The organism is Nitrospirota bacterium (assembly GCA_016194305.1).
GTDB lineage: Bacteria > Nitrospirota > Nitrospiria > JACQBW01 > JACQBW01 > JACQBW01.
Genome location: JACQBW010000007.1, coordinates 1 through 115,343 on the forward strand (window position 1 = coordinate 1; position 115,343 = coordinate 115,343).

Below are 115,343 nucleotides of genomic sequence, written 5' to 3' on the forward strand. Positions count from 1 at the left end.
AAATAGACCTGATAGCATTAGAGCGGAGAGGAGAATAGAGATCCCTCGGAGGTTATTCAAAAGGGGCTATAATAGCCTCTTCAAATATGACTTAACCAAGGAGGGATCCGATGAAATTATATTGCGGAATAGATTTACATTCAACCAATAGTTATGTGGTGGTGGTGTCGGAGGACTCAAAGATAGTTCTACGCCACAAATTCCCAAATCATAAAGATAAGCTCATTTCTGCGCTTGCTCCGTATAAAGAACAGATGATAGGTGTTGCAATCGAGTCTACATACAATTGGTATTGGCTGGTGGATGCGATGATGGAAGAAGGGTACAAAGTCCACTTGGCGAATCCCGCGGCGATGAAGCAATATCAGGGGATAAAACATCTAGATGACAAACAGGATGCGATTTGGCTGGCTCATTTGTTGCGGTTAGGCATTCTTCCAGAAGGATACATTTATCCAAGAGAAAGCAGAGCTCTTCGAGATTTACTTCGGCAACGGAGCCGGTTGGTTGTCCACAAGACTTCCATGAAACATACCCTGCAGCAGGTGTTTTGCAATCAAACGGGGATGGTTTTAACGAATACGTCCCTGACACGACTTAACGCAGAATCTCTTGAAACGGTTTTGAGGGAAGAAGATTTAGTTTATAACGGACGAAGCCAATTAATGGCCATTGATTTCTTAGGTGAGCAGGTCAAGGAGATTGAACGATATATCGAGAAAAAGATGGATGGGAAATATCCCTTTAGTCACCTGAGGACCATTCCGGGAATTGGGTTGATATTAGGCCTGACCATTGCTTTGGAAACGGGTCCTATTGAACGATTTGATTCTGCGAGTTCTTATGCTTCTTATTGTCGATGTGTTCCGACAGCGTACTGGAGCAATGAGAAACAAAAAGGTTCTGGAAACAAAAAGAACGGAAATAAATATCTCTCCTGGGCCTATTCGGAAGCGGCTAATTTCTCAATCCGGTATTGTAAAGAGGTCAAGGCTTATTATCAGCGTAAATGTGCCAAAACCTGTCAGCCGGTTGCTTATCGGGCGGTGGCCAACAAATTAGCCAAAGCCTGTTATTACCTGATGAAGAACAAAGTTTCATTTGACGTTCAAAGAGCGTTTTCTTCTTAAGAGTGGGGTTGAGGCAATTAAGCCAGATTTGGGGTTGGAGAAAAACCATCAGACCTGATTGGATGTTGCTTCAACCCTGTACAAAATAAATAAAAGAGATTTTGTTGATCTGCCTATACCATGAGCCCAAAGGGGTTGGCCCGAGGAAGATCGGAGCTATAAAACAATCTGACTGGACATGGGTATGGAACCGAATGATTTCTGGAGCAGTCCGAGGACTGTTTGGGCCTGAATACATGGATTCATATTATTCGGCCTAGATCCTGATGGGTGACTGGAGCAGATCATTTTTCAAAACAAATGACTGACTTCAAACCAATGAAACGAAGGCTGCAGTCACAAAAGACCTTTCTATAAACAGATCAAACGGGTTTTTAAATCAAAAAACCTGCGAGGAAGGACTTTTTTTCTCTTGATCCCCGCTCTAATGGGTGACCCTTTAAGGTCGGACTCGGACGCATTGCTTTAATTGTCTTTTTCTCATCGGGATGATAATAACCGCCCAGATCAACCGGCTTTCCTTGAGCGCCGATCAGTTCAGCCGAAATTTTAGCCTCATTTTCTTCAAGTTGTTTTGCGATTTTTGAAAACCGGGTCTGGAGGGCCTTGTCATCCGTCTGCTGAGCCAATGCCTGCGCCCAATACAACGTGAGATAAAAATGACTCCCTCGATTGTCAATTTCTCCCACTTTGCGCGAAGGCGATTTGTCGCTCTCCAAAAACTTGGCATTGGCCCGGTCCAGGGTATCTGCCAAAACTTTTGCGGTCGGATTGTTGGAAAATTTGCTGAGATGCTCCAGAGATGCGGCCAAAGCAAGAAATTCGCCGAGCGAATCCCAACGGAGGTAGCCTTCTTCCTGGAATTGCTGGACATGTTTTGGCGCGGAACCACCGGCTCCGGTTTCAAAGAGCCCCCCCCCATTTAACAAGGGAACTATCGAAAGCATCTTTGCACTGGTCCCGATTTCAAGTATCGGAAAGAGATCTGTCAGATAATCCCTCAGTACGTTTCCCGTGACTGAAATAGTATCTTTCCCTTCTTTTAAACGCTGTAGTGAAACCTTTGTCGCTTCCGCAGGAGTCATGATTCGAATATCAAGCCCTTTGGTATCGTGGCCTGGGAGATATTGGTTGACCTTTTTGATGATTTCCTCATCATGCGCCCTATTTTTATCCAGCCAGAATATTGCGGGAGATCCTGTGGCTCGCGCCCGGTTCACCGCCAGTTTGATCCAATCCTGGACCGGTGCATCCTTGGTCTGACACATGCGCCAGATGTCCCCTTCCTCCACCAAATGTTCCAGCAATGTCTGTCCTGACGCGGAAACCACCCGAATTTTACCTGCACCCTGGGATTTGAAAGTTTTGTCATGAGATCCATATTCTTCGGCCGCTTGCGCCATCAATCCGACGTTCGGAACACTCCCCATCGTTTTCGGGTCGAAAGCACCATTGGTTTTACAGAACTCAATGACTTCCTGATAGACCGTGGCATAGCTGCTGTCGGGAATCACGGCTTTGGTATCGTACGCCTTGCCATCGGGACCCCACATTTTTCCGGAATCGCGAATAACGGGCGGCAGGGAGGCATCGATGATGATATCGCTCGGAACATGCAAATTGGTTATCCCCTTATCGGAATTAACCATGGCTAGAGGAGGACGTTTCTGATAGACGGCCTGAATGTCTTTTTCAATAGCAGTGCGTTGATCTTCAGGCAGTGATTTTATTTTGACATAAAGATCTCCCAGCCCGTTATCGGGATCGACCCCCAATTTCTGGAATACCTCTTTGTATTTCTCAAAAACCTCTTTGAAATAGACCGAAACGACGTGACCGAAGATTTTCGGATCGGAGACTTTCATCATGGTCGCCTTGAGATGGACGGAAAAAAGAACCCCTTGCTTTTTTGCATCGTCAATCTGCGCCTCGATGAACTCACGCAACACGCGGCGGCTCATAAACGTCGCGTCGATGATCTCTCCTGCCTGAAGGGGAAGCTTTGGTTTCAGGACGGTAATCCCCCCGTCCTGACCGACAAATTCAATTCGTGCGTCGGTTGCCGCTGAAAGCGTTGTTGATTTCTCGTTAGATCTGAAGTCTCCCCTTGTCATATAAACGACGTGAGACTTCGAGTCACGGCTCCAGGGCCCCATCTTGTGTGGATGCTTTCTCGCGTAATTTTTGACCGAAAGCGGCGCGCGACGGTCCGAGTTCCCTTCCCTTAGTACCGGGTTGACAGCGCTCCCCTTAATTTTGTCGTAACGGGTCTTAATCGATTTCTCCTGGTCGTTTTTGGGATCTTCCGGATATTCGGGCAGCTTGTAACCCTGACTCTGAAGCTCCTTAATGGCCGCCTTCAACTGAGGCAGGGAGGCGCTCACATTGGGAAGTTTAATCATATTCGCCTGGGGGGTCTTCGCAAGTTCACCCAATTCGGCAAGATCATCCGGCTGTCTTTGATTCTCGGTCAGCAATTCAGGAAAAGACGAGAGGATTCTCCCGGCAAGAGAAATATCTTTCAATTCCAGTGCCACACCTGCGGCAGCTGCAAACGCGTTGACCATCGGCAGAAAAGAGTAGGTTGCCAACATGGGGGCTTCATCCGTCTTGGTATAAAAAATTTTAGCGAGTTTTGACATCTTGGTTCTCCTTACCTGAGCAATATTAAAATGACTTATTTTACCCGCCCGTCTGAACAAAACAGGCGCGGAAGATTTATTTTTACTACACTGGATCCGCTGAAGTCAACGGGTTCCACCTTGATCTGAGGAACTTTCCAAAATGGGGGTCAAGACCGGATGGAAGGACGTTTTTCCCGGTTAAAAATCTACTTTTTGAGACTGAGTAAATAGGCGGTCAATTCTTCGAGATCCCTGTCCGGAAGCCGGACCGCAGGCATAAAAGATCCGGGAGATAAGGATTGCGGATCTTTAAAATGCGCGATGAGCCATGCCTTATCCCGCTTATCCCCTTCGAACGAGAGGTCGGGTCCTGCCATGCCACCTTTCCCCTGGATCCGGTGGCAGCCTGCGCATGCCATTTTCGCATAGATCCCTGCTCCCCGAACAAGGACGGGGTCCGTCACCGGGATTTTTGAAGTTTCCCGAATGGAAAGACCCAGCATGATAAAAATAAAGATGAGGAGAAGTACACCCGATCCAATGGCAAAAGGACGCTGAACGGGAGCGCGATCCCGGTTCCGGCCCAGAAAAGGAACCGCGAATAAAAAGCCAAAAAAAATCAACGGGATGATAAAGGTGGCCACTAATTCCCAATTTCCCTCGAAGTATTTGAGAAACTGATAATAAAAGAGAAAATACCACTCGGGAACGGGCCGAAAGGTGGTATCGGACGGATTGGCCCTGTCACCCAGATGGGCAGGGAAATAGTTCGCCAGGACCATTAACAGGGCAAAAAGTGCGCCCATGGCGACGGCGTCCATGAAGACCTGCTTTGGATAAAAAGGTTCCGAATGGGACTTTGCCTTCTCATTATCCCAGGGTCCTGCGGCACCAACTCTTCGCAAAATAAAGAGATGTAAGGCCACCAGAGTCACGATAGTCCAGGGGAGAAATAGCGTATGAACGGCAAAAAAGCGGCTGAGCGTGAAAGCGCCCAGATCGGATCCACCCCTGAGGATTCGCGACAGGGATCCACCTATTCCAGGAACGGTTCCCGCCAGGTTAATGCCGACTTGAGTCGCCCAATACGCTTTCTGGTCCCAGGGGAGAAGATAGCCCGTAAATCCAAATACCAGTACCAGCATAAACAGGCAAACTCCGACAAGCCACATCATTTCTCGGGGAGCTTTATAAGCACCATATAAATAGACCTGTAACATATGAAGCCCGATCATCACCATCATTGCGCTTGAGCCCCAATGATGAAGACCGCGAATCAAAGATCCAAACGGAATCTCGTCTTGAATATATCGGACTGAATCATAAGCATGGTCAGGTGTTGGCGCATAATAGATGGCAAGAAGACTTCCGGTAATCGCCTGAAGCACAAAGAGAAATAACGTCACGCTTCCAAAAATATAGATCCAACTGGCGCCCCCGGGTATCGCCTCGTCAAGCAAATGATGAAGAACCGGGGGGAGGTTGAGACGCCGCGAAATCCAGTCTGCGACTTTTCGCATTAGATCTCCTGTTTACCGGATAGTCCTGTCTTGAATTCTTTATAAAGGATAAAGAGACGGTCGTCTTTAATCTGAGTGGGAAGGGTATCCAGGGGTCTTGGAGCAGGGCCCGAAAGGACCTTACCCTCCATATCATAAACACTGTTATGGCAGGGACATATGAAATTTTTTTCCTGATCGTCCCAGTGATAGCCGCAGCCGAGATGGGTACAGAGCGGCGAATAGACGACGACCGGGCCTTCCGGCTTTCGAAAGGCCCAGACGGTTTGAACGGAATTTGTTTTCATCCAGCCCGATGAAAGGGTTCGGTTGATTTGAAATTCTTTTGGCTGATTGACCGGGATACGGTCGAGGGGTCCCATCTCTGCCCAGGCTTCTTCCTCTTTCTTGAAAGCGTGAAGCAGGGTATAGCCAAGAATCGGGTAAGACAAGCAGGCCGCGATCGCACCCGCAATGAGCGCGATCATTTTTCCAAAAAAGGATCTTCTTGTTACCTCATCCATGGAATTCCAGCAACTATTTTTTCGCGCCCAGAACGGCGTCCTTGCAAGCCTTGGCGACTCGAAACTTCAAAACTCTTTTTGCCGGGATCTTAATGGCGGCTCCGGTTTGAGGGTTACGGCCCATTCTTGCTTTCCGGTTGACCACGACCAGTTTACCGAGACCGGGAAAGGTAAAAGCGTTTTTGGCCTCTTTATAGGCGAGGCTCGTTAATTCAACAAGCATTTCATTTGCCTGTTTTTTGGTGACCTCGAGTTTTTTTGCAAGTTGATCGAGAATTTGTGATTTGGTCAACGGTTTAGACATGGGTGACGCCTCCTATGATTTATAAGATTAGTTTTTTCTATTTAAAGATGACGGAAATTACCGATCTTTATCTCATTTCAGGAATAAAAAGGCAATACATTTGTTTCGTCAGATCATATCATTTTTTATTCTATCCACCCGCCCGCCATTGTGATAAAATTCTCTTGATTTCAGTTTCACTTTCAGTTCGTAAAGGATTCCGGTGACTTTACTAAAATTCCTGTTCGCGTTCTGCTTCATGGTTCTATTCTCTCCAAATTCGGACGCGGGAGACCATCAAACCCTTGCCGAGATCTGGCTGGCCCCGGTTCATAAAGATGACGCCGATGGGATCAAGTCCGCATTAAAGAAACATCAGATTGACCGGGTCACCATTCAATTCGTGATGATCGGCACACCCGGCGCGGTCGTCGCAATCGGAAGGAACACCCCTGCGGAAGGGGGCCGCATGGCCATTCAGCTCGCAAGAATTTATAATCGGAAAAAGATTGAATTTCTGATTCCTGAAGTCCTTGTCCCTGAAAATTATGTCGCGGTCGGGACTTCCGCGTATGACGAATCGGCGCTGGTTCCGGTCAGCAGCGAAGACGTCCTTCGGCTAGCTGATCCCTCGCTTTCTGATGAAGCCTTTCATTCTCTTTACCAAAAACTGACTCACGGGGATCAACCTTTCAAAAAAGATTACCAGAGAAAATTCAACAATATCCGTTGAACCGTCATCGCCTGCTGAATACTTTAATCCTTTCCCTAATCTTTTTCATTCACGCCCCTTCGCCCCTATCCGGCACCGAGCTCGAACCAAAAATGGTGCTTGTCAAAGGGGGTTGCTTTGAAATGGGAAACCGGTCTGACGAGGACCTCCCCGGAGCAAAACCTCTCCACACAGTCTGTCTGGGGGATTATTTTATCGGAGAGTCGGAAGTGACGCAGGATCTTTGGGTCAAAACGATGGGAACCGATCCCTTCGCATTTTTCAGATCACCGGATCGCCCGGTGGAAGAGGCCAGCTGGGAGGACGCACAGTTGTTCATCCGAAAACTGAATACGGCCACAAAAACACATTATCGTCTCCCGACAGAAGCGGAATGGGAATTTGCGGCGAGAGACCGGGGCAAGAATCAGCGGTGGTCAGGAACAGACGATCCGAAGCAGGCGGGCCAATATGCCTGGTTTTCCGATAACGCCAAAAGCACGACTCATCCCGTCAAGGAAAAGAAGCCGAATGAATTGGGACTCTATGATATGAGCGGAAACGTTTGGGAATGGGTCGAGGACCGGTATGACGAAAATTACTACACCAAAAGCCCCAAGGAGAATCCCAAAGGACCACTAAAAGGAAGGTATTTCGTGCTTCGAGGAGGCTCCTATAACAGCAAAATCGATTCGATCCGCGTCGATTACCGGTTCAAGGATTCGCCGGACAAACGATTTAACTATTTTTGCGGTTTCAGGCTCGCACTCTCCCCTCCCGAAAAATAAAGCGGCCCGCCCGTGCTTTAGGTCACCGCTGAATCAAAATTGTCGGTTTCGGCATTTTTGAAGGAATCAGCGCTGTATCAAAACGATAGCCGGTTTGAAGATCGTGATAAGGGACGACGACATCTTTCGAACTAAAAACAAAGAGGTCTCTCTTCTCTTCACCCGGCGCTATTTTAACCCGGTGTACCACAGGGGTCATTAATGGATGCCAGGCAATTACATCATATTCCCCCGGCGGAATATCTCCAATCGAAAAACTTCCCTCTTCACCCGTCACGGAAAAATAGGGATTTCCGATCGCGATGCCCCAGTTCTGCATATAAGAATGGACTCCGCACTGTACCCGGAAAATATAGTGATTGGGACGAAACCGGATCTCCTTGATTTCGGTTGAATTCGGAAGCATCGGTTTATTAAACATGGCAAAGGTGTAATCGTCTTTCAAGGTGTAGGTCTGTACATCATGGACAATCGGATCTTTGCTTTCGATCTTAATAGGATGATTGTTCCTGACCGGAGCGACAAAGGGATCGATCAGACAATTTTCGATTTTAAGTTCCGGCGTATAATTGAATGCCTTCCCTTTTGAAACCCCGACAAACAAGACGACCACATTTTTAAATTCTCCTTTGTCAGAGACATGAAATTCCCTCAACAGACGATCTCCATTTCCATCGGAAATGGTGCCGCAAAATTCCATATTCGGAAAGGTAATCAAATGAAACCTCCGGGGAGGAGGCACCACACCCGATAAGGTGACTTTTCCCGAGTATGTTCCCGCGTCTTTCACAAGGGTCTCTTCATAAGCCCACGCTTGAAACCGATTATCGGGTAACAAAAATGCACTCATAAACAGGAGCGTTCCGCAAATGACACCCGTCAATTTAAACATAGTCTCTCCTCCCTTTCCTGCAGCGCTTCGCATTTAAATTTCTTCAGAATTCATTCCGCCATCCGATCAGTTTGTGGCCGCAGACTCTTTCTTCTTCTTCACAGCAGGTTTCAGCTTCAACAATCGATCAAGATATTTTTTGGCCTCAAGATGGTCAGAATCAAAATCCAACACATGCTGAAACGCCGATATGGCAGACTCTTTGAGTTCATCCCGTTCTTGAGGGTCCTGGCTTTCGCCCGCAAGGAGAACTTCGGATTTACCCAGCATAAAATAGACGTCGGAAGAGCGTTGATTAATCTGCGATAAAAGAGCGTACTCTCTTACCGCATCCCGGTACTGGCCCCGCTCAAAATAGACCATCGCCAGTTTTGCGCGAATTTTCGATTCATTCGGATCCGCATCCAGCAGATATTTCCATTCTTTGATGGCCAATTCGATCTCCCCTTGCTTCTCGTAGATCAGGCTTAGATTGTATCTCGCCTCTTCAAATGAGGGATCCAGCCGAAGCGCCTCCTCATACTCTCTTCTCGCGGGACGATACTCCTTCCGATTGTAGTAGACATTTCCCAGCCCGGTGTGAATCACCGCAAGATGAGGGGTTAATTTATTCGCCGCCTGATACGCCGCAAGCGCCTCACTGTCTCTTCCAAGGCGATAAGTTGCGTGCCCCAGGGAGATGAGCGGATGTTCATCTTTTGGAGAGAGTTGAGAAGCCATTTTGAATTCGGCTGCCGAATCGGCCAGTTTACTCCCCTCCATATAGAGCCTCCCCAGCCAGTAATGGAGTGCTGGGCTCTTAGGATTCTTTGCCACGAGTTCCTGGTATAATCTGATCGCTTTTAAACCTTCACGGTTCTGGGTGTAAGTCAAAAACAGCGCCTGATGGAATTTATTGGACTCCAGGTTCAGTTCTACAGCCCGCGTTAACTCTTTCATCGCTTCTGGAAAGCGCCGTTGTTTGTTGAAATCCATCCCCGTGCTGAAATGCTTTTCGGCCTCATCCTGGTCTAACGCCAGGACTTCAAAAGAAACCGCATTAAGAATCATCAGCGTACAGACAATATTTCTCAAAAAAATGATGATCAAACTCTATTTTCCGCTCTCCGGTCCCGAGCAATACGGGGGGGAACAGTCCCTGAGATTTTCATGGTGATGCGCTTCCGGGCCAATCCGGAATTTTTCCTGTATTTCGTAATTGGAATGCCGGATATCAGACGAATCAAATTCAAAATCAAGCGTGACGGTTTCATTGGATGCGATCGTAATTTCTTTTTCCACCTGTTTAAAATGAGGATGCCAGGCCGTAACTTTATATCTTCCCGCAGGAATCTGGTCAATACGAAAGAGGCCGCTTTTCTTGGTTCGATCATAGTAAGGATTGTCGACCAGATAGCCCCAGGTCTGCATAAATTCATGCATCCCGCAGATCATCTGGGCAATTCGCTTGCCGGGTTCCAGATGAATAATGCCCCCGTTTGCCTTGTCTGAAATCGGAATAGGAAAATTCAGGACGATATCCCCTCGTTCACTTTGAAATACTTGTCCATTATGAATGATCGGGTCCTTGTTCACGACGGAGATTGTCTGGTTGTTTCGGATGACATCGACGGCCGGATGAACATGACTCAATTTTCCATTCGTAATTTCATACTGCTCATTGTCCGGGACGTTGGCCGGGTGAAACATGCAGTCGACCGCCATAAATTCGGCATTGATTTTCTGAAAGGGTTTACCGGCCTTCACATCCTGAATTGCAATCACCGTGTCCTGCAGTCCCTTTTCAGGACCGACGATGAATTCGTTGACCACAACATTCCCCTTCCCATCGGAAATCTTTTTGCAAAAGTTTCCAAATGGATAGAGAATCAGTGGAAAGGCCCTGGAATCCGGAACCGGACCCTTGAGAGTGACTTTGCCTGTTAGATTACCTCCCAGGACGACAGGAATGTCCCGGTACTCTGAACCCTTGACTGCATCTGGAGCAAGCCAGGCCATCCATAACAATATTCCGGCCAGACCATACATGAATACTTTCATCGCTTTACCCTTTTTTAAAAAATTAGGCAGGGGGATTGACGCTTCCCACCTGCCTAAAGTTGTTCATAAATCGTACATCCAAATTTCCTATTTTGACTGCTCCAGCATTGTAACAGGAACGGAACCCGCCGGGTGTGCCGGTGGTTCTTCTGCTGTTTTGGGATTCATCATTCGGCTCCCCGCATTGATCGGAAGGAGACTCTTATCCCCAACCGGCAGGACTCTGAGATATCCCCATTGTCCGGCTTCCGCGTAAGGCATACGGTGATTCTGCCAGACATAGGTTCCCGGTAGATGGAAAGGCCCACCTGCTCCTTCTTTAATAAAGACATCCAGATTTTCAGAGCCACCAAACTGCATTGAACTCATCATATCCGCACCTTCCATATTCGGCTTCAAGGGCCATTCGTGGCCTTCCATGCTAAATATCTGGTTTTGTTCGTCATAAGCACCGAAAACATGTATCCGAACAGGGTCGCCGGCATGGGCCGTGATGGTCGGCGTGACCGGATCCTTCTCATCGGTGACACAGGCGGTGAAGAGATTTCCCGCTTCACAACCTTTGTCCTGCCGCCAGCTCCAAGGTTCTATTCTGTAATTCACGCCTGCCAAACCAGCAATATGCTGAAGATAGGGCATGAAAGAAGTACCAATAATATTGTCTTCATCCTGGAAAAAGAGCGACGCATCGCGGTAATCCGCTTTGTCATAATTTTCTGGTAAAGACCTGTCCACGATGACATCGACATTCCATGAATTCTTTAGACTGACGTCTTCGCCCGTTTTTGGATCGCGATAGGTCGAACCTCTCGGTCCGACGATGATTCCTCCAAAAAGACCATCTCGTACGTTGTTGAGAATATTTCCCCAATCGTAGACGATCGCCGCGGTTTCACCATATTCCGCCGGAGCAAAATAGGTATAGGTACGATGTTCTCCCGGACCAATCGTCTGGTCTCCTGGATTCAGTCCCACGTTCACTCCTTGCGAGTCTTTTGGGTCGAATGCAAGCATATCGGCACTGAATGATGCCCGGCCGGCCTTCAATTCATTTTTAAGATTGATCTTGATGCAATCGCCTACATTAACATGAAGCGTCAATGGCATCGGCTGATAATCCGAGGAGACTTTACTCTTTTCTCCTTCCAGCATAAAGATCTTCCCCTTCGGATTCGAAACCTGTAGTTTCCGGTCAAAATCTACTTCGATCATATCCGGAGCCAGATTGTTGAATTTTAGCGCACGATCAACCGCAACCACGTTAAAGGTCTTAACGGGCGCATCCGCAGGACAGACCGAAGCGGCAGACTGAGGAATTTCTTCATGTCCCGGAAGCGGTTTCAAATCATCCGTTTTCTTGTCCAATACCCGGATAATTCCCCAGCTCCCTTCCGAAAGATGAGACGCTCTGCCATTATAGTGGAGATAGTCCCCCGCCATCTGCTGGGCGCCACCGGCCCGAGTCACCAGGTCGTACCGTTCGGCAATGCCGACATGATAAGCATTCCTCAAATCGGAATATTGCGCATAACGTTCCGTTCGAAAGGCATGTCCTGATACGTGCCAGGTATGCGTTTCATTCATCATCACATGAAGGAGCCTGAAAACAATTGGATCTCCCAAATAGGCCTTGAGCAAAGGGGTCGCAGGGTCCTGATTATGGTGCGCCAGACTTGAAAAGACCATGGAAGGGTCCTTGTTATCAAGCAAGCGCCTTGCCAAAGACTCGGTTCGGAAGAAGATTCCCCCTCCCGTCGTATGGGTGCCTCCGTTCAGCATCGTGTGGGAAACCATGTTCAGGTCATCCGGCATGGTAAAGGAGATCGTCTGGCCTGCATCAATCGATGCCTTGACTGTCTGACCTGGGGGGTTCCCTTCGGTGACCACCTGAGCTGTATAGGGAACGGTGTCATGCATATGAACTACCATCTCCCGGAAACTTCCCTTGGTATTGTAACCGACCGTTTCCGTCGTATGAATGTCGGCAATCGGACCGCTTCGAATCTCTTTTCCGGTCTTCGGGTCATGATAAGTCGAACCGACCGGTTCTATGATCATACTTCCTACCCCGCCATGAGGCCAGGTTGTCGCACCCAATGCGTGATCATGCCAGAAAACTGTACCAAGATCCGAATCAACCCAATAACGATACCGAAGATATTCGGCCGAAGCGATCTCTCCCTTTTTGTGGGAATACTTTAAAGGCTCCGTAAAAGTGATCGTATCCCCCTCCATTGATTTGATCCAACGAACTTCCACTGTTTTGACTTCATGCATGCCGATCATAATATCGGCACCGACATGAAATTTCGTGGCTCCCTCTCCCATCTGCACCTTAATACTGGAAGCACCCGCTTTTGCATCGTCGGTCAAAAGACCGTTCATGGGGGCCGGCATCCCCTTGTGTTCTTTTTTTCCAATCATGGTAAAAGGACGCACCGACTGTTCGTATGAATATCCAGTCATGACACCGTCAGACGACTGATTGTCAAATTGGATAAAATGGGGATGAATATTGATTTTTGACATCTGAAAATTCGTGGTGTCATTGTCATTCCATTCGCTTTTCAAGATCACATCGACGCAATCGTAAACATTGGCACGATAAACCAGCGGTCTTGCCAATTCAGGATTGGATCTTGCCGCCGCCTCTTCCTCATGAAGAACATATATTGTCCCATGCGGATCGACAACCGGTTTCTGACTTCCTAGCGCTGTTCCAAGCATGATCGGCGTCTCAATAAAGTGAATGGTATACTGCTTCCGACCAGCTCCTTCGGGACAGAGGCTCCATTTCCCCTGTTCACCCGGCTTTGCCGGCAGTGAAGTCTCTTGTCCCAAAGAACCCTCGCTTCCCGGGTCTGTCGATAGCGCGCCTGTGTTTTTCGCCACATGGAACGGCTCTAACCAGGGCGCCGGACCATGATGCCGTGCAAAGGGGACTCTCTTGCCGAAATGCGGCTTGAAATGCGGCCACGCCAACTTCCCTGTTTTTTCCTCAAAGAGTAATGGGGGCCTTTTCCCGGGCATCGGAGATTTATATTTTGGAAAGGGAAACGCCCCGGTCGCCTCCGTTTCACCCATGGCTTTATTACCATCCCAGTTCCAGTCCCATACCGTCGCGTCATAGGCCTCGATCTGACCCTTCTCATCTGCGGTGTGGCCCGGTTGACCGGCAGGAGGGAGCATCATCTTGACCCACTCTTTAATAGAGATATCGGGGACTTGCTTTGACCAATCGGTTTTGTCAGCAGTGATATGCCATTTCTTGTTATACCAATCCACCGTCTTATCGACCAGTTTATCCGACGTCACGGGTCCTTTCATACGCCCTTTCCGATCCGGAAGTTCTTGAAGCGGAGGCATGATATCTGTGCTGCCAAAGGGATAATTTCCGGACTGAAGCGTATTGTAGACACGCCAATAGGTCCACATTCCGGAGACATAGTGATGCGCGACATGACAGTGCATCAAGAAATCGCCGGCCAGTTGTTGACAGAGGCCCGATCCGCACTCAACTTGCAGATCAAGCGCTTCAGAAGGTCCGATCACCGCAACATCGACACGGTCCGAAGTGGTACGAATCACCGGATATTTCATGGGTCCGTCCGTCCCCGCATTCAACAGTTCATCCCCTTTGCCATCTGCCTTCGGCTGACGAAGCCATCGAATCGTCCCTCCATGGGGATGATGCGAATGGAAAACTTCTCCTCCGCCATGAATGAGGCGATATTTTGCCGGATCACCCATGTAGGATCTCGGTAGCGCGGTAGGGGGATCCCCAAAGGTATAGGCATTGTAGGCATGGGATTCATCTTCAAAATGGAAATATTTCTCCTGCTGCGCCAGGTTGTTCAATCCAAACGGTTCGCTTCGAAAGTTGATCGCACGGGCCGAAGGACGATAGGAGTCTGAGTTCGGATCGCGCTGAGGGATCATCTCACCATGGCGGTTCAATGGTCGGAAAGATTCATCCCCGATTTCATGATAATAAATGGTAAACTCTCTGAAATCATGGGCCATGGGATATCTTTTCTTGTCAAAGGCAATCATCATCTGCCAGCCGCTCTTGTTCCCCTTACCCGTAATCGGGTCAAGATAGATCGCCCCCATCGGTTCCACCATAAAGGCACCGATCATCCCGAGGCTGCTCGATTCGCGTCCGACATGGCTGTGAAGCATGTGGGCCCCTTCCTGTTCGTCTGGACGGATATACCATTATTGATACAATCACCCTGGCTTCCACGAATTGTAAGGGGTTGAATTAAATTAGTTTGTTCTCCATTGTCCACGGCACCTGGATCGTTGTCGTGGGCCCTCGCTTCTTTATTCTTTTTCTCTTCTTCTCTTACTTTTTGAAGATTTTCAGTCAGCACATACATAAAACCAGGATGATAATCGCCCCATTGATTAAGAGTAATCTCGACATTAATCGCGGTCACGTCAAATTCTTTTTTAAGTGCGCCAGCCGGACAATGGCCTCCGCCTGTCACCGTTTCGCTCACCGTTCCAGGTCCAAGAAAGAAACTACGGTCCATTTGCTGCATCGTGGACATTTCCTGAAAGGGTCCCGCAGCATGCTCTTTATGTTTCCCGCCCGAGATTTCTTCCATCAATTTGTTCATGGCAGCGTCAATCTTTGCCGAATCGCCGCTTTTACCTTCATAGGATTCCTCCTGCTCGATCTGTTTCTTCAATTTAACCTGCCAGGATGAATCTTCTTCGGCCGCCGTCGCAACAACCTGATGGTGATGTTCTTCTCCTGCAAGGGCAATTCTTACCGCAAGCGGATTTGTCAACCCGGATAGAAACATCAATAAAGCAATAATCGGGAACATTCTGCTCAAGAGCCCGCTGATCATAAAATTCTCCTCTCCGTTAAAAACTTTTTGATCTTGTTCATAATATGATTCGTCGGTTTCCGAAAAATGAAAGCATTCAGGGATCTGTTCGTATCAATCATGTTGTAAAGATTTTATTAAAAAACGCATTTAACAGAATTTGCTTCAAAATATCAAGACTTTTTTTATCTGATCTGCTCTTTTTGTTTTCGGGGCTCTGAATGGAAAGGGAATGAATGTATCGACTGTCGGAGGGGAATGATATCGTCTTTTCAGGAAGTGGAGAGATGTTCTGATTCAGTTCGATGTTGACGCATTTTATTATAAAGTGTCGCCCGGCTGATACCGAGAAGTTTGGCAGCCTGCGTTCTATTTCCATTCGCCTTTTTCATCGCAATCGCGATTCTTTCTCTTTCCAGGATCTGAATCGCAAAATGAGTGGATTCCTGAAGCGGATCGATCGATTCGTCTTCCGCCGACCGCTCGCTAAATAGCGCTTCCAGTCTGATTTCATTTCCGGGGCTGATCAATACCGCTCTTTCTATGACATTTTCAAGTTCGCGGACATTTCCGTGCCAGGGATAATCCATGAGAATCTTCATGACCTGAGGCGAAATCAGTTTCGGCAATAATGCGTTGTGTTCGCAATATTTTTTTATAAAATGATCCACCAGAAGAGGGATATCCTCCTTGCGTTCCTTGAGCGACGGAAGAAGGACCGGAACGACCGCCAGGCGATAATACAGATCCTCACGGAAAGTCTTCTTTTTAACCCCCTCCCGAAGGTCTTTATTGGTTGCGGCCACCACCCGGACATCGACATGAACGCTTTTGTTGCTCCCTACCGGTTTAAATTCACTCTCCTGGAGAACTCTCAGAAGTTTGGATTGAAAGGCGATCGTGGTATCGCCAATTTCATCCAGCAGGAGCGTCCCGCCATCCGCCTCTTCAAACAGACCTTTCTTATTGCTAATCGCACCTGTAAAAGAACCCCTCACATGACCAAACAATTCACTCTCCAGGAGCGTTTCAGGAAGCGCGCCGCAGTCTACCGTCACAAACGGGCGTTCTCTCCGGGGGGAATTAAAATGTATGGCTCGAGCGATCAACTCTTTACCTGTTCCCGATTCTCCATTGATTAATATGGTCGTATTGCTGTACGCCACCATTTTGATCATTCTAAAAAGGGATCGCATCCGGGGGCTTTGTCCGATAATATCCTTAAAATCCTTGTTCACTTCCACTTTTTCTCGAAGCTGTTCCACTTCCAGTTTCAGATGATAGATTTCGAGCGCTTTCTTGACGACCAGCTTGACTTCGTCGTTATTAACCGGCTTGGTCAGGTAGTCAAACGCCCCTTCTTTCATCGCAGAGACCGCCGTATCCACCGTTCCAAAGGCAGTCAACAGGATTACCAGCGTGTTCGGTGCTTTCTCTTTCACTTTTTTAAGGAGTTGAATGCCGTCCATACCCCCCATTTTCAAATCAGAGATGACCAGATCAAACGGATCTGTCTCCAAACGCCTGACCGCCTCTTCTCCTGACGAAGCGCTCTCGACCTGATACCCCTCTTTTGCCAGAATCTTTTTAAAGAGAGCTCTCATATTCGGCTCGTCATCAACGACCAGAATTCGGTCAGCGGATGGAAGATTTCTGGTATTCATTTTTCCACTTCCTTCTTTTTGACAGGAAAATAGAGATAGAAAATCGTCCCTTTTCCCGGACTGCTTTCAACGGCCATCCTGCCCCCATGTCCCTTCATGATACTTTCGCAAATGGATAATCCAAGTCCCATCCCTTTCGTCTGCTTGGTTGTAAAAAAAGTGCGGAAGATTTTAGGAAGATCATTCGGTTGGATGCCGGATCCTGTATCTTCGACCCTGATGACCACTTCGTTGGATCCCGGCGCCAGACCATGTCCGCGGATCTCTTCTCGATCACTCTGATCAATCTCTCCGCCTACGGTCAATTCCCCCCCATCCGGCATGGCTTCAATCGCGTTAAAGAAAAGATTCACCAGGACCTGCATCACCTGCTGGGGATCCGCCCAGATCTGCGGAAGTTCATCCTGGGTTGTAACGGAAGTCTGAATCTTTTGTTTGAGAGCTTGTCCCGAAATGAGATCGACGGCTTTGCGAATCACCTGGGTGACATCCACCTCGGCAAACTGGGAGGGAGTCGGTCGTCCGAATTCCATCAAATCCCGCATGATTTTCTTGCAGCGGCGGGCCTCTTCTTCGATAATTTTCAGGGAATGATAACGGGGATCACCCGGGTCGACTTCCGTCAACAGGTCCTGGGTAAAACCGAGAACAATCCCGAGGGGATTATTAAATTCATGGGCAATTGAAGCGGCCATCTCTCCTATCGAGACCAGTCTTTCGGAGCTGATGAGCTGTTGCTCCATCTCCTTTTCACGCGTGACATCTTTCGCGATTTCGACCACCCATTTCACCGCTTTCCCGGAGTCATTCCGATCGGTCTTCACCGGCATGAGGAGCAGTTCCTCAAAACAGGCTTCCCGGGTTTGAACGTTCTGATCTTTAAGCAGCACAAAACCGGCTTCGCCCCGTTCAAATGTTTTTAGCGCGGGACAGTAAGTACAGGGCTCCTCCTTATTATAAAAAACCTGATAGCATTTCCCGCCATTTTCATGGTAACCCCGTATTCCGTTCGGACTGCGACGTGCCGCCGCGGAATTAATATAAAGGACATTAAACTGATGATCAATGATTTCAATCGCCTCCGGGAAACCATCCAGGACAGCCTGAAACAGCTGTTCCCGCTCTTCCAGGACTCGAAGACGTTCAATCAAATTCTGATCTTTTGAATGCGGCATAAATTAATCCTATTCCCTTGAAAAAAGGAAGTCAATATCATTTCAATGTCGTGAAATCAAAGTAAATATGGCGCTGGAATTTTTCGGCTGGGAAAGGAAGGCGTCTAGTTTGAAGCTTTGGCTTCCTGGAGCTTTTCAGACGGGAATTTTATCTTTTCGACTTTGACCTTGACAATTCTTCTGAGATCCATGTCGACAATGGTAAACTTGTAATCTCCAAACTGGATGATTTCACCCCCCCGGGGCATATTCTGAAGCTGGGAGAGGACAAATCCCCCCAGCGTCTCGTATTCTCCCGACTCCGGAATTGGAAGCTTATAATCCATATTGAGGTCCCGGACCGATAATGAAGCATCAATCAACAGGGAGCCGTCTTTCAGACGTTCGACCGGCTTCTCTTCTGTGTCATATTCGTCGCGAATTTCACCGACAATTTCTTCGATCAGATCTTCCATCGTCACGAGTCCTTCTACACTTCCATATTCATTGATGACGATCGCCATCTGCATTCTCCTTCTCTGGAGCTCCTTTAAAAGATGGCTGACTTTCATCGTTTCAGGCACAAAATAAGCGGGATGAAGCATGTTTTTTAAAATGAGCGGCTGTTTATTCGCGAGAGATTCAAAGATGTTTTTATAATTGAGGAGCCCAATGATATCATTGATCCCTCTCTTAAAGACGGGGTACCTTGAAAATTTATGCTCGGCGGCATATTTGAGGAGTTCCTCTTCCGATGTATTCAGATCAAGCGCATGAATTTTGGGCCTGGGAATCATGACTTCTTTGACTGAGATATCGGTAAATTCGAATACCGAATGGATAAGTTCCTGCTCGGTCTGGTCGATCAAGCCCTGTTCACGGCCCTCTTTTAACATCAGTTTGATTTCCTCTTCCGAACCATGGGTATTCTCGATAATATTCTTCGATATTTTGAAGGGACGCAGTACGATTCTTGACGAGTAGGTGAGCACTTTCGCCAGTGGAAGAAAGATTTTATAAAGTATATCCATGGGCTTGGCCATGGCAAGCGCAATCTTGTCCGGATATCGAAGTGCCAGGGATTTGGGAACTAACTCTCCCAGTGTGAGTGAAAAATAAGAAACAAAAACAACAACAACGGCGACCGAAAGTCCCTCACTGACCTTCTGGATTGCAGGATTGGGTATCGCCTGGAACAGGGGTTTCAGAACTTCGACCGAGATCACGCCGCCGATCGCGGCAGCTGTCGAACTGATAATGGTCAGTCCGATTTGTACGCTTGCCAGAAATCTCTCCATGTCCTTATGAAATGAGTGGATGATGATCGCACTTCGATCTCCATCCTCGGCCTTTTTCTTAATCTGAGCTTTCCGGGCGGCAATAATAGCGATTTCTGTACAGGAGAAAAATCCACTCACCAGGATCAAAATAAAAATAATGCTCAGATCTAAACCCAAATGACTCATTCTCTTCTCCTCTGACACGCGGATACCCGACGAAATTTAGAATAACATAGTTCCCGGATTGTCACAAGCCCGATTTATTAACATATCATTTACAATAAAATTGTTTGTTTTCTTCCTGACGCCCTCTCAATTTGATTTCGATTGACATTTTTTCATGATTAAGATAAATTGTACCTTATTCCGATGGGATTAATAAAGATTGAAAAAGAGCGAAACAATTTCAATCTGCCGCACAAGGATCCTTGCCTGGAGTCTTACTTAAGAGTAAAATAAATAGAATGGCTTCAGAAAGGACCCCCGGTCTCAATTTAAATCAGAAATGATTTAAAACCATCTTTTATATCCATTTTTCTGCAAGGAGTGTGTGTGGACTTACATCATCGAAACGACGAAATTATTGAAACAGATATCCTCATCATCGGTGGCGGCACTGCGGGCTGCCTGGCCGCAGTCGAAGCGAAAGAAATTAACCCTGCCCTCTCCGTGACGATTATGGAGAAGGCCCATGTTGACCGCAGCGGCTGTCTTGCAGGTGGAATGAATGCGATCAATGCCTACCTGAATCCGGGCGAAACCCCCGAAAGTTTTGTAAAATATGTTCGATTTGATTCCTGTGGCCTGATTCGTGAAGATCTCGTCAAGAGCATGGCAGAACTCTTTGAGTATTCCGTCAAGAAAGTGGAAAAATGGGGTCTCCCGATCTTATCGGATGAAAAAGGCAACTACCTTCCGCGCGGAAGATGGAACATCAAAATTAACGGAGAATCATTAAAACCGATTATTGCCAAAGCGGCTAAACAATCCGGCACAAAAATTCTGAACTGGGTCGTCGGCACGAATTTTATCGTCCAGGGAAATCGCGTTCTGGGCGCCGTCGGCTTCAGTATCCGTCACGGAAGAATGTATATTGTCAAAGCCAAAGCGACCATTATCGCCACAGGCGGCGCTGCCGGCATTTATAAACCCAATAATATGCATGACGCACAACATAAGACCTGGTACAGCCCGTTTAATAATGGTGCCGGGTATGCCATGGGAATCCGTGCCGGGGCCGAAATGACCAGTTTCGAAATGCGTTATGTTGCTCTCCGAACCAAAGACGCGATCGCCCCGACCGGAACGATTGCGCTGGGCGTCAACGCCCCGCAGGTGAACGCCAAAGGGGAAAAATTCATGCAGACGAAATATGCGCATCTCGGCGGCGATGGCGCACCGACTCCCTACCGGGCCTATGCGCCCATCATGGAGATCAAGGAAGGAAGAGGCCCGGTCTATCTCGATACCCGGCACATTACGGAAAAACAGGCCTCGGATTTGAAAGCGGCTTTTCTGGATATGTACCCGTCACAGGTCCTCTACTGGACTGCAAATGAAATCGATCCGAGCAAGGAACCCGTCGAGGTCCAGACAACGGAACCCTACATTGTGGGCGGACATTGTCAGGGCGGCTATTGGATCGATGTGAATCGGAAGACAACGCTGGAAGGTCTTTATGCGGCGGGAGATGTCGCAGGCGGGGCCCCCTTTAAATTTGTTTCCGGATGCTGGGCGGAAGCGGTGATTGCAGCAAGAGATGCTGCGGCGACGGTACAAAAAGTTTCGTTTGGCGATATCGATCCTGCGTGGATTGAGAAAGAAGCCGAGAGAGTCTACCGCCCCTTGTTGAACTACAGAAATAAGCCGGAACAAGGAGTTCTTCCGTATGACATGGAAGTCCGGCTCCAGAAAATTATGGATGAATACGCCGGCGGCGTCTCCACTTATTATGAAATGAATGAAGAACGATTGCTGATCGCACGGAAACAACTCGCAAAAATCCCGTCCCAGTTTGAATACCTGGTGGCCAATGATTTGCACCAGCTCATGAAAGCACATGAAATTATTGACCGGGTGATCGTTGCGCGGGTCCTGGTGGAGCATCTCCTTTATCGGAAAGAAACCCGGTGGCCCTCCTATCAAACACGGATGGATTACCCGGATCGCGATGATGACCATTGGCTGAAGTTCGTCAATTCGAGGGTGAACCTTGAGAATGGCGAGATTGAAATGCTGACGAGGCCGTATGAGCAGTTGGTCCCAGGGGACCGCTACAAACCAAGGTAGGAATCTGCTGAAAATGTTTATCTGCTTCGTTCTCGTCGCTCGGCAATCCTCACGTACGGATCAAGTTCGCTCCGGTTGCCTCGCTCCTGCGGCCTTGCATATAAAACATTTTCAGCAGATTTATTGAAATTAAAAATGAAAAGGAGCTTGAATGCCTGTTTATGTCAATCCCAATGTTTGCAACGGTTGTAACGGAGCCGCCCAACCCCCTTGTATCCGGATGTGTCCGGGAGATCTGATTGTCAAGGATCTCCTGACCGACAAAGCCTATTTAAAATATCCGGAAGATTGCTGGGATTGTCTCCCTTGCGTCAAATCGTGTCCCGAAGAAGCGATTGACTTTTACCTCTCTTACCAGATGGGATTCAAGAATGCTTCGTTAAAACCTCACATTCCCAAAACAAGAGACCACATTGTATGGGAAAGTATTGACACCCATGGAAAAAAAGAGACCTTTACCATTCGCACCAAAATTCTAGACATTGAAATTGATGAAAAAGTAGAAGGTTCGACACCGGCCGACTTTTCCATCTAAAATGCATTTCATTTGAAGAAGGAGCAAACCATGACACCGCCCAATGCACTCCAGGAGAAGAAAGAGGCCGCGGGAAAGATTCCCCATGACCTTTTAACCGAGATTGAATCGTTTGAAGCGCAGGTTGAAAAAGTCCGCCAGGGAAAAATCTCTCTGGATCAGTTCAGACCTTTCAGGCTTCAACACGGTATTTATGGACAACGTCAGACGAATGTGCAGATGTTCCGGGTTAAAATTCCCTATGGAGGATTGAATTCGGACCAGATGGACCGCCTGGCGGATATCGCCGAAGAACATACCAACGGAATCCTCCACACCACGACTCGACAGGATATTCAGCTTCACTGGATTTCTCTCTCAAAATGCGGCGAAATCATGAGAAAAATTACCGAAGTGGGACTGACCACACGGGAGGCTTGTGGAAATACGATCAGAAACGTGACTGGATGCCATAAAGCCGGAGTCTGTCCCTCTGAGGCCTTTGACGTTTCCCCTTATGCCGGAGCCATTTCAAAACATTTCTTGCGAAACCCTGTCTGCCAGAGCATGCCCAGGAAATTCAAAATCAGTTTTTCGGGATGCGCGACCGCCTGCGCGCTCCCCGGAATTCACGATATCGGGCTGGTTGCTGAAAAAAGAATATCAGCCGACCAGAAAGAAATTCTGGGATTCAAGGTGTTCGCAGGGGGAGGATTGGGGGCAATGCCAAGAGTCGCCCATCTTCTTGAAGATTTTATCCCCACCACGGAACTGACCCGCGTATGCGAAGCTATTGTCCGTGTGTTCGACCGATTTGGAAACAGAAAAAATAGAAACCGGGCCCGATTGAAATTTGTCATCGATAAACTGGGAATGGCTCAATTTAATAAACTCTATAAAGTGGAGTACGAAAAGCTCGCTCAAAAGGCCGAAATGACTTTTGGGCTCCCATCGCTGCAGCACGAAAACGGATCCGCGCTCCCTTCCTCCGGAAAGGGTCTGGAAAACGGTCATGCCAAAGAGAACGGAAACGATTATGACTACTGGTTATCCACCAACGTGGAACCTCAAAAACAGTCCGGGTTTTCGATGGTTCAGGTCCGTCTCATCCTCGGAGACATTCAAGCTTCGGAATTCCGGCAGGTCGCGGAGATCGCGCGACAATATGCCGGAGGAAATTCACGCATTACAATCAATCAGAACCTGTTACTCCGCTGGGTGAAAAATGAAAATCTTCCCCGGGTTTATGAGGCTCTTAAAAAAGCCGGACTGGCAAAGGGGGGTGCGGAAACCATGAGCGATATCGTCTCCTGTCCGGGAGCAGATACCTGTGGCATCGCGATCACCTCTTCCAAGCAGATGGCCACCAGCTTGTCTAAATCGCTGGGTAACGGATCAGGAGAAAGTTCCGGTCTTGACGGCATCAGAATCAAAATCAGCGGGTGTCAGAATTCCTGCGGACAGCACCATATGGCGCCCATCGGATTGCACGGGGTTAGCAAAACCATCGGAGAACACACCGCGCCGTTTTATGAACTCCATCTTGGAGGCCGCGATTCGGCCGAAGGGACGACTTTTGCCAAGGCAATTACCAAGATTCCGGCCAAAAACGTCCCGTTGGCCGTTGAAAAAGTTCTTTCACTTTACCGGGAAAAACGACTGGAAGGCGAAAGCTTTGTCCAGTTTACGGACCGATTCGGCAAGAAAGGCTTTACGGAAGAACTTAAGCCGCTTATTCAACTCCCCTCTTTTGAAGAAAAACCCCAGTTTTACTACGACTGGGGAGGGACCCGGGAATTTGAGGTGGTTGACCTGGGACCGGGAGAATGCGCGGGAGGAGCGGACGCGATGATCAAGACCAGCTTCGACGAAGCCGAAGCGGAATTGGCTATTGCTCGGGAACAGAATGAAAATCAACAGGGGGCATTTGCCCTGTCAAAAGCTTATCGGGCCGTCGTTGCCGGAATTAAAGGAATGCTCATCCTGAAGGGACTCGAACCGGCAACCGACACTGAAGCGTTTCAGGCTTTTCACGAACATTATCTGAAAAAGGGTGCTTTCTCGGGAAAATTTGGTGATTTTTCCACTTTTGTCGAGAAATTGGAACGAGGCGGACACCCGTCGTCCGCCGAGGTCTCGCAGGATATCGCACGGGTCGGAACTTTCCTCGAGGAGTGCCGGATCTTGTACGCCCTCTCCGATTCAGAATTAAAACCGGCGGCGGCCAAAACGGAGCATGAAAGTGAGGACGCCAAAGCGACGCGCCAGATTGAAACGGCAAAAAAAGAGGCCGTTGAAGAAGCCGAAAAACTCATCGAAATTGTTCCCAATGCAAAAATGGATTTAAGGGGAGTAAAATGCCCCATTAATTTCGTACGAACAAAATTAAAACTGGAAATGATGGATTCCGGAGAAATTCTCGAAGTTCTTCTGGACGAAGGAGAACCGGCCGAAAACGTCCCGAGGTCCGTAAAGGATGAGGGGAATCAGGTCCTGGGTCTCTCGCAAATTGATCATTATTTTAAGCTCGTAATTAAAAAGCCGTAAGGTTTGACGGACAGCGCGAGTTCTCAAGACAGGTTTGATGACGTTTCAGGAAATAATCGCAAAGATCGGGAAGGGACAAAAGGGAGCCAAGAATCTAAACAGAGAAGAAGCAGAGTTTGCCATGAAACTTCTCCTGGAAGGTAAACCTTCCCCTTACCAGGTCGGCGCCTTTCTTATTTCCCTTCGGATAAAAGAAGAGTCTCCGGAAGAGCTGACCATTTTCACCCGGCTCGTCCGTTCGGCCTTTTATCCCGATTTAAAGAGCATGATCGTCAATCCGCATGAGTTGATCGACCTCCCCTTTTATGCGGGGAAAAAGAGCTCCTTTCATGTCGGAATACCCGCTTCGTTGATCATGGCAGGTGCCGGATTAAAGGTTGTTCTTCACGGAGATCCCACGCCTCCCGGAAGAACCAGCAAATCGATGATCCTCGATGTAATGGGATGGAAAAATCAACTTACTTTAAAAGAACGGATCGAATGTTTCCAGGAGACAGGCTGGAGCTATCTTGACATTACCCAGATTCACCCATCGGTCAAGACCTTCCTCGACCTGAGAATGGAGATTGGTCTCCGGTCCGTGTTTCACACACTTGCCCGGTTTCTAAATCCCTTCAATGCGGCCAGTCAGATCGTCGGGGTCTCACACCCTAAATCATTCGAGAAGATTGCCGAAGCAATGAAAATGCTCGGCATCTCAAGAGGGCTGGTCATCCGCGGTCTGGAGGGGGAATCTGAAGCGGGACTGTCCGGACCGGTTGAAGGGTTGTTGCTCGACCAGGGCAATATTACTAAAATTAAGCTGGACCCGGCGCTTCTTGGAATTCCTCCGGTTAATCGTACGGAAATCGAGATCAGGGATCCTCTATCGGAAGCGCTCACGGCTGAAAAAATACTGGATGGAAGCGATGGCGGAGACAAGAAATCGCTTTCACTTTGGAATGCCTGCATCGGTCTCTATCTTTCGGGCAAGGCGGAATCGATGGAAAAGGCTTATTCGCAGGCCCGGGAATCCCTTGAATCGGGAAAGGCATTCAAGATTCTCAAAATCTTCAAAAACAAGAAACTTCAGCCTATTAGGAGATCATAAACAATGACGACCCCTCTTCAAACAACAGAATCAGTTCCCCATGGCGGAAAACTCATTAATCGCATCCTGGAAGGAGATGAAAAAAAGGAAGCGGCAAAAAAAGCCGTATCTTTAAAGAAAAAACATCTCACCATCAGGGAAATTTCCGACCTGGAAATGATCGCAACAGGTGCCTTCTCACCACTCGACGGATTTATGAAAAAATCAGATTACGAGGGGGTCGTCCACCAGATGCATCTTGCCAACGGGCTTCCCTGGTCAATTCCCGTTACGCTTTCGGCGACTGAGGAAGAGGCCAGTTCATTCAAAAAAGAAATGGAGATCGCCCTGCTGGATGAAAAAAATGAGACCCTGGCCATACTGCATCTGGAAGAGATCTACCCTCAGCAGAAAGAGACCGAAGCGATCAAGGTCTATCGGACAGACTCCAAGGAACATCCCGGTGTTGCCCAGCTTTTCCAGACCGGGAAGATGCTGCTGGGCGGAAGCATTACCCTGATCAAAAAGCCGGATCATGATGATTTTCAGGCCTATCGTCGTGACCCGAAAGAGACCCGGGCCGAGTTCCAGCAAAAAGGTTGGAAAAAAGTGGTCGGATTTCAAACCCGGAATCCGATTCACCGCGCTCATGAATATATTCAAAAATGTGCCCTTGAAATTGTCGATGGATTGCTCGTGCATCCCCTCGTCGGCGCCACCAAGGGGGATGATATTCCCGCAGATGTCAGGATGCGTTGTTATGAGGCATTGCTTTCCGATTATTATCCCAAAGACCGGACGCTCTTATCCGTTTTTCCAGCCAATATGAGATATGCGGGTCCCCGCGAGGCGATTTTTCATGCCATCGTGCGAAAAAACTATGGATGCACCCACTTTATTGTCGGAAGGGACCATGCCGGCGTCGGAAATTATTACGGAACATTCGATGCGCATTATATCTTCGAGGAATTTAAGCCGGGGAGCCTGGGAATCACGCCGCTTTTTTTTGACAATACCTTTTACTGCAAGAAATGCCAGAGCATGGCATCGGTTAAAACCTGCCCTCACGATAAGGAGAGCCAGGTTTCCCTGTCAGGAACAAAGGTGCGGGAGATGTTAAAAGGGGGCATCATGCCGCCTGTAGAATTTAGCAGGCCGGAGGTCGCACAGATTCTCATCAACGCCATGAAACAGTAGGAAAGTCGATAAGAGGCTATCAGCTTCGTTCTCGTAGTTCGGCAGTTCCGGCCACCTCACCGACTCCGTGGCGCTCAGAAAGCGATGCCACTTATTCGTGGCATCTTCGCCCTCCTGTACTCAATTTGTACACTCCGGTTGCCTCACTCCTGCGGCCTGGCAGCTAACCTCTTCTTGACATTCCGATAAGCTTTCTATAATTTTTTCCGGGACAGATTTTGCCCATGACCACGGATTCTCTCGCACCGGTTACACCCGGAAGATTATTGGGGATCCCCAAGAAACTGTCGTGGGCAAAAAGTGCAAAAGCCATGGCTTCCACTGCTTTGCTATCCATTCCAAGATTTTCAAATTGAACAACCGGGACCGGGTAAAACGCCCTTCGCAGCAGGGCCAACAATGTTCGATTCCTGACTCCTCCGCCCCCAATCACAATTTCATCCACTTCGTTCCTGGAAAGAACAAACCTTTCACAGCTACTGTATATGGATGCGGAGGTATAGGCCGTCACAGTGGCCATCAGATCTTCATCAGATATTTGATAGGAGACGCTCTGTTCGAGAATCGCTTCAATGAGGGACTGCCCGAAAGTTTCTCTCCCCGTGCTTTTTGGGGGACGCTTTTTTATGAAGGAATGAGACATCAGTTCAGTCAGCAAAGGAAGATGGATCCTCCCTTTAGCCGCCATGGCACCGTTTAAATCCATCTTTTTTCGTCCGAAGGTCAATCTCTCTGCCAACCCATCAATCAGCATATTTCCCGGTCCGGTATCGAAGGCAAGGATTTCTTTCTTACTGGAAAAAGGAAGATACGTGACATTGCTAATTCCGCCAATATTGACGATCAAACGGCTCTTTCCCTCTTTCCTGACCAGGGCATGATGAAAATAGGGAGCTATCGGCGCTCCTTCCCCTCCGGCGGCGACATCGGCTGGCCGGAAATCTCCTACAGTGGTCACACCGGTTCTCACTGCAATGACCGAAGGATCTCCAATCTGAAAGGTAGAATGAATCTTATAACGGCCTTCCGAAATCCGGGATGGGGAATGCCAGACGGTTTGGCCGTGTGAACCAATCAGGTCAACCTTCGAGATGGCAAGTTTTGAGCGAGCGGCAATTTTCAATGCAGCTTGCGCAAATAGTTCACCGAGAAAAAAATTAAGATGGGATATCAGAGCTGTCGTCTCGTTCTCTTCTGAAATATCGAGCAGTTTCTCCCGAAGATTTTCGGGAAAGGGGTAAGTTTCAAATGCGATCAGCTTGTGGCGGAGTTTATTCCGGGCCCGGGAAATATCGAGAAGAGCAGCGTCGATTCCGTCCAGGGAAGTGCCGGACATGAGTCCAATGACTTTCATAAATTCAAATTTGAGTACTCTATAGATTAGAATCTAATAATTCATGTATAGTACACGGATTCCGAACAATTTTCTACGACAAAGGAGACGCCATTCTCACGGGGATCGCGCTCGGACTCCTCTCTGCGCTCGCATGGGGAACCGGGGATTTTATCGCCAAAAGAGCCGTTGATCGCATCGGCCCGTTTCAAACGCTCTTCTATATGTTTTCGGTTGGAGCGGTCGTTCTCGGACTCTTGACCTTTATGATGATCGGTCGCGTCCAGTCGTTCGATCGGAATCTGCTCATTCTGAACCTGATCTCGTCCCTGCTCTGCGTTCTCGGCTATTTCTTTCTCTATTATGGATTCCAAATTGGTACGCTTTCCGTTGTCTCAACCATCACCGCTGGAGGAACAATCGTCCCGGTTCTCTTCTCCCTCTATTTTCTCAAGGAATGGCCAACGCTTTCGCAGTTTATCGGAATCGGTTTGATTACGGGCGGGGTTGTTCTTGTTTCTTTCAAAGGAACGGCTTCGAATTTGAGCCAGAAGGCAATTCTGGGCGTTTTTCCTGCGGTTCTTTCATCCCTCTTTTTTGGATCTTATGTTATTCTGGTTAAACTAGTCAGCGAAAAAACAGGTCCCGTATTACCTGTATTTGTCGTAAGAGGCATGGGGGTCATTTTAATGGGATCCCTCTTGATTCACCGGAAAGAGACGCGTTTCCCTCCCAGGCCCGTCTGGAAGTACCTCGTGGCAATCGGCCTTCTGGATGCGCTCGCATTTCTGGCATTTACGATCGGAATCAATAAGGCCCTTGTCTCCGTTGTTTCACCCTTGTCAAGCATGTTTACTCTGGTCACCGTAGCGCTTGCCCATTTTATCCTCAAAGAAAAACTGGCCTCCCACCAAATCTACGGCTTCTGGTCGGTTCTATTCGGCGTTCTTACTCTTTCGATATAAGGGAACGGGATCATGAAACAGATTAAGCGGGAACGATCCTTTTCCGACCGGGCTGGAATTGCGAATAGCCTGATGCACGAAGTGATGGGCCTCTTCTACGGCCATCTCGACAGTATGACCTCTGGCTAAACACGCGGCAATTGCAGAAGAGAAAACACATCCCGCGCCATGCACTTTTTTCTGAATTTTGGGACTTGTCCATTTTTGAAATGATTCGCCGTCATAGAGAAGATCCACTGCTTCTTCAGCAAGGTGCCCCCCTTTGATGAGAACAAATTTCGGGCCGAATTCATAGATTATTTTTGCCGCCGACTCCATCTCCTCAATGGAATTGACAGACGTACTGGTCAGTACCGAGGCCTCTTTCAGATTGGGTGTCACGATCAAGGCTGACGGAAAAATCAGTTTCTTGAGCGACTCGACGCCTTTCTCTTCCAGGAGGCGAAAGCCGGACGTGGATCGAATAACCGGGTCAACGATTAATCGCTTGGGACGATATTTGGAAAATGCGTGATGGAGTCTCTCGATATTTTCGCTTGAAAACAGCATTCCCAATTTTACCGCATCAATAGAAACGTCTTCAAAAAGAGGATGGAGCTGTTTTTCAAACAGGTCTGGGGGTATCGCGACCACTTCAAATACCCCGGTACTGTTTTGAATCGTCAGTGCCGTAGGTACTGCCATGCCGTAAACTTCAAAACAGGCAAACGTTTTCAAATCAGCCTGAATGCCAGCGCCTCCGGAAGGATCTGAACCTGCAATGGATAAACATGTTCTCATTTGGATTTTCTTCGTCCTGCGACTGGTTTAAGACGTCTCCAGTTTTAAATTGAGCAGCGAAAAGGGATTGACCCGGGCTCCATTGATCAACAATCCCCAGTGAAGATGTGGTCCTGTGGCTCTCCCGGTATGTCCCACCCATCCAATTTGCGTTCCTTTATTGACTTTTTGGCCTTTCCTGACTTTCGCCTGATATAAATGAAAATATTCAGTAAAGAGTCCCTGCCCGTGATCGATAATGACCCCTCTTCCGCTGAAAAAGTGATTCACCACGCCGACCACGATCCCGTCATTTGAAGCCACAACCGGTGTTTTTTCAGGGGCCGCAATATCCTCTCCGCTATGGGGATTTCTCGCCTCTCCGTTAAAAACCCTCCGGGATCCAAATCGCCCTTCTTGAACCCCTTGCACAGGAATAATGAAGTTTCCATTCCATACTTTTTTCTCAGTAACAACCGAAAAAATTTCATGCAATTCATTTTTCTCCCGATTCACCCTTTTGAGTTGGCGAGGCGAGGGATTGACGAATCGTGACGGAACCTTTACTTCCTGGCGTTCAAATTTATTAGGCCTCACCTGGATCCGGACCAGATTCTCGTTGCTGGAAAAATCGGTGAGCTGTTCTTCGGAGATCTTTTCGTCCAGATCCACCCCGATGATCGCCCCGAAGACATTTTCATCCTGGAGCCGGTTAAAATAAATGGTCTTTCCCAAAAACTTTCCTTTCCGGGTTCCTTCATTTCCGGGAAGTGGAATCTTTAAATAGGTTGCTTCACCTTGTTTCAGTTCGATGGCAGGGGGAGACGACATTTCGGCAAAGGTCGGAAGAACTCGCAAAAGTGCGACCCCCAGGACAGCCGTGATCAGAAATAAATAGATTTTCATTTTAAAGGATCAGGAGGAGAGGGATTCAGACGCAATTAATTCACTCACCCGCCGATTCACCGGCGAAAAGGGATCCATGCACAATATCGTCTCTTCCCAATAGCCATTTAATTTTAAATAGGTCCAGTCCACCGTATACGAACGGTTTTTTTCTTTGGCAAATTTGATAAAGTCTCCCCGGACTTTCGCGCGGGTCGTTTGGGGAGGAACCAGCATCGCCTGATCAATCGCCAGATCGGTAGACAGTCTCTTGATAAAGCCCTGTTTGTCTAACAGGTGATAAAGTCCTCTTTCTCGCTTGATATCATGATATTGAAGATCGATTAAAGCCACTCGGGGATCTTCCCAGCCGCATTCCTTACGATCCATATAGTTTTCGATCAAACAGAGCTTTGCAACCCAGTCAATCTCACGGGATAGCTTTCTCGGCTCTTCTTCCAGCTGATCCAGGATATATCCCCACTTTTCCAGAATCTCTTCCTCCTCCTTGGAGGCTTCGCCATGATCGAGATATTCCTTGGCTTTTTCGAGGTAGATCCTCTGAATTTCAATCGAAGAATACTCTTTTCCGTTTTCCAGTTTGACTTTCTTCTTGAGAGTTGTGTCTCGCGATATTTCCCGGATGGCTTTAACCGGATCGTCCATCTCCATACCCACTACGCCGAATCCGGCTTCGATCATCGACAAAACAAGAGAAGTGATTCCGACTTTGAGGTAGGTCGTGTATTCCGACATATTGGAATCGCCGACAATGATATGAAGTCGTCTGTACTTCTCAGCGTCGGCGTGGGGCTCGTCCCTCGTATTGATAATACTCCTGGAGGAGGTCGTTGACGAGGATGTTTTCTCATGAATATGCTGGGCTCTTTGAGAAATAAAATAATGGCCCTTCCCGGATATTTTCAGGACCTTTCCAGCGCCCGAAAAAATTTGTCGCGTTACAAAAAATGGGATGAGTTGTTCCGTAACTTTCCAGAAATCAACATCTCTGACCATCAGATAGTTCTCGTGGCAGCCGTAGGTATTCCCCATCGAGTCCGTATTATTCTTGAAGATATAAATGTCTCCGGAGAGCCCCTCTTCCTTCAATCGGTTTTCAGCTTCGGGAAGGCACGCCTCCAATAACCGCTCTCCTGCTTTGTCATGCACAACCAGATCATAGAGGGAATTGCATTCGGGCGTGGAATATTCCGGATGACATCCGGTATCCTGATAAAATCGGGCACCATTTTGAAGAAAGGCGTTGGAGGGCCAGCTGTTGGGAATTAATCCTTCAAAAATATATCCTAAAACCTTTTCAAGCGGGAGATAAATCCGTCCATTCGGGGAAAAAATAAGCCCATATTCGTTTTCCAATCCAAAAATTCTATTCTTCATTCCATAAAAGACCGCATGCCGGACATCAGGATTCTTCAAAGATCCTTCACGATCTTCTCCCCCGTTTCATTTTTCCTTTGAAAATTTCTTAATTTCTTCTGTGGAAAGCCTTCTAAATTTGCGTCCGCTTCTTTTGCGATCCAAAAGCGCTACTTCGATTCCCTGGATATTGAGTTTTTGCTGATCAATACTTTCCAGGGATTCCAAAGCCAGGTTAAAAGCTTTCTTGATCGTGAGGTCAGACGATACTTTCGATTTCAGATCGCTTTTTATTTCCTCTGCTTTTCCGCCAATAACGGTAAACCCCTTCTCATCCGATATGCTCCCATCGAAGTCGATCCGATAGATTTCACTCGCCCCGTCCCCTTCTGAAATGGCCACCACCAGAATCTCCACTTCCAAAGGTTTAACCTCCTGGCTGAATATCGTTCCGAGTGACTGTGAATAGGCATTGGCAAGTGATTTTGCCGTGACATCTTCCCTGCTGTACATGTATCCCTTCAAATCCGCATGGCGGATACCGGCCTTTCTCAAATTTTCAAATTCGCTGTATTTCCCGGCACCTGCAAAAGCGATATTGTCATAAATTTCAGATATTTTGTTTAACGAACTGCTCGGATTGTCGGCAACAAACAGTACCCCTTGATCAAATTCCAAGACCACAATGGAGCGGCCCTTTGCGATCCCCTTCTTCGCATATTCCGCCTTGTCTTGCATGAGCTGTTCGGGAGAGACATAATAGGGCACAGGCATATTAATTCTCCTTGGAGTGATCCAATAAAGATTCCAGTAAGCTCTTCATTCTGTCATCGGAAACTTCAGAAATTCCTTCTTTCTTGATGACATTCATGATTGGATAGATTCCTCTAATCAGGTCCGGCCCTCCGGTCGCGGAGTCTTCTTCCGACGCATCGTATAGAGCGCTCACTGCGATACGAATCGCCTGTTCCTGAGACAGGTTTTTGCGATACATTTTCTTGATACTGTTCTTGGCGTCCTTGCCGCCTGAGCCTGTACTATAATATTCGGCTTCCTCGTAACGCCCTCCTGTAATGTCATATTTAAATATTCGTCCTTCATTTCTTTTCAAATCATATCCGGCAAAAATAGGAATGACAATCAGGCCCTGGAAGGCCAGCGGGAGATTCGCCTTGATCATTTCACCCAATTTGTTCGCCTTTCCTTCAAGGGTCAGTGACGACCCTTCGAGTTTCTCATAATGTTCAATTTCAGTTTTAAAAAGCCTTACCATATCGATGCAGGGGCCTGCCGCTCCGCTGATCCCCATCGCAGAGAAGTCGTCCGTTTTGAAGATTTTCTTCATGGTTCTGTCTGCGATCTGGTGACCTTCGGTCGCCCGCCGGTCGCCCGCAATGACCACGCCGTCCGCATATTTTAAAGCCAATATGGTGGTTCCATGTATGAACGAAGGTGAGGAACCTGAATCGGGTCCGGAATGAAGATAAGGTTGCTCGAGAAGATGAGGATGTTGTTTGGTTAAAAATTGGTAAAAACTTGAGCTGTGATCATCAAACTCAAAGTTTTTCACTATTCTCCTCCTTTTTGGACGTAGTTTTTAACAAATTCTTCCGCATTCTCTTCAAGGACATCATCAATTTTATCCATTAATTTGTCCAGATCTTCTTTAATCTTCTTACCCTTCTCAACCGCACTGGCATTTGGAGCGGAAGTTTCATCTTTCTTTTCAGACTCTTTCTTCTTATCCTGTTTTTTTTCCTGCCTGGCCATTGCAATTCACCCCCTTCCGATACAATTCAGGGACATCGCTGAGCTCACCTGAACGCTGCACTCTTTCTGGTCCTGTTGTTTCTCCCAGCCGGTCACCCGCCGCGAAATTCGAAACGGAAAATGTCCCGAACATCCTGCTAGGAATTTTGAGCAAGGTAACCCAGTAACTCCTTTGCCGTGTGGGAGGAGTTCATGATCTTTTCAACCAGAGGCCGCGTTCCCCTGAATGGGTCCATGAGTGGAATTTTTTTGATCTCTGCATTCCCCACATCGAACAAAACTGAAGTCCAGCTGGCGGAATAAATTTCTTTGGGGAATTTCTTAAGGCAGGTTCCCCGAAAATAGGCGCGGGTCCCTTCCGGCGGCATTTCCATCGCCCGTATGATTTCTTCCTCTGTCAATAGGCGGTTCACAAATCCGCCTCTCTCCAGTGCATAATAAATCCCCTTTTCTTGAGAAATGTCATGATATTGCAAGTCGAGGAGTGAAACTCTCGGATCGTTCCAGTCGCACTTTTTCTTTTCTATGTACGAATCAATCATCTCTTTTTTAATCAACCAGTCAATTTCTTTCGAAAGCAGGGAAGGGTCTTCCTCAAGCTGATCCAAGACGATTCCCCACTTATCAATAACTTCCTTCGCATATCCCTGCGATTCACCCCTGAAAAGATTCTTCGCTCTCTCAAGATAAACCCTTTGAATCTGGATGGCTGTCATTTCCCGGCCATCTTTCAACCGGATCTTCTCCTTTAAAGTCAAGTCGCGTGAAATGTTTTTTATTGCCTTCACGGGATTTTCCAGAGACATGCCAAACTCTTCACTCTCTTCCTCAATCACAGAAAGGATGGTCAACAAGGTCCCCACTTTAAGATAAATGCAGATCTCCGACATATTGGAATCGCCGACAATCACGTGAAGCCTTCTGTATCTGGAAGGATCGGAATGGGGTTCATCCCGCGTATTCATAATCGGCCTTTTCACCATGGTATTCAGATCGACCAGGACCTCAAAAAAATCGGCTCTCTGGGATATCTGGTAGGGTACCGGGTCGGAATGATTTTCACTCCCCACCTTTCCTGCGCCCGTATAGATTTGGCGTGTAACCAGGAAGGGCACCAGTTCCGTAAGAAGACGGTCAAAGGGAATCTTTCGCTCTACGAGGTAATTTTCATGATAACCGTAGCTGTTACCTTTGCCATCCGTATTATTCTTGTAAAGTACGATTCTTCTTTCCTTTCGGTGAGTCCTGTTGCTGGTTTCCCTGCTGAGTTCCAGGATTCGTTCTCCTGCCTTTTCATAAGCGACCACTTCGCGGGGTGTCAGGCATTCCGGCGTGGAAAATTCAGGATGAGCCCCATCGACATAAAGTCTTCCCCCGTTAAACATCAACTTATTCAGGAGACGGTTATAGTCAGGCCCGGGTCGTTCCTTTTCTCCGTCGATCTCAAATCCCCGCGCGTCATTGAGCGGATTTTCGTTCTCATAATCCCATAAAATGTGTGTGGCGGGAAGCAGGGGACAGCTTCCTACAACCGAAAGAGAATTGCTCACCGGATCTGAAGAAACATCATCCAACGCGACAATGCCATATTCGGTTTCTGTTCCCACAATTCTTGTTTTCATAAATAGTGGCCTGTCTTGACCGTTTCGATTTTTCTCGATTCACTTGGTTTTCCGCTAATCGTCCGGACATGTACTATTTTTTCACTTTTCCGCGCGGCTATTTTTGCCCAATCGTCAGGATTAGTCGTGTTGGGAAGGTCCTCATTTTCTTTAAATTCATCTTTCATTCCCTGTATCAAATCCTGAAGTTTGATTCCTTTTTCACCTGAAATAATCATCCGCTTGACCGCATATTTTTTCGCGCGCGACACGATCCCTTCAATCATGGCTCCGCTCGCAAAATCCTTGAAATACAAGGTTTCTTTTTCGCCATTGGCATACGTCACTTCAAGGAACTTGTTCTCTTCAGAGGTTTTATAGAAATATTCGACCGCCTCATGGATTAATCTGGCAACAGTCGCATCTTTCTTTCCTCCGTCTCTTGCAAGCTCTTCCTCGTGATAAGGAAGATCCGGAATCAGATATTTGAAGAATATATCTTTCGCGGCCTCTTTATTGGGCCGGTCAATTTTTATCTTGATATCCAGTCTTCCCGGTCTGAGAATGGCCGGATCAATTAAATCCTGGCGATTGCTTGCACCAATCACAATCACATTCCTCAATTTTTCGATACCGTCAATTTCAGAAAGAAATTGCGGAACGATGGTCGCCTCCATGTCGGAGGAGATGCCGGAGCCTCTCGTTCGGAAGAGTGAGTCCATTTCGTCAAAAAATACCACAACGGGAATCCCATCCTGGGCCTTCTCCTTCGCCTTTTTAAAAACTTCCCGGATATGCCGTTCGCTTTCGCCCACATACTTATTCAAGAGCTCCGGCCCTTTGACATGCAGGAAAAAGCTCTTGACCGCCTTTCCTAATTTTTGTTCTGTCCGTTTGGCTATTGATCGGGCCACCGCTTTCGCAATCAATGTTTTCCCGCATCCGGGAGGACCGTAAAGCAATACTCCTTTAGGCGGAGAAAGCCGGTGTTCCTTATAAAGTTCTGGATAAAGATAAGGAAGTTCTACAGCATCCTGAATAATTTCGAGTTGGTTTTTTAATCCACCGATATCTTCATAATTGGTATCAGGAACCTCTTCCAGAACCACTTCCTCAATTTCGGATTTCGGAAGTTTTTCGAGAAGATAACCTGATTTCATATCCAAAAGGACGTGATCTCCTACGCTTATTTTTTCTTTCAGGAGCGGATCCGCAATTTCAGCGACGCGCTCCTCATCAGCATGAAGCGACACCACGATTCGATTGCTATCCAGGACATCTTTTACGCGCGCCACTTCACCTTGAAAATCAAAACCACTGGCTTCCACGACATTCAACACCTCATTCAAAACAAGCTGCTGACCTTTTCTTAATTCAGACGGTTGAATGGAAGGATGAAGATTCACTTTCATTTTGCGTCCCGACACATAGACATCAATTGTTCCGTCACTGTTCAGATTTGAATAAATGCCATAAGCAGATGGAGGTGCGCTCAATTTCTCGACTTCTTTTCGAAGGGCCGCAATCTGTTCTCTGGATTCCTCGATGATCGCAACCAGTTTCTCGTTCTGCTTCTGTGCCTGATCCAACTGGACTCGGGACAGGTGGGACTGATGAAGCTCCTCTTCTGCCGTTCTTAGCCGGCTTTCAAGCCGTTGGATCTCACTCTCGTATTCTTCCTTTTTGAGAGGCGGCGGGGCCTCACTGCCATTCAACTGTTCCGAAAGTTTCCTAATTATGGTGTTCTTAAAAGGATTTGCTTTTGATTTTTTTGAGTCACCCATCTTAGTTTCCTTTCACCCGCTTGATTGACGTCAACTTTTGTTATCGCCCATCCTTTGCCTACGATTTAATTCTAACACTGACACCGGAGTTGGTCAAACGCAAGCTGATATCAAATGCCAATCAGCGTCTGTATCGGCGATCCATTTTGGCAATTTTGATTTGGGTGAGTATCTTTTCTACAGATTCTTTGACAGAAGGCGAGGTTGAAATAGCCGATATCATCGCTATACCGTGTGCGCCGGCGAGCATCACATCTTGAACCTGTTCCAGACCTATTCCACCCAGCCCATAAACGGGAATATTGACTTTCTCGGCAATGGATTGAAAAAGGCTCAACCCCAAAGGAGCTCCCCATGACCGTTTTGAAGGTGTGTCATAAAGGGGGCCCAGGGTCGCAAAATCCGCCCCGTCACTTTCCGCAAAAAGTACCTCTTGAAGAGAATGGCAGGAAACCCCGATTATTTTTTTTGGACCCAGAATTTTTCTGGCCGCCGATGGGGGAATGCCGTCGGATCGCAGATGAACACCATCCGCGCGGGATATAAGACAGACATCCGCACGGTCATTGATCATCAAAAGGGATTTATGTAACGTCCTCTCTCTGATGTCACATGCCAGAGAGAGAAATTCTCGTATAGGAAGGTCTTTTTCCCGGAGCTGAATTGATTGAACTCCTCCGGAAATTGCGGCCTCGATGACTTGAATTAATGGCCTGTTCAGCGTTTGATGTCGGTCCGTAATGAAATAGAGATCAAAATCCTGATGGACTCTACTCTTATTCAATCATCCCTTCAATTGGACTGCTGGCCTGGGCATAAAGTTTCTTCGGCATCCTGCCGGCCCTGAAAGCGAGTCTTCCCGCTTTGACTGCAAAGTTCATGGCTTCGGCCATCAAAATGGGTTCAGAAGCGGAAGCAATAGCGGTGTTCATCAAGACTGCGTCACAACCCAATTCCATGGCAATCGCCGCGTCGGAAGCCGTTCCGACTCCCGCATCCACAATGATTGGCACTTTGACCGTTTCCATGATAATCCGGATATTGTAGGGGTTTCGGATTCCCAGGCCCGATCCAATTGGCGCTGCAAGAGGCATGACTGCGGGACAGCCAATATCTTCGAGCTTCTTCGCCACAATCGGATCGTCATTGGTATAGGGGAAAACGATAAATCCTTCGGCAACCAGAATCTTTGCCGCCTCCAAAAGCCCGACAGTATCCGGAAAGAGCGTCCGGGGATCTCCGATCACTTCCAGCTTAACCATATCCGAGATCCCAGCCGTTCGAGCCAGCCGTGCGGTCCTCACAGCTTCTTCTGCCGAATAACATCCTGCGGTATTCGGAAGAATTTTATAAACTTTAGGATTGATATAGTCCAATAAATTTTCCTGATTCCTGTCGGTAATGTTAACCCGTCGAACAGCCACGGTGACGACATCTGCACCCGAGGCTTCGATCACCTTTTTGGTTATTTCAAAGTTTTTATATTTTCCTGTTCCCACCCAAAGCCTCGAACTAAAGTGGATTCCCGCAATCGTTAATTCTTCTTCTCGTCTCATGTTTCCTGTCCTCCGCCGACAAAGCTAATCACTTCTATTTTGTCACCATTCTTTAAAAAATGAGTATTAAATTCTTTTTTATCCAAGATTTGATAATTCACTTCTACCGCGACCCGGTCCACGATCATGCCAAGTTCCAGCAGGAGCTGAAGTATATTCATCTCCCCCGAAAATTCCCATTGTTGTCCGTTTACCGCAACCTTCATCCGCCTCAGTCCGCGACCCGCTCATTTGAATTATATGATGGCTTAAAGCAGGGAGTCAAATGAGATTGAAAAGGAGAAATTAGAATTCGGAGCGGGATTGACTTGAAGGGGATTACTACGCTACGATAACCTCATGACCGATCCCTATCAGATCTCTCCGAACTATGAAAAAGAAATCACCCGCGCGATAGCAAAAGAGTTTTATCAACAGTTCGACTCCCTGGTGGAATCTGACGTCATCGTGATTGGAGCGGGCCCCGCAGGCCTGGTCTGTGGCAAGGAACTGGCTTCCCGGGGACTGAAGGTTCTCCTGATTGAACAGTCCAATCACCTGGGTGGAGGCTTCTGGTCTGGCGGTTATTTGATGAACAAATCGACCGTGGCGGCCCCGGCTCATGAAATCCTCGAAAAAATCGGGGTTCCCTGCAAAAAAGTGACTCGGGACATGTACGTGGTCGATGCTCCTTATGCCTGTTCCAAGCTTATCGGAAGCGCATTTGACGCTGGGATCAAAGTCCTTAATCTAACGGTTCTCCGTGACCTCATTATTCGAGGGGAAAAGAATGTCGTGGAAGGAGTTGTCGTCAACTATGCTCCAGTCTACGCCATGCCACACGGTACCGCCCACGTCGATCCGATCGGACTTGAATGCAAAATCGTTGTCGACGCGACCGGACACGACGCGATTGCCGTGCAACTCCTCTCCAAGAGAGGACTCTGTCAAAACGTACCTGGAAACGGGGCGATGTGGGTTTCTCAATCAGAAGCCTTGGTTCTTGAGAAGACAGGTGAGATCTATCCCAATCTATTTTTAGTGGGATTATCGGTAGCGGCCGTTTACGGATCGCCCCGAATGGGGCCCGCCTTCGGTTCGATGTTGTTGTCCGGAAAGAAGGGGGCAGATCTGATCGCCAGAAAACTGAAGGTCAGCTGAGAACCCGCTGCATTTCGTCACCGAAGCAGGGTAACGCGCATCCCGTTGGCAATCACCAGAAGCGAAACCCCCATATCTGCGGCAACCGCCATCCATAATGTTGATATTCCGAGAATGGCCAAGGCAAGAAAAAGCGCCTTGATCCCAATCGATAAAATGAGATTTTGCTGAATCAGCCTGAGCGTCTCTTTTCCCAACTTCACTGCAAACGCCAGTTTGAGGAGATTGCTGGACATCAGAACGACGTCCGCGGTTTCCATGGCGACATCAGCCCCCTTTTCTCCTATCGCAATCCCCACCGTAGCCGCGGCTAATGCAGGCGCGTCGTTGATTCCGTCCCCCACCATTGCCACACGATGGAATTTCTTTCTCAACTCGCCGACTCGATCGGCCTTTTCATCCGGCAGCACTTCCGCCTGAAATTCGTCCAGACGAATCTTGGAGGCAATGATTGAAGCGTTAGTCTTGTTATCCCCCGTCATCATGGATATCATTTCAACCCCTTCCTTTCGCAGTTTCGTGATTCCTTCGGCGGCATCCTGACGGAGTGTATCGGCCAGAGCAATGATGCCGATCACACCTTGCTCGCTTCCAATCAGAATAGTCGTATTTCCTTTCGACTCCAGAGGAATAAGGAAACTTTCGAGCTTGTCCGAACAGAGTTTTTTTTCCTCGAAAAACCGATGATTGCCAATGGTCCATGAGAGTCCGGATACCGTTCCGGTCACTCCCATGCCGGACATCAATTGAAACTCTGATACGGGAAGAAGTGAGATTTTCTCTTGTTCCGCATACCGAACGATTGCCTCTCCCACCGGATGTTTCGATTCTTTCTCCAATGAAGCTGCAATCTGAAGAAGATCTCTCGCGGATCCCGAAAGGGGAATAATCTCCCTGACCTCAGCCACGCCTGTTGTCAGGGTTCCCGTTTTATCAAAGACAAAACTTTTGATTCGTCCCAATTCCTCCAGAAAAATCCCGCCCTTGATCAATATGCCATGTCGTGCCGCAGTGGACAACGCAGAAATTACGGTGACCGGAGTCGAAATGATCAAGGCACAAGGACAGGCAATCACAACCAGGACCAGCGCCCTGTAAAACCAGATACTCCAGCTCCCATTTAAGAAAAACGGAGGGATCACAGCAATGAAGAATGCCAGCGTAATAATGATCGGCGTATAGTAACTTGAGAAGGTTTCAAAATATCTCTGGGAGGATGCTTTTCTTGACGCAGCCTCTTCAACCATATGAATAATCCTGGCCATCCTGCTTTCTTTCCAGGGATGAGACACGGTCATTTCGATCGTTCCCTGTAAATTGAGGGTTCCAGCATAGACGGTGTCATTTTCTTTTTTATCAACCGGCAGGGATTCGCCGGTCATCGTAGCTTGATTGATACTGGAACGTCCCTTGATAATTAATCCGTCAAAGGGAATCTTTTCTCCCGGGCGCACAATCACGGTTTCACCCGCCTTGACCTGATCCACATTAACAAGCCGTTGTGTCTCTCCCATCTGAACTCTCGCCTGCGTCGGCGTTGCATCGATGAGCTGGCGAATCGCGTGGCGGCTCTGATTTACACTGTAGGTCTCCAGCCATTGGGCAAATGAAAAGAGTATGACCACTGAAGCGGATTCCAGGTAATCTTTCAGGGCAACGGCACCCAAAACGGCGATCGTCATCAGGACGTTCATGTCCAGGATGCCCTGGCGCAATCCGAGGAAGCCTTTCCTGGCAATGGCGTAACCGCCAACCCCTATCGCCGCTAAATAAATCGGAATCGACCAGTGCGAAGGAACAAGAAAAGAAAGGATCAACCCGGTCAGAGTCAGGACAAGGGCCCCGATCGTCAAAAGCAGGGGTCTGTTCAAAACCGGAATGGGCGGGAGATTCAGGAACAAATCAGATTTTTTAATGGAGTATCCGAGATTCTTGACTTCTTCTTCAATCTTTCGAATTTCACACTGCGAGGTTTGAAACCTGACCGTCAATAGAGTCGTCATAAAATTCAGATCGGCCGCTTCAACACCGATGACATGACGGATCTGATTTTCTATTTTTAACCCGCAATCGGGACAATCCATATCACCGATCGTGAATTGAACCGTCTCTGTTGGGCCAACATCCATGGGTTTCATTTAATGATTATACTGGAGATGATCTTTGAGAAACAATATTTTAGCGAGTTTGATCCGATTATTCCTTGACGAATTTGATGAGGGTTCCCCCGACTCTGATAATATCCCCCGCTTTGAGAAACTGGGTTTTTACCTGCTGCCCGTTAATAAAACTGCCGTTCGTACTTCCCAGATCGGTAAAGCGGTATCCCTGATCGGTCAATTCGATTGTGGCATGCTGCCTCGATATTTTTACGTCTCCCAGCATCATGTCTGCTTTCATTCTCCCAATCGTTAATTGAGGCTTATTTAAAACAACTCTTCGTCCCATCTGCTCCCCGCCGACTAATTCCAGATACCATTTTGCTTTTGCCAATCGACCCGTTGAGAGCTCTTCACCCACCGGCGGTCCCACGTCGGGAGCAACAGCTGTTACAGAGGGAGGAGTCAAATCCAGCTCAAAATCGAGCTTTTCGGCCGTCATGAGTTTTGGCTTCTGTTTTTGAAAATATTCGACAATGCCTCCAGACACTTCCTCAGGGGTCAATCGGTTTAACAGTAACGGAGTTATCTTTGCATTATGGTATACCTCCATGGTCAACAGTGAGATATCCTGACTTAAGACATAGACCAGAAACTGGTTTCCGATATCGCATTCGTCCGGTTTTTGTTCTGGCTGAAAGAAATAGGATGCAATTCCTCTTCCGGATTTGAAATAAAAGAAGCTGACACCTCCCGGGGTGTGGAGAAGAATCATATTCTCCCCGGGATCATTCTGGATTGTCTCAATCTTTTTTTTCAGATCCTTTTCCTGAATGGACCCCTTATAAGCAGGCTTATTTTGGGAAGGGGTCAGCAGGCATTTGGCAAAGACGGGGTCCACGGCATAATATGAGAGCATCAGATCAGGGAGACCTTGAAGGAGATTGAAATAATCCCTTCCTCCCAGGGTCCGGAAGGTGTTCTCTTCGATATAGAACGCTCCCAGCGGACTCCCTTCCAACGCAACCAGATAGGTTGTTTTGGACTGGGACTCCCCCACCATCAAATCAATCCGCTCTTCCCTTTTTTCATGCAATTTCTTAAAAAGGGTGTTTACAAATGGGGTGCTGTACCTTTTTTTTTCGAAATAGGTTTTAATAACGGGAATGTGAATATCAAGCATTTTAGGCTTTCTCTATCCGCTATACTTTAACGGGATCCAGGTGGATCTGACCGAGATCGTCGAGCATTTCCTTAGCTTTGGCATAACGGGAGGATTTATCCTTTTCAATAGATTTCATCACAATATTCACAAGGGAGTCCGGAATTTTTTCATTGAACTTTTTAGGAGATTCGGGAATCGTGTGAAGATGATGGTAATAAATATCCCCTTCTGTATAGGGTGGCCGCCCGGTCAACAGGTGATAGAGCGTGCAACCCATTGCATAAAGATCTGTCTGGGCATCTACGTTCTTGCCCATAATCTGTTCGGGGGACATATAATAGGGAGTTCCTTTCACAGAAGTTTTTTCACTCGCGCCTTCGTGGAGAAGTTTGGCTAAGCCAAAATCCATAATCTTGACTACTTTGTCACGGGTCAACATGATATTCGCCGGCTTGATATCGCGATGGACCACGCTTTTCTCATGGGCATATTCCAATCCCAGTGCAAGCTGCCTGGCGATGCCCACGACAACCGGAAGCGGCACGGTTCCTTTGACTTTTCCCAAAAGTTCTTTCAGGGTAATACCATCCAGAAATTCCATGGTGATATAATAATTGCTTCCTACTTTACCCGTATCGTAAATCGTGACGATATGGGTGTGATTGAGCGCGGCGGAGGTCCTGGCCTCCTGCATAAAACTTTCCAAAAATTGGGGATTATCCTTGAAGGTGTCAGGCAGGATTTTATAGGCGACAATTCTCTTTAAGACCAGGTCTTCCGCCCGATAGACGATACCCATCCCTCCCCGTCCAAGTTCATTGATAATCTTGTACCGGTTCGTAATGGTATGGGCCTCAGTCTCTTCGGGTGTGAGGTGCGAAGCTTTCTCAGCCCTTTCTTTTAATTGTACGAGCCGCGCGGGAACATCTTTGTAACTCAAATCTTCGGAGATGATTTTTTCATAGATTGAAATCGCTTCATTTAAATCCCCTATTTTTTCAGTCAATAAGGCCAAATTATAAAAGGTTTCGAGATTCTCCCGCGTGACACCCTTTCGTTCTATCAGTTTCTGATATTTTTCGCGTGCCGGACCAAGCATTCCTTTCTGTTCAAAGAGATTCCCCAAAATATGGGACACTTGATCGTAATTCTTGGATTGAGAAGTGACTTTTTGATACTGACTGATTGCCCGATCCGTATTCCCCAGTCTATGATAGAGGTCCCCGGCCTCGGAATGACCTCCCCCCTTTTCAAAACAGATTGCCGCTTTCTCCAACTCCCCGTTTTCTGCGTACAGTTTTGCAGCATCTTTAAATTTCTCGCCAGCCTCCAGACTGCGGGCCGTCAAAAGAGGCAATTTTGCTTTGGAATAGGCAAACGCGGACTGCTCATAGAGATGGGCTTTTTCCAGCAGGGGCCCGGCCGAAGCAAACTCTTTTGACTTCAGATAAAGATCTCCTGCTTTCGCTGAATATTCTTCTATTTTTCTTATTTTCTCAGGCGACCTTTCTTCTTTTTCGAGAACTTCCACGAATTTTTCGTAATGCGCAGCCGCTTTTAAAAAATCGCGCGTCTGAAAATACATTTCACCGGCCTTCAGGAAGAGACCCTCTTTCTCGTAGCATTTTGCGGCTTCCGCATAGACCTTTCCTTCTTCATAAATTCGTCCCGCTTCACGGAATTTTTCCATCTTGATATAAATCCGGGCCGCTTGTCCGTATTCGTCTCCACGAATATACATCGCCACAGAGCGTTCATGTTCCCCGATTTCCTGCAACAAATCTCCTGCATCAATATATTTTCCATTTTTCGCGAATCGCTCCGCTCTTTTTATCACCGTTTTCCGATAAAGAGAACGGGGTAGAATTCGTAGAAGCCAGGCGACCAGAAACGAGTCCACAAACATCCGGGCCATCATTAAGGAGACCAGGAACGCCGAGAGAATGATCAATGACAGGACAAGATAAGATGGCGTATTTTGACTCACCTCATTCCAAAACAAATGTAACTGTCGCAGAAGGTCTTCTAGAAGATCCCGGAACTCCGGATATTTGGAAAGGAATTCTTGATAGGTGGTACTGATCTGCCTGAGGAACTCCTTTAGAAAAACCATTTGATACCACCCCCATCAGCCTCCGCGGGCCAAAGGCATTTATTTTTCATTCGAATTCAAACCTTGACCTGGAATTCCAGCACGGTCTGGCCGATCTGGATCTTATCTCCATTTTTCAAAAAATCTTCCGCAAGCACAAACTGGTTCAAGAGGGTTCCGTTGGTGCTTTTCATATCTTTTATGACAAAAAAACTGTCATAAATCTCAATCAGACAATGTATTTTTGATACCCGGGAATCTTTGAGAGAAATGTCGGCACCACCCCTGCCGATACAAAATTGGCTCTTTCCGTTAAGAGGATGAATTTTTCCTTTGTCCTGGCCTTCAATCACTCTAAATGAAAGACTTTTCGCAGCTGGAACCACCCTGTTCTTACCTGAAATCGCTCTGACGACCTCGGTTCTGGACCAAACGACTTGCATTTCGTCGGGTTGATGGCCTCCCCCAGTCAAGAGAATCGTTTGATCGTTTGCGTCACCGGCCGGTCGATTGGCTTCACCCATTCTGAATCCCCCCTTATGCTTCTTCATTGAAATTGAGAAATATCTTAAAGTCTAGCATATGAACGAAGTTTATCAAGCTGTATTGATCCTCCAATCGAAACCACCTATAATAGGCTCCTATGTTAGAATCTCCTCCTAATGTCCTGCGTTTAAAGTTCGTCCCGATTCTATTGCTCAAGTCCTGCAGTTCGAGGGAGAGTTGAAAGAATTGCGAAACGCTTCAGGAGTCACTGGCGCACGTAAACTCGATCCTCGTCTTCAAAGAGATATTGATTATCTCGAAAACCTGCTGGCCCAGGCCATTCGCAATCAGGAAGGAGACGTCCTTTTAAACAAAGTGGAATATTTCCGAAAACTTTGCAAAGAACTCCGCATTTCCTATGACCCGGATAAGGAAAAAAAGCTCATCCTCGATATCGAGGAACTTGACTTGACTGAAACCGCAAAAATAATCAGGGCGTTTGACATCTCCTTTCATCTCCTGAATGTCGCAGAAGAAAACTTTGCAATGCAGGTGAGGCGTGACCAACGGAGAAGCGCCTCCCATTATGAACCTCACCCTCTCGAACATTGTTTTTCCCAACTCGGAAGCGAGAAAAAAAGCTTTCAGTCTTTTCCAGAACTTCTCAGACATATGTGGATTGCACCGGTCATGACCGCACATCCGACCGAGGCAAAACGCCAGACAATTCTTGAAAAATACAGGAAGATTTATCTTTTCATACTTAAGAAACTGAACCCGATCTGGACGCCTCGCGAACTCGAGCTTCTTGAGCGCGAAATCCTGAGCGAAATCATGCTTCTCTGGCAAACCGGAGATATCTTTCTCGAACATCCCACTGTATTTGAAGAGGTCAAGGGTGTTCTCTTTTATTTCAAGGAAACATTTTTCAAAATTATTCCTCAGTTTTACCGGGAGACTGACCACTATCTTCAAAAAGAGCGCCAAGAAAAAGATCTTCCCCCGCTGGCCGTCCCGTCTTTTTTAAAATTTGGATCTTGGGTAGGAGGAGATCGCGATGGAAACCCAAAGGTCACTTCCAGGATTACCGAATGGACTTTAAGAACCCACAAGGATTTCGTTCTATCGCTTTATCTGGAATCCATTCTGACCCTGACCGAAAACCTGAGCCAGTCCAGGCACCTGGTCCAGATCTCTCCCCAACTCGCGGAAAGCATCGAAGCGGATAAAATACTGTTTGATCCTTTTACCGGAACCGTCAGCAATCGTAACGTTCATGAACCTTATCGCCAGAAATGCACTTTCATCAGGTTGAAAATCGAAGAAACCCTTAAATATAACCGCCTGTTCCTTGAAAAACAGACTCTCAGTGAGGAAAAACTTTACCAGTTCAAAGGATATGATCATCCTGAAGCACTGTTGAAAGATCTGGGCCTGATTCAACAGTCATTAAATGCTCATCAGGGAGAGCTTATCTCTTCTTTATTTGTTGAACCTCTGATCCGCCAGGTGGAGGTATTTGGATTCCATCTCGCCGCTCTTGATATTCGACAGGATGCCGGCCAGCATCGGAAAGCCATTCATGAACTCTTTTCAAGAACAGGGGTTCATGCCTCATTTGAGTTTCTTTCAGAAAAGGAAAAGAGAAGCCTTCTTTCGAAGGAGCTCTTGACGATCCGGCCGTTTACTCCGCCGGGCATGACATTTTCTCCGGAAACCGAAGAGACCTTGAAGATGTTCCACTTAATCAAAAAAGCACAGGATGACCTTGGAACCCACGTCATTGGAAGTTACATCATCAGCATGACGACTTCCTTATCCGATATTTTGACGGTTCAGGTACTTTGCAAAGAGGCGGGTCTATATGGGCGAACTGCGCAGGGTGCCCCCATTTCGAAAGTGGATATTGTTCCTCTCTTTGAAACCATCCATGATTTAAGAAATGCCTGTCAAATTATGAAGAGCGCCTATCGTCATCCTTCGTATCAAACCTATCTCAGAGGAAGAAACCATATCCAGGAGATCATGCTCGGCTATTCCGATAGCAGCAAGGATGGAGGAATTCTCGCCTCTTCCTGGGAGCTCTACCAAACTCAAAAGGGGCTCACAACGCTCTCTCGTGCCTCCAAGATTCAATTAAGGCTTTTTCATGGAAGGGGAGGTACCGTCGGAAGAGGGGGTGGACCGACTCACAAAGCCATTCTGGCGCAGCCCGATGGAACCGTCAATGGCCAGATCAAAATCACTGAACAGGGTGAAGTGGTCTCCTCAAAATACGCCAATCGCGGGACTGCGCTCCATCATCTTGGGCTCATGACCGCCGGAGTCTTTACAGCAAGTTTGAAACCCAGGAGAGCGCCGGCAAAAGAAAGGATCTACGAAAAGGCCTTCAACACAATTTCAGAGATATCCTATCGACTTTACCGGGACCTCGTCGAAGATCCCGCCCTTGTAAAATATTACTACCAGGGCACCCCTATTTCCGAGATCGGTCTTCTGAATATCGGTTCCCGTCCCGTCTACCGGAAAAAAGAAGGCAAGATTGAAGATCTGAGGGCCATTCCATGGGTCTTCAGCTGGACCCAAAATCGTCATCTTATCTCCGCCTGGTATCCCATTGGCTCGGCACTAGAGAGCTTCATCCGATTGAATAAAGAGGCAAACCTGTCGCTGCTGATTGAAATGTATCAGGACTGGCCTTTTTTCTCCAACTTGATCGATAATATTCAAATGACGCTTGCCAAAACGGATATGCACATCGCAAAACTTTATTCAACCCTGGTCAGCGAACGCCCGGTACGGGACAATGTTTTCAGAAAATTGAATGACGAGTATGAAAAACTCCTTTCGATTATTTTAAAAATCGTCCAGTCTGAAGCCATTCTCGATAATGACCTGCCGCTCCAGCAATCGATTGAATTAAGAAACCCCTTCATCGATCCTATTCATTATATTCAGGTCAGGTTGCTCAAGCTTCTGCGATCAGGTGAAACGGGGGTTGAGAGAGAGAAATTGACCCATGCGATTCTCTTATCCATTAATTGCATTGCAACTGGGATGAGGAATACCGGTTAGTCCGTGTTGAAAAGGGGAATCGTCTAAGTGATCCATTGGGTAAAAATCCGGAACATTCGCTGTTCAACTTTGATCTGTTTTAAATGATCGACCTGATCAGGTGGTACAGGTTTGAAAAAGGGAAGAGGTATGATTGGTATCCGGATCTCCCGTATTGACATAGATCAGATAGTGAATGACTTCATGCTTCCAGGAACTGAAAGTGCCGATTTTAACCAGATTGGGCTCATCAAATTCGCCGCTGCAGCCTGACGTGTAATACGGACAGGTAAAACTCGGCGGCATCATGATGATCGAGAGATCACTGAAATTCCCTTTCGGTAACTGCGCGCAGGTCTTTGCTTCGTCAAATTTCTGTTGGAGAAAAGCAATCGTATTCGCATCGATAAAAACGCCCTGAAGGCTGCTGGTCGCGGCCTGAGAGGTTTTTCCACAACCTGTCGTATTGATCAGGGTGATCAGCAGGAGTCCCAGAGATCCAATTCTCTTGAAAGCAAGCGACATTTCTTAATCCAGATTTACATGACCACTTCCTCCTAAAGCAAAAGATATGCCAATGGTACTAACTTATTTTTCATTAGTTCTTAAAGAGTTGTATCCGGGAGTGCCGGGAATGCCCGGAGAAGTCTTACTTTAGAAATAAAAGGATGTTCAATTATGTGCAGATGACGATTGGAGAAAAGATCATTTACAGGACGGGAGATTCCAGAAAGGTCAGCGTGCCCGAAGAAGAATCGAGTCTGACCAAAATACCAAAGGGGAGCGTGATATTCTGGTTTCCGTGTCCAAATGGCAAGCCGGACAAGACGGGACAATTCAGACCTTCCAGACTTTCAGTCAGGATTTCTTTCAATGTATACTCCGATCCGGCAGGGGGTTCACAGTTTAAGAGTTTCCCAATCAAGATTCCTTTAACCTTTTCTAGCTTTCCCGCCTGTTTCAGTTGAGTCAGCATCCGGTCTATCCGGTAAGGAGCCTCGTTGACCTCTTCAAAAAAAAGGACTTTGCCTTCCGTTTCGACCTCATAGGAGGTTCCGAGAGAACTACAGAGCAGGGATAAACATCCCCCGGTCAGTCTTCCTTCCGCCCGACCCTCTCTTAAGACCTGAATCTCCGGAATTTCCCAGGTTCCAAGTGGCTTCGCAGAAATCAGCATGTCGAGCAGAAACTGGTTTGTCAGAGCATCTTCCGAGCGGCTGAAATGAGAAACCATCGGACCATGAAATACCGGGATTTCGAGACGGGAAAAATAAAGCAGAAGCGTTGTGAGATCACTGCACCCGATGAATATGATTTCCGGCTTCCGTAAGAAGTTCCCCTGTAGTATCGGAATCAATCGTGAAGAACCGTATCCTCCTCTTGCGCAGATAATGGCTCTCACATCCTGTTGAAACATCCATTGAAGGTCTTCAGCCCGTTCCTGATCGGTTCCGGAAAAATAGCGATAGGATCCGGACAAATGTTTTCCTTCGATCACATGAAATCCAAAATTTCTCAATCTTTCAATCCCCTTTTTTAAGAGTTCCGGGGAAATTGGACCTGCTGGGGCCACAATGCCGATCGCGTCCCCGATTTTTAACGCATTAGGTTTTTTCATGGATCACCAGGTTGTAAATGAAATCATGCAGAATTGGCCTGAATTCCTTCAGCGCAGAATTGTCGCGAGTCGGATGAATTCGGTTTGAAAGGAATATCACGCCCAGATCCACGACCGGATCGAACCAGATCGACGTTCCGGTAAAGCCGAGATGACCAAACGATCTTTTCGAAAAATGTATTCCTGCGCTTGATAAATCTGACGGAAACATCCATCCAAGCCCCCAGTCGGCTGAAAACCTCTCTCTTTCGACAAATGTTTTGACAATCGACTCTGTCAAAAACGGGCTCTCGTTCCTGTACCCTTTTCTCCACTCTGTAAAACAGGCATAAACAGACCGGGCGGTACCAAAAAGACCGGCATGGCCCGCCACACCTCCCATCACGCAGGCATTCTCATCATGAACTTCCCCCTGTACGATTTTGTGTCGCCATATTGACTTTTCCGTCGCCATGAAAGATCTCTCCTGGCCAAACAGATTCAGAGGTCTAAATCCAAGATTCTTGATTCTTAAAGGTTCAACGATCTCCCGGATAAAAAGTTGATCAAGAGAAATTCCGCTTTGGCATTCCAGCATTTCGCCTAACAGGATAAAGCCCAGGTCGCTGTATAGGGTACGACTCCCGGGAGAATAAAGGAAGGGCTCTTCATGAATTTTTTGGAATATCGATGCCTTTTCCTTTGAATTTTTCTCGCAACTCCAGAAGGTCCCATCGGAAACAACTTCCAAATAATAGGGTCTCCAATCCGGAAATCCGGAAGAGTGGCTCAGGAGTTCCCGGATTGACGTATTTCCTTTTTCGGAATCAAGAGGCGCAACAAGAATATTCCCCACTCGATCATCCAGAGACAATTTTCTACTCTGAACAAGAAGGGACATCAGGAAAACGGTAGCAAGGGGTTTCGTCAGGGATGCCAGGTCAAAAAGCGTTTCGGAGTCAACCTTTTTCGGTTTTAAACCTTCTATTTTCCACGAAGTTTCGCCTGCTTCCACCTCAAAAATAATTTCTCCATGATTAAATACGAGAAGAGAGGCTCCGGAAAAGGCGTGATCGGCAATGGCGCTTTGTAGTAGAAGGGTAAGTTGTTTTAGACCTGGTTTCAAACAGTCCTAAGGATGCGGGTTAAGAGCCCTCAAGAGTTTCTGATGAATTCCGTCAAATCCCCCGCTTGACATCACACAGATCAAATCTCCGGGTCGAACTTCTGGAACGATCCGGGATACGATCTCCTCTGCATTTTGGCAGAGAACAGCTGAAGGTCCTCCCTGACTGATCTCCTTGACCAAAAGAGTGGAATCAAGCCGTTCCTCAAGGGGTATCTTCTCCATTCCAGGGGGCGCTGAAATAACCACTTTTTCCGCGATGTCAAAACAACGGCTGAACTCCTTTTGAAAGAAATTCCTTCGGCTGGTCGCTGACCTCGGTTCGAAAATCGCCCAGAGCCTTCTCTCAGGATACCTTAATTTTACCGCCTGAAGAGTCTCCCTGATCGCAGTCGGATGATGAGCAAAATCATCCATGATCAGGATATTTTGTATCTCACCGACGATTTCCTGTCTTCTCTTGACTCCCTTAAAACTCTGAAGTCCTTTTTGAATGTCTGGCTTTGAAATCTGAAGATGATGTGCCAAACCAATGACTGCGAGAGAATTTCTGATGTTGTGCTGACCCATGAGCGGAGACTCAAAAGTCTCAAAAAAATTTCCCTGATAATAAACATCAAACTTTAGGCCCTCTTTTGTCTTGGAGGGCCGGACTTTTTCAGCGCACCATTGGAAACCTCTGCCAATGCCATAAGTTTCCACCCGGCAGGCGAGATCCCGGAGAATCTTTCGGATATTGGAGTCTTCACCTGAAGCCAAGAGCAATCCTTCGGGCGGAATGAGTCGAACAAACTTCAGGAACGCAGACTGAATCTGTTCGAGAGACTTATAGATATCTCCGTGATCAAATTCAATGCTCGTCAGAACTCCGTAGTAAGGACGGTAGTGAAGGAATTTAGGTCCTTTGTCAAAAAAAGCGGAATCGTATTCGTCTCCCTCAACGACAAAATAGGGACCCTTTCCCAATTGATAGTTGCGATTAAAATTCTTGACGAAACCTCCAATCATAAATCCAGGATTCAGGCCGCCTGTTTCCAGGACCCATGCAGCCAACGAAGACGTTGTGGTTTTACCATGTGTTCCTGAAATCACGACTGGCGTTTTATCGCTTAGAAAAAACTGGCTCAATGCCTGAGGAAAGGAGAGGTAGGGAATATTTCTTGCTAGAACTGCCTGAACTTCCGGGTTGTTTTTCGAAACGGCATTTCCGATGATAACCAGTTCCACATTCGAATCAATATTTTTATCGGAAAATCCTTTTCGACATTCAATGCCCTGATCCTGAAGGACCGAACTCATGGGTGGATAAATATGCTCGTCAGATCCCGTGATCTGATAGCCGGAGGCTTTTAACATGCCAGCCAGAGAACCCATTCCGGTCCCGCAAATCGCGATCATGTGGATCCGAGTTATATTCTGACTTTTTGAATTCACGTAACCGCTCCCCTGATCGATACCCCGGGCTAATCGCGGTATTTAAAGAAATTCGTAAAGCCCTCTTTCGCCACATCCGACCCCTTTATCCGCCAATGTCCGTTGTTGATAACCAGCGCGGCTATCGCAACTTCAGGCTTTTCGAGCGGGGCCATTCCCACGAACCAACTGTACTTTCCGGGAGGATCGTTCCCGGTGAGAGAACCTGTCTTTCCTCCCACAGTAATATCACGTAGCGCTGCAGAGCGATGATACCTCCGAAAGGCTCTTCTGGAGGTACCACTTATTATGGTTTGTCCCATCATTTCCTTCAAAAGTTCGGTCGTATTCGAGGAAACGACATGCCCTATCACTTCCCTTTTCGGAGAATAGATTTCATTTCCCTCCTGATCGATGATCTTATCGATCAGATGGGGAACAATCAGATCTCCTCCGTTTCCGATAGCCGAGGCAATGAGCGCTCCATGAATCGGACTCATTTCAGTATCGCCGAAACCCGCCGCAGTGTAAGCCACTTCCTTAGGGTCTTCCGCGATGCTCGCATGACTGATCTGGAGAGGAATTTCAAAGGGTATTGCCTGATTGAAGCCAAATGCATTCGCGTAATTTAAAAGTGTCGCGTTATCAAGCCAAAGCGTGGCCGCTTTCGCAAATGGAACATTAGCCGATTTCGCCAAAGCATCGGTTAGAGAAATTTTTCTAAAATCTCTCTCGGGATGGACTTCCCAGTTGTTTCTGCGCAAATGATAGAGGCCTCCCTGAAAAGAAATCATCGTGTCTGGTGACGCCTTCTTTTCTTCGATGGCAGCCGCCGCCGTGACGAGTTTAAATACCGAGGCGGAGGGATAGGAGGCCTTAACCGCCCATCCCTTTACTTTTGGATGATAACTGGAATGCTCAACCATCGCCAGAACTCTTCCACTATAAGGGTCAATTGCCACAAACACCCCGTAGGGGACGCGCCGATCCTTAAAATATTTTTTCATTTTTTCCTGAAGGAAAGGTTCTACCGTATAGAAAGCTGTCAGGCCGTTTGAAAATCTGGACTGATAATGATTTTCCACAGGGCGAACCAGTTCAGGGTGGAATCCTTCCGTAAAAGCGAGCGATCCCTCTCTGATTTGCAGGGGAGATCCCTCCAGCTTTTTTTCCAACGACGGCGGATCTTCCGCAATAAGGGTTTCCGCATTCAGGTCCCCTCCAACAAAGAGGAACATCAGAATTCCCCCTAACACCACAACGGGCAACTTATTCAAATGGATTCACTCCTTATTTTCGTTTAATCGCATATCTAAATATACCTCAAGAATAGTTTTCTGTCTCCTTCTCCTCCTGTTCCTCGACCGACAGGGAGATCTCAAAATTTTTAAGCATCGATCGTATTTTTTCGATAAACAGCAGCTTTTGTCTTCGAAGATCGATCAATTCGCCTTTAAGCCGGGCCGAATCCTCACGAATACCTTTGATGATTTGATCCGCCTGGACTTCGGCTTCTTTGACAATCAGCGCCGATTCTTTCAACGTATTGCTTTTTTGAACTTCGGCCAGTTGCTGTGCAGAGATGAGCGTCTGACTCAAGAGGGCCTCTTTCTTTTTGAACTCGCTCAAAGAAGATTCGAGACCCGTCATCTGTTCCTTTAAATAAAGATTCTCTTTGATCAGGGCCTCGTAGTCCTCCGTCAAGGTGTCCAGAAATGCGTCGACTTCTCCGCGATCGTATCCTTTCCATTTTATTTTGAATCCCATTTGTTGAATATCAAGCGGTGTGATTTTCATGTTCTATCCCTCCCAAACTTTATTCATACCGGTCCCCGTTTCCGGCTGGTCATCCCATTCCCCAATTTCAGGATGAGAACTGCCTCGAAAACTGATACAAGGTCTTGATCAAAAAACTTTGCAAAAAATAAATGATGAGAATCACAATCAGCGGGGAGAGGTCAATGCCATGACGATAGCTCCCGAGCGCATTTCTAATCGGTGCCAGAGCAGGTTCTGTCACCTTATTTAAAAATTGAACGATGGGATTATAGGGATCCGGGTTAACCCATGAAACCAGAGCGCGTGCAATAATGATATAGGTATAAATCGTGAGAAGGTAGTCCAGCAAGGTCGCAATCGCAGAGATAAAATTACCCATCACAAACATGAACGAGTTTCCCTTCCTAAAAAGTGTCGATCAGACCGGCTTGTTCATCCCTTGCCCAGTTCGAAAGACCGATGACTGGCTGCTTTCATCGCTGAAATCACGGTATCTTTAAATTCTCTTTTTTCCAACATGGCAAGCGCCGCCACTGTCGTTCCACCGGGCGAAGCGACTTTTTGAATCTGTTCGCGCGGAGACAGTCCCGTCTTTATTAACAACTTGACAGATCCAAAAATGGTTTGAGTGGCCATCTGCATCGCCGATTTCTCCGACAATCCCAATTCGACACCGCCGGCCACGAGTGCTTCCACAAATGCAAACAGATACGCAGGTCCGCTTCCGGAAAGGGCCGTTACCGCATTCATTTGATCTTCATTCACCACACAGGTTTTTCCGATTCGATTAAAAATCCTCCGGATAAGCGCTTTTTCCTGCGCAGAAATTTCTTTCGAATAAGAGAGCGCCGTCATGCCTTTCTTGATCAGGGCGGGTGTATTCGGCATGGCTCGAACGATTTTTTGACCAGCATTCAGGAGAGATTGCATCTTTACAATGGTCACCCCGGCCGCAATCGAAATAATCACGGACCCGGGCAAAAGCGCATCACGGATCTCCGTTAGAAGTGCGGGAAGGATTTGTGGTTTCACGGCAAGAATAACCCAGCTCTTTCCCTTGACCGAATCTTTCGCGGTATTCGAGTATCGAATTTTCATTTTATCTGTTTTTCTTTTAACCTCCGGATCCGGGTCATAGACCGACAGACTCCCGGTCGCAACAAATGGGAGGGAAACCAGGGACTTTAAAAGTATCATGCCCATATTTCCGCACCCTAAGAGGGAAACTCCAGTCGCGTTCAATTTAACCTTTCTCCAAATAACGACCTGCCAATCCGAATATGGGTCGCCCCTTCTTCAATGGCGACCTCAAAATCATCCGACATTCCCATAGAAAAGATCTGGCAAATCTTTCCAAGACGGGAATCCACTTCTTCGCCGAAACTTCTGAGCTTTCTGAAATAGGGACGTGAATCCTCCGGAACGGAACAACGAGGGGGTATTGTCATCAGGCCTCTTAGTTTAACATAGTTCAGCCGATTTATTCTATCGAGTTGCGATAAGAGCTCCCCCGAAGTGAATCCAGCCTTGGTCGTTTCCCCCGAAAGATTCATTTCGATCAGAATATCTTGGTGGGTCCCCTTTATTTCAGCCTGTCGGGAGATCTCTTCAGCGAGGTTCAATGAATCGACAGAATGTATCAGAGAAAAACGGCCGACTACCTGCCTGACTTTGTTCCGTTGCAGTTTACCAATAAAATGCCACTCGGGCGTGTAGCCTTTTGAACGGATCAAATCCATCCTGGGTAACGCTTCCTGGACCCGGTTTTCTCCCAAAATCTGAATTCCCTTTTGAAGAGACTCGATAACCTTTTCCGGGCTGACCGTTTTAGTGACGGCAACCAAATGGATATCGGAAACAGATCTTCCGCTTCGACGCGCCGACTCGGATATTTTGCGAGAGAGCAAATCAAGATTTGCTTTGACCGTCATTTCTCAATCCAATTCCACTGATGATCCGTCTGTTTCCTCCCTTTTCCCTGCGAAATGAAGGAAGTAGATCGGCATGACAGAAAGTACAAGCTTCGCTCCAGGCGACATGGCTGTCCAAAACACCATTCTTTAACAATTGCCTTCGATTGATCTCATGAAGATTAAGCCGCATTTTGTCTTCCGAGGAGATAATCAGATCTTCCCAACTCGGATCGGCGCGACGAAAAAGAAGCGCCACATCCTCCTTAATATCAAAACAGCAGGCCTGAATGGCGGGACCCGATGTCACCCTGATCTCGGACGGTTTGCATTGAAAATGTTTCTCCATTTCCTCAATAGCAGCGCCGCATATATTAAACAAAGTGCCCTTCCATCCCGCATGAATTGCAGCAACAACCCTTTTCACCGGATCATACAAAAGGATTGGAAGGCAATCGGCCGAATAGACGGTCATGACCAAACCCGGTTCATCCGTCATCAGTCCGTCGTAGGGATACTGAACATATTCCGATCCTGCCAGGGAGCGAATCAGCTCCGGCCGGACCCGAAGGAGATCCTTCCCATGGACCTGTCTGACTCTGCACGTTAGCGACATGACCCCTGCGAGCAGAGCCGGATCTGAGACAAAAAAACAGTCGATCTGTTCCTTCGCCGTATCGAGATCACAAAACGATTTGTTCCCCGGGAGAGGGCCTGGAGACATTTTTAACTAAAACTTTTTGTTCCGAAGAAAAGCGGGAAGATCCCACTCATCTTCCTCGACACGCACTTCGACCTTAGGAAGCTGCGGCGAGCGGGCTCGGATAAAGGCCGGGGCATCAAGAGGTTTCTCCGGTTCGCGGACAGGACTTTCAACCCCTGAAACCGTTCTTGTCTCCTGGATTCTCGGTTCAGGAACAGCCAGTTTTCGCTCAAATCCGGTCGCAATAACCGTAACGACCAGTTCGTCTGAGAACTCTTCATTGATCACGGAACCAAAGATGATGTTCGCATCGGGATCGGCTCCCTTCTGAATGATGGATGAGGCTTCTTCCACTTCGTGAAGGGACAGGTCTGGTCCGCCGGTAATATTGATCAAGATCCCCTGTGCACCTTCCACAGATCCATCATCCAGCAGGGGGCTATTTACCGCCTTTTGAGCCGCTTCTGCGGCACGATTGGGACCGGACGCCCTTCCCATCCCCATGACGGCCCTGCCGTTATAGGACATGATGGTTCGAACGTCCGCAAAATCTACATTGATCAAACCCGGTGTCGTGATGAGATCGGCGATTCCATGCACTGCCTGATGCAGAACATCGTCGGCAATTTTAAAAGCCGAAGTGAGGGGCGTTGTTTTTTCTACCAATCCAAGTATTTTCTGATTGGGAATGGCGATAAGCGTATCCGCATTTAATTTAAGTTCTAGAATTCCTTCGTCCGCCCGGTGGGCTCTCTTGGATCCCTCAAATGAAAAAGGACGCGTCACGACCGCGACCGTCAGCGCGCCCAGCTCCCTTGCGATATGAGCTATGACCGGAGCCGCTCCTGTACCCGTGCCTCCACCCATTCCGGCTGTCACAAATACCATATCCGCGCCCATAAGAAGCTCTCTGATCTTGTCAGAGTCCTCCAGTGCGGCCTCCCTTCCAATATGAGGATTGGCGCCCGCTCCCAGACCTTTGGTCAACTTGCTTCCGATTTGAAGTTTTTGCGGTGCCATCGAAAGGCCCATGGCCTGGATATCGGTATTGACGGCGATAAATTCAACGCCTTCCAGATGACTCAGTATCATGGTATTCACCGCATTACATCCTCCTCCGCCCACACCGATTACTTTTATTTTTGCAGATTTGGACTCCTGATTTTCTTCAAATAAAAACATAATTTGTCCCCCTGTTCTTAGGCGTGCCGTTGATTTTGTCATTAAAAAAGTTCTTTGATCCATTCCCTTAATTTTCCCGTCAGGTGCCCGTTTTGCCCTACAGGTTGCTCCGGCTTTTCCCGGGTCCTGACGGAATGAAGTATCAGACCGACTCCCGTAGCATACATCGGACTTCGCACCACATCTGCGACTCCCCCGATATCGATCGGAAACCCGATCCGAACGGGCAAATCCAGCACCTTCTCCGCAATTTCTGACAGGCCTTCCATCATGGCTGTCCCGCCTGTAATCACCAATCCGGATGCCGCCATTTCCTTCTGTCCGCACTTCTTAATCTCCTGAGAAACCAGATTAAAAATTTCTGTAACGCGGGACTCAACGATGTCTGACATGAACTGACCTGACAGGATTCGGGGCGTCCTCCCACCGACACTTGGAACTTCAATCGGTATCTCAGCGCCACTTTCCCTATTTAATGCACATCCATATCTAATTTTTATTTTCTCCGCTTCCGCAATCGGTGTTCTCAAACCCACGGCAATATCATTGGTGATATGGTTCCCGCCGATAGGAATGACGGCCGTGTGCCAGATGCTTCCGTTTCGGAAGACAGCGATGTCGGTTGTCCCGCCGCCGATATCGACAAGAATGACCCCCAATTCCTTTTCTTCGTCAAACAGTACGGATTCGCTCGAGGCCATCGGTTGAAGAATCAGCTCAGAGACATCCAAACCTGCCCTCTGAATACTCTTGGTGATATTCTGAGAAGAAGTAACCGCACCGGTAATAATATGGACTTCAGCCTCCAGTCGAACCCCCGACATTCCCATGGGATCCTTGATCCCGTCCTGGTCGTCCACCGTAAAGGTCTGAGGCAAGATATGAAGTATTTCACGATCTTGAGGTATCGCCACCGCTTTTGCCGCGCTGATCACCCGCCTGATATCTGCCGCACCGACTTCATGTTCCTTGACAGCGATCACACCACGACTGTTAAACCCCTTGATGTGGCTTCCTGCAATTCCGGCATAGACCGAATTAATCTGGACACCTGCCATCAACTCCGCTTCGTCAATCGCCTTTCGGATCGCCTCGACCGTACTTTCAATATTGACAATCACTCCTTTTCGTATTCCGCTTGACGGATGGGTGCCGATACCAATAATGTTGACCTTTTGAGAATCGACAACATCCGCGACGATCGCGCAGGTTTTGGTCGTTCCAATATCCAAACCGACTACTATCTTTTCACTCTTGCTCATGGGCGTCCCTCGACATGATAGTTTCCGTCTCTCCTGAAAATAGAATAAAATAAAGTTTATCTGGAATCATAGCATCCGACTCACGCTTTCTCCTTCACCGGCCTGACAATCACTTTGCCCGTGTAACGTAAATCGACATTTTCGATGACGATATCCCTGGCGAGGAGATCATTTCGAATGGCTAGAAACCTGAGCCACTGTTGAGCCGAATAGGGGCAGCGAAAAAGAAAGGAAGTCCCGCCGATGGTTGCCTCCAGATCATCTTCTGATTGAAGGACAATCCGGGTCAAATCTTCTCTTTCAATAAGAAAATTTGGTTTCATTGTAGATTTAATAAATTCGACTCCCCTTTGGACTTTTCTGACCTCCTTTTCGTCTCCTCGAAAAAACCTGGAGAGAAGAACACCTTTGATTTCGGGGAGTCCTTTTCCACCCGTTGTATCCCGGGTGATCGTTTTCCCTTCCTGGTCCAGCAAATAGACTTCACCTCCATCCCGGATGAATGAAATGGGCGTTTTTTCGTCGATTCGGATCTCGACTCTGTCGGGAAAATGCCTTTTCAATTGAACAGATTTGATCCAGGGTTCGGATTCAAGGCGACGGCGATATTCATCCAGATCGATTTTCAACAAAGATTGCTCCCGAATATTTCCGAGGTACGGATTGAGCTGATTTTCTGTAAGTCGGTTCAATCCCTGAAAGTCAATTTCGTGGATTCTGAAATAGGACGAAGTATCTAACCAGTCCATAAGCGATTCTCCGCCCGCAATCCCCAACAGGACCAGGAATAGAATAAATATCGCTTTTACGGTGATCCCTAACAGGTGTCGCTTTTTTTTGCGGTTCTGTTGCCTTTTATTCATTCTAAACGCAGAATTGACTTTTTTCTTACTTTTTCTGAAGAGCAGAGGACAATATCCTTTCTACCAGTCGGTCAAAGGAAATCCCGGCACCGCGAGCGATTTCCGGAAGAAGACTGGTTTCTGTCATTCCGGGAAGGGTATTCACTTCCAGTAAGAACGGCTGCTGATTGCGATCAAGAAGGAAATCGACACGGCTATATCCTTCGCATCCGATCGCCCGATGAGCGGCCAGGCCCAGCTGCATCAGTCTAATCGCAATGTCCTCGGGCAAAGGAGCGGGATAAATATGCTCTGACATGCCAGGGACGTACTTCGCCGTGTAATCATAAAACTTTCGCTGAGTTCGGATCTCTATGATTCCAAGTGGTGAATCTTCAAGTATTCCCACTTGAAGTTCCCTCCCTCGAATATAAGGTTCTATGAGGATTTCGGAATCATAGAGAAAGGCTTCGGTGAATGCCTCCTGTAGTCCCTCCTGGTTTTCTACAATCGAAACTCCGACGCTCGATCCTTCGCGACACGGCTTGACCACCCAAGGTTCGCCAAAAGAAAGAACCGAAGGCGCGAATGTTTTCTGATCTCGGCACGATAGTAGAAAGAACTCTGGCACCGGAAGGCGATGGAACATAAATATTTTTCGCGATGCGACCTTATCCATTCCCAAAGCGCTGGACAAGACTCCAGATCCCGTATAGGGAATTCCCAATGTTTCAAGTAAGCCCTGAATGGTGCCGTCTTCGCCCCCTTTGCCATGAAGCCCGTTAAATACAATTTCTATCGATTCCTTTTCTAAAAGAGCGCAAATGGATCGGCTCATTGGAATCTGAACCGCGTCATACCCGTTCCTCAAGAGCGCCTTTAAAATAGCCGTACCCGTCTTCATTGACACTTCAGCTTCGGCGGAATCGCCTCCCATCAGGACTCCGATTTTCTTAGGTGTGAGCGGCATCGGTTCCCACAATTCGTGCTTCGAGTTCTAAAGCGATTCCTTTTCTCTCTTCCACCGTTTTTCCCGCAAGTCTGATCAATTGGAGAATATCTTTCGAAGTCGCTGAGCCTTTATTGATAATGAAATTGGCATGTTTTTCGGATATTTGAGCGCCTCCGATCTGAATTCCCTTTAAACCCACCTCTTCGATCAGTTGGCCCGCAAATCCTCCCGGGGGATTTTTGAATATCGAGCCGACATTTGGATAAGATAGCGGCTGAGTCTCTCTTCTTCTTTTTAAAAACTGTGCCAGTCTTTCCTGAATTTCATGTTTCGACGCAGGCTCCAATCGAAAGCCGCCTCCAAGAATGATACCGTTCGGAAAGCGGGACGACCGGTAGCCGAAATGAGCTTCCTTTCGTCGCATGGTTATCATTTTTCCCTTCAAATTCAAGATCTGAATAAATTCGACCAGGCCAGATATCTCGCATCCCGGAACACCGGCATTCATTTTTAGTGCGCCTCCGACACTTCCGGGAATCGAGCTGAGAAATTCGAATCCAGACAATGATTCATCCAAGGCGTATTTAATGAGGCGTGGCAGGAGGACCCCGGATTCGGCAAATACGAGGTCCTGTTCCTGTCGTTCAATACCATTGAGATGACTGAGTTTGATCACAATTCCCCTGATACCCCCGTCGCGAACGATCAGGTTGGACCCGGCGCCCAATATGAAGAAGGGGATCTTTTCGGTTCCAATTTTCTTAAAGAGCAATATGAGATCGTTCCGATCAGCCGGAAATACCACCACGTCTGCCAATCCTCCCGTTTTAAGAGAGGTATATTTCTTCAAAGGTTCCTGATACGTCACCTTACCTTTGAAATCTTTCAAAATTCCTTCCAGTTTCTTCAGGAGTTCAGACATTGGAATATCTCCTCTCCCGCTTTCCAGATATCACCCGCTCCGAGCGTCAGCAAAAGATCATTCTCTTCCAAGAGGGGGACGACCACCTTTCCCCATTCGATTTTCCTTGGGAAATACATCACCTGTCGATGACCGGATTTCTTGATTTTATTAAAGAAGGTCTCCCCCGAAATGCCCGGAATGGGAGGTTCCCCGGCGCCATAAATGTCGGTGACTAATAGAAGATCAGCCAGATCAAAAGAAGAGACAAATTCTTCCATCAAGTCCCGGCTTCGGGTATAGCGGTGTGGTTGAAAGATGACCACCAGACGCCGCTTCCACCCTCTTTTGGCGGCCGCGAGGGTCGCCATAATCTCAGTCGGATGATGTCCGTAGTCGTCCACCACCATGACCTTTTTTCTTTCGCCAATGAGATGAAACCGGCGATCCGCGCCTCCAAACTCTGACAGGCCTTTTTGAATCATTGGAATTTCGACATCGAGCTCCAATCCCACGGCAATCGAAGCTAAAGCATTTTTAATATTATGTATTCCAGGCACTTTTATTTTAAAAGTCCCGAGACTTTCACCGAATGCGGTCACATCAAATGAAGAACGCCATTCGATCGATTCGATATTCGAAGCCTGTATATCGGACTGAGCGTGGAGTCCGCAGGTGACGACTCTTTTCTGGAGAAACGGGAACAGCGTTTGGTTAATGGGATCATCCAGACAAATCACAGAACAGCCATAAAAGGGGACTTTGTTCGCAAATTCCAGAAAGGCCTTTTTGATGCTCTCCAGATCTTGATAAAAATCAAGGTGTTCCCGATCGATGTTCGTGACCACGGCTATCGTAGGTGAAAGTTTGAGGAAAGAACCGTCGCTTTCATCGGCTTCTGCAACCAGGATATTACCCTGACCTAATTTTGAATGGCCTCCGAACAAATTAAGTTTTCCTCCTATCACGGCTGTCGGGTCAAGTCCGCCCATTGCCAGGACCATGGCAATCATCGACGTGGTCGTGGTTTTACCATGCGAGCCGGCCACAGCGACACCATATTTCAAACGCATGAGTTCGGCCAGCATTTCTGCTCTCGGAATGACCGGAATCTTGAGTCGTCGAGCCTCCTCGATTTCCGGGTTCCCGCGATCGACTGCAGAAGAAACCACTACGACATGCGCTCCTTTGACCTGGGAAGGATGATGTCCTACATAGATCGTTCCGCCACCCGATTCAAGGCGCCGGGTCGTTTCGGATTCCAGGAGATCTGACCCCGTTACCCGATAACCCAGATTAAGCAGGACTTCTGCAATGCCGCTCATTCCTGAACCGCCGATTCCGATAAAATGGACCTGCTGGATCTTTTTAAACATGAATCAGTCCTAATTGAAGACATCGTTCTATGATCTTTTCGGAGGCATCGTTTTTCCCCAGCGCAAGCATCGCATCAGACATCTCCTTCATTTTTTCTCCGGAAATGAGTATCTCTCTGATCTTTTCAGCCAGGAATTTTCCGCTTAGGCCAGCCGGTTCGATGAGTTCTGCAGCGCCCATTTTCTTTAAATAAGAGGCATTGATTTCCTGATGATGATGGGCAGCCAAAGGAAAGGGAATCAAAATTGCGGGCTTGCCGGATGCGGCCAGCTCAGCCAGAGTGGTAGCCCCTGCCCTGCAAATGACGAGATCCGAAGCTGCATAGGCTTTTGCCATATTGTAAATGAAGGGTTCGACTTCAGCCGAAAAACTTTTTTCATGATAGGCTTTTCTCACCCAGTCCAGATCCTGAGCGCCGGTCTGGTGGATCCAGCGAATCAAGAGTTTTTCACTTTGATCAAGATAATCCAGAGATTCGACCACCGCCCGGTTGATAGAATGGGCTCCCTGGCTTCCCCCGAAAACGAGAATCGTCGCCTGATCTTCTCTTTTCTTTTCGACAATGGCCAATATCTCTCTCCGGACCGGATTGCCCGAGTAACAAAAATTCTTTTGAGGAAAAAAAGAACGGGATCCTTCAAAGGAGGCAAAAACCTGGTTCACCCATCTTCCAAGGACTTTATTCGTCAATCCCGGAATGACGTTCTGTTCAAGGATAACTGTTTTAAATCCCAAAAAAGATGCGACCAGCAGAATCGGGCCTGACGCATACCCTCCCACACCAATGACAAGACCGGGCGCAAACTCTTTCAAAAGCCTGAAACTTTCCACCAGACTGAATGGAAATCGGAAAAGAGCCCTGAACAATGTCCAAAACTTTTTGCCAATCCAGCCTTCAACATGAATTGTCTTCAACGCAAAGCCTTCCCGGGGGAGAATTCTGGATTCAATTCCTTTTTCCGTGCCCACAAATAAGATTTCGCACTTTGAAAACTGGTTTTGAAATGCTTTCGCCAGCGCGATTCCGGGATAAAGGTGCCCACCCGTCCCTCCGCCGGCAATTAATAGTCTCAACCCGAATGACCGGACGTCATAGACCGTCTCCCCACGCTCTTCGGACCGAACCGGTTACGATGAGATATGTTCAACAGGATTCCAACAGAAATCAGATTAAGCCATAAAGAAGAACCCCCATAACTTATGAACGGTAGAGGAAGCCCCTTGGTCGGAAACAATCCCGTGACCACACAAATATTGACGAAAACTTGAATAAAAAAGAGATAAGTAATTCCGGCAGCCAGGTAAAAATCAAAAAGACTCTCCGTTTTCAAGGCAATCTTGATTCCTCTGAAGATCAATATCGCGAAAAGGAATAGAACGCCAAGCGTTCCGACAAGACCCAGTTCTTCCCCAATGACCGAATAGATGAAATCGGTATAGGGCTCCGGAAGATAGAAAAGTTTCTGTTTGCTTCCCCCCAGTCCGGTACCAAATGGACCTCCCCCCGCAAAAGCAAGATAGGATTGTACGACCTGAAAACCGTCTCCGCCCTGCTCTTTCCAGGGATCGAGAAAAGCCATGATCCTGTGCCGTCTAAACCCAACCGAGAGGTAGTGATACAGGAAAGGAAGAGAAAGGAGAGCCAGGAAGGCCAGATGCTTGATCCGAACCCCTCCCTGGTAAAACAGAAGCGCAAATACTCCTCCGATGATCACAGCCGAACCCAGGTCAGGTTCCGAAATGATCAGCTTCAGAAAAACCGCCAGGATGAACAAGGCGGGAAGCACACCCTTACCAAACTCTTTCATGGTCTCTTTTTTCTTTGAAAGATAGTAAGCCATAAAGATAATGAGCGACAGCTTGGCAAACTCTGAAGGTTGAATGGAAATCACCCCGAATTTTAACCATCGCCTGGCACCGTTTATCTGGCTCCCCACCGAAGGTATTAAAACGGCCAGCAGACTTAATGCTGAAAGAATCAATAGAGGCCAAACAGATCTTTCTAGAAACTTTATCTCTATCCTGGAAAAAAACCAGGCCAGAAGGAGCCCTGGCACCAGATAGACGATCTGTCTTTTTACGAAATAGGCAGAATCTCCAAACTTGGCTTCCGAAATGACAGCGCTGGCGCTGTAAATCATCATCAGGCCGATTCCCACCAGCAAAAGAGAAGTCCCCCAGAGATAGAAATCAAACGAACGGTCCCAATTGGACGTCACTGTTTTTTTCATGCTTACGGAATGGCCTCCACCGCTTTTTTAAACCGGGCTCCCCGCTCCGAGTAGTCTTTAAACATATCGTAACTGGCGCAGGCCGGTGAAAGAAGCACGGTATCTCCGTCTCCGCTCATGACCGAAGCCTTTTGGACCGCCGCTTCGAGTGTGGGCGCCTCCTCGATCCGGGTCAACCCTTCAAGATCCCGTTTCATCCGTTCTTTTGCTTCTCCAATGAGCAGGAGCAGTTTTACTTTTTCTCTGACCAGAGCTCCGAGAGAAGCAAACCCATCCCCCTTCTCTTTTCCTCCGGCGATGAGAACAATAGGCGGGTCGGTACTTTCGAGCGACCGGATAACGGCCCCGACATTGGTTGCCTTGGAATCATTGATATAGGTAACCCCTCGAATAATGCGGACCCTTTCCATTCGGTGCTCAAGGCCACCGAACCGACCCAATACGGATTGGATGGTCGCGGGAGGAATTCCGTTAAGAAGCGCGATTGCGGACGCCACCATGATATTTTCAATATTATGTTTCCCCTTGAGTAGAAAAAGTTCGACAGGTCCCAATTTAAACTCGCTCAACCCATACTTAAAACGGAGATAACGCCCGTCCAGGCAGATCCCTTCTTGCAGGGACTCCCTTTGACTAAACCAGATGGTTTTCGATCTTATTCGAAAAGGAGATTGTCGAATCAAAGGATCATCCCAGTTAAGCAGGGCGTAGTCGTCCGAAGTCTGATTTCGGAACAGTTCGAATTTTGCCGCGATATAGTCTTGCAGACTGGCATACCGCTCGCCATGATCCGGAGTAATATTCAGGAGAGCTGCTATTTTAGGACGAAAAGTCACCAGGGTCTCCAGCTGGAAACTGGATACTTCCAGTACAAAGATATCCCATCCTCCGGAAGGTGCATTTAAAACCGCTTCGCTTACGGGGGTCCCTAGATTTCCTCCCACAAAGGTTTTTTTTCCGCTTTCCCTCATGATTGCTCCCAGAAGCTCGGTCGTGGTACTTTTCCCGTTGGTTCCGGTTATCGCAAGGATCTTTTCGTTATCAAGAAATGCAGCTGCCAGTTCAAGTTCTCCCATCACCGACACACCCGCATGCCTGGACCGTTTCAAAATCGGATGGGTGGTAGGGATACCGGGACTCACGACGATCAGATCGGCCGTTAGAAAATCAGGATCACGATGCTCACCCAGAGCCAAAGTCACCTGATCGCTTCGAAAGGAAGCTGCGTCCATCTTTAGAAATGGATCGGAATCTGTTCCAATCACCTTGGCTCCCTTTTGTAAGAGGAGGCGGACTGCAGAGGTTCCGCTCCGCTTTAATCCCATCACCACCACTTTCTTGTTTTTCAAAGGAATCACCTCAATTTTAATGTGCTAAGACTGAGTAGTGCGAGAATGATTGCGATAATCCAGAAACGAACGACCACTTTGGACTCATGCCATCCTTTCAATTCAAAATGATGATGTATGGGAGACATGAGGAACACCCGCTTTCCCCGGGTTTTGTAAGAAATGACTTGCGTGATGACAGAAAGCGCTTCGATCACAAAAATTCCCCCAACCAGAAGCAGAAGAAGCTCATGTTTGGAAATAATGGCTACAGTCCCGAGGGCTCCCCCGATTGGAAGTGAACCGACATCTCCCATAAAGACCGTCGCGGGGTAGGCGTTGTACCAAAGAAAACCAAGGCTGGCGCCGACGATTGCTCCGCAAAAGACAGAGAGCTCTCCGGATCCCTCGATATAGGGAATCAAAAGATATTCTGCAAATTTATGATGGCCCGACACATAGGCCACAATCAGATAGGCAATGGAAGTCACGATAATCGGTCCAATTGCCAGTCCGTCCAATCCATCCGTCAAATTAACGGCATTTGAAGCTCCGACGATAATAAAGACAATGAAGGGAAGGTAAAACCAACCTAGATTGGGCGAAAAATGCTTAAAAAAAGGAAAATATAGTTTTGAAGAGTACGCCGGCGAATAAAAAAGGGCCAGGGCAATTAAAATACCTACCCCAAGTTGCAGTGTGAATTTGTATCGGGCCAGAAGCCCTTCCGATTTCTTTCGAATCACCTTCAGATAATCATCCCAAAACCCGATCAGGCCGAAACCCAGGGTCGCAAAAAGAACGATCCAGATGTACCTGTTCTTTAATTCAGCCCACATGAGCGTAGAAAAAACGATTGCGATCAGAATCAGGATTCCTCCCATGGTCGGAGTGCCGGATTTGATCTGATGAGACTGGGGACCGGATTCCCGAATCTGCTGTCCTACCCTCCAGCTTTGTAAGGCTCTGATCAAATAAGGCCCCATCATGAAACTGACGATTAAAGCCGTTAACGTCGCATAGATTGCCCGGAAAGTAATATAACGGAAAACATTCAGAAAAGGATAGTGAGAATGAAGAGAATAGAGGAGCGCGTAAAGCATGTTATTCCTTTTTTAATCTTTCGAGAACCTTCTCCATTTTCATCCCGCGGGATCCTTTGACGAGAATGAGGGGACACTGGGACAGGTACAGGGAGAGTTCTTCCGAAATGGCCTCGTGGGAAGAAAAGATCCGCACAAATTCTTTTGGAATTCCTTGTTCAAGGGCACCCCGGCTGACGGATTCAGATTCTACACCGTACAAGAAGACTCTGTCTATTTTAAGTTTTCCCGCAGTCTCGCCCAAACGATAGTGAGCGTTTTGGGATCCCGATCCCAATTCCAGCATGTCTCCGAGTACGGCGATCGTCATTCTTTTCTCCCTTTTTCCCATGTCCGCCAGCATCTGAAGTGACGCAGTCATCGAAGTCGGATTGGCATTGTAGGCATCCACAATGACCCTTCCCCCTTCGGGCAACTCGATGATCTCGGACCTCAGTGGTACCGAACGAAACCGGAATAATCCCTGAACGATTTCTTCGGGAGTCGCACCAAGCAGGAATGCGACGGCAGCCGCCCCTAACGCATTCAAGACATTGTGAGTTCCGGGAACCGAAAGATGAACAGGATATTTTTTTTCCTGGAACACCAGGGAAAAAGACATGCCACTCGCCTGAATGCTGAGATCTGTTCCCCGGACGTCCGCATCGTCTGAGAGACCGAATCCAATCCACTTTCCTTTTTGTCTCGATTTGAGCTTTTGAAAAAAGGGAGAATCCCGATTCAGTACGGCGGTCCCGTGATCGAGAAAGTCCAGCAATTCTCCCTTGGCTTCCGCCACGCCTTCGATATTTTCAAGTCCCTCGAGGTGCGTTTCACCAATACTGGTAATCAATCCAATGGTCGGCCTTGCAATCTCGCAAAGGCCTCGGAGCTCCCCGGGATGATTAATTCCGATTTCAAGCAATATCAGGCGATGCTCATTCCTTAAATTCAATAGTGTCAAGGGCAGTCCGATATGGTTGTTCAAGTTACCCTCTGTCTTGAGCAGAGGAGACTTGTCTTTTAGAATTGTTCCAATCATCTCCTTCGTAGTCGTTTTGCCGTTGCTCCCGGTAATCACAACGACCGGACCCTTAAACCGGCGACGGGTTTCTCCGGCTAATTTCTGCAGGGCAACCAGCGGATCTGCCACTTCGATACAGATACCGTCGACAGGGACTTTCCTGCCGGAGGCCTTAAAATATCCTATTGCACCGCACAACCTGGCATCTTTAATAAAATCGTGCCCTTCAAACCGGGGCCCCTTTAGGGGAACAAAAAAAGACCCTTCTCCCGCAGTCCGGCTATCGGTTGTAAATTTACTGATTCGCGCTGCGGACAAGCCTTGTACCAGTCTCCCTCCCGTCACTTCAACCACCTGATCAACCGTCCATTCCATTCCTAGTACCCAAACCGGGCGCTCAACATTTCCTTCGCAACAGTCAAGTCATTAAATTCGAACCGGTTTGAACCGATAATTTGATAGGTCTCATGTCCTTTTCCCGCAATTAAAACAAGGTCTCCCTGTTTGGCTTCTTCAATTGCAGATTTGATCGCGTCCCGGCGGTTGACGAGAACCCGATATTTTTTCGCTCCTGACGCGATGACCCCTTCTTCAATTTCCCTTAAAATGGTCTCGGGATTTTCACTCCTCGGATTATCCGAAGTCAATATCACCACATCGGCAAATCGTCCCGCGGTAGATCCCATTTTCGGGCGTTTACCCTTATCCCGGTCACCTCCGCATCCAAAGACAATAATGATCCTTTTCTTTTTAAATTCGTGGATTGTTCTTAACACATTCACCAGCGCGTCCTCGGTATGGGCATAATCGACCAGTACCGTAAAGGGATACTCTCCCTGGATTTTTTCAAGCCTTCCGGGCACTTCAATTTTCTGGCCAAAGGTTTCTTCAATTACATCTGCCGTTATACCCTGATGTAGAGCGGCTCCAGCCGCGGCGAGCATATTATAGACATTGAAAGTCCCCAGGAGAGGAGAATGGATCTGAAGCATTCCTTCCGGATAAATCATTTGGAACGACGTCCCGGTATCGGTCAGTTTGACAGCTCTCCCCTGCAAATCCGCCTTTGGACTCATCCCATAGGTCCAGACCTCCCGCGCAGAAATTCCTGTCAGGCGCTCCCCATAAGCGTCATCCAAGTTAATAATCGCCCGCGGTTTCATTTTTTTGGACCCCATAGGAACCTGTTCCGTAAACAATCTCGATTTGGCGTGAAAATAATCTTCCATAGACCGGTGAAAATCGAGATGGTCCCGGGTCAAATTGGTAAATATAACGGTATCAAATGACGTTCCAACAACACGTTCAAGCGCCAGCGCATGAGAAGAAACCTCCATCACAACATTTTGGACTCCTGCCCCTTTCATTTCGAAAAAGAGCCGCTGGAGATCCGATGACTCTGGCGTCGTATGGGTTGCCTCTCTTCTCCCGGCTCCCGTCCAATTTCCAACGGTTCCCGTCAAGCCCGTCTTCCCTTTTGATTCCAGGAGCTTCTTAATGAGAAACGATGTGGTCGTCTTGCCGTTTGTGCCAGTCACACCTATAATGCCCATTGAAAAAGAGGGATCCCCGTAAAACCGGCTGGCAATTTGGGCAAACGCGCGCCGGGAATTTTCAACTAAAATGGAAACCACACGGCTCTTCTTTTCTTCGTCGAGTTCAGGGAGCTTTTCACAAAGTATCGCGGAGGCCCCTCTGTCAATTGCTTCCTGAACAAAAAGATGTCCGTCCGTTCTGACACCAGACATCGCAGCAAACAGAAACCCCTCTTGAACGTCACGCGAGGAATAGGCAAGTCCCTCGACGGAAAGCGCTCCGTTTCCTTCCAGCTTCAGGATTTTCATTTTCGATATAAGTTGATTCACCTCCATGTCAAAATATTATCATTTCCTGAAAGAGTGAAACAGCGCAAAGTGCTATTTCTGAACCACCAAAATCCTCTTGGTGTCGTAAGGAGGCACATCCAGGTAATTGAGTGTCTGTATTGCAATGTTTCTGAAAACAGGCGCCGCGACACTCCCTCCCCAGGTAACACCCTTGGGATTCTGAATCACGACAAGAATCACGAGTTGGGGATCATGGGCCGGAACAAACCCGCCAAAGGAGGCAATAAATCGATCCGTCGAATACGCGTGAGTTGCCGAATTCACCATTTGGGCGGTCCCGGTCTTACCCGCAACGACAAATCCCGGCGTCGCGGCTTTTTCTCCCGTTCCTCCGGCCTGAACCACGGTTTGAAGTATTCGGTTCATTTCCGCCGCCGTCTGTTCAGAGATGACCCGTTTAGGGATTTCAACCTGATCCGGAACCTCTTTAAATCCGTCCACTTTTTTAACCAGATGCGGTTTGAGCAAAACCCCTCCATTCGCAATAACGCTGAATGCCGTTGCCATCTGAAGGGGGGTCACCGAAATTCCCTGTCCAATCGAAACAGAGGCCACTGTTCGCCGAGGAAGGTGAGAGGAATGATTGACAATTCCAGAAACCTCTCCCTTCAAATCAATCCCTGTCTTGGATCCGAATCCAAACGCCTGCACATACTGCATCAACTTGCTTTCACCTAGCCTCAGCGCAATTTTAGCTGTACCGATATTGCTTGATTTCTGGATCACCTGAGAAAAAGAAAGCATCCCTTCCCGGGTATGATCATGAATCGGCTTGCCATCAATATCGTAAAGTCCGTTCTCGCAGAATATCATCTCGTCGGGAGTCACCACTTTTTCTTCCAGGGCAGCTGAAGCGGTTACAATCTTAAAGGTCGATCCCGGTTCATACGAATCGGTAATTCCCCTGTTTCGCCATTCGGACGGTGAATAAGATCGAACGGAATTCGGATTAAAATCGGGCCTGACTACCCAGGCCAGGATCTCGCCCGTTTTCGGTTGGATGACAATCACCGTACCGCTGTCTGCGCCGGATTCATTCATCATGGCATCCAGCTCTTTTTCGCTGATATACTGAATCACCTCATCGATTGTCAGAAAAAGGTCCACTCCCTTCTTCGGAAAATGGTAATCCAGGCCTCGGGGAAATATTTCTTCACCGCGGGCATCTCTTTCCAGAGTCAGGGAAACTGTTTTACCCTGAAGAATCGAATCATACTGTTTTTCGATCCCCTCCAACCCTTGATTTTCTAACCCGACAAACCCGAGTATGTGTCCCATGAGATGCCTCTTGGGATAAAATCGCGCCGGTTCCATCATCACACCCACTGATTCGAGACCGAGATTTTCAATGGCCGTTGAAACGTCCGGGGTCACCTTGCGTTTTATCCAGGTAAAGGCTCTTTCTTCCGTGAGTTTTACAATCAGGGATGACTTGGGTTCATTGACAATGAGAGCCATCTCTTCTGCGACCATTGCGGGATTCGTCATCATGGATGGAATGGCATAGAGAGAAGGAACTTCCAGGTTGGCGGCCAAAATTCTTCCCTGTCGATCAAGGATTTTACCCCGCTCTCCCTCGATAACGACCGTTTTTTGATGCTGTTTCTGCGCCTTTTTGGAAAGATTCTGCGTAATAAAAATCTGCAGAAAGATTAATCGGGAGGTGAGAAGTCCCAATCCGAGAAAGAAAAGGAGAATGATGACTTTCGTGCGAAAAAATTTTCCTCGAACAGCATGACCTTCATTCAGATGTCTTCGCATTATTTAAAGATGTTTCTTGAGGTCTCCCTTTCAGCCACCTCAACCGATGGCGTTTTGTTATTGGGATTGAGTTCTGTCACTCTGATTTTTCCCGTCGACGATCCCGGCACCATTCCAAGCTGGGTCACCGCAATATGTTCGATTCGATCAAGTGAAGAAAGGCTGGATATTTCGATTTGTAATTCGGTATGAGTGCGTTCGAGGATCTTTTTCTCTTTCTGCATTTGACTCATCTCATATCCCATCTTGACGACGTGAATGTGATAGGCGAGATAAACCACGATACCTGAAAATATCAGAATGCCGCATTTGAGATAGGTCCAGTCGGACGATTTCTTATTTCTCATGCTCTCCTCTCGATGACTCTCATTTTCGCGCTGCGGGATGCAGGGTTAACTTTTACTTCCGATTCGCCCGGAGATACCGGCTTTTTAGTCCACTGGAACAGGGGATCCTTTTTCCGTTTTTGCACAAGATCCAGAAACGTTCGTTTCACGATCCGGTCTTCAAGCGAATGGAACGATATAATCGCCAGCCTTCCGCCAATCGCAAGATATTGAAATATCTCCCGAATAAATTCTGACAACAGGTCCAGTTCCCGATTGACGGCGATTCGAAGTGCCTGAAATGTTCGAGTTGCGGGGTGAATTCGTCCATATCGATATTGTGAGGGGACCGATTTTTTTATCAGTTCGGAAAGTTGTCCTGTGGTCATGATCGGGCTTTTCTCGCGTTCCCGGACAATCGACCTGGCAATGCGTCCCGCATACCTTTCTTCTCCATACCGTTCAATGAGTCCGGAGAGTTCCTCTTGACTAAGGGATTCCACCAGATCCCTTGCCTGAAGAGGTTGGGATGGATCCATTCTCATATCAAGCGGTCCGGATTTCTGAAAGCTAAATCCCCGGTCGGGATTTTCCAATTGAAGGGTTGAAACACCCAAATCGGCCAATATCCCGTGAAAGGTCCCTTTTCTTTCTGAATGAATCACCTGGCTCACATGCCTGAAATCGGAGTGATAAAAAAAATATCTTCCTTGATATTTTTCCCGAAGCCTTTCGTCCGCCTGGGTTAATGCGGTCTGATCTCTATCCAGGCCGAAAAGTCTCCCATCGGGCGAAGATTTTTCCAAAATGGCTTCGCTATGTCCGCCTCCACCTACGGTACAATCAAGATAGGATTTCCCGGGCCCGACCCTCAGATAGGAAATCACTTCGTCACACATCACCGGAAAATGCTGAATCAATTCAGAACCCCAGCTTAATGAGCAACTGCTTCATTCGATTCTGCGTGTCAGGGTGCGCGTTAATGGATTCCTGCGCTTTCCAGCTTTCAAGATCCCAAATTTCAAATTTGTGGTAATGACCGAGGAAGATAATTTCCCGCCCCAGGCGGGCATGCCGGCGAAGGTCATTTGAAAGGAGTATTCTCCCCTGTTTGTCAATCAAACACTCTTCTGCCGTTGCAAAAAAGAATCGGGCAAATCGCTGGATATCTTCCTCAACTCTCGGAAGATTCTGAATTTTTTCCGCAACCTGACGCCAGGCCTCCTGAGGGTAAACCGAAAGACAATGGTCCAGATCTCTGGCGACCACCAAGGTCGTTTCTTTCTTTTTTGAGGTCAGCTTTTCCCTGAATTTGCCAGGTATGCTCACCCTCCCTTTTTCGTCGATGTTATATTCAAACTGGCCAAGAAACATCCCACTTTTCCCCACTTTTCCCCATAAAATGGAGTATACACTTTAGAAATATGATGTCAAGAATAAATTCGCTGCTCCATTTGAAAAAAATAAAGGAGTCGCCTGGCGTGAATCAATAAACAGGATTTACACTATCGGAGGATGGAGTTTCTAGAGTGACTGAACAAGTTGGGAAACGAAGACTTCGACGATTTTTGGATCAAATTGAGTCCCCGAATTGCGTTTCAGCTCTTCGATGGCCTGATCTCGGGTCAGTTTTGGACGGTAGGGACGGACGGATATCATCGCATGATAAGCTTCCGCAATTCCCAGGATTCGGGCCAGAAAAGGGATTTCTTCCCCTTTCAAGCCATTGGGGTACCCATGCCCGTCGAATCGTTCATGATGATAAAGGATCGCGGGAAGAACCAGTTCCATTTGGGACGACTTCTTAAGAAGCATTTGAGCCAGGCTGGGATGGGCCTGAATAATCTTGACCTCTTCCGGAGAAAGAGGACCCGGTTTGTTCAATACCCTGTCCGGGATACTGACTGTTCCAATATTATGGAGGAAACTGGCCAGCTGAAGACTCTTTTTCTGATCGTCGTTGAGTTCTAACGCATCTCCCAAGAGCGTGGCATATTCCACAACACCATCTGTATGACCCCGGGTATACGGGCACTTTGCATCAATGGCCATCGCCAGATCCCGAATCGTCGTAATCTTGGGATCTGTGAGAAGATCGTCCAGTTTTCTCTTGTCTTTCTCGATCGCCGATTTGAGCGTCTCGCTGTAACAGCAAACCCGGTTTCGGCCTTCATTTTTCGCAAAATAGAGCGCCTGATCGGCCATGATAATCAACTCTTCCCGGGTTTTCGTATCTTCCGGAAAGGAAGAGATCCCTATGCTCACCGTGACATGGACAAAGTGTCCTGGAACAGCCACAAAGTGATTTCCTTCAATGGATTGCCGGATTCTTTCCGCGACAACCTTGGCGTCCTCTTTCGAAGTTTGAGGAAGAATTACGGTAAACTCTTCGCCGCCGTATCGGGAAGGAATATCCGCATTTCGGATCCCTTTTCTGATAAGCCGGACAATCTCCTTTAGGACCTGATCTCCCGTCACGTGACCATGGGTATCATTTAACGTCTTAAAATGGTCGATATCCAGTATGAGAACAGAAAAGAGATTGCCGTACCGGTTGCCTCGTTCCACTTCCTCCAGGAGCCGGTTTTGAAATTCCCGGTGGTTATAAAGCCCCGTCAGACTATCTGTCACGGCCTGCTTTTCGACCCCCTCCAGAAACCAGGCATTGTCAATGGCGACTGCGGTGTGGACTGCCAGCGTTGAAAGGGCCACTTTCTCTTCTTCTGAAAAGGGCGTTCCTTCTATCTTATTCATGACATTGAGCACTCCCATCACTTTTTCCTGCTTAAAGAGAGGGACAGAGAGAATCTGGCGGATAGCAGGCTGATGTTCCGGCGTCGCTTTCCAGCGAGGGTGGATAAGAGGTTCTTCTATCACCACGGGTTCACGTTCGGAATAGCCCATACCCAATAAACCTTGCAACGGAACGGGCGTGAGCAAATTTTCCGGGTTCATTTGAAATCCGGACAGGGTGGTATGGACTATTTCTGTCTTCTCCGGATCGAGCAGGATCAGGACTGCGCACTCCGTATGAATGAGCTCCCGGGCACCGTCCACCAAAATCTGAGTCAGTGTATCGACCCTTCTTTCTTTGGCAACAGACAGGGATATCTCCTGAAGTTTTCGGGTCCTCGTGGAGGATTCTGCCAGACGTCGCTTGATTTGATTGTTTTCAATTGTCTTTTGTACAACGATCGAGATGGTCTCAAGGTAATTCTTATTTTTAATAATATATTCGCTGGCCCCTTTTTTCATGGATTCTACCGCGATCTTTTCATCGCCCTGACCCGTGACCATAATGACCGGTATGGCATGGCCTTCATCCCGAATCTTTCCGAGCACCTCCAAACCATTCATGCGGGGAAGACTATAATCGAGAATTATGGCATCGAAATGGTCTTTTCCAAGCCACTCCAGCGCAGTGAGTCCATTATCCGCGGCCAGAATTTCAAAACCCGCTTCGTGGGCCTGAAACGCTTCGATCATCATCTCCTGTTGGTCGGGATTATCTTCAATCAGGAGCAATTTAAACGGCTTCTTGGGCATAAGTCCTTCTACTATGCGTTATCGTGCTTCGGGCCACTGTTGGTCGTCAGCCAGTAGAGCTTGAGTGACTTTATTTTTTCAGAAAAATCCTTGAATTGAACCGGCTTGGTGATAAAACTATTGACACCCATGGCATAGCATTTCAAGATCTCCTCGCCCCGATCTGAAGTCGTCAGCATAATCACCGGAATGACTTTCAGATCGACATCCTCCTTAATCTTTTTTAAAACATCGATTCCACTCAATTTAGGCAGGTTGATATCGAGCAAAATCATATCGGGGCGTATTGCCTTTTCGTACACTCCCTTTTTATGAAGGTAATCGATGACCTCCTGACCATCCTTGACCCAATGAACAAGGATACCGTCATCACCCTCTTCCAGCGACGATTTCGTCATTTCGGCGTGATCGGGATCGTCTTCGACCAGCAACACCACAATCTGCATTGTAAAAAGCTCCGTTCGAGGTCCCTAAAAAATATTTCCCCTGAATTTAAACATACCATGAATCAAACCAGTGTCAATCTTCTTTGTCCTCAATTTCTAGGAAATTTCACGAAAAAGGTCGTGCCCGCCCCTTTTTGTGATTCCAGCCAAATTTTCCCGCCGCCCATATCGACAATTTTCTTGACAATAGAGAGACCCACTCCGGTTCCTTCGACAGTTACCTCTTTTAATCGATGGAAAACGCCGAATATTTTGTCAAAATAATTCGGATCAATTCCGATTCCATTATCTTTGACATAAAATTCTATACTGTCTTTTTCCTCTCGACCTCCTATTTCAATTCTGGGATGGGGTTGGTCACCCATAAACTTTTCGGCGTTCGTAATCAGATTTTGAAAAAGGTGAGTCAGATGGCCCCGCTCATATTTGAAATCAGGCAACGAGGGAACGATCACCGCTTCGATTCCTTTTTCACGAAACCGCTCTTTATGGATAGCTAGGATCTCTTTCAGCGTGTCATGGAGGTCAACTATTTCAGGATTTTCCTGCTTTCGACCGATTCTCGACAGGGAGAGGAGATCATTGATCAGGTCTTCCATATAGTTCGTATTGGCGACGATCCTGTCCAGGTAATGTCTCCCCTTTTCATCAATCTGATTCCCATATTTGTTTAAAAAGAGGGAAGCCATGCCTTGCATCGACACGACCGGTGACTTGAGGTCGTGAGAAATCGTATAAACGAACGATTCCAGCTCATGGGTTCGCTCTTTCACCTGTCTTTCGAGATTTCCGTAAACCTGGGCAAGATCATGACTCATATTGTTAAAGCTTTCTGTCAACTGTCCCAGTTCGTCTCGAGACAATACCGGGATAAGAGATCCGTAATCTCCTTTACTGATCCGGAGAGTCCCTTCCGCCAGGATTTGAATCCGTTTCAATATACTTCCGATAAATAATATGGAAACCAGAAGCATTCCTCCGCCGCTAATGATCATAATCCAGAACATCTGGTTGGAAATTCGATCGACGGTCTCGAGCACATTCTTAATCGGGTATCCCAGACGCAAGGTTCCTAATCGGGTCTTTTCCTGGATTTTATCTCCCCCGAAAAGGAGAAATTCTTCCCCCGATCTGGCCTTTTGAACAGACCAGACAGGCAACCATATTTCAAGAACAGATTTTCCTTCGTGGGTGACTTCTTGATAGCCGGGCCGGTCGGATTTTAAAGATTTAAGCGTCATGACATCGGTATAACGCTTCCCTTTCTCAACAACATTGGTGTGAGCCATGACCAGGCCATTGGGATCAAGCGCCATGGCGTATAGGGCTCCAGTCCGGTCCATACTTTCCTGCAATAACAACAAGAGCTGGATTTCCTTGCCGTCCGTAAACGCGGAAACGGAAGAGGACTGAAGTTCACTCGATTTCAGATGTCCTCGTTTTGCAACTTCCTCGATGAGGATCTTACGAACCGCAATATTGGAAAACCAGATAATGACTGTGCCGGTGAGCAAGATAATTGAAATCAAAAACAAGATCAGCTTGACTTTCAGCTTCACGGCGACACCTTTTCGGATTTCTGAAGCACATTTTCGGATATCTTGAGCCCCAGTGTATTGACCGCCTTTATATTGATGGTTACTTGCATCTTTTCAGGGTAAATTTCGGATAGGTTCAATCCTCCGTTCAACAATTGGTGTGCGGCGACTCCGGCAATCCGTCCTATTTCATGGAAGGGAGTCGCGATCGACGCGGTCGCACCCTGTTCCACCAATCCCGATGACGGTGTATAGAGCGGAACTTTATTCGACCAGGAAAACTCCTTCAAAACTTTAAAGCTTTGCGAACTGATCAGAAGAGGGTCAGGCATTAACCAGATGGCATCAATTAATGAGTAAATGGATCGAAGACGATCGGGAATCTCTTCCGTTTTGTTTAATTTTTCTGAAATGACTTCAACGCCTGCCGAAAGCGCCGCCTGCCGCATTTTCTCAACCCGGCTTTCCAGGGAATTTGAAACCCAGAAGATCGCCAGTTTTTTCATCGAAGGCTGAATTTCTTTCAATTTCAAGACTATCGCATTTTCCGCGGGAAGCATCCTGACCGCAATCGAAAGACCGATCCTGTCTTTAGAGCTGACCTCTGTTCCCGGTGCCAGACAGAAAATCAGATTCGTATGTTCCGGATAAGGAAAAAGCACAGCCTTCCCTCCGAAGGCAACGACAAGTTTCGTATCGTTATCGATCTTGAATTTGTCGCCAGACAAATTGTAAGAACGAACCGACTGTCCAAACCCTTCCTGGAATCCTTCGAAGGCTTCATGGTAAGGTCCCAGATCAGAACTGAGAACCGCGATAATCTCGTGGCCCGAGCATATGACGCCAAAATTCACCCAGAACCCGATTGCCATCGCAAAGAAAATAGCGCTACGTATTATCATCTGGCATCTATTACCTGACTGGGAAAATGGATCAAATTATTAATAGGAAACAGACAGTCTGGCAACGATACCACTCCCTGGTCCAATCGGCAGAGTATTGACCCAGCCCTTTGAAAATTCGGGATAGCTCATATCATCGTTCAAGATGTTATTCCAGAATAGGTTTAACGCCATCGGAATATAATATCGGAAATGATAAGTCCCATTGAGTGTTAGGAGATTGATGGCTTCGGCACCCTCGTTGAGAGGGACTCCGCTGTTTTCATGCGGCTTCCCGAAGTGGGAAAGAAAGAGACCTGCCGTCAGAGGGTCGAGGTCATAGGCGATCCCGATTTTGGCCATATAGTTGGGGATAAAGAGCGTCTGATCTCTTTCATTTTGATAGGTTGCCGATCCGTTCAGGGAAAAAGGTTCATTGATCCGCCATTTTCCTTCAAATTCAAGTCCCCAGATATTTTTTTCCCCCGAATTGGTAAAGGTTTGGGTGCTTCCTGAATAGGGGATCCGGATAATCAGGTCTTCCATTTTGCTGGTGAAAAAGGTGAAGGCAGATTGCGCCCGGGCACCATGGATTAAAACCTGAGCGTCTATGGTCGTCACCTTTTCCGGTGTTAACAACGGATTGCCAAGCAAGACATTGGTCAGATTAGAATACCGCTCCTGGGCCGTTGGACCTCTGAAAGCTTCTGCATAGAGGAATTTAATGCCGACGGTTTCGCTCAAATCATAAATCGCTCCGGCTCTTTTAACCCAATCATGATCCCCGGTTTCGATACTGTTATATTGCACCCCTCCGATAACTTTCAGGTTTTCGAAAATACGGAAATCGGACTGCAAATAACCTGATTCCGTCCGGTTATAAAATCCTCCGGGGATGGCGGCGCGTTGAACGTTTGGAATGGCCGAAATGACTTCGACACTCTTCCTCTCATCATAAATCAGACCCAAAATAATATTCCATTTTTCCCAGATTTCTCCCCCCAGAGAAAGCTCTTCAAGTGTGCCCAGGGACTTATCGGGCTCCTGCAATCCCGTTTGAATATAGGTAATTCCTTTATCGTAGTTATTTTGGGTGACATTGAATTTAAGTTCCCAGGTTTTTGACAAAGGGTGCCGGTAACCAATATCGTAAAACAGCCGCTTTGAATCCATATCGGCTTCATTGGCCCAGTAGGGCAGTGTTCCCAGAGAGCGATTTTCGACATGAGAATAGAAAATCTGGATCGACAGTCTTTGGTTGTAGTCGAAAAAACCTGAAAGGCTTGAATTTCTCTCACCGTATTCCGTTTCGTCATATAGATTCGGAGAAGCGGGTCGAGCGGTTCCCGCATTGAAGTCCCACCCGTCATCCTGAAAAACATTGTAGGCAAAAATCAAATTCCAGTCCTTGCCCCGAGCGTCTGCGGACAGGGTCTGAAGTTTCGATCCAGCGGTCAGCGACTGAAGTTTAGAACCAAATGATCCCCAACCTCCGGTATATTTCAACGTCAATGGAAGGTTCGAAGAATCATCCCGATTTTGCGTAATCACATTAATAATTCCTGCTACTGCATTGGACCCGTACAGGACGGATCCCGGGCCTCGAATGATCTCGATCCTGTCGATCATTTCAACAGGAAAGCCTTTGTAAAAGGTATTGTCAGCAGTTCCTTCCTGCATCTCCCGAAACGGTCGCCCATTGATTAAGATGAGGACATGGGAGTCCGAATGCGTCAGAAGGTCCCCCCGAATCACAGACTTGCCCTGTACCCAGAGATGAGAGCTCATCTCTTGCAGGCTCGGCACCCGATTTAAAATGTCGATGAGATTTACGGCACCGTATTGTTCAATCTCTTTTCGGGTGACCACCGTGATCACACCCGGGGCCTCTCCAATTTTTTCAGGTTTTTTGGAAGCGGTAATCACTTCCGCCTCCTCCTGATAGAATTGGAAAATCTCTTCCCCGGCCCGGGACTCTGATTCCATACTTGAAAAGAGAAATGCGACTGTTAGAAATTTGATTAATTTTTTCAAGGAGAAATTGCTCCTCTACAAATAATGTGAGTAAATGTCTAAGACGAGACCTGGGGTTTTCTCATTTTTGGCCGGTAAGTCGAAATCAAATCGATCCTGGAACCTGAAATGCAAATGTACAGACAAATACACTTTAAATTGTATCAACCGGCTGGATTTTGTCAAAAAGGAGAGAGGGAACCTTATTCCGGGGAGGAACGGGAAATGCGCCGAACATAGACGACTTTTTCAACCGACGCATGGACCACACCTTCTTTGTCGACCAATTCGACAGAATAGACGCGGTCAATGGAATGATTTTGGCTGGACAAACGGCGAATTTCCTGTAATTCGTCTTCTTGAAGCAGAAATCGGGCGAAAAGGACGGATCTGCCCGGTTTTTTGAAATGAATCATCGCCGATTTGTCCCAGACGATGTATTCTTTTCCGAGGATCTTAATCAGCATAATCATATAGATGGGGTCCACCGATGCGTACAGGCTACCACCGAAAAGGGTCCCCACATAATTTCGAGTTCGCCAGGTAAGAGGAATCTTAATCTGAACCTCTTTGAAGTCATGCGCGATATAGGTGATTCGGGCCCCCGAAAAGAAATAGGCTGGAAAACAATTGAATCCCCATCGGGTTATTTTTGAACGAAAGGATTCTCTCCTTTGGCGGCCCTCTCTTTGGGAGGTCGTCGCGTCAAGATTCAATCTTCTCCTTTTTGGCCGATGAAATGGTCAGCTTTATTCTTGAACAGGATATTGAATGTCGTCAATGATCCATATATACGGGTAATATATTGCTGGAGCTGGACCTTTTCGGAGTCCGACAAAACTTTATGGCCGTTAATCTGCTGTTCCATCACCCGAAGGCGGTCACGGATCATCACGATTTTATGGAAAAAAGTATCCAGAGGAATCTTCTTGGATTCCAGGCCGCTCTGAGAGGGTTTGAGAATGACCTCTCCACCCGTCCATCGATCCATCAGTTCCACCTGAGGGAGTTCTTCGCGCCTGATTTCATCGATCGCAAGCTTGACCATCTCATAGGCGGCACTTTCAGTTTCCGAAAGCGTTTGAATCTGTTCCCGCGCTACGGAAGTCTCTTTATCGCTTTTCGGAAAATAAACCATACATCGCTGGTTTTCTCCATAACCGGAGGCTTCTTCCACCCGCCCGATTCCGTATCGGACATGCCTGACCAGATCTCCTTTTATCAAATCGCCCACTTTTCCTCTCCTTTTTAAAAACGATTAAAAGTTATCTTTATTATTATACTCAAAGCGGGCAATAAATACAGCGTCTGCAACCGGATACATTGAATTATACCGCTTCTCATGTTACACTCCAGTTCTAAATGGAGCAGCCGGTATTGCATAAAAAAGCTCTTTCCATCATTCCCCTCGGAGGACTCGGGGAAGTGGGAATGAATATGATGGTCTACGAATACGATGAGGATATTATCATCGTCGATGCGGGCCTCATGTTTCCGGACCAGGAGATGCTTGGAATCGATGTCGTCATTCCTGATTTCACCTACCTTAAAGAAAATGCCTCAAAAATCAGGGGAATCGTCATTACCCATGGACATGAAGATCATATTGGCGCTCTCCCTTATCTTCTCTCCGAATTAAATGCACCGGTTTATGCGACCCCCTTAACGATCGGACTGATTCAAGCCAAACTCAAAGAATGGGATATTCGCCAATCAGAAATGTTTTCCGTCAGACCGCGGGAATCCATATCGCTTGGCGTATTTAAGGTGGAATTTATCCGCGTGACACATAGCATCGTAGATGGCGCTGCGCTTGGAATCAGCACACCGGTCGGCAGAATCGTACATACGGGAGACTTCAAAATTGATCAAACTCCGGTAGACGGAGAAAGAACCGATATTCAAAAACTGGGGGAATACGGGGACGCCGGAACACTGGTGCTCCTCTCTGACAGTACCAACGCGGAACGGCCAGGCTATACGTTGTCCGAGAAAGTGGTCGGCAGAGCCTTTGACGAAATCTTTTCCCTGAAAAAATCCCGGCTCATCGTCGCCACTTTTTCATCCAATATTCACCGGATTCAACAAGCCATACACGCTGCAAAACTGTCGGGCAGAAAAATCTTTCTTTCCGGTAAAAGCATGACAAAAAATACCCAGATCGCTGCTGAACTTGGATACCTTGACCTGCCTCCCGATATCCTGGTCAAACTCGAAAACGTCAATAGCTACCCGGATGATCAGGTCGTGATTCTCACGACAGGGAGTCAGGGAGAACCGCTCTCTGCTCTTTTTAGAATGGCCATAGATGATCACAAACAGGTCAAGATCAAGGCGGGAGACACCGTTCTTCTCTCTTCACGGGTCATTCCTGGCAATGAAAAGGCTATCAGCAGGATTATCAACCATCTTTTCAGGCGAGGTGCCGAAGTCATTTATGAGCGGGTATCGGACATTCATGTTTCAGGACATGCCAGCCAGGAAGAATTAAAAATGATGATCAACCTCGTGAGGCCGAAATTTTTTATTCCGATACACGGAGAGTACCGCCAGCTCCTTCATCATGCGCGAATCGCGGAGGGGCTCGATATCAAAAAAGAGAATATCGAGATCATTGAAGATGGCGATGTCATTGCGCTTTCGGAAGACCGGATGGAAAAAAGGGGGAAAGTTCATGCCGGAAGAATTTTTATCGATGGAAAAGGTGTGGGAGACGTCGCCGATTTCGTACTCAGAGACAGAAAACATATCGGACAGGACGGAATCATTGTGCTCATCATCGGACTCGATAAGGTGACAGGAGAAATTGTATCCGGGCCGGAATTTATATCAAAAGGATTTGTTTCCGAAGAAGAGGCTTACAGTCTATTTTCCGAATTGAAACTCCTGGTTTTGAAGCTACTCGGAGAAATGAATCAGGAAGTTAAATCCGAATGGATCGTGGTCGAGGGGATGGTCAAAAAAACGTTGGGGAAATTTATTTACAAACAGATTGAACGAAGACCGATGATTATTCCAATTATCCTGGAGCTATGAGTGCCCCTTCATGAAAACAAAGAGAAAAAATGAAATAAAGGGGGTCTTGTTTCTGACCCTCTCCCTTTTTTTGCTGATCAGCCTGATTTCTTACGATCCTCACGATCCGTCTTTTACAACATCTGGGAAATCCATGGTATCAAATCTAATCGGCCTGACGGGTTCCTATCTTTCAGACATTTTGTTATCCCTGTTTGGGGTGACTTCGTATTTACTTCCCGTTTATCTTTTCATCATGGGGATCAAGAAATTGAGGGATCCTTCTGATGAGGCCGGTGCTTTCTTCAATAAATGGAACTCCCTTGGAACGACGGGTCTTTTCTTTTCACTCCCTGCGGCTTTGAATATTCTCCTTCCGAAATGGCCCTCTGTTTCAGGAGAATGGATACTTCTGGATGAAACCGGCGGCATGCTTGGCAAAATGGAGACGCATCTGTTTAGCCGCTATTTCGGAGATGTCGGCAGTTATCTGGCCACGTTTTCACTTCTCCTTCTGTCCATGATGTTTCTGACCCATTTTTCGCCCTGGCGGTTTGGTGAAAACTTTATAGGAAATCTTTACAGATTTCTGGTTCGATTACGGCAACTTGTGGTCATCTCGATTCTCAAAACCCGCAAGATTAAGGAAAATGCCCGAAAAGCAGGCAAGACTCTGATTCCCAAACCAAAACCCAAAATCGTCACAGTCCCTCCCCCAATGGCTGAACCTGAGAAGGAAGCGCCGGAAAAAGAACGCGTTCCGATTTTACCTGTCAAAGGGGACTACCAGTTGCCCCCATTAACTCTTTTAGATCCTCCGCCGCCGGCAGAAGAAAAGATGTCCAAGGAGGAGCTCGAATTTAATGCCCAGCTTTTAAAGAAAAAACTTTTGGATTTTGGAATCGAAGGCAATGTGTCGGAAGTCCATCCGGGTCCTGTCATTACGCTATATGAATTTGAGCCTGCGCCCGGCATTAAGGTCAATCAGATTACCAATTTGTCCGACGACCTGGCCTTGGCCATGAAGGCCATGAGAGTCAGAATTGTCGCACCCATTCCGGGAAAGGCCGCCGTGGGCATTGAAATTCCCAATCGAGCCCGGGAAGTGGTCTCTCTCAAACAACTCATCACCCCTCAAGCGTCTTCCACTTTGAAACTCCCGCTTTTTCTGGGAAAGGATATCTCCGGACAGCCGGTCACAGCCGATTTTACGGAAATGCCCCATCTTCTGGTGGCCGGCGCCACCGGGTCGGGAAAGAGCGTCGCCCTGAATTCGATGGTTCTGAGCCTCCTCTTTTCAAAGCGTCCCAGCGAACTCAAAATGATGATGATTGATCCCAAAATGCTTGAGCTCACCACCTACAATGATATTCCTCACCTCATCAAGCCGGTCATTACCCAGCCTCGAGAGGCTGCAAAGGGACTCCAGGAAATCGTATTGGAAATGCAGAGAAGATACAAAACACTTGCAGAAAGCGGCGTTCGAAATATCGAGGGATATCACAAATTCAAGCCGCATCAAAAAAAGAATCCGTCCGTTGAGGAAGGTGAAGAGCTTCCTCCGAAAACGATGCCCTATCTTGTCATTATCATCGACGAACTGGCTGATTTAATGATGACGTCCCAAAAGGAGGTCGAGGAATCTATAGGAAGGTTGGCCCAAATGGGAAGGGCCTCCGGAATTCATCTCCTTCTGGCGACCCAGCGCCCTTCTGTCGATGTCCTCACCGGAGTCATTAAAGCTAATTTTCCAGCCAGGATTTCGTTTCAGGTCTCATCTAAAACCGATTCCAGAACGATACTCGACGCAAATGGAGCCGAACAACTCCTCGGAAAAGGAGATATGCTTTACCTGGTCCCGGGAACCGGAAAGATCACCCGGATCCACGGTCCCTATGTCAGCGAAGACGAAATCAAGAGGATTGTCTCTTTTATTAAGGCCCAGGAAAAGCCGAATTATGATGAATATAAGCTTCCGACAGTTCCAGATCGTCATCCGGGCGAGATGACCGATGAGCGGGACGATATGTATGAACAGGCCAGGGAACTGGTCATCTCTACCGGTCAGGCCTCGGCGTCCCTGATTCAAAGGCGGTTGAGGGTCGGCTATCCCCGGGCCGCAAGAATGATCGAAATGATGCAAGAAGATGGGGTGGTCGGGCCCGCTAACGGAGCAAAACAGAGACAAGTCCTGATCAAGAGATCCCCTGAGGAATAGATGGCAAAAATTTTTCAGGTTCTGAGTTTATCGGTATTGATGACGTTTCTCTTCTTAAAGACCGGGCTCGCCAATGATTCTGCTCTGGAAGCGCTTCTTTCTCATATTCAGGATACCTACAACGTGGTCACCGATATAACGGCATCTTTCGAGCAGGAAACAACCCTGCAGGAATTCAAGACTTCGATTAAATCCAGCGGGAATCTCTACCTGAAAAAGAAAGATAAAATGAAACTGGCTTATAATCATCCCAGAAAAGAGATGATTCTGATTAACGGCAGGGAGATCATGACCTTCCTTCCCGACGAACATCAGGCGGTAAAGGGAATCTTTTCAAAAGAACAGGAATCCAGACTCCCGATGCGCCTGCTTTCAGGAGAAGCCATCCTGAAAGACGAATTTCAAATTCACTGGGACCCGCGACATTCAAACACCCGGATTCTGCTTCTTTTAATACCCCTCCAGAAGGACTCTCCCCTGGAAAAAGTCGAACTGGAGATTGACCCCGTCACATTTCTTATCAAGCAAATGAAACTATTTCAAGAAAACCAAAATACATCATTGTTCATCTTTTCAAACGTCCGGATCAACCGCGGGATCAAAGAGAGTTTTTTCCTGTTTACGCCTCCCGAAGGAACGGAAATTCTCAACTCGACCGGTTCTACGAAATAGAATCAGAAACTCTTTCTGGAGATAAAGCCGCCGGATAATTCGGCATAAATTTGCTAGCATTTTTTGGAGCGCTTATGCTAGATTTGCAATTAAAGGATTTGTAAAAACAGCGTAAACGAGCCTGGAGGGCATCGAGGGTGCTGAGCATTTTGATTGGAGCAGACTAAATGCCTGAACAAAATTCATTTGACATTGTCTCAAAAGTAGATATGCAGGAATTAAAGAATGCGATGGATCAGGCCACGAAAGAAATTAAACAGCGATTTGATTTTAAAGACAGCATCAGTTCCATCGTTCTTGAAAAAGATGAAGTCATTCTCACTTCGGATGATTCCTACCGACTGAAAAGCGTCATTGACATTCTGCAGTCCAAATTGATTAAACGCAACATCTCTCTCAAATCGCTCGAATACGAAAAAATAGAAGAAGCGCTCGGGAAAACCGTCCGGCAGAAAATAAAAATCAAACAGGGCATTGCTTCTGAAACCGCAAAAGAGATTACCAAAGAAATCAAAAACGCGAAATTGAAAGTTCAGGCCCAGATCCAGGGAGACCAGGTTCGAGTGGTTGGAAAAAGCAGAGACGAACTGCAATCTGCCATCGCCCTCCTGAAAAAAAAGGATTTCGGCGCCGATCTTCAATTCACCAACTTTAGATAGATTAAAGGAATACCAGATTATCGCAACCCAAACAAATAAGAAAGGCCTTTAGATGTCGAGACAAATATTGATTATTGAAGACGATTCATTGGTATCGGATATTATCATTGCCGTGTTGGTCAAGGAAGGATTTATTCCGGCCCTTGCCAGAACCGGTGCGGAAGCACTCAAGAAGATCTCTCAAACTCCTCCTGATCTCATCTTGCTCGATCTCGGCCTTCCCGATATAGAAGGGTCTGAAATTGCCAAGTCGATCCGGAAATCAAAAAAAACAACCGATATTCCGATTATTATGCTGACCGGCAAAAATACCCTTGCTGACAAATTGTCCGGATTTGAACAAGGGGCGGATGATTACCTGTCAAAACCATTTGATCCGAAAGAATTGATGGCGAGGATTTACGCGTTGCTTAAGAGATTCCCTGCAAAGATCAGGCAGGCCCATGCGCAGACCACATACGGAAACAATCTGGTTTTGGATTCAGAGCGTCATGAAGTGATGCATGAGGGGAAAGAGGTCTGGCTCACACCCAAAGAGTTCTCTCTCCTTGAGTTTTTTATCAAAAACCAGGGAAAGGTACAATCCCGTCAAGTCCTTTTAAAGGAAATCTGGGGAAAAGTCTCCCAGGAAACCACACGGACCGTTGACGTTCATATCCGAAGACTCCGTTCAAAAATTCCTTCTCTTGAGACAGACTTGATTACGATAAAACCGATGGGGTATAAACTAAAAGATCTCTCCACTTCTTGACACGCTGTCTTCCGGTCTTCAGAATATGAAAAACCATCTCCTAAAGAAAGCATGGGAATATTCCCAAAGTCTTGTTATTGCTTTTGTCCTGTCCATGATCATCAAGGTGACCGTCGTCGAAGCCTTCGTCGTTCCGACCGGTTCCATGGAACCCACCATCGCCGTGGGAGACAGGTTCTTCAGTAACAAATTGGTTTATCATTTCCGGACTCCCCACGAAGGGGAAATCGTCATTTTTACTCCTCCCAGTCAGGCAACGCCCAATGGATCGATCCCGTTTGTCAAAAGAGTCATCGGCGTGGAAGGCGATTGGGTTGAAGTCCGGGATGGCATGGTCTTCGTCAACCACCAGCCCATACATGAAAAATATGTCAAAGAACATCCCAGATATCAACTGATGCCCCTGCAGGTCCCGCACGATACACTTTTCGTGCTTGGAGACAACCGAAATAATAGCTATGACAGCCACGTCTGGGGGTTCGTTCCGCTTGGAAACATCAAAGCCAAAGCCACGTTCAGATTTTGGCCGCTCACCCGGATTGGATTTGTCTCTTAATCGTGATAAGATACGGACGGTTAAGATAGCCCAGGTGATCGCTCTTTCTTAGGTCAAAGATCAAATTGAGCTTGGCTTGATTTGATCGCGAGGCGTGGGGGCATTGGAAGCATTGCTGACAGGCCCCCCCTCACATAAGAAAGGGAGGAAAGTCCGAACTCCACAGGGCAAGGCGCTGGATAACGTCCAGTCCTGGCAACAGGAAGGAAAGTGCAACAGAAAAAAGACCGCCTCATGAAGTCAAGTGAGGTAAGGGTGAAAAGGCGAGTTAAGAGCTCACCAGCGGCCGGGAGACCGGCCGGCTTTGTAAACCCCGCCTGGAGCAAGACCAAATAGGGAAGCAGGCGGCCCGCCTGACGCTTCCGGGTAAGGTCGCACGAGGAAACAGGCAACTGTTTTCCCAGAGAAATGATCATCGCCCGTTACCATTCGGGAACAGAATTCGGCTTATGGGCTGTCTTAACTATTTCCCACTTATCGCTCTCCATCTTTAATTCCCACATGATGAATAAACCTAAAACCTGGATCGGTACCGACGAATCGGGAAAAGGAGACTATTTTGGGCCGCTTGTCATTGCCGGGGTCTGCCTGAACGCGAAAATCGGCGAGATATTGACTGCCTTAGGCGTCAAGGATAGTAAAAAAATGACAGATAAGAAAATTCTGGATCTCTTTCCTCTCATACAGAAAGAGGCTCTGGCTTCCGAAATTGTGGCGATCAGTCCTGAAAAATACAATGATTTATACAAAAAAATGAAGAACTTGAATTTCCTTCTGGCTTGGGGACACGCAAGGGTAATCGAAAATATCCTTATTCAGATTGAGTGCCAGTCCGCTCTGACGGACCAGTTTGGAGACAAATCCTTGGTTGAAAAGGCATTAATGGCACGAGGGAAAAAGATCGTTCTTGAACAACGTCCCGGAGCCGAGGAAGATATTGCGGTTGCGGCAGCCTCCGTATTGGCCAGAGGGGAGTTCCTGCAGAAAATGGAAAATCTATCTAAAAAAGAGGGAGTTCTTCTCCCAAGAGGTGCTTCCGAAAAAGTGGTGCAGACCGCCACTGCGTTGTTTCATCGAAAGGGAATGGAAGGATTGAACCGGGTGGCAAAAATTCATTTCAAAACAACTCAAGCCGTCTTGGGCGCATAAATTTCCTGCCAATATAGAATTCTGTAGCATTGGGAACAAACCAGAAACTTCTCATTTCTCTTGACCTCCGCAACGAGCTGGGGCGGAAGGTTCATGTAACACCCGAGGCAGGTGTTCCCGTTCACGCCTGCCAGGGCGTTCCCCTTGCGAGTCGCCAGGAGATGCTCATATTGGGCAAGGAGCTTTTTGTTTACCTGATTCGACAGGCCGACTCGTTCATCTTCCAGCTTGATTTTCTCTTCGCGAAGTTTCGCAATTTCCGTTTCTATTGACCGGACGGTATCAGAGAATTTGTTCTCCTTTTCCGAAAAATCATTCTTCTCTGTCGTGACCTCATTGGTCAAAAATTCCATTTTATCCATCAAAACAAGGACCGCTTCTTCGAGTGCTCCCCTCCCTCTTTTCAAAGCGTCTATTTCATGCAAGTGGGCCTGGTACTCCTTATTATTCTTGATCTCTTTCAGCCTTCCCTGTGTCTTCTGAATCTGAAGTTCCTGAGTTTCTATATCCTTTTCTTTGTCCCTCCGCTCCTTCGATATCTGGTCTAACTGTTTTTGTGCTTCTGAAAGTTTTGCCTTCATTTCTTCCAAAGTGTTTCTTTCTACTTCGATCCTATTTTGATGAGTTTGCTCACGCTCCCGAAATTTAGACAAGAGAGTATCCACTCTCTGGAGTTGAATCAGTAGGCCCATTTCTTCATTCACCGATAGCTCCTTATTCAATTATAAAAGTAATCCGATTCTCGACTCTTTCAAAATAAATGGGCCCACCTGGACTCGAACCAGGGACCAACCGGTTATGAGCCGGTAGCTCTAACCAGCTGAGCTATGGGCCCGTTCATTCAACATGGATCATATTTTACACTGTTCTATATGGGGACCCGTCACACTTCACTTCGTGAAATCCTCCGATGCCCCCATACCCCACATGATCCCAGGCAAAGCCTGTTGATCATGTTATTCGTTACAAGTTTTCAACGAAACTTTTCAACCTCTTGCTTCTGCTGGGATGACGAAGTTTTCTCAAGGCTTTGGCTTCGATTTGACGAATTCTTTCCCGCGTCACTTCGAAATCCTGACCTACCTCTTCCAAGGTATGATCCGTACTCTCTCCGATTCCAAAACGCTTTCTCAAGACTTTCTCTTCACGGGGCGTCAGGGTCTGCAAAACATTGTTGATTTGTCTCTGAAGATCATACCGAATGGCCGCTTCAATCGGAGATACCACTTTTTTATCTTCGATGAAATCCCCCAGGTGGCTATCCTCCTCTTCCCCTATCGGCGTTTCTAGCGAGATCGGCTCTTTGGCAATTTTTAGAATTTTTCTCACTTTATCAAGAGGAAGTTCCATCTTTTCAGCAATTTCTTCCGCGGCAGGTTCCCGGCCCAGTTCCTGAACAAGGTGACGTGAAGTACGAATAAGTTTATTAATCGTCTCAATCATATGTACCGGAATACGGATCGTTCGAGCCTGATCTGCAATGGCACGGGTAATCGCCTGCCGGATCCACCAGGTCGCATAGGTGCTGAATTTGTATCCTCTCTGGTACTCAAATTTATCTACGGCTTTCATCAGACCGATATTTCCTTCCTGTATCAGATCCAGGAACTGAAGCCCTCGATTGGTATATTTCTTGGCAATGCTGACAACCAATCTCAGGTTGGCTTCGACCAGTTCACTTTTAGCCAGCTTGACGCGATGTTCTCCAAGGTCAAGCGTGTGAACACTCTCTTTCAGTTCTTCGGAAGAAACGGAAGACTGTTCTTCTACCTTTTTGATGTTCTTATAGGCATTTTTATAGTTCTTTTCAATCTCTTCCAGAGAGGCCTGAGAGAGTCCGGTCTTTCTCTCAACTGCTTTTAAATTTCTCTTGTCCTTGTTCATCTTTCTGAAAAGTTCGGAAATGTTTTCTTTATGATGGGAGGTCCCCGTTCGCCTCTTGCAGGAAGATATTTCCCGTTCATACTGATGGATTGACCTGGCGAGACCTCTCATTTGACCGACAATGCTTTCCAGAAGCTTGACATGAAAATTAATGGTTGCGACTTTGTCTACAATCCTGAACCGGAGTTCCTTGATCTGCGCCTTTACCTTCTTCTTCTGGGGCGACGCATCTCCCAATCTCCTTAATTTCACATAGAACTCCAGAAGAGACCGGTAATAAGGCTTCAATTGACCTATTTGGGATATCGTCTTGGCCTTTAAGTCCTCATAATCCTGATCGGAAACTTCTTCACTCTCATCGGCATCTTCCTCTGTCGCGATTGAAATCACTTCCAGAATACTGATTTCATTCATTTTGAGTTTCTCTGATAGTGAGAGAATCTGTTTCAATACAAAGGGCATTCCGAAAACGATCGAAGCCACTTCCTTTTTTCCTTCTTCGATTCTCTTGGCGATTTCAATCTCTTTTTCGCGGGTCAGAAGGGGAACGCTTCCAATCTCTCTCAGGTACAATCTCACCGGATCATCGGTTCTGCTTAGAACACCCGGAGTGAGATCAATCTCCTTTTCCTTTTCTTCTTCGACCTCGACAAATTCTTCCTCAAATTCATCAAGTTCTTCCACTTCATCATCCGATTCTGAACTGGCTCTCTGGAATCTCCCTTCATCCGCGGAATCGATCACTTCGATATCCATTTCGCCAAACATGACCATGATATTGTCAAGCTGTTCTGACGACAGGATGTCGGCGGGCAGGGCATTATTTAACTCTTCATAAGTTAAAAAACCTTTTTCTTTGCCCAGCGAAATAAGGTGTTTAACTTCTTCTAACTTTTCTTCTTTAGACATGCGTTCTCCTAAAGTTTCACTCGCTCATTAAACTCAGACTTGATCTTGATTATCTCTTTTAAAAATTCTGAAACCTTTTCATGATCTTTCTGTTGTTCCGCCTGCGGAATCCTCTTCTCGATTTCGAATTGAAGCCGACGTTTTCTCTTCAGCCTCAACTTTCCCAAAGACTCTTCCAATGCCTGAATTGGAAAATCATATTCCGGCTCTTTCACCAACAGTGAGGTCAACCAGACATAGAGAGCGGAATCTTCCATAAAGAGATCGACTATTTTCTGGTAGCCGAGTCGCTCTTCCCCGCCTGAATATTCCTTTAATACTTTTGCAAACCGGGCCGCCCTCTGATCACTAAAATCAGTAGATTCGACATATTGAAATATGACTTCCGGGCTAGCCTTTTCAGCAAGAAGAAATCGGACAACATATTCTTCTTCCTGGGGAACGGCAGCCGGTGAAGATTTCAGCGCCACGTTTTGCTTTTCGTTTGAACCCGTCGGCGATTTGAGTCTTCTTTGAATTTTTTGATATTCCTCCAAGAGATCTTTCTCTGAAATAAAAAGATCGTTAGCTACTCGCGTTAAGTAAAAGGACTTTTCCACCCGGTTTTGAATTCGGTCAATAAGGGGCAATATTTCTCTCATCACGCTCAATTTCCCCTCAATTTCTAACGGGGAATTTTTTTGAATAATTTGTTGCAAAACAAAATCAAACAGTGGAACGGCTTTTTCAATAGATCGCTCAAATTCCTCTTTACCCTTGAGTCCGACAAACTGATCAGGATCAAGTCCCTCTCGAAGGACAACGACAAAGGCTTTCAAACCCGATTCCAGAAACAAATCAATTGTCCTGAAAGCCGCCCGAAGTCCCGCTTCATCCGGATCAAAAATCAGATAGACAGAGGGAACAATTCTCCGGATCGATTGCAGATGGGCCGTTGTCAGCGCGGTTCCGCAAGTGGCTACAACGTTTCGGATCCCTTCCTGATAGGGACGTATCGCGTCAAAATATCCCTCGACTATGACAATTGAATCCGGTTTTTTTGCCTCCTCTTTCAGCTTATCGAGCGCATATAAAATTCGTCCCTTTTGATAAATCGGAGATTCAGGAGAATTTAAATATTTAGGCTGGGATTGGTCGAGCACCCGGCCTCCAAACGCAACACAATTTCCACGGGCATTGAGAATTGGAAACATCAGTCGCCCTCTGAACCGGTCATGATAACCCTCTCCAGAGGTCCTCCGGACAATGAGACCGGCTTTTTCAATTTGAGTCAAAGAAAACCCTTTTTTCTCCAGAAATTTCAGACACGGATCCCATCCTGAAGAAGAATATCCCATGAAAAACTTTTCGATGGACTGATGGGAAATTCCTCTTTTTTTGAGATATTCCCGGGCCGGTTCCGCGGCCGCGTCATGAAGGAGAAATTGGTGGAAATAAATTTTCGCCGATTCATTGATCTGAATTAAGGTGGCGTCTTCGCCTGTGTTTTTTTCCTCAGCCTCAGAAACCGGAATTCCGGCCATCTTTGCAAGTTCCCGCGCCGCTTCACGAAATTCCAAACCTTCCTTCAACATTAAGAATTTGAAGATATCCCCGCCAGCCTGGCAACCAAAACAATGAAAAACCTGCCTCAAAGGACTGACCGTAAACGAAGGTGTTTTTTCTGAATGAAAGGGGCAAAGGCCCTTAAAATCCTTTCCGCTTTTCTTCAGACTCAGATACCCCGAAATCAGATTCACGATGTCGCTTGATTCCCGGATACGTTCAATGATTTCTGGAGGAATGGTGTTTGGGTTCAAAAGTCCTCACTTAGAAACTGATCGTCATGCCGACAGGGATTCCTTAACAATTTTGCTGACCAGCGCATTATCGGTTCTCCCCAAAATCCGCGGCATCAGCGCTTTCATCACCTTCCCCATATCTTTCATTCCAACGGCGCCGGTTTCTAGAATGGCCTGATGGATCAAATTCTTCACTTCCCCTTCGCTCAAGGGAAGAGGCAGAAACGCTTTAAGTATTTCTACTTCCTTCTTCTCCTGGGCCACGAGATCTTCGCGGTTTCCTTTCGCAAACTGTTCGATTGAATCATGTCGCTGCTTTAGACCGGAAACAATCACTTCCATGACCTCTTGGTCGTTTAAACTCGAACCTTTTCCTCTTTCAATCTCCTTGTTCTTGATCGACGAACGGAGCATGCGGATGACTGATAGTTTCAAGGCATCTCCATTTTTCATCGCCAATTTCATTTCTTCAGTCAATCTCGTTTTCAAATCTGACATCAGGATATCCTACTGGCTCACAACAAAGGTTTTTTTAACCGTTTTTTTCCGCGCGGCCAAAGCTTTCTTTTTTCGTTTGATACTCGGTTTCTCGTAATGTTCTCTTTTTCGGACCTCTGACAGAATCCCCGATTTTTCACATTGTTTCTTAAATCTTCTCAGGGCATTTTCAAATGATTCATTTTCCTTCACCTTCACAACGGACATTCAACGTCACCTTCCTTTCCCATTGATTTTACAGACAAAAGTAAACTTTGAGTATAACAGTGTTTAAATGGCTGTGTCAACCTATCCGGGAGGCCAGGTCATGGACCTCCCTCCAAGTAGATGAAAATGAAGATGGGATACGGTCTGCCCGCCGTCAGGCCCTGTATTGGCAACCAGACGGAACCCTTTCACATCGATATTTCTGTCGCGGACGATCTGTTTTACGGCGGTCACCATTTCGTCAAGAAAGAGATGGTCTTCGTTTTTCTGAAGTGCAAGCAGATTTTCGCGATGGCGTTTCGGAATCAGAAGGATATGGACCGGAGCCTGTGGATTCACATCATAAAAGGCAAGTATGTCGTCACTTTCAAAAACCACCTTCGCCGGTATTTCCTTTTTGACAATTTTACAAAATAAACAGGCATTCATGACGTTTCTCCCAAAGTCTAACCCTTGAGTCCCGGTTTTCCTTCCCTTTTTTCAAGTTCGCGGAATACTTCCTGCAACGGCAATCCATGGAATCCTAATAAGACCAGAGTATGAAACCAAAGGTCTGCCACTTCCCAAACGATCTCCTCCCGCACTTTCCCCTTGGAACTCAAAAGGACCTCGGCAGCCTCTTCCGCGACCTTTTTGAGTATGGCATCTTCTCCCTTAACCAGCAGAGCAGAAACGTATGATCCGGAGGAAGGATTCTCCCTCCTTTTGGAAATCGTCTCTGAAATGCGCTCCAGAATCTGTTTTGGAACCAATCCGGACGAAGACGAACGATCGTCCATTTCTACTAACTGAAGACGATCCCATTTTCGGTAAAAACAGGAGAGACGCCCGGTATGACAGGCTCCCTTGATCTGCTCTACCTTGAACAGAAGAGTGTCCTCGTCGCAATCGATCAAGATCTCCCTGACCTTCTGGATACTTCCGGAGCTTTCCCCTTTTTTCCACAATGATTTTCGAGAACGGCTATAGAAAACCGTTTCTCCCGTTTCCAGTGTCTGTTTGAGAGATTCTCGATTCATATGGGCAACCATGAGAACTTCTCCGCTCCCGACTTTCTGAATCACGGCCGGGATAAGTCCTTCGGCGTTAAATTTTACCAAACTGAGAAAAGTTTCATTCATATCGGCCTGATAGGCACCCCTTTTCTTATAAGAAATTCTTTCGCGTCCTTGATTCGATATTCCCGATAATGAAAAATGGAAGCAGCCAGTACCGCATCCGCCTTTCCCAGGATCAACCCTTCATAGAGATGTTCCAGCGTGCCTACTCCTCCAGAAGCAATGACCGGTATCTGGACCGCTTCAGATACAGATCGTGTCAGATCGAGGTCATACCCTTCTTTGGTTCCATCCCGATCCATACTGGTGACTAATAGTTCCCCCGCTCCGTAGGACGCCATCATTTCGGCCCACTCCAGTACACTGCGCCCGGTCGGTCTCCTGCCCCCGTGAGTGAAAACCTCCCATCCTCCGCCGAGGGTCCTTCTTTTGGCGTCAATGGCCACGACGATACATTGGGTTCCAAACCGGTTTGCTGCCTCCCGAACCAATTCCGGATTTTCAACTGCCGAGGTATTGATAGAGACCTTATCGGCTCCGGCTAGAAGTAAATTTCTGATATCTTCGGTCGAGCGAATTCCACCGCCAACCGTTAATGGCATAAAAACTTCGGCCGCACACTTCTCCACAACGGCCAAAATGGTCCCGCGACCCTCGTGAGACGCGGTGATATCGAGAAAGCAGATCGCGTCAGCGCCCTCCTCATTGTAATATCGGGCGGCCTCCAGTGGATTTCCGGCATCGTTCAGGTTTTCAAATCCTATTCCTTTTACGACGCGGCCATTCTTCACGTCAAGACAGGGGATGATTCTCCGCGTCAGCACGAGACGTCCTTGACTAGAGCCAAAGCGTCCTCAAGTATGATCGCTCCTGAATAAAGGGCTTTACCAATAATTGCGCCTTCAATATTATCCAGTTCCATGATTTGGCGAATATCGTTAAGAGTGGAAACACCTCCTGAAACAACCAGCGGAACGTGAATGGCCTGCGCCATTTCTTCAATCCGGGCCAGATTGGGTCCCCCCATCATTCCGTCTTTTTCAATATCCGTATAGATCAGTGCGGCAATTCCCAGATCACTCATCTTTTTTCCAAAATCCAAAGCCGATTCGGACGTCACGTCCGTCCACCCTTTAATGGCGATGAGTCCATTTCTTGCGTCGATGCCTGCTACGATCTTTCCAGGATAAGTCCTGGCGCTCTTCTTCAAAAGCTCGATATTTTGAATCAGAGAAGTACCTAATACCACTCTTGTAACGCCCATTGATAAATAATCTTCGATGGCCGCAAAATCCCGAATACCCCCTCCCACCTGGATCGGAACCTGGACCGATTTTAAAATGTCTTCAATGGAGTCCCGATTGACGGGATGGCCCTTCAGCGCTCCGTCCAGATCGACGACATGAATGATTTCCGCCCCGGCTTCAGCCCATTTCCGGGCGACCGCTTCCGGTTCGTTTGAAAAAACTTCCTTTTGATCAAATCGACCTTGCTTCAAACGGACGCACTGTCCATTTTGAATGTCGATTGCAGGAAAAATTTTCATTTCATGTTCCCGAAATTCTCGAGAAGTTTTAGTCCGAGTGCCTGACTTTTCTCCGGGTGAAACTGACAGGCAAAGAGTTTATCCTGCCAAACCGAGGAAACAAAAGAAATACCATAGTCGCTCCTGGAAGCCACGACCGATTCCTTCTCGGGTAGAACGTAATAAGAATGGTCAAAATAAAAATAGGAATCTTGCGGAATCCCCTTGAAGAAAGGAGAATCGCTGTTAATCCGGACCTGGTTCCACCCGATATGAGGCACTTTGAGTCCAGAAACCGGGAATCGCTTTACCTCTCCCGGAATAAAATTGAGCCCCTCATGCATTCCAAACTCTTCACTCCTGGAAAAAAGGAGCTGAAGACCCAGACAGATTCCAAGAAATGGTTTTCCTTCGCGAATGCATTTCGTGATTGTCGGAATAAGCCCCGTTGCCCGAAGATGGTCCATACATTCAGAAAAGGCGCCAACACCGGGTAAAACAAGGTGCGTCGCTTCGAGCAATTCTTTCTGATCTGAAGTAATCAACGATCGATGTCCCACCTTCAACAAGGCATTCTGGACGCTCCTGAGATTGCCCATTCCATAGTCGATCACGGCAATCATAAAATCCCTTTAGTCGAAAGAACCCCCCGGATCCGGGAATCAATCTGAAGGGCCTGGTCCAAAGCTCTTCCAAATGCTTTAAAAATCGCCTCGATGACATGGTGAGGATTTTTCCCGTAGGGAACGTGAATGTGGAGCGTCAGACCTGACTTCTGAGCCAGCGCTTCGAAAAAATGTTCGATCAGATCAATATCGAAAGTTTTTATTTTCTTCTTCATCAGACTGATCTGATAGACCAGATACGGTCTCCCGCTCACATCCACGATCACCTGGGCCAGGGCTTCATCCATCGGAACATAGGCAAGGCCATATCGTCTGATCCCTTCTTTGTCACCGATGGCTTTCTGAATAGCCAGACCAAGTGAAATGCCGATATCCTCGACGAGATGATGGTCGTCTATTTCAAGATCTCCCTTGCTCTTGAGCTCGAGGTCAAAATTGCCATGTTTTGACCAGAGCGTAAGCATATGATCCAGGAACGGGATACTTGAGTGAACCTTGCTTTTACCGGTACCCTCTATTTTTAGGCTGAGCCGGATACTCGTTTCGGCTGTTTTTCTTTCAATCAACGCCTTCCTCACCTTATTCTTCATCACTTTCTGATCTCCAGAGAATGGGCATGACCGGTCAATCCTTCGGCATGGGCTAAACGAATAACATGTTCCGAAACACTTGCCAATGCACCTTTCGAATAGGAAATCAGGCTCGTCTTCTTGACAAAATCGTCTACGGAAAGGGGCGAAAAAAAACGCGCTGTTCCCCCGGTCGGCAGGACGTGATTCGGCCCGGCCAGATAATCCCCCACTGCTTCAGGTGTGTAATGACCTAGAAACAGTGCGCCTGCATGTTTGATTTTCTTTACCCAGTTCTCCGGATTCTTGACCTCCAATTCCAGGTGTTCCGGGGCAAGCTGGTTACCCAGGTCAATGGCCTGATTGAGCGATTTCGTTACAAAAATAACACCGTTATTTTTAATCGACACAGAGGCAATTTCCTTCCGCGACATATTTTTCAATTTTAAGTCGATTTGCAGGCTTATTTGCTTCGCCAGCTTCATAGAGGGGGTAATACAGACCGGATAGGCCTTTTGGTCATGCTCCGCCTGGGCCAGAAGATCCGCCGCCACATAACCGGGATCCGCCGACCGGTCTGCGATGACGAGGACTTCACTTGGACCGGCAATCATATCGATGTCAACCCAGCCGTAGACCAGCCTTTTGGCCGTCGCCACATAAATATTTCCGGGACCCACAATTTTATCCACTTTTTGAATCGAGGAAGTACCATAGGCCAGTGCGCCGATTGCCTGAGCACCTCCGACCGGGAATATCTCGGAAATTCCGAGAAGGTCGGCGGCAACAAGGACATAGGGATTGATTTCTCCTCTCAGCGAAGGAAAGCAGACCGCTATTTCACGGACACCGGCGACGATCGCGGGAATAGCGTTCATCAAGAGGGATGAAGGATAAGCGGCCTTTCCACCCGGCACATAAAGACCCGCTCTTTCGATCGGACGAACCAACTGTCCGAGAGTCACTTCGCCCTTCTTATAACTCCAACTCTCTGTTTTTTGACGCTGGTGAAAGGCAATGATTCTGCCGGCGGCAAATTCGAGACTCTTGACCACTTTGGGGTCTACCAGTCGATAGGCTTTTTTGATCTGGGCAGGCGAAATTCGAAGCGTCCCTTTTTTAAGGGTGAGGTGGTCCAACTGCCGCGTATACCGGATCAGGGCGGAATCTCCATTCTTTTTCACATCCGCCAGAATGGATCTCACTTTCATCTCAATCGGCTCTTCGCTCAATTCAAACCGTTTCATCAGCCGGTTAAATGCCTTCTGAAACCGGGGCTCTTGATGCGAGAAAATTTTCATGACAGGATTCCCCTGATCTGGTCAATAAATTGATAAACGCGTTTGTATTTCAGTTTCAGGCTGGCTCGGTTGACGATCAATCGAGCCGTGGAGGAAGCAATTTCATCGACAATTCTCAGATGATGTGCCTTCAAGGTCGCCCCGGTGGAGACCAGGTCCACAATCTGGTCCGCGAGACCCATCATCGGTGCCAATTCTATCGATCCGCCCAGCTTAATCAATTCGACCGGAATTCCCTTTTGACTGAAATATTTTTCCGTAATCCGGGGATATTTTGTGGCAATCTTGAGTTTTGCCGGATTTTTCCTCCGGGTCAATTCGGATCCCATCGGCTCAGCAAGCATAATACGGCAATGGCCGAATTTCAGATCAAGGGGCTCAAAAAGCTCCCGGTCATCTTCCAAAAGAATATTCTTGCCCGAAATTCCCATATCGGCGGCACCATATTCAACGTAGGTAGGAACATCCCCGGCCCGAACCATGAGCAATCTGATTTTCTGGCCGGGAATATCAAAGACGAGCCGTCTGTTCGACGAGAGAAGCTCGGAGTGAGAAATACCCGCCTTATTCAACAGATCAATCGATTCGGGCAAAAGCCTCCCTTTAGAAAGAGCAATCGTCAACCAGGTATTCACAAGCTGCCCTTCACCCGCTTCACCTGAGCTCCAAGCGGGAGGAGTTTTTCCTCCATTTTTTCATAACCCCTGTCCAAATGATAAATTCTCGAGATTTCCGTTTCACCTTCTGCAGCAAGTCCGGCCAGGACAAGGGACGCGCTTGCACGAAGGTCTGACGCCATCACCTGAGCACCGTTCAATCTTGGAATGCCTCGTATGACCACCTGATTTCCACTAATCTTGATATCCGCCCCCATTCGCTTAAGTTCGGCGACATGATTGAAACGGTTTTCAAATATATTCTCTGTGACGATTGAAAAACCTCCGGCCACGCTCATTAAAGCTACCATTTGAGCCTGAAGATCGGTAGGGAATCCGGGATAGGGTGCTGTTTTTACATCTACCGGACGGATTTCTTTTTTGCTTTTTACTCTCAGACCGCCCGTTTCCTCTTCAATTTCAACACCTGCTTCCTGTAATTTAAACTGGACTGCTTTCAGATGTTCAGAGACGCCGTTTTGAATAAAAAGCTCGCCTCCGGTCATGGCACCCGCAATCATGAAAGTCCCCGTTTCAATCCGGTCCGGCATAATCGTATAGTTTCCTCCGTGAAGGGACTGAACACCGTGAATGGTGATGGTTTCAGTTCCTGCGCCATGGATAGCCGCTCCCCGAAGCGACAGAGAGGCCGCCAGATCCGTGATTTCCGGTTCACAGGCCGCATTTTCAAGTATCGTTGTTCCATCGGCCAACGTCGCCGCCATCATGATATTTTCTGTCCCGGTCACTGTCGGCGTATCAAACACTATCTTGGCTCCTTTGAGTCGGGAGACTTTAGCTTTGATATACCCCTGTTCAATCTTCACTTCGGTCCCCATTTTTTCAAGTGCTGCCAGCGTCAGATTTACCGGTCTTGCTCCAATCGCGCAACCTCCCGGTAGAGAAACCGAGGCCTCCCCGCATCTCGCCAGAAGAGGTCCCAGGACCAAAATCGACGCCCGCATGGTTTTGACCATTTCATAGGGGGCATCCTGCCGCTCAATCTTCTCGAAGGAAATGACAGTCTTATCGACCGCTTCGTCCACGCTTCCTCCCAGCCAAACCAGGAGTTTTTTGATCGTGGAGATATCCCCCATTTTAGGTACATTTGAAAAGGCGTTTTCCCCGCCGCTCAACAGGGAAGACGCCAAAATTGGAAGGGCCGCGTTTTTGGCACCGCTGATCCTGACCGTTCCCCGCAAGGGGAATCCTCCCAAAATGATCATTTTATCCACAGGAGTCCCCTTTATAAAGCAGCGTGAGGATCCGTTCTATTCCCTGTTCGTCACGGGATACCTCCACCCATTCCCAGCAAGGCTGTTCTTGAACAAGAAAAGCAAGTGACCCGCTCTGATTCAGGCCTATTTCCATCACAAGAAATCCCCCCTGCTTTATCCAGGCGGATCCTTCCATTAGAATTCTGCTATAAATATCGAGTCCCCCGGCTCCGCCGTCTAACGCAAGTTTCGGTTCAAACTTTTTCACAGAGGTCTCAATCTGTTGGTCTTGTTCGAGGTCAAGATAGGGGGGATTGGAAACCACAACTTCAAAGCTCCCCTTAAATCTAGTCGGCACCGTCGAAAAGAGGTCCCCTTCGATAAAATGAAGACTTGACGCAACCCCATGCGTCACGGCATTCGCCCTGGCATAAAGAAGCGCGTCGGGAGAAAGATCCACAGCATAACCCGTCTTACAGGTATTTTGTTCCAGCAAGAGAGAAATTGAAACGCACCCGCTCCCGGCTCCCAATTCAAGAAAGGGGCCCTCCTTTAACCGGGAAAGCGCCGATCGCACCAGTCCCTCTGTTTCCGGGCGGGGTATAAAAACACCTGGACCGACCGAGAAATTCCGATTCAAAAAACTTTCATAGCCCGTTATATACTGAATGGGTTCCAGACTGCCCCTGCGGGAAAGAAAATCTTCGAACCGCTCTGCAACTCCGGAATCCACCGGATCTTCCTGGCGGAGATAGAGGTCAAGCCGCCTCACTTTGACCAGCGCACTCAGGAGTATTTCTGATTCCAGGCGAGGGTCTTCAATACCGTGCGCTTCCAGAACGCTTTCGCCCTTTTTCACGAGTTCAAGCCAGGTTTTTTTCAATCGTGTTTTCACGCGCTCTTTAATTTTTCTGCGCTATCCCAGGCCGAAAGCGCATCGATTAAATCTTCGAGGTCCCCTTCCAAGACAGCCTCCAGCTTGTGAAGCGTCAGTCCGACTCGATGATCGGTCACCCGGTTCTGGGGGAAATTATAGGTTCTGATCTTTTCGCTCCGCTCGCCCGTACCGACCTGAGTCTTCCTGCTCTGAGCAATTTCACTTTCCCGTTTTTCATTTTCGATCTCCAGCAACCGGGATCGCAATACCTTCATTCCCTTGATCCGGTTTTTGAGCTGAGATCTTTCGTCCTGGCAACTGACCACCAGACCGGTTGGAATATGGGTAATTCGAATGGCTGATTTTGTCGTGTTCACACTCTGCCCGCCCGCTCCGGACGAACAGAACGTGTCAATCCTCAAATCGTTTTCATTGATCTGAATATCAACATCTTCCGCTTCGGGAAGCACGGCAACGGTCACGGTCGAAGTATGGATTCTCCCTCCCGCTTCAGTCGCCGGAACTCTTTGTACCCGATGGACTCCGCTTTCAAACTTCAACCGGCTATATACCCTTTTCCCTTCGATGGAAGCAACGATCTCCTTGATCCCTCCGATTCCCGTCAAATTGGAATTGAGAATTTCAATTTTCCATTTGTGAAGCTCGGCATATTTCGAATACATTCTGAAAAGATTGCTGGCAAAGAGCGCCGCCTCCTCTCCACCCGTCCCGGCTCTTATTTCCAGGAAAATATTTTTTTCATCATAGGGGTCCTGCGGGATCAGAAGAACCTTGATCTCCTTCTCCAGTTTAATCCTTTCTTCTTCAAGTTTTCGAACTTCGGCAGCCGCCATCTCTTTAAGTTCTTCGTCATTCCCGGCCGCCGACAAAAGAGTTTCTGCCTCGCTTTTTTGCTTCTGAACCTCTTTATAGCGGTGAAAATGGGCAACGAGAGGAGAAATTTCTTTCTGCTCTTTGCCATATTTTTGAGATTCCTGGGGGTTTGACAAGACCTTCGGATCACCCAAGAGTTCGCTGAGCTCGTCATACCGATGGGAGAGGCTTTCAAGCTTTTGAAAGATAAATGATTCTGTGGTGGCCATTTTCGCTTCCCGCTATTTCATAAAAAAAAACCCGAACCTCATCTGTTTTGAAAGGGTCGGGTTAGATAACAATTAAAGATCCGTAAATTATTTTTTTGCGTATTTCTTTCTAAATCGTTCGACTCGACCCTCTGCGTCAACAATTTTCTGTAGCCCTGTGAAGAATGGATGGCATGTCGAACAGATGTCAAGACGGATCTCCTTTGCAGTCGACTTGGTCATCACCGATGCCCCGCAGGCACAGACCATCTGAATTTCTTTGTATTGAGGATGAATATCCGCTTTCATTTCATGCCTTTCTTTAATTTAAAGATCCCAACGACCTGTAATTCAATTTTGAGAAAAAATGATTTTAACAAATTCATTTCCACTTTTCAACGGCTATTTATGCATCGAATCGAGAAATTCCTTGTTGTTTTTGGTTCCTTTGATCTTATCCAGCAGAAATTCCATGCTTTCGATGGAACCCAGCGGATTGAGTACTTTTCTCAGGATCCACATTTTGTTAAGTTCTTCCTTGTCGACCAGGAGCTCTTCCTTTCGGGTTCCTGACAGATTAATATCAATTGCGGGGAACACTCTCTTGTCCGCCAATTTCCTTTCAAGATGAAGTTCCATGTTTCCGGTTCCCTTAAACTCTTCAAATATCACATCATCCATCCGGCTTCCGGTATCAATCAGGGCCGTAGCGATAATCGTCAGACTTCCGCCATTTTCAATATTTCTGGCCGCCCCGAAAAACCGTTTCGGCTTCTGGAGAGCATTCGCATCCAACCCTCCCGATAACACCTTTCCGCTGGGAGGAACTACCGTATTGAATGCACGGGCCAATCGCGTAATGCTGTCGAGCAGAATGACCACATTTCGCTTATGCTCCACCAACCGTTTTGCTTTTTCCAGGACCATTTCGGCAACCTGCACGTGGCGTTGAGCCGGTTCATCAAAGGTGGAACTGACCACTTCTCCCTTAACCTGTCGTTGCATATCTGTCACCTCTTCAGGGCGCTCGTCGATAAGCAGAACGATCAGGGAAATATCCGGATGATTCTTGGTGATCGATTTGGCGATCGCCTGTAGAAGCATGGTTTTTCCTGTTCTCGGAGGTGCCACGATCAACCCTCTCTGCCCCATTCCAATTGGCGTAATCAGATCCATAATTCGAGTCGAAAAATCGTCCGGTGTCGATTCCAGCCTGATCTTTTCCATCGGATAGATAGGCGTGAGATTGTCAAAAAGAATTTTGTCCCGAGCCACTTCAGGATCTTCATGATTGATCGTTTCTACTTTCAGAAGAGCAAAGTAACGTTCTCCTTCCTTGGGTGGTCGCACATGACCGGAGACAATATCTCCTGTCCTTAAATTAAATCGTCTGATCTGGGAAGGTGAAACATAGATATCATCCGGTCCGGGGAGGTAATTGTAGTCCGGGGATCTTAGAAAACCAAATCCGTCTGGCAATGTTTCCAGAACGCCTTCGCCGAATATCGAACCATTTTTTTCGGACTGGGCCTGAAGAATGGCAAAGATGAGCTCCTGCTTCCTTAAATTTGAGGCGCCATCTATTTTCAGCTCCTTTGCCAACTCATTGAGCTCAGATATCGGTTTCTCTTTCAGTTCTAACAGATTCATAAATTCTCCCTTACAATTTGCGATACACGCCTGATAGTTCAATCTTCATGTTCTTTTATTTTGTCGATTCAGAAAAGTCTCTATCCGAGGACAAGTCAAGAATCAAAATAAATAAGTCTTAATTTTGGCTGTTGATAATGATGGCTTTGGGCCAGTCTGGTTTGTAATTGTTGGATGTTAGACTTTCATTCGATCAAAGGAAATGGGGTCCGGAATAGAGTCAATCTTGCTTTGCATGATTTCTGATATATAGAAATAGGCGTTGGGGGGAATTATCCGGTGACTCACATTAAACTTTTTCTTGAAACTTATATTGTTAGAAATTAAGAAGAAATTTGAACAACGAGGTTGTGGGCAAATTGCTATACAATCAAGACATACGTATTATAGACAAGAGGGGCTCGTTTGTCAAATTGTTTGAATATTTGATTTTCGGGTCATTTTGGATTAGGCTTGACCGGATGAGGTTGCTGTACTTTCGCTCAAGAACCGGACAGCGACACTTTAGAAATTAAAGGAGGATTCTACCATGTTATTTTCATTCAGGACTTTTGCTTGCGCTCTTATTTTAGGTTTATCATTCACCGTTTTTGCTTTCGCACAGCCACCGGATACCTATTCGGAAGAACATGAGATGATGGGTCATCCGATGATGCACCCTGGAATGGATCCCTCGGGCGAAATGGAGCACCCCGGAATGGGGCAGATGTGGGGACATGGTTACGGAGGCGGCAAATCAAACTGGATGAAACCCCATAACGCCGCGGTTCATTTCCTTCAGATGAAAGAGATTCTGGGTTTAAATGAAAAACAGGTCAGTGATCTCAAAAGTTTAAGGGATACCTATCGTACGGAAAACATGGTCAATGAGGCCAAATTAAAAGGGGCCGAACAAGAACTCAGGGAAATTTTGGAAGAAGAGAGCATCAATCTGGAAAAAGCGGATGCGAAATTGAAGGAGATCGGCGCTCTGGAAGGTCCCGTCTGGTCGAGTTTTGTTAAACATTTGGCTAAAATTAAAACCATTATTACCAAAGATCAGATGAAAAAAATGCGTGGCATGCAAGGTTCTCATCCGATGAGGGAGAGAGAATAAGCGATCCGCTTAATTACCTTCCTGACACCCCTTTGAAATCGGGATTCCGGGGGTAGCAGACTCAGGATCAGGCAAGATTCTATCGTAAAATCAAATAAATGCCCGGGATAGATGAGTACCTCCTCCTCTTTGAGGAGGAGAATCGCCCATTCTTCATCCGTCATCACCCGGGGAAGTCGTATCGTAGCATACCACCCCCCTTCCGAATTGAGTAGATTCCCCTCCGGCAGATATCGTTTCATGACTTCGGAAAGATAAACCCGGTTATTCCAGATTCGATCCTGAATCTGGGATTGTATTTTCAACCTTTTCCGGAGGTAGAGACCTACGCCGTTTTGCGCCGGACCGTTAACAGAGAGATAGGAATCCGCGATCTGCTCCAATCTCCGAACGGCTTCCTGAGCTATCTTTCTGGGACCTGTTACCACAATCCATGAGAGTTTCATTTGAGGCAGAGCGGCCAATTTGGACAAGCCATTCAAAGTAAAGACCAGTGTCCGGTTCTGAGAAGTAAAACTCCGGGGAAGGGGATTCTGGTCCGGATATCGATAGTCAAAAAATACCTCGTCGGCAATTATCGGACAGGCCCTGCTTTTCGCAAGCTCGATTAAACGCGCCTGGTCTTGACGATCAATATAAGATCCGGTCGGATTGTGAGGATGAACCAACGCGATGGCTCCTCTTCCTGCTTCCATGGCCTTTTCCAAAAATGAGATATCCACCTTCCATTGAATCCCGTCGTAGCGGAGGGGAAAATGGTTAATCGAAATGCCCATGAGCTTCGCAAGTGGTTCAATGAGCGGATATCCGGGAGCCGGAACATATAATCGATCTCCAGGATTCAAAAGAAGAAGAAACAGGAATTGATAGGCTTCGCTGGTACTGGCAGTCAAAATAATCTGTTCGGGATTCACGCCGACGCCATGGGACTCGTAATACTCAACGACCCCATTCCGGGCTTCCAGACTCCCTTTGGGATCGGGGTTGTAACAAAGATTTTCCTTTTTGGTTAGAGTGATTAACCACTCCGGAGGATAGGTGAATCCGCATCGAGTCGGATTCGATTCAGTCAGATCAATCCACTTTTTACCCTTCTTTTGATATCTCGCGAGGAGACTCCATAAAGGGCTGAATCGTCTTTCAAAATGAGATCGGTCAGAGAAAATGGCCATATTGGACAGGTGAATTGGCTTAGAACAGGTTAAGAATTATGATAAAATGGATTTATGAAATACCTGCATATTCCTCTCATCATATGGATACTGCCTCTCGTCCTGGTATTGAGCTGTGGCAGCAAAAATGACTCGGCCAGTTGTCTTTCCGGAGCAACGATCGTATCCGTGACCGTCTCCCCTTCAAATTATACCTTTTCACCTCCCCCTTATTCCAAGGCATTTACGGCAGAGGCACGGGATTTGAACGGGAATACGGTGTGCGGCGTCACTTTTGCCTGGACCAATACGACGGGGACAATGAGCTGTGTGGATCAGAACGGCTTGGTCACATTAAGCTATAACCGATTCTCACCTACCGATACGATCACTGCCTCAGTCGGGAGTTTTTCCGGTCCGGCTACAGTCACCTATCCCATGGGCCTCCCGCCTCCCCCACCCGGACAAGGCTGTTAATCTTCTCACCTCGTTATATCGAGCGCCAACGATTCAGGAAATCTTAAAGGGAAGGTTGTCACATTGTTATTATTCTCGGAGAGATAGTCCGAGATAAACGCCTGACCGTTCACAGTGGAAGCCTGCTTGATTGTAAGGAGTGAAGAAATGTTGTTGTATAAACCAAGATTTGCAACATAAATTTGATCCGCCGAAAAATCTATAACCAGAGAAGAGGGACCATCGAGCGAATGAACGACATCAACCGTATTATAAATCGTCCGGTCCGGGGGGCTATTGCAAACGTTTGAACCTTGAGATACCGGGACGCAGTTTTGAGGATGATTGAAAACCAGAATATTGTTAAATCCCTGATTGGCCACATAAAGCTGATCTTTAACGGGATCCATATAAAGTCCCGTCGGAATAAAGATGTTGGTTTGGTTCCCATTGATGGTCGTTGTCGCGGGGACGGAGCCGGTTAAAGTGGAGCCATTTTTAAATATGGCGATAAATCCCGGACTATCAGCCTTCGATTGGCTCCGGTTCGAGACCAAAATAAGATCTCTCGGCTGATTAATCGTTATCCCTCCTTCATCGACCCAGATGCCGGATGGTGAATCCAGGTCTGAACTTCGAATCACCCTCACGCCTGGGGCCCCTTCATCCATACTGCAGGTGATGCTTCCGGAAGGAGGCGAGCATTGTGCGAGATCAAATACGACGACGGCAAATTGATTTGTCGAATCCTTTCGGGAATTGACGACGTAAATCCATTCCCGGGACTGACTGGTATCAACAAAGATTCCAAATGGCCCCTTGAGGGCAGAACTGGCAATAATCTTTTGAACCGAACTGTAGGCGTTTCCGCTTATCCCGCTCGCATTATCAAATATCATAATCGAATCATTTGAGAAATTGGTGACATAGAGACGATCTCTCGGCACGCCGTAGGGATCCGGCGTGTTATTCAGAAAAATGCCGGCCGGGCCCATCATAGCGGGACTGATCCTGCGTGCGGATGAAAATACGCACTGATAAGGAGGCGCGGTTCCGATACATTGACCATAATTCTGACTGACCTGATCAAACAAGAGAATCTGATCCCATCCTTGATTGACCAGATAAAGGTTATCCTGACCGGACACGTCTCCTACGGCCAATCCCGCGGCTTTCCTAATTTCGTAGTTCAATCCGTAAATTTCCTGATTGGGAAGCGTGTCGACATGCACGGTCGTCGTCTGAAACAGGGGATTGGGTGTAAAAACCTCCACTTTATTGCCCGAATAATCAGAAACGTAGAGAGAGGGAGTACTGCTACTGCCTGCAATCGTGGTGACCATCTGAATCGGCCAGACAAACCCTGTTTTGGTTCCGGCAAGATATTGGGTTCCCGAACTGCTTGAAGTACAATTGGCCGCTGACGGGAGAGACTGAACGCCATTACCCAGAAGGCTGACTTTACAAATCGCCACAATTCCCGAATAGATCGTCGAACCGGGCGATCCCAGGCTGGAGCAATAGGAAAGCCCTGATGCCGGACACCCTGCATTGGCCACATAAAGGATATCCGTCGAGGGTTCAAACCAAAGCCCGGAGGGTGAATTGAAACCCGAGATGGTTTTAAGAGCGGTGTAGTTCTGGGTCGTAAACGGGGTTGACCCGTCAAAGACGACGACCGTCGTCCCGGGTATGATGTCAGGATTGTACGCTTGTGCAAAGGTATCCCAGTAACGAAAACCGTGAATATAATTCGAAACATATAAAAGTTTATTGTTGGAATCATAGACGATTCCAAAGGGAGCCGTCAATTCGGCGCTCACTATTTTAGCCGTTGGGCTGACCGAACAGGTTCCATTGGTACTCATTGCAAGAATATAGGCGTTGCAGGAGGAGGTCACCTGATTATAAATGGTAATATTATTGCCTGCAAAATTGGCGACGAAGAGGGTGTCTTGACCTGAGGAAGCATCAATAAAAATTCCAATCGGACCATCCAATTTACTGTCCGATCCCAGGAGGCCGTCATTGAAGAGTATCCGATCCGGCTTCTGGTCTCGTCCCGGAAGTTGACTGGGTGAAGTCACATTGTCATAAACAGAAATCTTGCTGGATCCGTTTTGACAGTTCGACTGATCCAGCGACTCGATCAAGGTGGGTACCTGGACAGTTCTGCAAGATGAAATATAGAGCCTGGTGTGAGTCTGATCGTAAAATAGGCCATAGGGATTTTCCAGTTTATTCTGGGAGGCTTTAATTGAACGGACCGGCGTTGACACCACGCCTAATTTTGAAGGACTATCAAATCCAAGAATTTCATTGTTATTAAAATTGGCCACGTAGAGCTTCCCCTTCTTGGTCGTCGCACTGACTTGAACCAGATTGGAGTCTTCATTTCCCGCCATATCCAGTACTCTGACTAAAATGTAATACCGCGTATCGGGTTTAAGCGGCTTTAAAACAAAGTTATAATTTCCATTCGAGTCAATCGTCGCGGAAGGATTGACGATAATGGGGACAAACCGTGTCGAACAGGTATTCAAATTGATCGAATAACAGATTCCGTAAATGAGTTGATTGGCCGGCGTACCTCCCGGACTATCCACGGCAGGACCCCAGGTCAATTTTAGAGATCCCATATCGACCCCCTCTGCCGAAAGGGCCCCTCCAAACGTGGGAGGAATGATATCGATCGAGTTATTGGTGGAAAATGACCAGCTTCGATACTGCGTCACGCCTCCTCCCCCCTGAGCCTTGATTCCTCCTCCTAAAACCACCGTATAAAAAACATTGGTATTAAGATAAACGGGAGGCGTGTTTAGAAAACTTTGAGGGGTCAATGTCAGGATTGAAATACCGCTTTCCGGATAAGGGGCATAGTCAATTTTCAAAGGGACCGGGTTCCCGACGCCGTCCAATAAGCTAACCAGGTCTGGGCGGATTGAACTCGGGTCAAGCTGGGAACCAAAGAAAAGCTGAATTTTGGTGTTGACAGGCACGTTCGTCTGGCCTGGGCCTGGAGTTCTATTGTAGGTCAGTTCCAGGACATTCTCCTTTCCAGTCCTGGAATAACATCCCGAAAGCAGGACGATTAGAATGATGACAATATACCGGTACCTGTTTCTGGAATGACAAATAGTAATCAATCAAGCCTCTGCAAGAATTTCGTCATGAATATAAGCAAAATACATACCTTCTCATTTTATCATTTTTTAATAATATTCACAGATATTTCAATGAGTTGGATAAAAAATAGTTTCGTCTGGCATACATACAGAGGAGAAAGGATAACTTTTTTTCTCTTTTCGGGACGATCGATGCTATGGAATCACTCGTGTGGCACTTTAGGACCAAAAAGAGCGTCCCCTGGGTCTCTCTCGTTAATCGTTTTTCCATCAACGAAGCTCTTCTTTTCAAGCGGAATTTCAATCTCATTCAATTTATCCTGAAACCGGTCCGATTTCCTCAAGGATTCTTCGTATTTTGACTTTGCCGAGTTGAGATGTTTTCCGAGTACTTCAAAATCCTCCCTGAATTTTATAAAATCAATTCTCAGCCGGGAAAGGTAGTCCGACATTTCACGCGAAGACTTTTCCAAATGGATTCCTTTCAGGCCAAGCAAAATGGCCTGAAGATAGGTATACAGGCTGTTCGGAGAGACCGGAATCACTTTTTTTGACAGGGAGTAGGCCGATAAAGATTTCTCGAAATCGCTCCCCTCTTCTCTGATAATCGTCTCATAATAGACGTTTTCGGCAGGTATATACATCAATGCAAATTCAAAAGTTTTCTCGTCCGGCAGGATATATTTTGAAGAAATCTGGTCGACATGCCTTTTGATATCCTGATTAAATTTTTTCCGATACCCTTTCTTTTCTTCCTCAGCCGACGAAGCGTCGGTCATTCTCCTGAAATTTTCAAGCGGAAATTTTGCATCAACGGGCACGCCCCCCTGTCCGAGGTGAATAAGCGCGTCTACGATCTCTCCGTTCTTAAACATATATTGAAGCGTATACGAAGTCGCAGGGAGAATCTGACCCAATAACTCCCCCAGCAGGAATTCCCCCAAAGACCCCCTTAATTTGGGCGCTTTCAACAACTCTTGAAGCGTGGCGATGTTTCTTCCCACTTCATAAACCTTTTGCGTCGCCGTCGACAGGGCGCCCAAATTGTGCTGAACTTCATTGACCATCTGGGAGGCATGGTCAAAACGCATCCCGATCTGACCGGAGGCGCTCTGAACCTGTTCTCCCAGCCGGCTGATCTCCTGGGTGAATTGCAGTGAATGACGGGTGAGCTGTTCATGAATATGGGTCAATGTCTGGGAAAGCTGGACGGACATCTCATTTCGGGCTGCATGGATCTGCTCTTGAAGACCCTGGGAGGATTTTGGCCGTGACCGGTATTGAAAATAGAGGAGGGCGAACAGGCTAAAGGCAACTGCTGAAAAAAGGAGGCCGGAAATGAATTCAATCAAATGGGATGTCTCGCTGAATAAGTCACGCAATGCGTTCTTCTTTAAAGGAATTAGTCGAAATGATACTGTTTGTCAATTCATTTCTACTTGAAAGATGGATAATCCCGTTTTTTTCTAGTAAAATCCGATCACGAAATGACACTCATCCCATTTAAACGACTGGCTCAGTCCAATTTGATCATCGGACACCGCGGTGCATCCGGTTATGCTCCTGAAAATACGTTAGCCTCTTTTAACGAAGCGGTTAAAAGACAGGCCGATATGATTGAACTCGACATTCAATTGACTGCCGATCATCACTGGGTCGTCATTCACGATCTCAATCTCAAGCGCACTTGCGGCGTATCAAAAAAAGTTCGTATTACGCCTCTGTCTTTAATCAAGACCCTGGATGCGGGATCATGGTTCTCCGCAGTATTTTCGGGAGAAAGGGTCTTAACGCTCGAAGAGCTGCTTGCATGGGCCAAGAATAAAATCAATCTCAATATCGAGATAAAAGGAAAACTCCCTAAAAGAATCGGTAGCATTCCGACGCTTTTGGCAAAAATCTCCAAAAATCAGATGACGAAAAATGTGATTCTCTCCTCTTTTAACTGGAAAGTCTTGAGGGAAATCCGCCATTTTCATCGAACGATTCCGATTGGAATCCTGGTCAATCGGGAGCCGCATTTCCTTTATCTAAGGGAAGCCCTTGATTTAAAAGCTTTTTCGATTCACCTCCCGAAACATAGAATGAAGAAAGGCCTGAGCAGTAAGATTCACGATCACAAATTAAAGATCTTTCTTTACACGGTAAACCGGGCGGATGAAATAAAGGCCTATTCTGCACTTGGAGCGGACGGTTTTTTTTCCGACTACCCCGGTTTAATCCGATACGAAAGACCCATATAAATAGTTGAAGAGTAGTCAGACCCATGTTATTATTTTTTTATGATACCCAAGATTGCGGTGCCATCTCTTGAAGAACCTCCATCAATTGCCAGTCTCCCCGACGAACCTCAATTAATAAACCGGTGCCATGAACTTGTCGCCGGCATGGGACAACTTCAATTTCCTCTCACTTTCAGGGTTTCTCCGGAACCCT

104 protein-coding genes, 1 tRNA gene and 1 other RNA gene (1 of these 106 running past the window's edge) are annotated in these 115,343 nt (G+C 47.2%); 23 read left to right on the forward strand and 83 right to left on the reverse strand.

Annotated features, from left to right (window positions below):
* Positions 1-110: 110 nt before the first annotated feature.
* A complete protein-coding gene (locus HY200_02440) occupies positions 111-1,130 on the forward strand; it encodes an IS110 family transposase (protein ID MBI3593794.1) in 1,020 nt (339 codons plus the stop codon).
* Positions 1,131-1,504: 374 nt separating this feature from the next.
* On the opposite strand, the gene HY200_02445 is transcribed toward HY200_02440, so the two are convergent.
* From HY200_02445 to HY200_02460, 4 genes are all read right to left on the reverse strand, one after another.
* Positions 1,505-3,772, reverse strand: a complete 2,268-nt coding sequence (locus HY200_02445; protein ID MBI3593795.1) for an NADP-dependent isocitrate dehydrogenase — start codon at positions 3,770-3,772, stop codon at positions 1,505-1,507.
* Between the two features lie 188 nt (positions 3,773-3,960).
* Entirely contained in the window at positions 3,961-5,274 is a 1,314-nt protein-coding gene (locus HY200_02450; GenBank protein ID MBI3593796.1) for a cytochrome b N-terminal domain-containing protein, read from the reverse strand.
* On the reverse strand, positions 5,274-5,777 hold the full coding sequence (locus HY200_02455) for a ubiquinol-cytochrome c reductase iron-sulfur subunit (GenBank protein MBI3593797.1): 504 nt from the start codon (positions 5,775-5,777) through the stop codon (positions 5,274-5,276). The genes HY200_02450 and HY200_02455 overlap by 1 nt, the downstream gene beginning before the upstream one ends.
* Before the next feature lie 13 nt (positions 5,778-5,790).
* Positions 5,791-6,081 (reverse strand): HU family DNA-binding protein, encoded by a 291-nt coding sequence (locus HY200_02460; GenBank protein ID MBI3593798.1) that lies wholly within the window; start codon positions 6,079-6,081, stop codon positions 5,791-5,793.
* Between the two features lie 202 nt (positions 6,082-6,283).
* Here HY200_02460 and HY200_02465 point away from each other — a divergent pair, with 202 nt between their 5' ends.
* Together HY200_02465 and HY200_02470 are read left to right on the forward strand one after the other, a co-directional pair.
* Positions 6,284-6,793, forward strand: coding sequence for a hypothetical protein (locus HY200_02465; protein MBI3593799.1), 510 nt, complete (start codon positions 6,284-6,286; stop codon positions 6,791-6,793).
* A gap of 122 nt (positions 6,794-6,915) precedes the next feature.
* Positions 6,916-7,560, forward strand: coding sequence for an SUMF1/EgtB/PvdO family nonheme iron enzyme (locus HY200_02470; GenBank protein ID MBI3593800.1), 645 nt, complete (start codon positions 6,916-6,918; stop codon positions 7,558-7,560).
* Between the two features lie 22 nt (positions 7,561-7,582).
* On the opposite strand, the gene HY200_02475 is transcribed toward HY200_02470, so the two are convergent.
* The 8 genes from HY200_02475 to HY200_02510 form a co-directional block, all read right to left on the reverse strand.
* Positions 7,583-8,452, reverse strand: a complete 870-nt coding sequence (locus tag HY200_02475; protein ID MBI3593801.1) for a carboxypeptidase regulatory-like domain-containing protein — start codon at positions 8,450-8,452, stop codon at positions 7,583-7,585.
* 66 nt (positions 8,453-8,518) lie between these two features.
* A complete protein-coding gene (locus HY200_02480; GenBank protein MBI3593802.1) occupies positions 8,519-9,541 on the reverse strand; it encodes a tetratricopeptide repeat protein in 1,023 nt (340 codons plus the stop codon).
* 3 nt (positions 9,542-9,544) lie between these two features.
* Entirely contained in the window at positions 9,545-10,492 is a 948-nt protein-coding gene (locus HY200_02485) for a carboxypeptidase regulatory-like domain-containing protein (GenBank protein ID MBI3593803.1), read from the reverse strand.
* 87 nt (positions 10,493-10,579) lie between these two features.
* Positions 10,580-14,674 carry a hypothetical protein gene (locus HY200_02490; protein MBI3593804.1) on the reverse strand — a complete coding sequence of 1,365 codons (4,095 nt, stop codon included), beginning with the start codon at positions 14,672-14,674 and terminating at the stop codon, positions 10,580-10,582.
* Complete coding sequence (locus tag HY200_02495) at positions 14,629-15,354, reverse strand: hypothetical protein (GenBank protein MBI3593805.1); 726 nt, start codon at positions 15,352-15,354, stop codon at positions 14,629-14,631. Before HY200_02495 ends, HY200_02490 begins: the two co-directional genes overlap by 46 nt.
* Positions 15,355-15,605: 251 nt before the next feature.
* The gene (locus HY200_02500) at positions 15,606-16,997 is read right to left on the reverse strand and encodes a sigma-54-dependent Fis family transcriptional regulator (GenBank protein MBI3593806.1); all 1,392 of its coding nucleotides are present in this window, start codon (positions 16,995-16,997) and stop codon (positions 15,606-15,608) included.
* Positions 16,994-18,172 (reverse strand): hypothetical protein, encoded by a 1,179-nt coding sequence (locus HY200_02505; GenBank protein ID MBI3593807.1) that lies wholly within the window; start codon positions 18,170-18,172, stop codon positions 16,994-16,996. The genes HY200_02500 and HY200_02505 overlap by 4 nt, the downstream gene beginning before the upstream one ends.
* A gap of 104 nt (positions 18,173-18,276) precedes the next feature.
* Positions 18,277-19,617, reverse strand: a complete 1,341-nt coding sequence (locus HY200_02510) for an HlyC/CorC family transporter (GenBank protein MBI3593808.1) — start codon at positions 19,615-19,617, stop codon at positions 18,277-18,279.
* 366 nt (positions 19,618-19,983) lie between these two features.
* On the opposite strand from HY200_02510, the gene HY200_02515 reads away from it, so the two are divergent.
* The 5 genes from HY200_02515 (at position 19,984) to sat (ending at position 27,047) form a co-directional block, all read left to right on the forward strand.
* Positions 19,984-21,720 (forward strand): adenylyl-sulfate reductase subunit alpha, encoded by a 1,737-nt coding sequence (locus HY200_02515; GenBank protein ID MBI3593809.1) that lies wholly within the window; start codon positions 19,984-19,986, stop codon positions 21,718-21,720.
* 151 nt (positions 21,721-21,871) lie between these two features.
* A complete protein-coding gene (locus tag HY200_02520; GenBank protein ID MBI3593810.1) occupies positions 21,872-22,255 on the forward strand; it encodes a hypothetical protein in 384 nt (127 codons plus the stop codon).
* A 30-nt stretch (positions 22,256-22,285) separates the two neighbouring features.
* Positions 22,286-24,781 carry a sulfurtransferase TusA family protein gene (locus HY200_02525; protein MBI3593811.1) on the forward strand — a complete coding sequence of 832 codons (2,496 nt, stop codon included), beginning with the start codon at positions 22,286-22,288 and terminating at the stop codon, positions 24,779-24,781.
* A 37-nt stretch (positions 24,782-24,818) separates the two neighbouring features.
* Positions 24,819-25,871 carry an anthranilate phosphoribosyltransferase gene (locus HY200_02530; GenBank protein ID MBI3593812.1) on the forward strand — a complete coding sequence of 351 codons (1,053 nt, stop codon included), beginning with the start codon at positions 24,819-24,821 and terminating at the stop codon, positions 25,869-25,871.
* A 3-nt stretch (positions 25,872-25,874) separates the two neighbouring features.
* On the forward strand, positions 25,875-27,047 hold the full coding sequence (gene sat, locus HY200_02535) for a sulfate adenylyltransferase (GenBank protein MBI3593813.1): 1,173 nt from the start codon (positions 25,875-25,877) through the stop codon (positions 27,045-27,047).
* A gap of 163 nt (positions 27,048-27,210) precedes the next feature.
* On the opposite strand, the gene HY200_02540 is transcribed toward sat, so the two are convergent.
* On the reverse strand, positions 27,211-28,401 hold the full coding sequence (locus HY200_02540; protein ID MBI3593814.1) for an anhydro-N-acetylmuramic acid kinase: 1,191 nt from the start codon (positions 28,399-28,401) through the stop codon (positions 27,211-27,213).
* A 203-nt stretch (positions 28,402-28,604) separates the two neighbouring features.
* Here HY200_02540 and HY200_02545 point away from each other — a divergent pair, with 203 nt between their 5' ends.
* The gene (locus HY200_02545; protein ID MBI3593815.1) at positions 28,605-29,345 is read left to right on the forward strand and encodes a DMT family transporter; all 741 of its coding nucleotides are present in this window, start codon (positions 28,605-28,607) and stop codon (positions 29,343-29,345) included.
* Here HY200_02545 and thiD read toward each other — a convergent pair.
* The 11 genes from thiD to thiS form a co-directional block, all read right to left on the reverse strand.
* Positions 29,316-30,125: a bifunctional hydroxymethylpyrimidine kinase/phosphomethylpyrimidine kinase gene (gene thiD / locus HY200_02550; GenBank protein ID MBI3593816.1), complete on the reverse strand. Its 810-nt coding sequence runs from the start codon at positions 30,123-30,125 to the stop codon at positions 29,316-29,318. The two genes, HY200_02545 and thiD, sit on opposite strands and share 30 nt — an antisense overlap.
* Before the next feature lie 27 nt (positions 30,126-30,152).
* Positions 30,153-31,010 (reverse strand): M23 family metallopeptidase, encoded by an 858-nt coding sequence (locus tag HY200_02555; GenBank protein ID MBI3593817.1) that lies wholly within the window; start codon positions 31,008-31,010, stop codon positions 30,153-30,155.
* Between the two features lie 9 nt (positions 31,011-31,019).
* Positions 31,020-32,387, reverse strand: coding sequence for a Pup--protein ligase (gene pafA, locus HY200_02560; protein MBI3593818.1), 1,368 nt, complete (start codon positions 32,385-32,387; stop codon positions 31,020-31,022).
* Between the two features lie 66 nt (positions 32,388-32,453).
* Positions 32,454-33,140 (reverse strand): proteasome subunit alpha, encoded by a 687-nt coding sequence (gene prcA, locus HY200_02565; protein ID MBI3593819.1) that lies wholly within the window; start codon positions 33,138-33,140, stop codon positions 32,454-32,456.
* A 1-nt stretch (position 33,141) separates the two neighbouring features.
* The gene (gene prcB / locus HY200_02570) at positions 33,142-33,936 is read right to left on the reverse strand and encodes a proteasome subunit beta (protein ID MBI3593820.1); all 795 of its coding nucleotides are present in this window, start codon (positions 33,934-33,936) and stop codon (positions 33,142-33,144) included.
* Entirely contained in the window at positions 33,936-34,136 is a 201-nt protein-coding gene (locus tag HY200_02575) for a ubiquitin-like protein Pup (protein ID MBI3593821.1), read from the reverse strand. Before HY200_02575 ends, prcB begins: the two co-directional genes overlap by 1 nt.
* Before the next feature lie 137 nt (positions 34,137-34,273).
* Entirely contained in the window at positions 34,274-35,758 is a 1,485-nt protein-coding gene (locus HY200_02580) for a proteasome accessory factor PafA2 (GenBank protein MBI3593822.1), read from the reverse strand.
* Entirely contained in the window at positions 35,755-37,521 is a 1,767-nt protein-coding gene (gene arc / locus HY200_02585) for a proteasome ATPase (GenBank protein ID MBI3593823.1), read from the reverse strand. Before arc ends, HY200_02580 begins: the two co-directional genes overlap by 4 nt.
* A gap of 121 nt (positions 37,522-37,642) precedes the next feature.
* The gene (thiE, locus tag HY200_02590; protein ID MBI3593824.1) at positions 37,643-38,305 is read right to left on the reverse strand and encodes a thiamine phosphate synthase; all 663 of its coding nucleotides are present in this window, start codon (positions 38,303-38,305) and stop codon (positions 37,643-37,645) included.
* Entirely contained in the window at positions 38,298-39,077 is a 780-nt protein-coding gene (locus tag HY200_02595; protein ID MBI3593825.1) for a thiazole synthase, read from the reverse strand. The genes thiE and HY200_02595 overlap by 8 nt, the downstream gene beginning before the upstream one ends.
* Complete coding sequence (thiS, locus tag HY200_02600) at positions 39,074-39,283, reverse strand: sulfur carrier protein ThiS (protein ID MBI3593826.1); 210 nt, start codon at positions 39,281-39,283, stop codon at positions 39,074-39,076. Before thiS ends, HY200_02595 begins: the two co-directional genes overlap by 4 nt.
* Before the next feature lie 133 nt (positions 39,284-39,416).
* On the opposite strand from thiS, the gene HY200_02605 reads away from it, so the two are divergent.
* Positions 39,417-40,217: a thiazole biosynthesis protein gene (locus HY200_02605; protein MBI3593827.1), complete on the forward strand. Its 801-nt coding sequence runs from the start codon at positions 39,417-39,419 to the stop codon at positions 40,215-40,217.
* Positions 40,218-40,234: 17 nt separating this feature from the next.
* On the opposite strand, the gene cadA is transcribed toward HY200_02605, so the two are convergent.
* From cadA to HY200_02625, 4 genes are read right to left on the reverse strand one after another with little or no spacing between them, the layout of a single operon-like run.
* Positions 40,235-42,355 (reverse strand): cadmium-translocating P-type ATPase, encoded by a 2,121-nt coding sequence (gene cadA, locus HY200_02610; GenBank protein MBI3593828.1) that lies wholly within the window; start codon positions 42,353-42,355, stop codon positions 40,235-40,237.
* Positions 42,356-42,413: 58 nt separating this feature from the next.
* Positions 42,414-43,499 carry an FHA domain-containing protein gene (locus HY200_02615; GenBank protein ID MBI3593829.1) on the reverse strand — a complete coding sequence of 362 codons (1,086 nt, stop codon included), beginning with the start codon at positions 43,497-43,499 and terminating at the stop codon, positions 42,414-42,416.
* Positions 43,500-43,518: 19 nt separating this feature from the next.
* Positions 43,519-45,594: a protein kinase gene (locus tag HY200_02620; GenBank protein ID MBI3593830.1), complete on the reverse strand. Its 2,076-nt coding sequence runs from the start codon at positions 45,592-45,594 to the stop codon at positions 43,519-43,521.
* Positions 45,595-45,650: 56 nt separating this feature from the next.
* Positions 45,651-46,097 carry an FHA domain-containing protein gene (locus tag HY200_02625; protein MBI3593831.1) on the reverse strand — a complete coding sequence of 149 codons (447 nt, stop codon included), beginning with the start codon at positions 46,095-46,097 and terminating at the stop codon, positions 45,651-45,653.
* 208 nt (positions 46,098-46,305) lie between these two features.
* On the opposite strand from HY200_02625, the gene ppc reads away from it, so the two are divergent.
* Positions 46,306-49,134, forward strand: coding sequence for a phosphoenolpyruvate carboxylase (gene ppc / locus HY200_02630; GenBank protein ID MBI3593832.1), 2,829 nt, complete (start codon positions 46,306-46,308; stop codon positions 49,132-49,134).
* Between the two features lie 96 nt (positions 49,135-49,230).
* Here the strand turns inward: ppc and HY200_02635 are convergent, their stop codons facing one another.
* The 33 genes from HY200_02635 to HY200_02795 all read right to left on the reverse strand — a co-directional run bounded on the left by HY200_02635 (position 49,231) and on the right by HY200_02795 (position 83,453).
* Positions 49,231-49,638 carry a hypothetical protein gene (locus HY200_02635; GenBank protein MBI3593833.1) on the reverse strand — a complete coding sequence of 136 codons (408 nt, stop codon included), beginning with the start codon at positions 49,636-49,638 and terminating at the stop codon, positions 49,231-49,233.
* 184 nt (positions 49,639-49,822) lie between these two features.
* On the reverse strand, positions 49,823-50,731 hold the full coding sequence (locus HY200_02640) for an LD-carboxypeptidase (GenBank protein MBI3593834.1): 909 nt from the start codon (positions 50,729-50,731) through the stop codon (positions 49,823-49,825).
* Positions 50,718-51,836, reverse strand: a complete 1,119-nt coding sequence (locus tag HY200_02645; protein MBI3593835.1) for a serine hydrolase — start codon at positions 51,834-51,836, stop codon at positions 50,718-50,720. The genes HY200_02640 and HY200_02645 overlap by 14 nt, the downstream gene beginning before the upstream one ends.
* Before the next feature lie 6 nt (positions 51,837-51,842).
* Positions 51,843-53,234, reverse strand: coding sequence for a UDP-N-acetylmuramate:L-alanyl-gamma-D-glutamyl-meso-diaminopimelate ligase (mpl, locus tag HY200_02650; protein MBI3593836.1), 1,392 nt, complete (start codon positions 53,232-53,234; stop codon positions 51,843-51,845).
* A gap of 65 nt (positions 53,235-53,299) precedes the next feature.
* Positions 53,300-54,526 (reverse strand): penicillin-binding protein, encoded by a 1,227-nt coding sequence (locus HY200_02655; protein ID MBI3593837.1) that lies wholly within the window; start codon positions 54,524-54,526, stop codon positions 53,300-53,302.
* Positions 54,527-54,572: 46 nt separating this feature from the next.
* Positions 54,573-55,046 carry a DivIVA domain-containing protein gene (locus HY200_02660; GenBank protein ID MBI3593838.1) on the reverse strand — a complete coding sequence of 158 codons (474 nt, stop codon included), beginning with the start codon at positions 55,044-55,046 and terminating at the stop codon, positions 54,573-54,575.
* Between the two features lie 67 nt (positions 55,047-55,113).
* Positions 55,114-55,416: a YggT family protein gene (locus HY200_02665; GenBank protein MBI3593839.1), complete on the reverse strand. Its 303-nt coding sequence runs from the start codon at positions 55,414-55,416 to the stop codon at positions 55,114-55,116.
* A gap of 44 nt (positions 55,417-55,460) precedes the next feature.
* A complete protein-coding gene (gene proC / locus HY200_02670) occupies positions 55,461-56,225 on the reverse strand; it encodes a pyrroline-5-carboxylate reductase (GenBank protein ID MBI3593840.1) in 765 nt (254 codons plus the stop codon).
* Between the two features lie 41 nt (positions 56,226-56,266).
* Positions 56,267-56,959 (reverse strand): YggS family pyridoxal phosphate-dependent enzyme, encoded by a 693-nt coding sequence (locus HY200_02675; GenBank protein MBI3593841.1) that lies wholly within the window; start codon positions 56,957-56,959, stop codon positions 56,267-56,269.
* Positions 56,937-57,662, reverse strand: a complete 726-nt coding sequence (gene pgeF / locus HY200_02680; GenBank protein MBI3593842.1) for a peptidoglycan editing factor PgeF — start codon at positions 57,660-57,662, stop codon at positions 56,937-56,939. The genes HY200_02675 and pgeF overlap by 23 nt, the downstream gene beginning before the upstream one ends.
* A 6-nt stretch (positions 57,663-57,668) precedes the next feature.
* Complete coding sequence (ftsZ, locus tag HY200_02685; protein ID MBI3593843.1) at positions 57,669-58,823, reverse strand: cell division protein FtsZ; 1,155 nt, start codon at positions 58,821-58,823, stop codon at positions 57,669-57,671.
* Between the two features lie 41 nt (positions 58,824-58,864).
* Positions 58,865-60,085 (reverse strand): cell division protein FtsA, encoded by a 1,221-nt coding sequence (ftsA, locus tag HY200_02690; protein ID MBI3593844.1) that lies wholly within the window; start codon positions 60,083-60,085, stop codon positions 58,865-58,867.
* A gap of 80 nt (positions 60,086-60,165) precedes the next feature.
* A complete protein-coding gene (locus HY200_02695; protein ID MBI3593845.1) occupies positions 60,166-60,948 on the reverse strand; it encodes an FtsQ-type POTRA domain-containing protein in 783 nt (260 codons plus the stop codon).
* Between the two features lie 25 nt (positions 60,949-60,973).
* Positions 60,974-61,897 (reverse strand): D-alanine--D-alanine ligase, encoded by a 924-nt coding sequence (locus HY200_02700; protein ID MBI3593846.1) that lies wholly within the window; start codon positions 61,895-61,897, stop codon positions 60,974-60,976.
* The gene (murB, locus tag HY200_02705) at positions 61,881-62,801 is read right to left on the reverse strand and encodes a UDP-N-acetylmuramate dehydrogenase (GenBank protein MBI3593847.1); all 921 of its coding nucleotides are present in this window, start codon (positions 62,799-62,801) and stop codon (positions 61,881-61,883) included. Before murB ends, HY200_02700 begins: the two co-directional genes overlap by 17 nt.
* Entirely contained in the window at positions 62,786-64,156 is a 1,371-nt protein-coding gene (locus HY200_02710; GenBank protein ID MBI3593848.1) for a UDP-N-acetylmuramate--L-alanine ligase, read from the reverse strand. The genes murB and HY200_02710 overlap by 16 nt, the downstream gene beginning before the upstream one ends.
* Positions 64,149-65,231 carry an undecaprenyldiphospho-muramoylpentapeptide beta-N-acetylglucosaminyltransferase gene (gene murG, locus HY200_02715; GenBank protein ID MBI3593849.1) on the reverse strand — a complete coding sequence of 361 codons (1,083 nt, stop codon included), beginning with the start codon at positions 65,229-65,231 and terminating at the stop codon, positions 64,149-64,151. The genes HY200_02710 and murG overlap by 8 nt, the downstream gene beginning before the upstream one ends.
* A complete protein-coding gene (ftsW, locus tag HY200_02720; GenBank protein MBI3593850.1) occupies positions 65,228-66,388 on the reverse strand; it encodes a putative lipid II flippase FtsW in 1,161 nt (386 codons plus the stop codon). The genes murG and ftsW overlap by 4 nt, the downstream gene beginning before the upstream one ends.
* A gap of 2 nt (positions 66,389-66,390) precedes the next feature.
* Entirely contained in the window at positions 66,391-67,743 is a 1,353-nt protein-coding gene (gene murD / locus HY200_02725) for a UDP-N-acetylmuramoyl-L-alanine--D-glutamate ligase (GenBank protein MBI3593851.1), read from the reverse strand.
* Positions 67,743-68,819, reverse strand: a complete 1,077-nt coding sequence (locus HY200_02730) for a phospho-N-acetylmuramoyl-pentapeptide-transferase (GenBank protein ID MBI3593852.1) — start codon at positions 68,817-68,819, stop codon at positions 67,743-67,745. Before HY200_02730 ends, murD begins: the two co-directional genes overlap by 1 nt.
* A gap of 1 nt (position 68,820) precedes the next feature.
* Positions 68,821-70,197, reverse strand: a complete 1,377-nt coding sequence (locus tag HY200_02735; GenBank protein MBI3593853.1) for a UDP-N-acetylmuramoyl-tripeptide--D-alanyl-D-alanine ligase — start codon at positions 70,195-70,197, stop codon at positions 68,821-68,823.
* 2 nt (positions 70,198-70,199) lie between these two features.
* Positions 70,200-71,666, reverse strand: coding sequence for a UDP-N-acetylmuramoyl-L-alanyl-D-glutamate--2,6-diaminopimelate ligase (locus HY200_02740; GenBank protein ID MBI3593854.1), 1,467 nt, complete (start codon positions 71,664-71,666; stop codon positions 70,200-70,202).
* Positions 71,667-71,738: 72 nt separating this feature from the next.
* A complete protein-coding gene (locus HY200_02745; protein MBI3593855.1) occupies positions 71,739-73,469 on the reverse strand; it encodes a penicillin-binding protein 2 in 1,731 nt (576 codons plus the stop codon).
* Positions 73,469-73,816 carry a cell division protein FtsL gene (locus HY200_02750; protein ID MBI3593856.1) on the reverse strand — a complete coding sequence of 116 codons (348 nt, stop codon included), beginning with the start codon at positions 73,814-73,816 and terminating at the stop codon, positions 73,469-73,471. Before HY200_02750 ends, HY200_02745 begins: the two co-directional genes overlap by 1 nt.
* On the reverse strand, positions 73,813-74,694 hold the full coding sequence (gene rsmH, locus HY200_02755; GenBank protein ID MBI3593857.1) for a 16S rRNA (cytosine(1402)-N(4))-methyltransferase RsmH: 882 nt from the start codon (positions 74,692-74,694) through the stop codon (positions 73,813-73,815). The genes HY200_02750 and rsmH overlap by 4 nt, the downstream gene beginning before the upstream one ends.
* 22 nt (positions 74,695-74,716) lie before the next feature.
* Positions 74,717-75,169: a division/cell wall cluster transcriptional repressor MraZ gene (mraZ, locus tag HY200_02760; protein MBI3593858.1), complete on the reverse strand. Its 453-nt coding sequence runs from the start codon at positions 75,167-75,169 to the stop codon at positions 74,717-74,719.
* A 150-nt stretch (positions 75,170-75,319) separates the two neighbouring features.
* A complete protein-coding gene (locus HY200_02765; protein MBI3593859.1) occupies positions 75,320-77,341 on the reverse strand; it encodes a diguanylate cyclase in 2,022 nt (673 codons plus the stop codon).
* A gap of 11 nt (positions 77,342-77,352) precedes the next feature.
* Positions 77,353-77,787: a response regulator gene (locus HY200_02770; protein ID MBI3593860.1), complete on the reverse strand. Its 435-nt coding sequence runs from the start codon at positions 77,785-77,787 to the stop codon at positions 77,353-77,355.
* Between the two features lie 89 nt (positions 77,788-77,876).
* On the reverse strand, positions 77,877-79,346 hold the full coding sequence (locus HY200_02775; protein ID MBI3593861.1) for a HAMP domain-containing protein: 1,470 nt from the start codon (positions 79,344-79,346) through the stop codon (positions 77,877-77,879).
* Entirely contained in the window at positions 79,343-80,227 is an 885-nt protein-coding gene (locus tag HY200_02780) for a hypothetical protein (protein ID MBI3593862.1), read from the reverse strand. The genes HY200_02775 and HY200_02780 overlap by 4 nt, the downstream gene beginning before the upstream one ends.
* 39 nt (positions 80,228-80,266) lie before the next feature.
* Positions 80,267-82,240 carry a TonB-dependent receptor gene (locus tag HY200_02785; GenBank protein ID MBI3593863.1) on the reverse strand — a complete coding sequence of 658 codons (1,974 nt, stop codon included), beginning with the start codon at positions 82,238-82,240 and terminating at the stop codon, positions 80,267-80,269.
* A gap of 182 nt (positions 82,241-82,422) precedes the next feature.
* Complete coding sequence (locus tag HY200_02790) at positions 82,423-82,935, reverse strand: DUF4442 domain-containing protein (GenBank protein MBI3593864.1); 513 nt, start codon at positions 82,933-82,935, stop codon at positions 82,423-82,425.
* Complete coding sequence (locus HY200_02795) at positions 82,932-83,453, reverse strand: hypothetical protein (GenBank protein MBI3593865.1); 522 nt, start codon at positions 83,451-83,453, stop codon at positions 82,932-82,934. The genes HY200_02790 and HY200_02795 overlap by 4 nt, the downstream gene beginning before the upstream one ends.
* 128 nt (positions 83,454-83,581) lie before the next feature.
* Between HY200_02795 and HY200_02800 the strand changes: the two genes are divergently transcribed.
* From HY200_02800 to rnhC, 8 genes are all read left to right on the forward strand, one after another.
* The gene (locus HY200_02800) at positions 83,582-85,255 is read left to right on the forward strand and encodes a ribonuclease J (GenBank protein MBI3593866.1); all 1,674 of its coding nucleotides are present in this window, start codon (positions 83,582-83,584) and stop codon (positions 85,253-85,255) included.
* A 10-nt stretch (positions 85,256-85,265) separates the two neighbouring features.
* On the forward strand, positions 85,266-87,452 hold the full coding sequence (locus tag HY200_02805; protein MBI3593867.1) for a DNA translocase FtsK: 2,187 nt from the start codon (positions 85,266-85,268) through the stop codon (positions 87,450-87,452).
* A complete protein-coding gene (locus HY200_02810) occupies positions 87,453-88,124 on the forward strand; it encodes an outer membrane lipoprotein carrier protein LolA (GenBank protein ID MBI3593868.1) in 672 nt (223 codons plus the stop codon). It abuts the gene before it with no gap.
* Between the two features lie 167 nt (positions 88,125-88,291).
* Positions 88,292-88,783 carry a YajQ family cyclic di-GMP-binding protein gene (locus HY200_02815; GenBank protein ID MBI3593869.1) on the forward strand — a complete coding sequence of 164 codons (492 nt, stop codon included), beginning with the start codon at positions 88,292-88,294 and terminating at the stop codon, positions 88,781-88,783.
* A gap of 52 nt (positions 88,784-88,835) precedes the next feature.
* Positions 88,836-89,534: a response regulator transcription factor gene (locus HY200_02820; protein ID MBI3593870.1), complete on the forward strand. Its 699-nt coding sequence runs from the start codon at positions 88,836-88,838 to the stop codon at positions 89,532-89,534.
* Positions 89,535-89,559: 25 nt separating this feature from the next.
* On the forward strand, positions 89,560-90,090 hold the full coding sequence (lepB, locus tag HY200_02825) for a signal peptidase I (GenBank protein ID MBI3593871.1): 531 nt from the start codon (positions 89,560-89,562) through the stop codon (positions 90,088-90,090).
* 22 nt (positions 90,091-90,112) lie between these two features.
* An RNA gene (gene rnpB / locus HY200_02830) (RNase P RNA component class A) lies at positions 90,113-90,555 on the forward strand.
* A gap of 36 nt (positions 90,556-90,591) precedes the next feature.
* Complete coding sequence (gene rnhC, locus HY200_02835; GenBank protein MBI3593872.1) at positions 90,592-91,239, forward strand: ribonuclease HIII; 648 nt, start codon at positions 90,592-90,594, stop codon at positions 91,237-91,239.
* Here the strand turns inward: rnhC and HY200_02840 are convergent.
* The 19 genes from HY200_02840 to rho form a co-directional block, all read right to left on the reverse strand.
* Positions 91,218-91,943 (reverse strand): hypothetical protein, encoded by a 726-nt coding sequence (locus tag HY200_02840; protein MBI3593873.1) that lies wholly within the window; start codon positions 91,941-91,943, stop codon positions 91,218-91,220. The two genes, rnhC and HY200_02840, sit on opposite strands and share 22 nt — an antisense overlap.
* A gap of 57 nt (positions 91,944-92,000) precedes the next feature.
* Positions 92,001-92,074: transfer RNA gene (locus HY200_02845), tRNA-Ile, on the reverse strand.
* Between the two features lie 128 nt (positions 92,075-92,202).
* Positions 92,203-94,032 carry an RNA polymerase sigma factor RpoD gene (gene rpoD, locus HY200_02850; protein MBI3593874.1) on the reverse strand — a complete coding sequence of 610 codons (1,830 nt, stop codon included), beginning with the start codon at positions 94,030-94,032 and terminating at the stop codon, positions 92,203-92,205.
* A gap of 8 nt (positions 94,033-94,040) precedes the next feature.
* Positions 94,041-95,831, reverse strand: coding sequence for a DNA primase (locus HY200_02855; GenBank protein MBI3593875.1), 1,791 nt, complete (start codon positions 95,829-95,831; stop codon positions 94,041-94,043).
* Positions 95,832-95,855: 24 nt separating this feature from the next.
* Positions 95,856-96,311: a GatB/YqeY domain-containing protein gene (locus HY200_02860; protein ID MBI3593876.1), complete on the reverse strand. Its 456-nt coding sequence runs from the start codon at positions 96,309-96,311 to the stop codon at positions 95,856-95,858.
* 9 nt (positions 96,312-96,320) lie between these two features.
* Entirely contained in the window at positions 96,321-96,518 is a 198-nt protein-coding gene (locus HY200_02865; protein ID MBI3593877.1) for a 30S ribosomal protein S21, read from the reverse strand.
* Positions 96,519-96,599: 81 nt separating this feature from the next.
* Complete coding sequence (locus HY200_02870; GenBank protein ID MBI3593878.1) at positions 96,600-96,947, reverse strand: histidine triad nucleotide-binding protein; 348 nt, start codon at positions 96,945-96,947, stop codon at positions 96,600-96,602.
* A 17-nt stretch (positions 96,948-96,964) separates the two neighbouring features.
* Positions 96,965-97,639, reverse strand: a complete 675-nt coding sequence (locus HY200_02875) for a bifunctional phosphoribosyl-AMP cyclohydrolase/phosphoribosyl-ATP diphosphatase HisIE (protein ID MBI3593879.1) — start codon at positions 97,637-97,639, stop codon at positions 96,965-96,967.
* Positions 97,636-98,400, reverse strand: a complete 765-nt coding sequence (hisF, locus tag HY200_02880; GenBank protein MBI3593880.1) for an imidazole glycerol phosphate synthase subunit HisF — start codon at positions 98,398-98,400, stop codon at positions 97,636-97,638. Before hisF ends, HY200_02875 begins: the two co-directional genes overlap by 4 nt.
* Positions 98,394-99,122: a 1-(5-phosphoribosyl)-5-[(5-phosphoribosylamino)methylideneamino]imidazole-4-carboxamide isomerase gene (gene hisA, locus HY200_02885; protein ID MBI3593881.1), complete on the reverse strand. Its 729-nt coding sequence runs from the start codon at positions 99,120-99,122 to the stop codon at positions 98,394-98,396. The genes hisF and hisA overlap by 7 nt, the downstream gene beginning before the upstream one ends.
* Positions 99,119-99,724: an imidazole glycerol phosphate synthase subunit HisH gene (hisH, locus tag HY200_02890; protein ID MBI3593882.1), complete on the reverse strand. Its 606-nt coding sequence runs from the start codon at positions 99,722-99,724 to the stop codon at positions 99,119-99,121. The genes hisA and hisH overlap by 4 nt, the downstream gene beginning before the upstream one ends.
* Positions 99,721-100,317 carry an imidazoleglycerol-phosphate dehydratase HisB gene (gene hisB / locus HY200_02895; protein MBI3593883.1) on the reverse strand — a complete coding sequence of 199 codons (597 nt, stop codon included), beginning with the start codon at positions 100,315-100,317 and terminating at the stop codon, positions 99,721-99,723. The genes hisH and hisB overlap by 4 nt, the downstream gene beginning before the upstream one ends.
* Positions 100,317-101,597, reverse strand: a complete 1,281-nt coding sequence (gene hisD, locus HY200_02900) for a histidinol dehydrogenase (protein MBI3593884.1) — start codon at positions 101,595-101,597, stop codon at positions 100,317-100,319. The genes hisB and hisD overlap by 1 nt, the downstream gene beginning before the upstream one ends.
* On the reverse strand, positions 101,594-102,232 hold the full coding sequence (locus HY200_02905; protein ID MBI3593885.1) for an ATP phosphoribosyltransferase: 639 nt from the start codon (positions 102,230-102,232) through the stop codon (positions 101,594-101,596). Before HY200_02905 ends, hisD begins: the two co-directional genes overlap by 4 nt.
* The gene (murA, locus tag HY200_02910; GenBank protein ID MBI3593886.1) at positions 102,229-103,488 is read right to left on the reverse strand and encodes a UDP-N-acetylglucosamine 1-carboxyvinyltransferase; all 1,260 of its coding nucleotides are present in this window, start codon (positions 103,486-103,488) and stop codon (positions 102,229-102,231) included. Before murA ends, HY200_02905 begins: the two co-directional genes overlap by 4 nt.
* Positions 103,481-104,365: a peptide chain release factor N(5)-glutamine methyltransferase gene (gene prmC, locus HY200_02915; GenBank protein ID MBI3593887.1), complete on the reverse strand. Its 885-nt coding sequence runs from the start codon at positions 104,363-104,365 to the stop codon at positions 103,481-103,483. The genes murA and prmC overlap by 8 nt, the downstream gene beginning before the upstream one ends.
* Positions 104,362-105,429 (reverse strand): peptide chain release factor 1, encoded by a 1,068-nt coding sequence (gene prfA / locus HY200_02920; protein MBI3593888.1) that lies wholly within the window; start codon positions 105,427-105,429, stop codon positions 104,362-104,364. The genes prmC and prfA overlap by 4 nt, the downstream gene beginning before the upstream one ends.
* Before the next feature lie 108 nt (positions 105,430-105,537).
* Positions 105,538-105,738, reverse strand: coding sequence for a 50S ribosomal protein L31 (gene rpmE / locus HY200_02925; protein ID MBI3593889.1), 201 nt, complete (start codon positions 105,736-105,738; stop codon positions 105,538-105,540).
* 93 nt (positions 105,739-105,831) lie between these two features.
* Entirely contained in the window at positions 105,832-107,079 is a 1,248-nt protein-coding gene (gene rho / locus HY200_02930; protein MBI3593890.1) for a transcription termination factor Rho, read from the reverse strand.
* A 529-nt stretch (positions 107,080-107,608) separates the two neighbouring features.
* Between rho and HY200_02935 the strand changes: the two genes are divergently transcribed.
* Positions 107,609-108,175 (forward strand): hypothetical protein, encoded by a 567-nt coding sequence (locus HY200_02935; protein ID MBI3593891.1) that lies wholly within the window; start codon positions 107,609-107,611, stop codon positions 108,173-108,175.
* Here the strand turns inward: HY200_02935 and HY200_02940 are convergent.
* Positions 108,151-109,347 (reverse strand): pyridoxal phosphate-dependent aminotransferase, encoded by a 1,197-nt coding sequence (locus tag HY200_02940; protein MBI3593892.1) that lies wholly within the window; start codon positions 109,345-109,347, stop codon positions 108,151-108,153. The genes HY200_02935 and HY200_02940 overlap by 25 nt on opposite strands.
* Before the next feature lie 54 nt (positions 109,348-109,401).
* Here HY200_02940 and HY200_02945 point away from each other — a divergent pair, with 54 nt between their 5' ends.
* The gene (locus HY200_02945) at positions 109,402-109,803 is read left to right on the forward strand and encodes a hypothetical protein (GenBank protein MBI3593893.1); all 402 of its coding nucleotides are present in this window, start codon (positions 109,402-109,404) and stop codon (positions 109,801-109,803) included.
* A 5-nt stretch (positions 109,804-109,808) separates the two neighbouring features.
* Here the strand turns inward: HY200_02945 and HY200_02950 are convergent, their stop codons facing one another.
* Both HY200_02950 and HY200_02955 read right to left on the reverse strand, forming a co-directional pair.
* Positions 109,809-112,928, reverse strand: a complete 3,120-nt coding sequence (locus tag HY200_02950; protein MBI3593894.1) for an Ig-like domain-containing protein — start codon at positions 112,926-112,928, stop codon at positions 109,809-109,811.
* 182 nt (positions 112,929-113,110) lie between these two features.
* A complete protein-coding gene (locus tag HY200_02955) occupies positions 113,111-114,289 on the reverse strand; it encodes a DNA recombination protein RmuC (GenBank protein ID MBI3593895.1) in 1,179 nt (392 codons plus the stop codon).
* Between the two features lie 105 nt (positions 114,290-114,394).
* Between HY200_02955 and HY200_02960 the strand changes: the two genes are divergently transcribed.
* Both HY200_02960 and HY200_02965 read left to right on the forward strand, forming a co-directional pair.
* A complete protein-coding gene (locus tag HY200_02960) occupies positions 114,395-115,150 on the forward strand; it encodes a glycerophosphodiester phosphodiesterase (GenBank protein MBI3593896.1) in 756 nt (251 codons plus the stop codon).
* A gap of 39 nt (positions 115,151-115,189) precedes the next feature.
* Positions 115,190-115,343, forward strand: the start of a protein-coding gene (locus tag HY200_02965) for a hypothetical protein (GenBank protein MBI3593897.1). Its footprint extends 1,310 nt past the window's final position; the window shows 154 of its 1,464 coding nt (coding positions 1-154); the start codon lies at positions 115,190-115,192; the stop codon falls past the right edge of the window.

Coding starts and splice junctions, on each gene's coding strand:
- HY200_02440 (MBI3593794.1), top strand. CDS start 111: ATGAAATTATATTGCGGAATAGATTTACATTCAACCAATAGTTATGTG.
- HY200_02445 (MBI3593795.1), bottom strand. CDS start 3,772: ATGTCAAAACTCGCTAAAATTTTTTATACCAAGACGGATGAAGCCCCC.
- HY200_02450 (MBI3593796.1), bottom strand. CDS start 5,274: ATGCGAAAAGTCGCAGACTGGATTTCGCGGCGTCTCAACCTCCCCCCG.
- HY200_02455 (MBI3593797.1), bottom strand. CDS start 5,777: ATGGATGAGGTAACAAGAAGATCCTTTTTTGGAAAAATGATCGCGCTC.
- HY200_02460 (MBI3593798.1), bottom strand. CDS start 6,081: ATGTCTAAACCGTTGACCAAATCACAAATTCTCGATCAACTTGCAAAA.
- HY200_02470 (MBI3593800.1), top strand. CDS start 6,916: ATGGGAAACCGGTCTGACGAGGACCTCCCCGGAGCAAAACCTCTCCAC.
- HY200_02475 (MBI3593801.1), bottom strand. CDS start 8,452: ATGTTTAAATTGACGGGTGTCATTTGCGGAACGCTCCTGTTTATGAGT.
- HY200_02485 (MBI3593803.1), bottom strand. CDS start 10,492: ATGAAAGTATTCATGTATGGTCTGGCCGGAATATTGTTATGGATGGCC.
- HY200_02490 (MBI3593804.1), bottom strand. CDS start 14,674: ATGCTTCACAGCCATGTCGGACGCGAATCGAGCAGCCTCGGGATGATC.
- HY200_02495 (MBI3593805.1), bottom strand. CDS start 15,354: ATGATCAGCGGGCTCTTGAGCAGAATGTTCCCGATTATTGCTTTATTG.
- HY200_02500 (MBI3593806.1), bottom strand. CDS start 16,997: ATGAATACCAGAAATCTTCCATCCGCTGACCGAATTCTGGTCGTTGAT.
- HY200_02505 (MBI3593807.1), bottom strand. CDS start 18,172: ATGCCGCATTCAAAAGATCAGAATTTGATTGAACGTCTTCGAGTCCTG.
- HY200_02510 (MBI3593808.1), bottom strand. CDS start 19,617: ATGAGTCATTTGGGTTTAGATCTGAGCATTATTTTTATTTTGATCCTG.
- HY200_02520 (MBI3593810.1), top strand. CDS start 21,872: ATGCCTGTTTATGTCAATCCCAATGTTTGCAACGGTTGTAACGGAGCC.
- HY200_02525 (MBI3593811.1), top strand. CDS start 22,286: ATGACACCGCCCAATGCACTCCAGGAGAAGAAAGAGGCCGCGGGAAAG.
- HY200_02530 (MBI3593812.1), top strand. CDS start 24,819: ATGACGTTTCAGGAAATAATCGCAAAGATCGGGAAGGGACAAAAGGGA.
- sat (MBI3593813.1), top strand. CDS start 25,875: ATGACGACCCCTCTTCAAACAACAGAATCAGTTCCCCATGGCGGAAAA.
- HY200_02540 (MBI3593814.1), bottom strand. CDS start 28,401: ATGAAAGTCATTGGACTCATGTCCGGCACTTCCCTGGACGGAATCGAC.
- HY200_02545 (MBI3593815.1), top strand. CDS start 28,605: ATGTTTTCGGTTGGAGCGGTCGTTCTCGGACTCTTGACCTTTATGATG.
- thiD (MBI3593816.1), bottom strand. CDS start 30,125: ATGAGAACATGTTTATCCATTGCAGGTTCAGATCCTTCCGGAGGCGCT.
- HY200_02555 (MBI3593817.1), bottom strand. CDS start 31,010: ATGAAAATCTATTTATTTCTGATCACGGCTGTCCTGGGGGTCGCACTT.
- pafA (MBI3593818.1), bottom strand. CDS start 32,387: ATGAAGAATAGAATTTTTGGATTGGAAAACGAATATGGGCTTATTTTT.
- prcA (MBI3593819.1), bottom strand. CDS start 33,140: ATGCCTGTGCCCTATTATGTCTCTCCCGAACAGCTCATGCAAGACAAG.
- HY200_02575 (MBI3593821.1), bottom strand. CDS start 34,136: ATGGCCAGGCAGGAAAAAAAACAGGATAAGAAGAAAGAGTCTGAAAAG.
- HY200_02580 (MBI3593822.1), bottom strand. CDS start 35,758: ATGAAAACAAGAATTGTGGGAACAGAAACCGAATATGGCATTGTCGCG.
- arc (MBI3593823.1), bottom strand. CDS start 37,521: ATGGGTGACTCAAAAAAATCAAAAGCAAATCCTTTTAAGAACACCATA.
- HY200_02595 (MBI3593825.1), bottom strand. CDS start 39,077: ATGAGACGAGAAGAAGAATTAACGATTGCGGGAATCCACTTTAGTTCG.
- thiS (MBI3593826.1), bottom strand. CDS start 39,283: ATGAAGGTTGCGGTAAACGGACAACAATGGGAATTTTCGGGGGAGATG.
- HY200_02605 (MBI3593827.1), top strand. CDS start 39,417: ATGACCGATCCCTATCAGATCTCTCCGAACTATGAAAAAGAAATCACC.
- cadA (MBI3593828.1), bottom strand. CDS start 42,355: ATGAAACCCATGGATGTTGGCCCAACAGAGACGGTTCAATTCACGATC.
- HY200_02615 (MBI3593829.1), bottom strand. CDS start 43,499: ATGCTTGATATTCACATTCCCGTTATTAAAACCTATTTCGAAAAAAAA.
- HY200_02620 (MBI3593830.1), bottom strand. CDS start 45,594: ATGGTTTTTCTAAAGGAGTTCCTCAGGCAGATCAGTACCACCTATCAA.
- HY200_02625 (MBI3593831.1), bottom strand. CDS start 46,097: ATGGGTGAAGCCAATCGACCGGCCGGTGACGCAAACGATCAAACGATT.
- HY200_02635 (MBI3593833.1), bottom strand. CDS start 49,638: ATGTCGCTTGCTTTCAAGAGAATTGGATCTCTGGGACTCCTGCTGATC.
- HY200_02640 (MBI3593834.1), bottom strand. CDS start 50,731: ATGAAAAAACCTAATGCGTTAAAAATCGGGGACGCGATCGGCATTGTG.
- mpl (MBI3593836.1), bottom strand. CDS start 53,234: ATGATCGCGATTTGCGGGACCGGAATGGGTTCTCTGGCTGGCATGTTA.
- HY200_02660 (MBI3593838.1), bottom strand. CDS start 55,046: ATGAAAATCACACCGCTTGATATTCAACAAATGGGATTCAAAATAAAA.
- HY200_02665 (MBI3593839.1), bottom strand. CDS start 55,416: ATGTTTGTGATGGGTAATTTTATCTCTGCGATTGCGACCTTGCTGGAC.
- proC (MBI3593840.1), bottom strand. CDS start 56,225: ATGATACTTTTAAAGTCCCTGGTTTCCCTCCCATTTGTTGCGACCGGG.
- HY200_02675 (MBI3593841.1), bottom strand. CDS start 56,959: ATGACGGTCAAAGCAAATCTTGATTTGCTCTCTCGCAAAATATCCGAG.
- pgeF (MBI3593842.1), bottom strand. CDS start 57,662: ATGTCTCCAGGCCCTCTCCCGGGGAACAAATCGTTTTGTGATCTCGAT.
- ftsZ (MBI3593843.1), bottom strand. CDS start 58,823: ATGTTTTTATTTGAAGAAAATCAGGAGTCCAAATCTGCAAAAATAAAA.
- ftsA (MBI3593844.1), bottom strand. CDS start 60,085: ATGAGCAAGAGTGAAAAGATAGTAGTCGGTTTGGATATTGGAACGACC.
- HY200_02695 (MBI3593845.1), bottom strand. CDS start 60,948: ATGAATAAAAGGCAACAGAACCGCAAAAAAAAGCGACACCTGTTAGGG.
- HY200_02700 (MBI3593846.1), bottom strand. CDS start 61,897: ATGCCGCTCACACCTAAGAAAATCGGAGTCCTGATGGGAGGCGATTCC.
- murB (MBI3593847.1), bottom strand. CDS start 62,801: ATGTCTGAACTCCTGAAGAAACTGGAAGGAATTTTGAAAGATTTCAAA.
- HY200_02710 (MBI3593848.1), bottom strand. CDS start 64,156: ATGTTTAAAAAGATCCAGCAGGTCCATTTTATCGGAATCGGCGGTTCA.
- ftsW (MBI3593850.1), bottom strand. CDS start 66,388: ATGAAAAAAACAGTGACGTCCAATTGGGACCGTTCGTTTGATTTCTAT.
- HY200_02730 (MBI3593852.1), bottom strand. CDS start 68,819: ATGCTTTACGCGCTCCTCTATTCTCTTCATTCTCACTATCCTTTTCTG.
- HY200_02735 (MBI3593853.1), bottom strand. CDS start 70,197: ATGGAATGGACGGTTGATCAGGTGGTTGAAGTGACGGGAGGGAGACTG.
- HY200_02740 (MBI3593854.1), bottom strand. CDS start 71,666: ATGAAAATCCTGAAGCTGGAAGGAAACGGAGCGCTTTCCGTCGAGGGA.
- HY200_02745 (MBI3593855.1), bottom strand. CDS start 73,469: ATGCGAAGACATCTGAATGAAGGTCATGCTGTTCGAGGAAAATTTTTT.
- HY200_02750 (MBI3593856.1), bottom strand. CDS start 73,816: ATGAGAAATAAGAAATCGTCCGACTGGACCTATCTCAAATGCGGCATT.
- rsmH (MBI3593857.1), bottom strand. CDS start 74,694: ATGTGTGACGAAGTGATTTCCTATCTGAGGGTCGGGCCCGGGAAATCC.
- mraZ (MBI3593858.1), bottom strand. CDS start 75,169: ATGTTTCTTGGCCAGTTTGAATATAACATCGACGAAAAAGGGAGGGTG.
- HY200_02765 (MBI3593859.1), bottom strand. CDS start 77,341: ATGCCCAAGAAGCCGTTTAAATTGCTCCTGATTGAAGATAATCCCGAC.
- HY200_02770 (MBI3593860.1), bottom strand. CDS start 77,787: ATGCAGATTGTGGTGTTGCTGGTCGAAGACGATCCCGATCACGCCGAA.
- HY200_02780 (MBI3593862.1), bottom strand. CDS start 80,227: ATGATAATACGTAGCGCTATTTTCTTTGCGATGGCAATCGGGTTCTGG.
- HY200_02800 (MBI3593866.1), top strand. CDS start 83,582: ATGGAGCAGCCGGTATTGCATAAAAAAGCTCTTTCCATCATTCCCCTC.
- HY200_02805 (MBI3593867.1), top strand. CDS start 85,266: ATGAAAACAAAGAGAAAAAATGAAATAAAGGGGGTCTTGTTTCTGACC.
- HY200_02810 (MBI3593868.1), top strand. CDS start 87,453: ATGGCAAAAATTTTTCAGGTTCTGAGTTTATCGGTATTGATGACGTTT.
- HY200_02815 (MBI3593869.1), top strand. CDS start 88,292: ATGCCTGAACAAAATTCATTTGACATTGTCTCAAAAGTAGATATGCAG.
- HY200_02820 (MBI3593870.1), top strand. CDS start 88,836: ATGTCGAGACAAATATTGATTATTGAAGACGATTCATTGGTATCGGAT.
- lepB (MBI3593871.1), top strand. CDS start 89,560: ATGAAAAACCATCTCCTAAAGAAAGCATGGGAATATTCCCAAAGTCTT.
- rnhC (MBI3593872.1), top strand. CDS start 90,592: ATGATGAATAAACCTAAAACCTGGATCGGTACCGACGAATCGGGAAAA.
- rpoD (MBI3593874.1), bottom strand. CDS start 94,032: ATGTCTAAAGAAGAAAAGTTAGAAGAAGTTAAACACCTTATTTCGCTG.
- HY200_02860 (MBI3593876.1), bottom strand. CDS start 96,311: ATGTCAGATTTGAAAACGAGATTGACTGAAGAAATGAAATTGGCGATG.
- HY200_02865 (MBI3593877.1), bottom strand. CDS start 96,518: ATGTCCGTTGTGAAGGTGAAGGAAAATGAATCATTTGAAAATGCCCTG.
- HY200_02870 (MBI3593878.1), bottom strand. CDS start 96,947: ATGAATGCCTGTTTATTTTGTAAAATTGTCAAAAAGGAAATACCGGCG.
- HY200_02875 (MBI3593879.1), bottom strand. CDS start 97,639: ATGAATGAAACTTTTCTCAGTTTGGTAAAATTTAACGCCGAAGGACTT.
- hisA (MBI3593881.1), bottom strand. CDS start 99,122: ATGAAAATTTTTCCTGCAATCGACATTCAAAATGGACAGTGCGTCCGT.
- hisH (MBI3593882.1), bottom strand. CDS start 99,724: ATGATTGCCGTGATCGACTATGGAATGGGCAATCTCAGGAGCGTCCAG.
- hisB (MBI3593883.1), bottom strand. CDS start 100,317: ATGAAGAATAAGGTGAGGAAGGCGTTGATTGAAAGAAAAACAGCCGAA.
- hisD (MBI3593884.1), bottom strand. CDS start 101,597: ATGAAAATTTTCTCGCATCAAGAGCCCCGGTTTCAGAAGGCATTTAAC.
- rpmE (MBI3593889.1), bottom strand. CDS start 105,738: ATGAAAGCGGATATTCATCCTCAATACAAAGAAATTCAGATGGTCTGT.
- rho (MBI3593890.1), bottom strand. CDS start 107,079: ATGAATCTGTTAGAACTGAAAGAGAAACCGATATCTGAGCTCAATGAG.
- HY200_02935 (MBI3593891.1), top strand. CDS start 107,609: ATGTTATTTTCATTCAGGACTTTTGCTTGCGCTCTTATTTTAGGTTTA.
- HY200_02940 (MBI3593892.1), bottom strand. CDS start 109,347: ATGGCCATTTTCTCTGACCGATCTCATTTTGAAAGACGATTCAGCCCT.
- HY200_02945 (MBI3593893.1), top strand. CDS start 109,402: ATGAAATACCTGCATATTCCTCTCATCATATGGATACTGCCTCTCGTC.
- HY200_02960 (MBI3593896.1), top strand. CDS start 114,395: ATGACACTCATCCCATTTAAACGACTGGCTCAGTCCAATTTGATCATC.